This window comes from Streptomyces sp. MS06, assembly GCF_047200655.1.
GTDB lineage: Bacteria > Actinomycetota > Actinomycetes > Streptomycetales > Streptomycetaceae > Streptomyces.
Genome location: NZ_JBJZOJ010000017.1, coordinates 1 through 110,097, shown reverse-complemented (window position 1 = coordinate 110,097; position 110,097 = coordinate 1). Strand labels below are relative to the sequence as shown.

General features: G+C 72.8%; 118 protein-coding genes and 3 pseudogenes (1 of these 121 only partly in view). 38 read left to right on the top strand and 83 right to left on the bottom strand.

The window, feature by feature from the left end:
* The 21 genes from ACL02U_RS12070 to ACL02U_RS11970 form a co-directional block, all read right to left on the bottom strand.
* Positions 1-655 carry the 5' portion of a phage portal protein gene (locus ACL02U_RS12070; RefSeq protein ID WP_412790736.1) on the bottom strand. The gene continues 761 nt to the left of window position 1, outside the view, so 655 of the gene's 1,416 nt are visible here — the first part of the coding sequence; the start codon lies at positions 653-655; its stop codon lies beyond the left edge, outside the window.
* A gap of 37 nt (positions 656-692) precedes the next feature.
* Positions 693-2,270, bottom strand: a complete 1,578-nt coding sequence (locus ACL02U_RS12065) for a hypothetical protein (RefSeq protein WP_412790735.1) — start codon at positions 2,268-2,270, stop codon at positions 693-695.
* On the bottom strand, positions 2,251-2,439 hold the full coding sequence (locus tag ACL02U_RS12060; RefSeq protein WP_412790734.1) for a hypothetical protein: 189 nt from the start codon (positions 2,437-2,439) through the stop codon (positions 2,251-2,253). Before ACL02U_RS12060 ends, ACL02U_RS12065 begins: the two co-directional genes overlap by 20 nt.
* Complete coding sequence (locus ACL02U_RS12055) at positions 2,439-2,903, bottom strand: hypothetical protein (protein ID WP_412790733.1); 465 nt, start codon at positions 2,901-2,903, stop codon at positions 2,439-2,441. The genes ACL02U_RS12060 and ACL02U_RS12055 overlap by 1 nt, the downstream gene beginning before the upstream one ends.
* A 484-nt stretch (positions 2,904-3,387) precedes the next feature.
* The gene (locus ACL02U_RS12050) at positions 3,388-3,744 is read right to left on the bottom strand and encodes a holin (protein ID WP_412790732.1); all 357 of its coding nucleotides are present in this window, start codon (positions 3,742-3,744) and stop codon (positions 3,388-3,390) included.
* A gap of 26 nt (positions 3,745-3,770) precedes the next feature.
* Positions 3,771-4,178 carry a DUF732 domain-containing protein gene (locus ACL02U_RS12045; RefSeq protein ID WP_412790731.1) on the bottom strand — a complete coding sequence of 136 codons (408 nt, stop codon included), beginning with the start codon at positions 4,176-4,178 and terminating at the stop codon, positions 3,771-3,773.
* A 49-nt stretch (positions 4,179-4,227) separates the two neighbouring features.
* Positions 4,228-4,518 carry a hypothetical protein gene (locus ACL02U_RS12040; RefSeq protein WP_412790730.1) on the bottom strand — a complete coding sequence of 97 codons (291 nt, stop codon included), beginning with the start codon at positions 4,516-4,518 and terminating at the stop codon, positions 4,228-4,230.
* Positions 4,512-5,252 carry a hypothetical protein gene (locus ACL02U_RS12035; RefSeq protein ID WP_412790729.1) on the bottom strand — a complete coding sequence of 247 codons (741 nt, stop codon included), beginning with the start codon at positions 5,250-5,252 and terminating at the stop codon, positions 4,512-4,514. The genes ACL02U_RS12040 and ACL02U_RS12035 overlap by 7 nt, the downstream gene beginning before the upstream one ends.
* A 2-nt stretch (positions 5,253-5,254) precedes the next feature.
* Positions 5,255-5,701, bottom strand: a complete 447-nt coding sequence (locus ACL02U_RS12030; RefSeq protein ID WP_412790728.1) for a hypothetical protein — start codon at positions 5,699-5,701, stop codon at positions 5,255-5,257.
* Positions 5,702-5,807: 106 nt separating this feature from the next.
* Positions 5,808-6,089, bottom strand: coding sequence for a hypothetical protein (locus ACL02U_RS12025; protein WP_412790727.1), 282 nt, complete (start codon positions 6,087-6,089; stop codon positions 5,808-5,810).
* Positions 6,090-6,210: 121 nt separating this feature from the next.
* Positions 6,211-6,960 (bottom strand): hypothetical protein, encoded by a 750-nt coding sequence (locus ACL02U_RS12020; RefSeq protein ID WP_412790726.1) that lies wholly within the window; start codon positions 6,958-6,960, stop codon positions 6,211-6,213.
* A 296-nt stretch (positions 6,961-7,256) separates the two neighbouring features.
* On the bottom strand, positions 7,257-7,655 hold the full coding sequence (locus ACL02U_RS12015) for a hypothetical protein (protein ID WP_412790725.1): 399 nt from the start codon (positions 7,653-7,655) through the stop codon (positions 7,257-7,259).
* Positions 7,656-7,744: 89 nt separating this feature from the next.
* Positions 7,745-8,209 (bottom strand): hypothetical protein, encoded by a 465-nt coding sequence (locus ACL02U_RS12010; RefSeq protein WP_412790724.1) that lies wholly within the window; start codon positions 8,207-8,209, stop codon positions 7,745-7,747.
* 190 nt (positions 8,210-8,399) lie between these two features.
* A complete protein-coding gene (locus ACL02U_RS12005; RefSeq protein ID WP_412790723.1) occupies positions 8,400-10,514 on the bottom strand; it encodes an FtsK/SpoIIIE domain-containing protein in 2,115 nt (704 codons plus the stop codon).
* Positions 10,511-11,755, bottom strand: a complete 1,245-nt coding sequence (locus ACL02U_RS12000; RefSeq protein WP_412790722.1) for a hypothetical protein — start codon at positions 11,753-11,755, stop codon at positions 10,511-10,513. Before ACL02U_RS12000 ends, ACL02U_RS12005 begins: the two co-directional genes overlap by 4 nt.
* Before the next feature lie 58 nt (positions 11,756-11,813).
* Entirely contained in the window at positions 11,814-12,020 is a 207-nt protein-coding gene (locus ACL02U_RS11995) for a hypothetical protein (protein WP_412790721.1), read from the bottom strand.
* A 95-nt stretch (positions 12,021-12,115) separates the two neighbouring features.
* Positions 12,116-12,286, bottom strand: coding sequence for a hypothetical protein (locus ACL02U_RS11990; protein WP_412790720.1), 171 nt, complete (start codon positions 12,284-12,286; stop codon positions 12,116-12,118).
* Between the two features lie 71 nt (positions 12,287-12,357).
* Complete coding sequence (locus ACL02U_RS11985) at positions 12,358-12,585, bottom strand: hypothetical protein (protein ID WP_412790719.1); 228 nt, start codon at positions 12,583-12,585, stop codon at positions 12,358-12,360.
* A gap of 179 nt (positions 12,586-12,764) precedes the next feature.
* Positions 12,765-12,959 (bottom strand): hypothetical protein, encoded by a 195-nt coding sequence (locus ACL02U_RS11980; RefSeq protein WP_412790718.1) that lies wholly within the window; start codon positions 12,957-12,959, stop codon positions 12,765-12,767.
* Entirely contained in the window at positions 12,953-13,123 is a 171-nt protein-coding gene (locus ACL02U_RS11975) for a hypothetical protein (RefSeq protein ID WP_412790717.1), read from the bottom strand. The genes ACL02U_RS11980 and ACL02U_RS11975 overlap by 7 nt, the downstream gene beginning before the upstream one ends.
* Positions 13,120-13,572, bottom strand: a complete 453-nt coding sequence (locus tag ACL02U_RS11970; protein WP_412790716.1) for a hypothetical protein — start codon at positions 13,570-13,572, stop codon at positions 13,120-13,122. The genes ACL02U_RS11975 and ACL02U_RS11970 overlap by 4 nt, the downstream gene beginning before the upstream one ends.
* 266 nt (positions 13,573-13,838) lie before the next feature.
* On the opposite strand from ACL02U_RS11970, the gene ACL02U_RS11965 reads away from it, so the two are divergent.
* The 3 genes from ACL02U_RS11965 (at position 13,839) to ACL02U_RS11955 (ending at position 15,253) form a co-directional block, all read left to right on the top strand.
* Positions 13,839-14,084 (top strand): hypothetical protein, encoded by a 246-nt coding sequence (locus tag ACL02U_RS11965; RefSeq protein ID WP_412790715.1) that lies wholly within the window; start codon positions 13,839-13,841, stop codon positions 14,082-14,084.
* 138 nt (positions 14,085-14,222) lie between these two features.
* Positions 14,223-14,852: an NUDIX hydrolase gene (locus ACL02U_RS11960; RefSeq protein ID WP_412790714.1), complete on the top strand. Its 630-nt coding sequence runs from the start codon at positions 14,223-14,225 to the stop codon at positions 14,850-14,852.
* The gene (locus ACL02U_RS11955; RefSeq protein WP_412790713.1) at positions 14,849-15,253 is read left to right on the top strand and encodes an NUDIX hydrolase; all 405 of its coding nucleotides are present in this window, start codon (positions 14,849-14,851) and stop codon (positions 15,251-15,253) included. The genes ACL02U_RS11960 and ACL02U_RS11955 overlap by 4 nt, the downstream gene beginning before the upstream one ends.
* Positions 15,254-15,298: 45 nt before the next feature.
* Here ACL02U_RS11955 and ACL02U_RS11950 read toward each other — a convergent pair whose 3' ends face one another.
* The 14 genes from ACL02U_RS11950 to ACL02U_RS11885 all read right to left on the bottom strand — a co-directional run bounded on the left by ACL02U_RS11950 (position 15,299) and on the right by ACL02U_RS11885 (position 25,312).
* Positions 15,299-15,559, bottom strand: coding sequence for a response regulator transcription factor (locus tag ACL02U_RS11950; RefSeq protein ID WP_412790712.1), 261 nt, complete (start codon positions 15,557-15,559; stop codon positions 15,299-15,301).
* Positions 15,556-15,750 (bottom strand): hypothetical protein, encoded by a 195-nt coding sequence (locus ACL02U_RS11945; protein WP_412790711.1) that lies wholly within the window; start codon positions 15,748-15,750, stop codon positions 15,556-15,558. The genes ACL02U_RS11950 and ACL02U_RS11945 overlap by 4 nt, the downstream gene beginning before the upstream one ends.
* Positions 15,751-15,913: 163 nt before the next feature.
* Positions 15,914-16,645 carry a hypothetical protein gene (locus ACL02U_RS11940; RefSeq protein WP_412790710.1) on the bottom strand — a complete coding sequence of 244 codons (732 nt, stop codon included), beginning with the start codon at positions 16,643-16,645 and terminating at the stop codon, positions 15,914-15,916.
* On the bottom strand, positions 16,642-16,860 hold the full coding sequence (locus ACL02U_RS11935; RefSeq protein WP_412790709.1) for a hypothetical protein: 219 nt from the start codon (positions 16,858-16,860) through the stop codon (positions 16,642-16,644). Before ACL02U_RS11935 ends, ACL02U_RS11940 begins: the two co-directional genes overlap by 4 nt.
* Before the next feature lie 394 nt (positions 16,861-17,254).
* Complete coding sequence (locus ACL02U_RS11930) at positions 17,255-17,611, bottom strand: hypothetical protein (RefSeq protein ID WP_412790708.1); 357 nt, start codon at positions 17,609-17,611, stop codon at positions 17,255-17,257.
* A 5-nt stretch (positions 17,612-17,616) separates the two neighbouring features.
* Complete coding sequence (locus ACL02U_RS11925; protein WP_412790707.1) at positions 17,617-18,210, bottom strand: hypothetical protein; 594 nt, start codon at positions 18,208-18,210, stop codon at positions 17,617-17,619.
* A gap of 83 nt (positions 18,211-18,293) precedes the next feature.
* On the bottom strand, positions 18,294-19,244 hold the full coding sequence (locus tag ACL02U_RS11920; protein ID WP_412790706.1) for a DNA cytosine methyltransferase: 951 nt from the start codon (positions 19,242-19,244) through the stop codon (positions 18,294-18,296).
* Between the two features lie 8 nt (positions 19,245-19,252).
* Positions 19,253-19,486: a hypothetical protein gene (locus tag ACL02U_RS11915; protein WP_412790705.1), complete on the bottom strand. Its 234-nt coding sequence runs from the start codon at positions 19,484-19,486 to the stop codon at positions 19,253-19,255.
* On the bottom strand, positions 19,486-19,755 hold the full coding sequence (locus ACL02U_RS11910; protein ID WP_412790704.1) for a hypothetical protein: 270 nt from the start codon (positions 19,753-19,755) through the stop codon (positions 19,486-19,488). Before ACL02U_RS11910 ends, ACL02U_RS11915 begins: the two co-directional genes overlap by 1 nt.
* Positions 19,756-19,778: 23 nt before the next feature.
* Entirely contained in the window at positions 19,779-20,219 is a 441-nt protein-coding gene (locus tag ACL02U_RS11905; protein ID WP_412790703.1) for a hypothetical protein, read from the bottom strand.
* A 106-nt stretch (positions 20,220-20,325) separates the two neighbouring features.
* On the bottom strand, positions 20,326-21,348 hold the full coding sequence (locus ACL02U_RS11900) for a hypothetical protein (RefSeq protein ID WP_412790702.1): 1,023 nt from the start codon (positions 21,346-21,348) through the stop codon (positions 20,326-20,328).
* 777 nt (positions 21,349-22,125) lie between these two features.
* Positions 22,126-24,750, bottom strand: a complete 2,625-nt coding sequence (locus ACL02U_RS11895) for a hypothetical protein (protein WP_412790701.1) — start codon at positions 24,748-24,750, stop codon at positions 22,126-22,128.
* Entirely contained in the window at positions 24,747-25,064 is a 318-nt protein-coding gene (locus ACL02U_RS11890) for a hypothetical protein (protein ID WP_412790700.1), read from the bottom strand. The genes ACL02U_RS11895 and ACL02U_RS11890 overlap by 4 nt, the downstream gene beginning before the upstream one ends.
* Positions 25,061-25,312 (bottom strand): hypothetical protein, encoded by a 252-nt coding sequence (locus ACL02U_RS11885; protein WP_412790699.1) that lies wholly within the window; start codon positions 25,310-25,312, stop codon positions 25,061-25,063. Before ACL02U_RS11885 ends, ACL02U_RS11890 begins: the two co-directional genes overlap by 4 nt.
* Positions 25,313-25,500: 188 nt before the next feature.
* Here ACL02U_RS11885 and ACL02U_RS11880 point away from each other — a divergent pair, with 188 nt between their 5' ends.
* Complete coding sequence (locus ACL02U_RS11880; RefSeq protein WP_412790698.1) at positions 25,501-25,722, top strand: hypothetical protein; 222 nt, start codon at positions 25,501-25,503, stop codon at positions 25,720-25,722.
* Between the two features lie 62 nt (positions 25,723-25,784).
* Here the strand turns inward: ACL02U_RS11880 and ACL02U_RS11875 are convergent, their stop codons facing one another.
* The 18 genes from ACL02U_RS11875 to ACL02U_RS11790 form a co-directional block, all read right to left on the bottom strand.
* Positions 25,785-26,621, bottom strand: coding sequence for a hypothetical protein (locus ACL02U_RS11875; RefSeq protein ID WP_412790697.1), 837 nt, complete (start codon positions 26,619-26,621; stop codon positions 25,785-25,787).
* Positions 26,618-26,905: a hypothetical protein gene (locus ACL02U_RS11870; protein ID WP_412790696.1), complete on the bottom strand. Its 288-nt coding sequence runs from the start codon at positions 26,903-26,905 to the stop codon at positions 26,618-26,620. Before ACL02U_RS11870 ends, ACL02U_RS11875 begins: the two co-directional genes overlap by 4 nt.
* Positions 26,902-27,894, bottom strand: coding sequence for a hypothetical protein (locus ACL02U_RS11865; RefSeq protein WP_412790695.1), 993 nt, complete (start codon positions 27,892-27,894; stop codon positions 26,902-26,904). The genes ACL02U_RS11870 and ACL02U_RS11865 overlap by 4 nt, the downstream gene beginning before the upstream one ends.
* A 115-nt stretch (positions 27,895-28,009) precedes the next feature.
* Positions 28,010-28,417, bottom strand: coding sequence for a hypothetical protein (locus ACL02U_RS11860; protein WP_412790694.1), 408 nt, complete (start codon positions 28,415-28,417; stop codon positions 28,010-28,012).
* The gene (locus ACL02U_RS11855) at positions 28,414-28,875 is read right to left on the bottom strand and encodes a hypothetical protein (protein ID WP_412790693.1); all 462 of its coding nucleotides are present in this window, start codon (positions 28,873-28,875) and stop codon (positions 28,414-28,416) included. The genes ACL02U_RS11860 and ACL02U_RS11855 overlap by 4 nt, the downstream gene beginning before the upstream one ends.
* 68 nt (positions 28,876-28,943) lie before the next feature.
* Positions 28,944-29,732 (bottom strand): ATP-binding protein, encoded by a 789-nt coding sequence (locus ACL02U_RS11850; RefSeq protein WP_412790692.1) that lies wholly within the window; start codon positions 29,730-29,732, stop codon positions 28,944-28,946.
* Positions 29,729-30,565 (bottom strand): PD-(D/E)XK nuclease-like domain-containing protein, encoded by an 837-nt coding sequence (locus ACL02U_RS11845; protein ID WP_412790691.1) that lies wholly within the window; start codon positions 30,563-30,565, stop codon positions 29,729-29,731. Before ACL02U_RS11845 ends, ACL02U_RS11850 begins: the two co-directional genes overlap by 4 nt.
* Positions 30,562-30,909, bottom strand: coding sequence for a hypothetical protein (locus ACL02U_RS11840; RefSeq protein ID WP_412790690.1), 348 nt, complete (start codon positions 30,907-30,909; stop codon positions 30,562-30,564). Before ACL02U_RS11840 ends, ACL02U_RS11845 begins: the two co-directional genes overlap by 4 nt.
* 84 nt (positions 30,910-30,993) lie before the next feature.
* Entirely contained in the window at positions 30,994-31,407 is a 414-nt protein-coding gene (locus ACL02U_RS11835; protein WP_412790689.1) for a hypothetical protein, read from the bottom strand.
* 94 nt (positions 31,408-31,501) lie between these two features.
* Positions 31,502-32,005 carry a hypothetical protein gene (locus tag ACL02U_RS11830; protein ID WP_412790688.1) on the bottom strand — a complete coding sequence of 168 codons (504 nt, stop codon included), beginning with the start codon at positions 32,003-32,005 and terminating at the stop codon, positions 31,502-31,504.
* Positions 32,005-32,265 (bottom strand): hypothetical protein, encoded by a 261-nt coding sequence (locus tag ACL02U_RS11825; RefSeq protein ID WP_412790687.1) that lies wholly within the window; start codon positions 32,263-32,265, stop codon positions 32,005-32,007. The genes ACL02U_RS11830 and ACL02U_RS11825 overlap by 1 nt, the downstream gene beginning before the upstream one ends.
* Positions 32,265-32,567 carry a hypothetical protein gene (locus ACL02U_RS11820; RefSeq protein WP_412790686.1) on the bottom strand — a complete coding sequence of 101 codons (303 nt, stop codon included), beginning with the start codon at positions 32,565-32,567 and terminating at the stop codon, positions 32,265-32,267. Before ACL02U_RS11820 ends, ACL02U_RS11825 begins: the two co-directional genes overlap by 1 nt.
* Complete coding sequence (locus tag ACL02U_RS11815; RefSeq protein WP_412790685.1) at positions 32,564-32,824, bottom strand: hypothetical protein; 261 nt, start codon at positions 32,822-32,824, stop codon at positions 32,564-32,566. The genes ACL02U_RS11820 and ACL02U_RS11815 overlap by 4 nt, the downstream gene beginning before the upstream one ends.
* A complete protein-coding gene (locus tag ACL02U_RS11810; RefSeq protein WP_412790684.1) occupies positions 32,821-33,012 on the bottom strand; it encodes a hypothetical protein in 192 nt (63 codons plus the stop codon). The genes ACL02U_RS11815 and ACL02U_RS11810 overlap by 4 nt, the downstream gene beginning before the upstream one ends.
* On the bottom strand, positions 33,009-33,299 hold the full coding sequence (locus ACL02U_RS11805) for a hypothetical protein (RefSeq protein WP_412790683.1): 291 nt from the start codon (positions 33,297-33,299) through the stop codon (positions 33,009-33,011). The genes ACL02U_RS11810 and ACL02U_RS11805 overlap by 4 nt, the downstream gene beginning before the upstream one ends.
* Positions 33,296-34,150, bottom strand: coding sequence for a hypothetical protein (locus tag ACL02U_RS11800; RefSeq protein WP_412790682.1), 855 nt, complete (start codon positions 34,148-34,150; stop codon positions 33,296-33,298). Before ACL02U_RS11800 ends, ACL02U_RS11805 begins: the two co-directional genes overlap by 4 nt.
* 102 nt (positions 34,151-34,252) lie before the next feature.
* A complete protein-coding gene (locus tag ACL02U_RS11795) occupies positions 34,253-34,573 on the bottom strand; it encodes a helix-turn-helix domain-containing protein (protein WP_412790681.1) in 321 nt (106 codons plus the stop codon).
* Positions 34,530-34,778, bottom strand: coding sequence for a helix-turn-helix domain-containing protein (locus tag ACL02U_RS11790; RefSeq protein WP_412790680.1), 249 nt, complete (start codon positions 34,776-34,778; stop codon positions 34,530-34,532). The genes ACL02U_RS11795 and ACL02U_RS11790 overlap by 44 nt, the downstream gene beginning before the upstream one ends.
* A gap of 270 nt (positions 34,779-35,048) precedes the next feature.
* Between ACL02U_RS11790 and ACL02U_RS11785 the strand changes: the two genes are divergently transcribed.
* The 4 genes from ACL02U_RS11785 (at position 35,049) to ACL02U_RS11770 (ending at position 38,104) form a co-directional block, all read left to right on the top strand.
* A complete protein-coding gene (locus tag ACL02U_RS11785) occupies positions 35,049-35,567 on the top strand; it encodes a helix-turn-helix transcriptional regulator (RefSeq protein ID WP_412790679.1) in 519 nt (172 codons plus the stop codon).
* Between the two features lie 140 nt (positions 35,568-35,707).
* On the top strand, positions 35,708-35,896 hold the full coding sequence (locus ACL02U_RS11780; RefSeq protein ID WP_412790678.1) for a hypothetical protein: 189 nt from the start codon (positions 35,708-35,710) through the stop codon (positions 35,894-35,896).
* 18 nt (positions 35,897-35,914) lie between these two features.
* The gene (locus ACL02U_RS11775; RefSeq protein ID WP_412790677.1) at positions 35,915-37,249 is read left to right on the top strand and encodes a tyrosine-type recombinase/integrase; all 1,335 of its coding nucleotides are present in this window, start codon (positions 35,915-35,917) and stop codon (positions 37,247-37,249) included.
* 186 nt (positions 37,250-37,435) lie between these two features.
* A complete protein-coding gene (locus tag ACL02U_RS11770; RefSeq protein ID WP_412790676.1) occupies positions 37,436-38,104 on the top strand; it encodes a TetR/AcrR family transcriptional regulator in 669 nt (222 codons plus the stop codon).
* A 279-nt stretch (positions 38,105-38,383) separates the two neighbouring features.
* Here ACL02U_RS11770 and ACL02U_RS11765 read toward each other — a convergent pair.
* The 5 genes and pseudogenes from ACL02U_RS11765 to ACL02U_RS11745 form a co-directional block, all read right to left on the bottom strand.
* Positions 38,384-38,590: pseudogene (locus ACL02U_RS11765) on the bottom strand (DUF6214 family protein); the annotation flags it as partial.
* Between the two features lie 360 nt (positions 38,591-38,950).
* Positions 38,951-39,187, bottom strand: a pseudogene (locus ACL02U_RS11760) (DUF6214 family protein); the annotation flags it as partial.
* Positions 39,188-39,401: 214 nt separating this feature from the next.
* Positions 39,402-43,688 carry an HAD-IC family P-type ATPase gene (locus ACL02U_RS11755; protein ID WP_412790675.1) on the bottom strand — a complete coding sequence of 1,429 codons (4,287 nt, stop codon included), beginning with the start codon at positions 43,686-43,688 and terminating at the stop codon, positions 39,402-39,404.
* 12 nt (positions 43,689-43,700) lie between these two features.
* Complete coding sequence (locus ACL02U_RS11750) at positions 43,701-44,399, bottom strand: hypothetical protein (protein WP_412790674.1); 699 nt, start codon at positions 44,397-44,399, stop codon at positions 43,701-43,703.
* A gap of 379 nt (positions 44,400-44,778) precedes the next feature.
* Positions 44,779-45,357: a hypothetical protein gene (locus ACL02U_RS11745; RefSeq protein WP_412790673.1), complete on the bottom strand. Its 579-nt coding sequence runs from the start codon at positions 45,355-45,357 to the stop codon at positions 44,779-44,781.
* Positions 45,358-45,641: 284 nt separating this feature from the next.
* On the opposite strand from ACL02U_RS11745, the gene ACL02U_RS11740 reads away from it, so the two are divergent.
* Positions 45,642-46,727, top strand: coding sequence for a WD40/YVTN/BNR-like repeat-containing protein (locus tag ACL02U_RS11740; RefSeq protein WP_412790672.1), 1,086 nt, complete (start codon positions 45,642-45,644; stop codon positions 46,725-46,727).
* A 166-nt stretch (positions 46,728-46,893) separates the two neighbouring features.
* Here the strand turns inward: ACL02U_RS11740 and ACL02U_RS11735 are convergent, their stop codons facing one another.
* Complete coding sequence (locus tag ACL02U_RS11735) at positions 46,894-47,571, bottom strand: uracil-DNA glycosylase (RefSeq protein WP_412790671.1); 678 nt, start codon at positions 47,569-47,571, stop codon at positions 46,894-46,896.
* A 322-nt stretch (positions 47,572-47,893) separates the two neighbouring features.
* On the opposite strand from ACL02U_RS11735, the gene ACL02U_RS11730 reads away from it, so the two are divergent.
* A complete protein-coding gene (locus tag ACL02U_RS11730; RefSeq protein WP_412790670.1) occupies positions 47,894-48,901 on the top strand; it encodes an N-acetylglucosamine kinase in 1,008 nt (335 codons plus the stop codon).
* Positions 48,902-49,124: 223 nt separating this feature from the next.
* On the top strand, positions 49,125-50,048 hold the full coding sequence (locus ACL02U_RS11725) for a sirohydrochlorin chelatase (protein WP_412790669.1): 924 nt from the start codon (positions 49,125-49,127) through the stop codon (positions 50,046-50,048).
* Between the two features lie 88 nt (positions 50,049-50,136).
* On the opposite strand, the gene ACL02U_RS11720 is transcribed toward ACL02U_RS11725, so the two are convergent.
* Entirely contained in the window at positions 50,137-51,165 is a 1,029-nt protein-coding gene (locus ACL02U_RS11720) for a lactonase family protein (RefSeq protein ID WP_412790668.1), read from the bottom strand.
* A 115-nt stretch (positions 51,166-51,280) separates the two neighbouring features.
* A complete protein-coding gene (locus ACL02U_RS11715; protein WP_412790667.1) occupies positions 51,281-52,792 on the bottom strand; it encodes an FUSC family protein in 1,512 nt (503 codons plus the stop codon).
* Positions 52,793-53,062: 270 nt separating this feature from the next.
* Here ACL02U_RS11715 and ACL02U_RS11710 point away from each other — a divergent pair, with 270 nt between their 5' ends.
* The 3 genes from ACL02U_RS11710 to ACL02U_RS11700 all read left to right on the top strand — a co-directional run bounded on the left by ACL02U_RS11710 (position 53,063) and on the right by ACL02U_RS11700 (position 55,701).
* Entirely contained in the window at positions 53,063-53,548 is a 486-nt protein-coding gene (locus ACL02U_RS11710) for an Lrp/AsnC family transcriptional regulator (RefSeq protein WP_412790666.1), read from the top strand.
* Positions 53,549-53,827: 279 nt separating this feature from the next.
* Complete coding sequence (locus ACL02U_RS11705) at positions 53,828-54,400, top strand: TetR/AcrR family transcriptional regulator (RefSeq protein WP_412790665.1); 573 nt, start codon at positions 53,828-53,830, stop codon at positions 54,398-54,400.
* 74 nt (positions 54,401-54,474) lie between these two features.
* Complete coding sequence (locus ACL02U_RS11700) at positions 54,475-55,701, top strand: GDSL-type esterase/lipase family protein (protein WP_412790664.1); 1,227 nt, start codon at positions 54,475-54,477, stop codon at positions 55,699-55,701.
* Here the strand turns inward: ACL02U_RS11700 and ACL02U_RS11695 are convergent.
* Positions 55,698-56,498, bottom strand: a complete 801-nt coding sequence (locus ACL02U_RS11695) for a LysR family substrate-binding domain-containing protein (RefSeq protein WP_412790663.1) — start codon at positions 56,496-56,498, stop codon at positions 55,698-55,700. The two genes, ACL02U_RS11700 and ACL02U_RS11695, sit on opposite strands and share 4 nt — an antisense overlap.
* Before the next feature lie 58 nt (positions 56,499-56,556).
* Here ACL02U_RS11695 and ACL02U_RS11690 point away from each other — a divergent pair, with 58 nt between their 5' ends.
* A complete protein-coding gene (locus tag ACL02U_RS11690; RefSeq protein ID WP_412790662.1) occupies positions 56,557-56,961 on the top strand; it encodes a DUF5997 family protein in 405 nt (134 codons plus the stop codon).
* A gap of 15 nt (positions 56,962-56,976) precedes the next feature.
* Here the strand turns inward: ACL02U_RS11690 and ACL02U_RS11685 are convergent, their stop codons facing one another.
* The 3 genes from ACL02U_RS11685 to ACL02U_RS11675 all read right to left on the bottom strand — a co-directional run bounded on the left by ACL02U_RS11685 (position 56,977) and on the right by ACL02U_RS11675 (position 58,860).
* On the bottom strand, positions 56,977-57,435 hold the full coding sequence (locus ACL02U_RS11685) for a TIGR03668 family PPOX class F420-dependent oxidoreductase (protein ID WP_412790661.1): 459 nt from the start codon (positions 57,433-57,435) through the stop codon (positions 56,977-56,979).
* Positions 57,436-57,861: 426 nt separating this feature from the next.
* Positions 57,862-58,620, bottom strand: coding sequence for a CbtA family protein (locus ACL02U_RS11680; protein ID WP_412790660.1), 759 nt, complete (start codon positions 58,618-58,620; stop codon positions 57,862-57,864).
* Between the two features lie 18 nt (positions 58,621-58,638).
* Positions 58,639-58,860 carry a CbtB domain-containing protein gene (locus ACL02U_RS11675; protein ID WP_412790659.1) on the bottom strand — a complete coding sequence of 74 codons (222 nt, stop codon included), beginning with the start codon at positions 58,858-58,860 and terminating at the stop codon, positions 58,639-58,641.
* 261 nt (positions 58,861-59,121) lie between these two features.
* On the opposite strand from ACL02U_RS11675, the gene ACL02U_RS11670 reads away from it, so the two are divergent.
* Positions 59,122-59,676 carry a histidine phosphatase family protein gene (locus ACL02U_RS11670; RefSeq protein WP_412790658.1) on the top strand — a complete coding sequence of 185 codons (555 nt, stop codon included), beginning with the start codon at positions 59,122-59,124 and terminating at the stop codon, positions 59,674-59,676.
* A gap of 292 nt (positions 59,677-59,968) precedes the next feature.
* Here the strand turns inward: ACL02U_RS11670 and ACL02U_RS11665 are convergent, their stop codons facing one another.
* Complete coding sequence (locus ACL02U_RS11665) at positions 59,969-60,562, bottom strand: DinB family protein (RefSeq protein WP_412790657.1); 594 nt, start codon at positions 60,560-60,562, stop codon at positions 59,969-59,971.
* A 215-nt stretch (positions 60,563-60,777) separates the two neighbouring features.
* On the opposite strand from ACL02U_RS11665, the gene ACL02U_RS11660 reads away from it, so the two are divergent.
* From ACL02U_RS11660 to ACL02U_RS11635, 6 genes are all read left to right on the top strand, one after another.
* Positions 60,778-61,014, top strand: a complete 237-nt coding sequence (locus ACL02U_RS11660) for a heavy-metal-associated domain-containing protein (RefSeq protein WP_412790656.1) — start codon at positions 60,778-60,780, stop codon at positions 61,012-61,014.
* A gap of 122 nt (positions 61,015-61,136) precedes the next feature.
* Complete coding sequence (locus ACL02U_RS11655; RefSeq protein ID WP_412790655.1) at positions 61,137-63,419, top strand: heavy metal translocating P-type ATPase; 2,283 nt, start codon at positions 61,137-61,139, stop codon at positions 63,417-63,419.
* Positions 63,420-63,555: 136 nt separating this feature from the next.
* Positions 63,556-64,347, top strand: coding sequence for a hypothetical protein (locus ACL02U_RS11650; protein WP_412790654.1), 792 nt, complete (start codon positions 63,556-63,558; stop codon positions 64,345-64,347).
* A gap of 194 nt (positions 64,348-64,541) precedes the next feature.
* The gene (locus tag ACL02U_RS11645; protein WP_412790653.1) at positions 64,542-65,003 is read left to right on the top strand and encodes a CBS domain-containing protein; all 462 of its coding nucleotides are present in this window, start codon (positions 64,542-64,544) and stop codon (positions 65,001-65,003) included.
* 223 nt (positions 65,004-65,226) lie between these two features.
* Complete coding sequence (locus ACL02U_RS11640; RefSeq protein WP_412790652.1) at positions 65,227-66,477, top strand: cation:proton antiporter; 1,251 nt, start codon at positions 65,227-65,229, stop codon at positions 66,475-66,477.
* A gap of 109 nt (positions 66,478-66,586) precedes the next feature.
* Entirely contained in the window at positions 66,587-67,885 is a 1,299-nt protein-coding gene (locus ACL02U_RS11635) for an SLC13 family permease (RefSeq protein WP_412790651.1), read from the top strand.
* A gap of 104 nt (positions 67,886-67,989) precedes the next feature.
* Here the strand turns inward: ACL02U_RS11635 and ACL02U_RS11630 are convergent, their stop codons facing one another.
* The 4 genes from ACL02U_RS11630 to ACL02U_RS11615 all read right to left on the bottom strand — a co-directional run bounded on the left by ACL02U_RS11630 (position 67,990) and on the right by ACL02U_RS11615 (position 77,279).
* Entirely contained in the window at positions 67,990-68,709 is a 720-nt protein-coding gene (locus ACL02U_RS11630) for a potassium channel family protein (RefSeq protein WP_412790650.1), read from the bottom strand.
* On the bottom strand, positions 68,702-70,075 hold the full coding sequence (locus tag ACL02U_RS11625; RefSeq protein ID WP_412790649.1) for a TrkH family potassium uptake protein: 1,374 nt from the start codon (positions 70,073-70,075) through the stop codon (positions 68,702-68,704). The genes ACL02U_RS11630 and ACL02U_RS11625 overlap by 8 nt, the downstream gene beginning before the upstream one ends.
* A 135-nt stretch (positions 70,076-70,210) precedes the next feature.
* Positions 70,211-75,166 (bottom strand): DNA repair ATPase, encoded by a 4,956-nt coding sequence (locus tag ACL02U_RS11620; RefSeq protein ID WP_412790648.1) that lies wholly within the window; start codon positions 75,164-75,166, stop codon positions 70,211-70,213.
* A gap of 79 nt (positions 75,167-75,245) precedes the next feature.
* Complete coding sequence (locus ACL02U_RS11615) at positions 75,246-77,279, bottom strand: flotillin family protein (RefSeq protein WP_412790647.1); 2,034 nt, start codon at positions 77,277-77,279, stop codon at positions 75,246-75,248.
* A gap of 507 nt (positions 77,280-77,786) precedes the next feature.
* Here ACL02U_RS11615 and ACL02U_RS11610 point away from each other — a divergent pair.
* Positions 77,787-78,845 carry a PucR family transcriptional regulator gene (locus ACL02U_RS11610; protein ID WP_412790646.1) on the top strand — a complete coding sequence of 353 codons (1,059 nt, stop codon included), beginning with the start codon at positions 77,787-77,789 and terminating at the stop codon, positions 78,843-78,845.
* Positions 78,846-79,001: 156 nt separating this feature from the next.
* Here ACL02U_RS11610 and ACL02U_RS11605 read toward each other — a convergent pair whose 3' ends face one another.
* Positions 79,002-80,870, bottom strand: coding sequence for a potassium channel family protein (locus ACL02U_RS11605; RefSeq protein ID WP_412790755.1), 1,869 nt, complete (start codon positions 80,868-80,870; stop codon positions 79,002-79,004).
* Positions 80,871-81,791: 921 nt separating this feature from the next.
* Here ACL02U_RS11605 and ACL02U_RS11600 point away from each other — a divergent pair.
* The 8 genes from ACL02U_RS11600 to hypE all read left to right on the top strand — a co-directional run bounded on the left by ACL02U_RS11600 (position 81,792) and on the right by hypE (position 91,861).
* A complete protein-coding gene (locus tag ACL02U_RS11600) occupies positions 81,792-83,471 on the top strand; it encodes a chloride channel protein (protein ID WP_412790754.1) in 1,680 nt (559 codons plus the stop codon).
* 222 nt (positions 83,472-83,693) lie between these two features.
* Positions 83,694-85,418: an enoyl-CoA hydratase-related protein gene (locus ACL02U_RS11595; RefSeq protein WP_412790645.1), complete on the top strand. Its 1,725-nt coding sequence runs from the start codon at positions 83,694-83,696 to the stop codon at positions 85,416-85,418.
* A 115-nt stretch (positions 85,419-85,533) separates the two neighbouring features.
* On the top strand, positions 85,534-86,163 hold the full coding sequence (locus ACL02U_RS11590) for a hydrogenase maturation protease (RefSeq protein WP_412790644.1): 630 nt from the start codon (positions 85,534-85,536) through the stop codon (positions 86,161-86,163).
* Entirely contained in the window at positions 86,163-86,873 is a 711-nt protein-coding gene (gene hypB / locus ACL02U_RS11585) for a hydrogenase nickel incorporation protein HypB (protein WP_412790753.1), read from the top strand. Before ACL02U_RS11590 ends, hypB begins: the two co-directional genes overlap by 1 nt.
* Entirely contained in the window at positions 86,870-89,221 is a 2,352-nt protein-coding gene (gene hypF, locus ACL02U_RS11580) for a carbamoyltransferase HypF (protein ID WP_412790643.1), read from the top strand. The genes hypB and hypF overlap by 4 nt, the downstream gene beginning before the upstream one ends.
* Positions 89,222-89,224: 3 nt before the next feature.
* A complete protein-coding gene (locus ACL02U_RS11575) occupies positions 89,225-89,554 on the top strand; it encodes a HypC/HybG/HupF family hydrogenase formation chaperone (RefSeq protein WP_412790642.1) in 330 nt (109 codons plus the stop codon).
* Positions 89,551-90,687, top strand: coding sequence for a hydrogenase formation protein HypD (hypD, locus tag ACL02U_RS11570; protein WP_412790641.1), 1,137 nt, complete (start codon positions 89,551-89,553; stop codon positions 90,685-90,687). The genes ACL02U_RS11575 and hypD overlap by 4 nt, the downstream gene beginning before the upstream one ends.
* Positions 90,680-91,861 carry a hydrogenase expression/formation protein HypE gene (hypE, locus tag ACL02U_RS11565; RefSeq protein ID WP_412790640.1) on the top strand — a complete coding sequence of 394 codons (1,182 nt, stop codon included), beginning with the start codon at positions 90,680-90,682 and terminating at the stop codon, positions 91,859-91,861. Before hypD ends, hypE begins: the two co-directional genes overlap by 8 nt.
* A gap of 143 nt (positions 91,862-92,004) precedes the next feature.
* Here the strand turns inward: hypE and hypA are convergent, their stop codons facing one another.
* The 8 genes from hypA to ACL02U_RS11525 form a co-directional block, all read right to left on the bottom strand.
* Positions 92,005-92,361 (bottom strand): hydrogenase maturation nickel metallochaperone HypA, encoded by a 357-nt coding sequence (gene hypA, locus ACL02U_RS11560; RefSeq protein WP_412790639.1) that lies wholly within the window; start codon positions 92,359-92,361, stop codon positions 92,005-92,007.
* Between the two features lie 5 nt (positions 92,362-92,366).
* Positions 92,367-92,525 carry a hypothetical protein gene (locus tag ACL02U_RS11555; protein ID WP_412790638.1) on the bottom strand — a complete coding sequence of 53 codons (159 nt, stop codon included), beginning with the start codon at positions 92,523-92,525 and terminating at the stop codon, positions 92,367-92,369.
* Between the two features lie 18 nt (positions 92,526-92,543).
* On the bottom strand, positions 92,544-92,750 hold the full coding sequence (locus tag ACL02U_RS11550) for a hypothetical protein (protein ID WP_412790637.1): 207 nt from the start codon (positions 92,748-92,750) through the stop codon (positions 92,544-92,546).
* 14 nt (positions 92,751-92,764) lie between these two features.
* The gene (locus ACL02U_RS11545) at positions 92,765-93,376 is read right to left on the bottom strand and encodes a DUF5947 family protein (RefSeq protein WP_412790636.1); all 612 of its coding nucleotides are present in this window, start codon (positions 93,374-93,376) and stop codon (positions 92,765-92,767) included.
* Positions 93,373-93,921, bottom strand: a complete 549-nt coding sequence (locus tag ACL02U_RS11540; RefSeq protein WP_412790635.1) for a NifU family protein — start codon at positions 93,919-93,921, stop codon at positions 93,373-93,375. Before ACL02U_RS11540 ends, ACL02U_RS11545 begins: the two co-directional genes overlap by 4 nt.
* A complete protein-coding gene (locus ACL02U_RS11535; RefSeq protein ID WP_412790634.1) occupies positions 93,914-95,713 on the bottom strand; it encodes a nickel-dependent hydrogenase large subunit in 1,800 nt (599 codons plus the stop codon). The genes ACL02U_RS11540 and ACL02U_RS11535 overlap by 8 nt, the downstream gene beginning before the upstream one ends.
* A 33-nt stretch (positions 95,714-95,746) precedes the next feature.
* Positions 95,747-96,835 (bottom strand): hydrogenase expression protein HypE, encoded by a 1,089-nt coding sequence (locus ACL02U_RS11530; RefSeq protein WP_412790633.1) that lies wholly within the window; start codon positions 96,833-96,835, stop codon positions 95,747-95,749.
* 102 nt (positions 96,836-96,937) lie between these two features.
* A complete protein-coding gene (locus tag ACL02U_RS11525) occupies positions 96,938-98,482 on the bottom strand; it encodes a hypothetical protein (protein ID WP_412790632.1) in 1,545 nt (514 codons plus the stop codon).
* Positions 98,483-98,932: 450 nt separating this feature from the next.
* On the opposite strand from ACL02U_RS11525, the pseudogene ACL02U_RS11520 reads away from it, so the two are divergent.
* Together ACL02U_RS11520 and ACL02U_RS11515 are read left to right on the top strand one after the other, a co-directional pair.
* A pseudogene (locus ACL02U_RS11520) lies at positions 98,933-99,214 on the top strand (galactose oxidase); the annotation flags it as partial.
* Positions 99,197-99,409, top strand: coding sequence for a galactose oxidase-like domain-containing protein (locus tag ACL02U_RS11515; RefSeq protein WP_412790752.1), 213 nt, complete (start codon positions 99,197-99,199; stop codon positions 99,407-99,409). The pseudogene ACL02U_RS11520 and the gene ACL02U_RS11515, both read left to right, overlap by 18 nt.
* A gap of 67 nt (positions 99,410-99,476) precedes the next feature.
* On the opposite strand, the gene ACL02U_RS11510 is transcribed toward ACL02U_RS11515, so the two are convergent.
* Positions 99,477-100,592: a PP2C family protein-serine/threonine phosphatase gene (locus ACL02U_RS11510; protein WP_412790631.1), complete on the bottom strand. Its 1,116-nt coding sequence runs from the start codon at positions 100,590-100,592 to the stop codon at positions 99,477-99,479.
* Positions 100,593-100,814: 222 nt separating this feature from the next.
* Between ACL02U_RS11510 and ACL02U_RS11505 the strand changes: the two genes are divergently transcribed.
* Positions 100,815-101,060 carry a hypothetical protein gene (locus ACL02U_RS11505; RefSeq protein ID WP_412790630.1) on the top strand — a complete coding sequence of 82 codons (246 nt, stop codon included), beginning with the start codon at positions 100,815-100,817 and terminating at the stop codon, positions 101,058-101,060.
* Between the two features lie 294 nt (positions 101,061-101,354).
* Here the strand turns inward: ACL02U_RS11505 and ACL02U_RS11500 are convergent, their stop codons facing one another.
* Entirely contained in the window at positions 101,355-101,888 is a 534-nt protein-coding gene (locus ACL02U_RS11500) for a MarR family winged helix-turn-helix transcriptional regulator (protein WP_412790629.1), read from the bottom strand.
* A 1,168-nt stretch (positions 101,889-103,056) separates the two neighbouring features.
* Here ACL02U_RS11500 and ACL02U_RS11495 point away from each other — a divergent pair.
* Positions 103,057-104,241: a type III polyketide synthase gene (locus ACL02U_RS11495; RefSeq protein ID WP_412790628.1), complete on the top strand. Its 1,185-nt coding sequence runs from the start codon at positions 103,057-103,059 to the stop codon at positions 104,239-104,241.
* A gap of 482 nt (positions 104,242-104,723) precedes the next feature.
* On the opposite strand, the gene ACL02U_RS11490 is transcribed toward ACL02U_RS11495, so the two are convergent.
* Positions 104,724-106,889, bottom strand: a complete 2,166-nt coding sequence (locus ACL02U_RS11490; protein WP_412790627.1) for a SpoIIE family protein phosphatase — start codon at positions 106,887-106,889, stop codon at positions 104,724-104,726.
* A gap of 523 nt (positions 106,890-107,412) precedes the next feature.
* Positions 107,413-107,604, bottom strand: a complete 192-nt coding sequence (locus ACL02U_RS11485; protein ID WP_307128264.1) for a hypothetical protein — start codon at positions 107,602-107,604, stop codon at positions 107,413-107,415.
* A gap of 145 nt (positions 107,605-107,749) precedes the next feature.
* On the opposite strand from ACL02U_RS11485, the gene ACL02U_RS11480 reads away from it, so the two are divergent.
* From ACL02U_RS11480 to ACL02U_RS11470, 3 genes are all read left to right on the top strand, one after another.
* Complete coding sequence (locus tag ACL02U_RS11480; RefSeq protein WP_412790626.1) at positions 107,750-108,913, top strand: hypothetical protein; 1,164 nt, start codon at positions 107,750-107,752, stop codon at positions 108,911-108,913.
* 7 nt (positions 108,914-108,920) lie between these two features.
* Positions 108,921-109,460 carry a hypothetical protein gene (locus ACL02U_RS11475; RefSeq protein ID WP_412790625.1) on the top strand — a complete coding sequence of 180 codons (540 nt, stop codon included), beginning with the start codon at positions 108,921-108,923 and terminating at the stop codon, positions 109,458-109,460.
* A gap of 65 nt (positions 109,461-109,525) precedes the next feature.
* The coding region (locus ACL02U_RS11470) for an IS630 family transposase (protein WP_412790624.1) at positions 109,526-110,097 on the top strand (572 nt) is incomplete at its 3' end.

Below are 110,097 nucleotides of genomic sequence, written 5' to 3'. Positions count from 1 at the left end.
ATATCACCGACTTGAACTCCGACACCCCGCCCGACTTCTTCAGCCGCGGACGATTCGCCAGCACCACCACCGGCACCTCGCCCAGGCTATGCACATCCCGCTCGCGCTCAGGATCCGGAACCCACTCCCCGCGATCCTTCACCCACCACGACGTCACATCCGGCAGATACAGCGTCGCGTAGTCCACGTCAGCGCCGTCCGGACCGTCCTCGCACCAGCGCTTCACCGCAGCCACCACCGCGCCCGTGCGCGGGTCATGCTCAGCGAACACATCCAGAGCACTCTCAACCGTGATGACGGGCGTGGCCGCATCGCCTTCACGCGCGCCCACGATGACGTAGCTACGGCGCATCACCAGCGCGTCCAGATGCCCCTGATGCGACATAGCATCCAGCCGATTCGCCTGCCAGATCCGCCACAACTCCTCGTCCGCCTCCGCCTCCTCAGGGAAACGGAACCCCTCGACATCCAGGCGCTCCTCGATGGAGTCTGCGACCAGCTGCGGCCAGTTCACCACCACCTGGCGGACCCGCTCGTCCATCTCCGCCTGCAGCTCCGGCGCCAGATACGACAACGGCTGCTCGCCCTCGTAGTACGAATCCAACAACCGCAGATCGCGCTTCTCCTTGTCGTGGCAGTCGATCAGATGCTTCAACCACTGCAGCTCAGTGCGCTCCACAGCCACCTCGCTCTCACCGCAGGATCAGCATCTTCGACTTCTTCCGAGGACGGGCCTGACCGGCCGCCACCGCATCCCCGGCCGCCTCGTGGGCGAGGATCGAACACATCCCGAGGTCGATCTTCTGAGACTCGGACGCCTTCTTCAGCAGGTAACGGCCCGCCGGCCGGGCCGCCTTGCGGGCATTGCGGATGTGCTGCCCAGTCCACGGACAGCCGTCGTGCCGGAAAGGCGAGTCCTTCTTCGTCACGTCCGTGGCCAACCGCTCGGCCGCGCTGTGCGTCTGCGCAATCCGGTTCGTGTACCAGCGGACGACGACCTTCTCCCCGTACCGCTCGGCGAGCGCGTCCGCCTCGCTCTCCCAATACGGCGGATCCAGATAGGCGCGCAGCACCCGGAACGTCGAGAACACCTCGTCGAACGCGGCCATCACCTCCAGGCGCGGCACCTGGCCGCCCCAATCAGCCGGATTCCAAACCGTCGGCCGGGCGTCCGGCCCGTAGGTCGGGGTGAACTGGTAGCCGTCCAGCGTCTCTAGCCGGATACCCGTCCAGTCGTCGATGTCCGAGCCGTCGAACCCCAGCGTCACCGCGGTGCCCGGCGCGACCTCGCGCAGCTCCCGCCGCAGGTCCCAGCGGTCGCCGTCGATGTAGGCGCCCGTGCCGGCCACGATCCGGTTCAGGTAGAACCGCTCCGCCTGCGCAGGATCCTTCTCGGCGATCTCGACCAGTTCGCCGTCGATACGGTCCAAATCCACCCATCCACCTACGAGCACGGAAGAGTCTCCGTAGGCGTGCCGCAGGGCCCTGTGCCGCTCCCGCTTGTTCGCCAGCGACACCGGCGGCGGTACCCGGTGATCGCGGTGCACGTCCTTCACGTGCGCCTCCGCGGTGCGCTGCGCCACGGACTGCTCCGACGGATCCCACGCGTTCGTGGTCTCCACCGCGCGGCCACCCGTTCCCGACAGGTTCCGTCGCTGCGTCTCGGCGAGCTTCCAGCCGCCATTCGCCTCGACCCACGAGTGGGTCTCGTCCTGCACCGCGAACGTGATCCGCTGACCGAGCCGGGCTCGGCCGGACGACGTGACCGGCTCGATACGGCCGCCGCCCGGTACGTTGATGCGGGTCTCGCCCGTGTCCGGGATGACGTCCGCCAACGGCCCCTCATTGATCATCGGGACGAGTGCGCGATACACGTTGTCGGTCTGGTCCTCGGACGTGGCCGCGATCTGGATCCACGGGGTCTCCCAGCGGCGACCGACCGGCTCACCGTCCGCATCCCAGCCGGCGAACCGGACCGGCCCATCCGCCTCCGCGCACACCATCGCGCACGTCAGCGGGCCCTTGCCCCACTTCTGCGGGCGCACCAACTGGCTGCGCCGGTAGTGCCACGCCGAACGCCAGCCGGCCTCCATGGCGTCCTCACGAAGCCGGTAGTGCCAAGCCAGGAAGCGCCACATCTCGTCCGTCAGCAGGTACGGCTCGCCGATGTCGTCGCCGTCCGGGATGACGCAGTGCGCCTCGATCCACTCACCCACCAGCCAGCCGAGCGTGGGGAACTCGCCCGGATGGTCAGGACCCCGCCAAGGCATTCGCTGGCACCTTGCTCAGGTCGACATCGCCCTCAAAGATCAGGACATGCTCAACTCCCAGCATCTCCTTCAGGCGCACCGACAACTCGACGAGGCTGTCGACAGCATCACCGTCAACGTTCGAAAACACCAGAACGTCACCGGGTTCCAGCTTGACCAATTGAGCCATCACGGACCTCCGGCAACTTCGGTGTCGACCACCCTCAGCCGCTGACGCGCCGTCCTCTTCCGGCCCGCACTCGTGCGCTCCTGCCGCTGCTCGGCCACCTCATCGGGGGCGACCTCCCAGCGCAACCGCAGCATCGCCAGAGGCGTCAACCCCAGCCTGTCGCCGAGTTGCCGCGCCTCCTTCGACGCGTCCAGGTCGCCCAGTTCCGCCTTCACCTTCCAGCGGACGTACTGAGCCACCTCCCGCGTCCACCCCAACCGCTCCCACGCAACCGCCTGCGGCGTCGCCCACAGATCCCGCCACAACTCCGCCTCCAGAGCTGCGGAAGCCTCGATCTGCCGGTCCAGCACCGTCGCCGCCGACTGCGCGGCATCCAGCTTCCGCTGCACCGAGGCCCGCTGGCGCCCTTGCAAGTCCGGCTCCAGCAGCTGGAGCTCGTACTCGTCGGCCTGCCGCCGCGCCATGTCCCTCTGAGTCGTGGCAACCACATCATCGATCAGCGGCCACTTCGGAGGCTCGCCCTGCCGGCCCCCCGCGGGCAGCCGAGTCATAGCGACCGTGGCGTTGCGCCTACGTCGCTCCCCGGCCGGCTTGGGAGGAGGTCCCATACCTGCCATGAGTGATCATCTCCAAGTGCCGTTGCGGCACGTCAGCGCCCGCCGTTGCGGCAAGCGCACAATTCACGCTGCGTCACCAAGCCTCAAGATCACGGCCCGCCCAGACCCGTACCCACGGCGGGCCACCTCCCCGGCGGTCCGGGCGAGATCATGATCAAGGTTCCCTCCCCCGGGTGATCATGACCTAGCGTGACGATTCAGAGATCATCGATCTCGGATCGACAGCACTCAGTCACGCCGCTCGCCGAGACGACCAGCGAAGCCAACGACATCGCTGATCGACTGGCTTCGCCAGCGCATCAACGCTGTTCAGCAGCGCGCGCTACGCGCCTCACGCGTTCCAGCCTCCGGGCTGATGCCTGGCTGTCTCCCTGCTGTGGCAGGGACCGCACAGTCCCCGACCGTGCCGCGGGTCATCAGGGTCGAGGCCTTGGGCTTCGAGCTCACGCCGGCTGAGCGGGTGATGGTCGGCGTGCACGCTGGGCTCCCGGCCGCACAGGGTGCACACGGGGTCGCGGGCGAGGACTGCGGGCCGGAAGCGCTTCTCGTGCCGACTGCCGTAACCCCGCTGCCGTGCGCTTCCCCGCTGCTGCTCGGCGACCTTGCGGTGCTCGGGGCAGCGTCCGCCCTGGGTGTACTCGGGGCAGCCCGGGACGGTGCAGACCCGCCACCCGCTCCGTCTGCCCATCGCGCCTCCCCTTGAGGCTGGCCCGGTCAGTACGTGGGGCAGATGTGCGTATGCGCCACCGCGATCAGCTGTTGCGCCTCGTCGGTGGTCGCGGTCCATCCGTCGTAGCTGAGCCGGGCGGCCATCTGGTCTGCCTGCCGGGCTGCGGCGACGTCTTGGTGAATGGCTTGGCAGGCATCCCGTCCGGCAGCGATGAGGGAGGTATCGCTCCACATTTCGCTGGTGATGGCTGGGTCGATGGCTCGCGCAGCGGCGAGGTAGGCGGCGCGGTCCTTCCCTGTGGGGGCCGGGGGGATGCCTGCGCTGGGGTCGATGCCGAGGTCTGATACGCCGATGGTCGGTGTGGCGTCGGGGGCGGGGCCTTCGCTTGTGCTGGAGCATCCGGTCAGGGCCAGGACCGTGATGAGTGGCAGGACCGCGGTTCTGATTCGCATCGGCCTAATGTGGCAGCCCCCGCAGCAGTGGGGAAGCGGTTCGGCGGCTTCAGCTGATGCTGAGTACGCCGGCCAGGCGGACGATGTTTTCGGCGCCGGCCGGGTCGAAGGTGATCCAGACGCGGTAGTCGCCGGCGGTGAGGGTGAGGGCGCCGCCGTCGGGTCCGATGAGGAGCCGGGCGTCGCCGCCAGCCCATTCGGCGGTCTGCCATTCACTGCCGGACGGGTTGTCCCGGTGCGCCACCACGGCGATTTTGACGGTGGTGCTGCTGAGGTCGGTGCCGTCGGTGGCGGTGACGGGCACGTGGACGTATTCGGTGGAGGAGGCGGGGATCACCACGGTGCGCCTACCTCCCACACGCTGTTCTGGGGTGCGCCGACCGTGTAGGGGGCGCCGTAGGGCGCCCCGATGGTCACTTCGATGTCGAGGCCGGCGCTGGCCGAGAGGAGCGGCCGGGCGGTGTTGGCCTCGACTGCCGTGCCGAGGACGGCAGCCTTGGCGCCGGTGAGGGGCTGCGCGGTCTCAACGGACGCCGCGGTGGCGAGGGCCGCGCCTGTGGTGACGTCGGCGGCCGTGAAGTCGTCGAACGCGACGGCTGCGGAGGATTCGCTGCGGATGCCGACGCTGGTTCCGGTGGGCACGTTGGTGTCGGTGACCGTGACGCGTTCGACGCCGTTGACGTAGCCGCTGATCGTCGACCCGACGGCTTGGACTTTGGCGATGTCGCCGGGCGAGGCCGCCACCGCGTAGGTGCCGATGGCGGTGAAGCTGCCGCCGACCACGCTGAACAGGTCCCAGCTGGTGCCGTCGTTGCGCCACAGGTAGCCGCTGCTGATGTTGCTGTTGCCGCGACACCAGATGCCGTGACTGACGGGCCCGGTGGCGGCAATCGTCACCTGCGCGTAGTTGTCGTCGCTGGCCATCGCTGCGGCGGCGCGCAGGATGATCGTGCCGCCTGCCGCGCCTGGGGAGAGCTGCTGGGAGACGATCGACCAGTCGCCGGACACCTCAACCCAGCCGGAGCCCAGGTTGGTGGAGTCGGCCCGGTTGAAGTTGTCGCTGAAGGCGGCCACGGCTACGCGCTGGAGCTGGCGCGGTACAGGTCCGACACGGTCAGCGTGTAGTCGTTGCCGTCCGGCGTCCAGGCGAGGTCGTGTTTGGTGAGCGGGATGAGGTCGGCGTCGGTGCCGGTGGTGGTGTCGGGGTCGTAGCAGACGACGACGGCTCCGACGGCGTTGCCGGTGGGTGCGGTCCAGGTGACGTCGTCCGTGTCGACGGCGACTCGGTCGTTGGTGTCGTCGATGGTGACGGTCGCGTTGGTGAGTGTTTTGCGGCCGATGGTGGTCTGTTCGGTGCTGGTGCCGGCGAGGATCGCGGACAGGGTGTCGTAGTCGCGCATGACGGCGTCGGTGACGAGGCTGCTGCTTTCCAGGGGCACCATGATGAGGGCGTCGTTGGCGGCGGGCAGGCTGGCGTAGTAGGCCACGCGCCCGAGGGCTGCGTTGAAGACGATGTCCGCCATCTCGGGCTCCTCTCAGGTGCACTGCCGGCTGCTGTTGTGCCGCGGTCCGCCCGGCCGCGAGTGCGGCCGGGCGGACGTCCCCTGCACCGCCACCAGGCAGGAGGTCTCAGGCGGCCCGCGTGTGGGGGCCGCGACTGTTGGCGGCGGGGTTGGTGGGCGTGTACTTGGCTCCGCCTGCTGCCGCTTGTCGGACGGTGGGGAGGTGGAAGTACTGGTCGGCTTCACCGTCGAGCACGGGTTCGATCTTGCCTCGGGTGACCCAGACGCGGATGGTGCCGGGTTTCACGCCGGCCGCGCGAGCGGCTTCCCACAGGTCGCCGAGTTCGTCGCCGCCGTCGAGTTGGGCAATGTGGATGTCGAGCCCGTCGGGGTTGGGGTAGGCGACCATGGCACCTCCCCGTAGGTGCGCGAAAGCCCCCACCGGTGTGTTCACGGCGAGGGCTTCAAGGACGTGATGTGACTCGTGTGCCACGATCAAGACCTAGGGTTACAGCTTCGACGGGTTTTCGTCAAGCAGCTTGACTGTCGGAGTTGCGTTCTTCCGCCTCGGCGGCGGCCCTCTGCTGCATGGCGCGGAGTTGCCGCCACTCGTGCTCGCCTTCCCAGGCTTCGCCGCAGGCCGGGCAGCGGGTTCGGGAGCTGCTGGCGCTGGCGGTGAGTTGCTGCCCGCATCGGTTGCCTTCGATGACGGAGGGGCATAGGCCGATCTTTATGCGGCCGGTTTTCGGTTTCCCTTCCAGGGTGTTCTTGCAGGTGATGTGGAGTTTGCGGATTTCTTCGATGTCCTGGCCGATGGACTCGTAGCTAGAGCATGCCCACAGCAGGTTGTTCGCGATGAATCGGACGTGGGCGTGTATGTCGGCGGCGGGGTTGGAGCGCCAGGGAGCGAAGACGCGGATGTCGTCGTGGCGGGGTTCGATGCTCCAGCCGAGTGCGGAACGCCACGAGTCTTCGATGGCCTGGAGGCGGGTGGTGATTCCGCCGGAGCTGATGAGGTTGAGGGCGTCGAGGCGGGGCGGGATGGACGGTGTGCGGGTGCCGGAGTTGCTGGCGCTGGTGCGCTTGGATCCGCGTGTCAGGTTGGCGAGGGTGTCGAGTTTCCGGTAGAGGTTGGGCAGTTCGGCGAGGCGGCGGGCGGTTTTGTCTTCGCAGGGGCGGCATGCTTGCCGGTCGAGTTCGTCTGCCCACAGGTCGTTTCCGCATGCGGCGCAGGTGGGCCACTGGTAGTCGTCGGCGGTGGTGTTGGGCTGGTGGTGCATGGCGGCTCCTGGCGGCGGGAGGCGTGATGCGTCTGCGCCAATGGTGGCATGCGGGGTTGACAACGCTGCGGGCATGAGCAGGGCCCCGATCCCGGGCAGCGGGACCAGGGCCTCACACATGCGAGCGGTCAGGCGTTGGTGGTGTCTCCCTGAGTGCCGATCGCTTCTACTCCAGACACGAGGCCGCGCATGGCAGGTCCGGCTACAAACGTGGGTGCCCATCCTGCTGTGACGAATCTCAGGGCTGTCTCATAGCTCGGCCCCACCTATACGGTCCTGCTCAACGTGGGACTCGGTCATGAAGCCTCGTTGCTGGGCGGAACCAGCCGGACGAAGTTGAGGCACTCGGTGGGGTCGTCGGCGAACCCATCGGTGCCCACGTCGACGGGCCGAAGGCTGCCGTCAGCCAAGGTGAGCCAGGCGGTCAGTGGGATCCGGTACTCGGCGCTGTCGTCGTCCTTGTACACGACCTGCCATCCAGCGGCCGGGAAGGCTGCGGTCACTGGCGGATCCACGGGGACGACGTCGTGGAAGTTCCGCCATCCGTTGGCTCGAACGAGCTGGCAACCATCGCGCCCGACGACGAGCGGATAGCCGTCGTCGTCCCAGGCGATGACCGCTTTGGTCGTGTAGTGGATACGGCCGTCCGACTCGTGCCGGTAGCGGGCTTCGTGAGGCTGGCTGGCGGGGATCACGGTGACTCCTGGTCTGTGGTGGCTGCCGGAGAGGGCAGCAACGGGAGGACGGTTGCCTTCCTGACGGCGGTGGGTTGAGGGTACGGGGCCTACTGCTTGTTGGTGTTCTTCACCGAGATGCCGGTGTTCTTGACGTCCACGTGCCGCTGGTCCTGGTGGACGGGCCCGTTGTAGTGGTGGTGGTGCTCGCCGGGCAGCACACCCTTCGCCCGCCGCAGCAGGCTGCTGACGGCGAGGATGAGCGCGACGGGTGCGGCGGCGCCGATGGCGAGCGCGGTCGGGTCGACGTGCCCGAGCGTGTACAGCACGAGCGACGTCATCCCACCGACCGGGATGGAGGCCGCCCCGCCGGCGAGCAGTATGACGCTGGTGTCGGTGGCACGCTGGCTCATAGGCGGCCGGCCGGGCTGTGCGACGGGCGGAGTGCTGCCGTAGGCGGGGGCCGGGTTGTGGTCGCGGTAGCTGGTGGCGAAGTCGGCGATGATGTCGCGGGCCGCGGCGGCGGCCTCCTCGTCGGTCATCGCGGGCTGGGCGGGGCGGGTGTCGGCGCTCATCGGATTCTCCGGGTGGGTGGGGTGTGGCGGGTGGACAGCGCCTGGACTGCGGCGCGTTCGTGCAGGTGGGGGCGTGGACAGAGCCGGGACAGCGGGGCCTGAGCGTGGACGGCGGTGTCCGGGCTCGACTCCCCTGCGTCCAGGCTGTTCCGGGCACTGTCCAGGCCCCATTCCACGGTCAAAGCAGGATCTATCGGGCGCCGTGGAGGTCTTCCAGGCGGTACCCCATCGACCGGCCCCCGTCGGCGGTGGGCACCTTCACCGCGTCCACCGACACACCGGCCTCCTCCAGGCCGGCCGCCAGGGCGCGGCCGACGCGGGCGTTGTATGCGGCGTCGCTCTCACTGCCGGCTCGCGCGTACTGGGTGTCGACAGCGGCGAGGTGCGCGAACACCTCGGCCCGAGTAGCGACCCCGCGCCCGGTCGCCGACGCGGCCTCGATCAGCCGGTCCAGCAGGTCCGGCTCGGCGGCCTCGGGCAGGGTGCCGGCCTCCCGGCGCAGCTCGTAGGCGCGCTGCACGATCGCGGCGACCTCAGCGTCTTCGTAGTAGTGCCCGCGGGCCAGCTCCGGTTCGGCGCCTTCGCCGTCCATGTAGATGCCGACACCGCGCTGCGACTTGAGGATGTCCTGCGCGTTGTGCCCGGCCGACGCGTACCCCTTACCGAGGATGGTGTCGGAGGCCTCCGGGGTCATGCAGCGCATCGCCCACCGGATGGAGAGGATGTCGCGGATCCCGGTCGGCACCGAGTCACTGTCGGGCTTCTGCGTGGCGGCGAGGGTGATGACGCCGAGCGCACGGCCCTGCTGCACGATCAGCCGCAGCAGCCGCTCGGCCTCCTGCCGCGTCTTCTGGTCGGCGGCGGCACCATACGACGACCACTCGTCGACGAGGAGCACGGCAAGGCAGACGCGCGGGTCGACGGCGGCCATGGCTTCGGTCAGCTTGCGGGAGCCGTGCTCTTTGGCGAGCGCCCGCCGCTCCTTGATCTCCACGTCCCAGATGTGCTGCAGGATTTCGAGGAGCCGTTCGGGGTCGCCGTCGGTGTCGTACATGGCGGCGATCGGCTCGAACGGGGTGACGTCCGCGCCGGCCTTGCCGTCGGCCAAATACATGCGCACGGTCGGGTCGAGGGCCGCGGCAAGCAGCAGGCAGTTGGCTGCCGACGACTTGCCCGATCCGGGCTCTCCTCCGAACAGGCCGGACCGCTCCACCCACGACGTGGACACGTCCTCACCGCGCAGGTTGACGCCCATCGGGATGGGCCGCCACAGGCTGGTCTTCTCCACGTCGAGGAGGGGTCCGGTGGGGGGCTTGATGGAGAACGGCAGCTTCAGGGAGACGCGGAGGTGAATGTGGTCTTCGCGGGTGCCGCGGACTTGGTGGATCTGCTGCGCGGACACACCGAATGCGTTGGCGAGGCCGTCGCGGGCGCCGAGCGCCTTTTTGGCGGGGATCCCGGACGGCAGGGCGAAGGTGGCCTGCCAGGCTTGGCCGTCGGCGGTGAGCGTGCACGGCGTGAGCAGGCGGAGCGTGTCGTCGGGGCCGATGACGCGGGCATCCTGGTAGGCGCGGTTGAGCATGGTCTCGGTCATGCGGTCGCCGTCGCCGATCTTGGCGTCGCGGTCGGACCAGAGTTCGCCGGTGCTGGTGCGGCGGCCGACGAGGGCGAGTCCGGTGAGGGTGAGGCCGGTCGCGATGAGCCCGCCGGGGCCGCCGCCCATGTACAGGCCGGCGCCCTCGATGGCGGCGAGCGGGGTGAGCGCTGCGGTGGCACGCAGGGATTGCAGGGTGCGCGCGTCCTTGCGGGCCTTGCGGTACTTGGCCATGGCCCGTTCGGAGTCATCGGCGGCCCTGTCCAGCTCCTTGGAGAGTTTGCTCTTGGCGCTGCCCGGCATGAGCCGCTTGCCGTTGGCCCACTGCGCCTGCCGGTATGTCTGGTGTGCGCGGCGGGCTTCGTGCTTGGCCTTGGCGACTTCGGTTCCTTCGACGCCGCGGATCCAGACGGTGATGCGGGCGGCTCCTCGGTAGATCTGTGCGGGCTGCCCGTGTTCGGTGGTCTGCCGGCGGAGCCAGCGGCGCCAGCCGCGCAGGGTGTTGACGCGGCCGACGCCGGCACGGTTCTTCCATCCGGCGGGGGTTTTCGTCCAGGCGGGGGTGAGGGGTGTGTCGCCGATCGGGTCGGCGGGCGCGGTCGCCACCGGCGACGGGCGGTCGCCGGGCTCGGCGGGGCTGTTGAAGTAGCTGGCGACGACCCGCTCCCACTCCGGGTCCCGGCCGCCACTCGGGGTCGTCTCGATGCTCACTTCTCGTCCTTCTTCGCGGCGGTCTGCTTGGCGGTGATGGAGGCCTGGCGGCTGGCGCCGGGCGTGTACTTGACGTCGCCCTTGGTGCGCACACCACGACGCGTGGGCGGCTTGTAGACGCGCGGCTTCTTCACGCCGGGCACTTGCGACGCACGCTGCGATGTTGATCCGTTGACGGGCCGCCTCTCACGGGCCGCGGCGACCCTGGCTTCGGCGCCGTTGCGCATGCGGATGATGTCCGCGGACTCGTTCGGGTCGGTACCCTCGACGTCGCGGTAGGCGCGCTTCCACACGGCCTCGGTGACGTTCGTCTCGCCGAGCGCTGCGGCGAGCCGCTGAGCGTGCTCCCACACCTTCGGGAACTCCTTCGCGCGCGCCTCCGCGAGCTGCCGGCGGGCCTCGGCCGCGGCCTTGTCGGCGGCCTCCTTCTCCTCGGCTCGACGCAGCTCCTCGGCGGCCTTCGCGGCGGCTTCCGCGCGGGCGGCCTTCTTCTGCGCCTTGCGCTCGCGGCGGGTCAGGGCGCCGTCCCGCTTGCGGATGCGGCCGTGCTCGTGGAGGTCCCACACTCCAGGGCCGGCGATCGACGCGAACGCGGTGCCGATCGCGGTGGCGGGGTCGAACGCGTTGAGGCCATGCCACAGGTTGATGCCCGCGGCGATGAACGCGAGGATCCAGGCGATGAGCCGGTAGTGCCAGTGCGGGCGGTGGGAGGCGACCGCGGCGGCGGCGCCCTTGAGGACGACCCACGCGCCGCCTTCGAGCATGAGTGGCGCGGCGATCAGCCAGGGTGCGTGCGGGCTCCAGAATGCGGCTACCTGCACGGGCAGGGCGACGATGGCGCACACGGTGTAGAAGCCGAGTGCCATGTGCCGCCACTTCGTCTCGGCGGCGTCGATGTCGGCTGCGGTCTGCCGTTCTGCCCTCTGCTGCTCGGCTGCCTGGCGGCGTTCGTCTTCGCGGGCGCGGGTGATGTCCTCGCGCTCCTTCTCCGCCTTCTCGATCTTGGTGAGCTGTTCGGCCTGTTCGCGCTTGAAGCGCAGGGCGGACCGCTCGTTTGCGATGCGCTGCTTCTCGTTCTCCAGGCGCTGCTCCTCGGCCTTTTCGGCGGCGAGGATCTTCTCGGCCTCAGCCTCTCCCTCGGCCTTGATGCGCTGGGCGTCGGCGTTGGCTGCGGCTTCGGTCCGGATCGCCTCCGCCCGGGCCAGCGCGACCGGGTCGAACCGGGGCTCGTCGGGTCGCATGGTGCCGTTAACCCTTTCGACGGATGTGGCGGTCACGGTGGATCAGTCCCTTCGGGTGTCAGGCGGTGGGGCGCGGGCTGGGCTGGTGGCGGAGTCCGGCGATGACGAAGCCGGCGATCCAGGCGGGTCCGGGGATGACGGCGGCGATGACGCCGAGCCCGGCCACGGCGAGCACGACGGGCGTAGCGGCGGCCGGGATCAGGCCGACAAGGATCAAGTAGGCGATGGCCAGCGGCCAGCGGAACTGCCGGAGCTTGCGGAGCATGGCGACCTCTTCCGGGTCGGTGGCGGACAGGGGTGGCTGGTCGGTTCTCCTTGCCGCCCGGCTTTGGAGTCGGGCCGGGCGACGCGGGCAGCCGGTCAGCTGAGGCGTTCGACCTTGACGTCGAGGTCGCGCGGGTCGGTCTTCGCGGCCTTCACGCGGCGATCGAGGTCGGCCTGGCTGTAGACGGTGATGCTGTCGCTGGTCCCGCCGAGCGGGTTGACCTTCTGGCCGGTGCGGCTGCTGGCGGTGAACTTGAACTTCGGCACGAGATGTCCTCTCAAGGGGTGTGAGTGCCGGGCGCGGCAGGGGGATGGACCGCGCCCGGCGGATCAGGGGGTCAGGCCGCGGCGGGCAGGTGCAGGCCGCGGATCTCGTCCATGAGCGGCGGCTCGCCGGGACGGGCCTGGTCGTACACGGCGATCTGGTGGGCGATGTAGGCGCGGCCGATCAGGTCGCTGCCGGCGGCGAGGTAGGTGGTGATGAGGTGGGCGCGGACCGCGGTGTCGGCCTCGTCGGCGGCCTCCTCGAACGGCCCGCCGGTCGGGATCAGGGTCAGAACGGACATGGTCGTGTCCTCTCAAAGGGGGGGTGGCGATTTGGGGTGGCGTGGGAGGCCGCGGGCGGCGGGACGGGGGTCGGAAACCGCCACCCGCGGCCGATCAAGGGGGTGCTACCTGGGGCGGGAGGCGCTGCGCCGGTTCGCCTCGGCGACCTTCTCGTGCATCTTCTGCCGCTCGGCGTCCGTCACGACTCCACCTCGCTGCACTCGTCGATGACGTCGAGCAGCTGGGACAGCGCAACCTCGAGCCGGCCGATGGTGCGGGCCATCTCCCGCCCGTCGGACAGGTCGAGCTGCTGCGCCCGCGACAACTCCTCGCGGGCCTTCTCGACCCGGTAGCGGGCGTGGCCGGTCAGCGGGTAGCGAGTCACGCTCACCACCCCCGGATCTTCAGGGCGCGGCGGCGGGCGGCGGGGTCGACCGGCAGCGGCGGCAGGTCCGGCGTCGGCTCCGGCCGGCGCACGTAGGAGGCGAGCTCGTGGGCGCGGCGGTCGGCCTCGGACAGGCCCGGCTGCGTCGGCGCGGGGCGGGTGTCGGTGCTCACGCGGCACCGCCCATCTCCGCGATCAGGTCGCGCACGGCGGCGAGGCGGGCGGGCGGGTCCTGGCCGGCGGGGACGACGATGGTGCGCCCGTCGCCGACGGTCGGGTCGTGCACGGCCTTGAGTCGGGCCCGCAGCTTGGGGTCGAGGGTGCTGGTGTCCCACTCCTCGATGCGCAGCTGATGCTCGGCGAGGAGGGCGGCGAGGGTGTCGCGGGCTTCCTGCTCGTCGGCGAGGCGCTCGAACTCGGTGAGCCGGGTGCGGGCCGCGGCGATCATGTCGCGCAGGCCGGCGGGCGATACCTCGGCGATGTCGGACAGGTGCGGGTCGGCGGAGGCGACGAGGCCCAGGCGGCCGGACTCGTCGTCTGCCATGACCTCGGCTTCGAGGGTCAGACTCACCGCCCGCTCGGCGGGAGGTACGGCAGTAGGGATAGACTTTCGCTCATCCATGAGGGGACCTCTCAACAGTTCCTCGTGGTAGGGCCGGCCTGCGATGTAGGAGTCGCGGTGTCCGGCCCGATCTTCATTTGTGCGGCGCCCGCGGACTGGGTCCGGTAGGAGTGAGCGCGCTTAGTAAGCCGCAAAGCTGTTGGCTTTGCGTCTACTTTGTTGCAGGAACACCATGGCACGTGGGGTACGGTCGCTGCAACATAGTGGACGAAGAATCTTGTGGCGCGTCTAGTCGGTGGACATCCACTCGTGAGAACATCCTGCACATGGCAGCGAACTCCCCGACTCTCAATGACGCCGAGAAGGCGCGCTGGATGCGAAGGCTTGATAGAGCCACTGCCGCCCATGAGAAGACGCGCCGGACCCTCGATGAACTTGTGGCCGACGCCCGTCAGGCCGGCGTCACGCTCACTCTGATCGCCGACCACACTCCGTACAGCCGCGAGTGGGCACGCACCATCGCTTCGCGAATCGCTTCCGAGCGGCAGGCCGGAGACGCTGTAGGCGAGTAGCGGCCACTGGTGATTTTGCATGCCCTTGAGTCAAGCGGCGCCGCACTGAAGCTGCCATGACCGTTCGGTGCAGTGGCGATGCAGCAGGGGTGCACCAGCAGTGCAGTACGCCCGATCCGACCAGACGAGGGGCGCAAGGTGGACGTCATCGACACGTGGACGGGCCGCACCGCGTGTGCTCTACAGCAGGCCCTCCGGATGACGAACGACGGCTTCGCCGACCACCTCGGAGTGGCGGTACGCACCGTGGCCGGCTGGCACTCGTCGCCGGACATCGTGCCGCGGGCTGAAATCCAGTCCGCCCTGGATACCGCCTACGAGAGGTCGAGCCCGCCAGTGCAGCGCCGCTTCAGTCTCCTGACCCGCCCGAAACGGACCGCTGTCGAAGCGCAGGCCCTGCGCGTGGCCATCGCCATCGTCACCAGAGACGACGAGGTGCTCCTCGTCTGCCGGCGCGGCTCGGACAGCCTCTCCTGGCAGTTCCCGGCCGGCGTGGTGAAGCCCGACGCCTCCCCCGTCGTCGTCGCGGTCGAGGAGACCCGCGCCGAGACCGGCGTCCGGTGCACGGTCCGCGAGCAGCTGGGCTCCCGCATCCACCCCGTGACCGGCGTCGTAGCCGAGTATCTGGCCTGCGAGTATCTGCTGGGTGAGGCCACCAACCAGGACCCGATTGAGAACGCGGAGGTCGCCTGGGTGCCGCGCGCACAGTTGACCCGGTTCATCCCCGAGCAGTCCATCTATCCGCCGATCTTGGAGGCGCTGGCATGACCGAGACGACGACCAGGCCGGGGATCTCCGCGGCCATCATCACCGACGGGGACCGCGTGCTGATGGTGCGCCGCCGGGTGAAGGAAGGGGAGCTGTCCTGGCAGTTCCCTGCCGGCGGGATCGAGGCGGGCGAGATGCCGGAGGAGGCGGCGGTGCGCGAGACGCTCGAGGAGACGGGCCTCAAGGTGGAGGCGGTCCGGCTGATCGGCCAGCGAATTCACCCGAAGACGCAGCGGGAGATGAGCTACACGGCCTGCACGGTGGTCGACGGTGAGGCGCACGTCGCGGACGCCGACGAACTGGACGCCGTCGCCTGGGTGACGCTCGCCGAGATCCCCGAACTGGTGCCCTACGGATTGTTCAACCCGGTGCAGGAGTACCTGGAGAGCGCACTGTCCTGACGGCACGGCAGAAGCCCCCGACCGCGGTTGCGGTCGGGGGCTTTGTCATGCGGCGGTTCTGCGTGGTGGGCGGAGTTCGACTTCGTGGGGGTGGATGAGTCCACGCACGAGGCAGATCGCCACGGCGTGGGCGCGGTCTCGTGCACCGAGCTGCTGGTAGGCGAGCCGGAAGTGGGATTTCACGGACTCCTCGGAGATCCACAACTTCTTCGCGATGTCAGCGTTGGTGTAGCCGCTGGCGGCGAGTCGGAGGACTTCGAGGCGGCGCGGGGTTACGGCCGGCTGGTCGGCTGGGAGTCCTCTCACAGGATCCCCTCGAGGGCTATGTGGATGTCGTTGATGCGGTCGATGTCGCTGTCGGGGATTTGGTGGTGGAGGTCGAGGATGTTGCAGCGGGCCCGTGGGCGGCGGGCGGGTTGGGGTTGGGCGCGGCTGGTGTCGCAGATGTCGAAAAGGATCTGTTGGCCGTTCACGGCTGGCTTACTCGGCCGGCTCACGGTTCCTCCTTCTCGCTCTGCTCGGGCTCCGGCGGCTCGGGCTCGGGTTCGTGTTGTGGGGGTTGTGGGGGTGATGCGCCGGCGGGTCCGGGTGGTGGCGGGCCGGGCGTAGCGTGCATGCGTTTCCGCTGTTTGGGGGTGGGGTAGCCGTCGGCGCGCCGGGTCACGGCTGCTCCTCGGTGTTCGGTTTGGTTTCCTCGCCGCCGGGCGAACAACTTCCCTCGGGGGCTGCTGTGCCGCCGATGATGCCTCCGGTTTTGGCGAGCCAGGCGGTGGTCCGTGCGGATTCGGCTGCCGCCTGGTTGGCCCGGTTGGTGGCCGCGCGTTCTATCTCGGGGGTGACGGGGCGGGCGGTGTAGTGGTGGCTGCTCTGGTCGAGTGCGGTGGCGAGTCGCTCGTGGACGCTTCGGAGTCCGGGGTAGTTGCGGCGGATCCAGTCGGCCGTCTCTCGGATGCGGGTGAGAGCGCTGGCGTAGCCGTCGCAGCGTTGGTCGACCTCGTTGAGGGTGCGGGACTCAGCGTCGAGGGTGGCTTCGGCTTGCTGGGCGCGGGCCTCGGCTCGTTCGGCGCGTTCGGTTTCGCGGATGTTGGCGTCGAGGAGGCGGGCGCAGGATGCGCAGGTGGTGTGCCAGGTGAGCCGGTGCTCCAGGTCGGCGAGCCGGTCGAGTTCGGGCGCGAGCTCGGCGAGGACGGCGGTGGCGAGGTCGTCGGCTTCGGACATGTTGAGGATGATCGGGTCGCCGTGCTGTGCCATGGCGGCGGCGTTCGGGCCGAGGCGGAGTCGGACGGTACGCGCGGCCTTCGCGATGCGCTCCTGGAGGGCCGCGTTTGGGGCGGCTTTGGGGTGGGTGTTGCTGTCGTCGGCGGGCTCAAAGGCCGCGGGCTTGTCGGTCATGTCTGGTCTCCGGTGTCGGGTGTGGTGCACCAGGGGCAGTGTGCGACGGGCTGTTCGTGGTGTGTGGTGTGTACGGCCCGGTCGTGGGTGCACTGGTCGGTGCCGAGGACCGCGCGGGCGGCGGTGGCGGCGTCTTGGATGGCTGCCGCAGTGGTGGGGCCGTGGGGGGTGAGTGCGGCGGTGAGGGCGGCTATCAGCCGGTCGGGGGCGGTCATGTGGCAGTTCCGGGGCACTGGTCGGCGGGGTGGGACTGCCGGATGGACTTGCATGCGATCCACGGGTGCTCAGTGCAGCGGGGGTCGATGGTGCCTTGGACGACGAGTCCGCAGGGGGCTTTCGGGCAGGGGCAGGTGTCTTCGATTTCGTGGGTGGTCCATGAGCGGCCGATGTGGTTGCTGCGGGTGTGGGGTGGGAGGTCTGTCATTTGTGCCTCGTTTCGCCGCCTGGGTTGTTGTGTGGCGGCTTGTCTGGGTGGGGTGAGGGTGATGGCCTTGGGTGGGGGGTTAAACGCCTCAGCGGCTTAACTGTCGAGTAACTTGCTGAGGTGGGCCCCTGTCGGGTCCCGGCTGCCTGCACGCCAACAGCCGGGACCCGGCGGGTCAGGGGCGCTCATCCACGGCGCGTCTCCTCGCAGCCGGGACAGTCGTCGACGCACTCGGGAGCGTCGGTCTGGGCGGCGTAGTCGACGATGTGCGTCTCCTCGCTGCCGTCTGCCGCGGGCTGCTGCTCGCCGTTGACGGTCTGGGCAACCTTGCTGGCGACCTCCCACAGCGGGTAGCCGGGCTCGTGCTCGCGGAACGGCGCCAGCCAGGCGAGAGCGTTGGCCGTGGCTTCCAGCCAGTCCGCGACCGGGTCGGCCAGTCCGGCGAGGCGTCCGGTGATCTCGGGGGCGGCGGCGCGGAGGGTGTCGGCGGCCTGCTGGAGTTCGGCGGCCTGTGGCCAGGTGGTGCGGCGTTCGACAGTCATGTCTGTCACTCCTCAGTGCTGGTCTGCTGCTGCTCGGCGGGCTCCGGGTCGGCCTCCACGACAGTGGACGTCTCCTCCCAGCGGACGATCCGCAGGCGCGCATCCGGGAAACGCCGGCGGACGACGTCACGGCGCTCGCGTGCTTCGTCGAGGGTTTGCGGCCTGTAGGTGATGCCGATCCACCTGTCCTCGTCCCAGGTCTCGATGGAGTAGTCGGTGACGGTGGGCCACGGCGCCTCAGCGGACTGCGGGGCGGGGTGCGCTTCGGTGTCGGGTTCCTGCTGCTGCGCCTCGTCGGCCAGGCGGCGGAGCTCGTTCGCAGCGGCGTTCACGTCGCCCATGTGATCGTCGGTGAGGTCACGCAGACGCTCGGAGGTATCGAGGGCGTCGGCGGCGCGTCGGAGCACGGTGGCCTCGTCGACCGGCACAGGCAGCGCAGCCAGCACCGCATCGGCGACGTCGCCGTACTCGTCGGGCTCCAGCATGTCGGAGTCCCAGGCGAAGCCCTCGGCCTCGCAGATGGCGCGGCGGATACGGGTGCGGCGGTCGTCCCGGCTCGGCGGAGACACAGCGGCGGGGTCGGGGTTGGTGTGGGTCATGGTGTGCTCCAAGTGTGTGAAAAGGTCAGGGGGCCCGGCCGGCCCGCGCGATACCAGCGCGCGGGACGGCCGCGGTACGGGGGTCATGCGGCTGCGTGCTCGGGAGCCTGCTCGGGCATCGGGATGCCGGTCGCCGCAGACACGACATGCGCCGCCAACAACGGCGGAACCGCATTCCCGACCATCAAGTGCCGCTGCCCGGCAGTCCCGTGGAACACCAGCCCCGGCCGGAAACCCTGCAGCTCCGCGCACTCGGCGATCGTCGGCCGCAGATGCGCGACTCCCTCCCGGCCCTTCCATGCCGCACTGCCCATGGTGCGCCGCATCGCCTGCCGGGTGCCGTTCCCGAACGGCTCCGCACCCCCCGTCGCCGTTCCGCCACCCGTCACGGTCGGCGCCGGACGCCGGGTGTAGCCCCAGCCGACGACGTCCGCCATCGCCGTGTGCGGAGGCTGCCCCAGGCCGCCATGCGTCGGCGCCGGCAGCAGCACGCCGCGGACACGGGAAGCGATCAGGATCGCTCTCGGGCGGCGCTGCCCGAGTCCGTAGTCGGCGGCGTCGAGGACGCCGGTGGCGGTGCTGTACCCCCAGCTGCGGAGGATCTCCGCCATGTGCTCCCATACGGGCAGCACGGACGGCACCTGCTCCATGGCGGTCCATTCGGGGCGCAGCGCGTGCAGCCAGCGCATGGGTTCGGCGGTGAGGATGCTGCGTTCGTCGAGCATGCGTGCGCCGTGTTCGGTGCGGGTGTCGCGGCCGGCGGCGAGGTCGTTGATGGCCTGGTGGACTCGGGGCAGGTCCTGAAGGCCGAGTTTCTTGCCGGATTTGCCGAAGCCTGGGCAGGGCGGGGAGGCGATGACGTCGCCGTTGTAGTCGGCGGGGTTCTGGCGGGTGACGTCGCATTCGACGGTGGTGTGCCTGGCGCCGCGGCGGGTGGTGCAGGCGGTGGGGTTGAGTTCGAGGCCGGTTTCGTTGAGGCCGATGGGTTTGATGCCTTCGGCCCAGCCGATGCCGGCGAACAGGTCGATGATCATGTGTGTCCTTAGTGGGTGGTGTGTGTGTCCGCGGCGGCCGCACCAGCAGCAGACCGGGCGGCGGCGTTCTCGATCTCCTGGCTTCGTCGGGTCAGGAGTTCCTCCAGCCATGCGATCCGGCGGTTCACGCGGTGTGCCTCGGCCAGCTCGGCGCGGAGCGCGGCCTCGATGGCGGCGGGGGATGCGTGGGTGGCGAAGGTGTCGCGATGCTTGTCGTTGAGGCGGCGGCGGGGAGCGGCCATCACACGGCCCCGCGAACGCTGACGCTGACCGGCGCCAAGCAGAGAACCCGGTTCACGGTGTCGTTGATGGCCTGCTGGAGTTCGGCCGCGAGGAGGCGCTGCGCGTCGTCGGTGAGTTCGCTGCTGATCGCGAGGTGTACGGCGCAGTTCCAGGAGCCGTCGATCGTCCGGGAGCCGAAGCTGGGTCCGGGCTGGAGGTTGGTGGTGGTGAGGGCGTTGGCCCATTCGGTGACGGTGGTGGAGCGGAGTTCGGGCGGCTGGCTGCTCATCGGTGGGTCTCCTTGGTGGTGGGTCAGGCGGTGGGGAAGTGCTTGGCGATCTCCAGGGCGATGCCTTCGACGAGCGCGCGCCGCATGTCGTCCGGCATGTCGGGGCGGACGGCGAAGTGCAGGCGGAACATGGGGCTGTCGTCGCCGTGCGCGGTGAGCTGCTCGGGCAGGGGTTCCAGGCCGTCGGCGCCGAGGTTGACCGCCCACTCGGAGGTGTCGGCCGCGTTCGTCAGCAGGTCGGCGATGCTGCGCTGCGCAGTGTCGAACTGGTCCTCGTCGAGGATCTCGTCCCAGTGCGGGCCGTCGGCCCCGTCGGTCTCGGCGGGCGGCAGCATGCTCTCGATCTCGGCGCCCTGCATCTGCTCGCCGATGCCTACGAAGTCGTGGTCGCAGCTGGCGGTGTGGTGCTGGCGGGCGGCTTCGGCGCGGAGGTCGTCGTCGGTGTAGGGGCGGCGGTCGGTCATCGGTGGGTCTCCTTGGGGCTGTGTGGTGGCGGATAGGGCGCGGGTAGGGTCAGGGGCACGCCCAGCCGGATAGCCCCCGGCTGGGCGGCTACAACGTCACGAAAGGTCAGGCCGCATCGTCAGCAGTAACCGGCTGACCAGAGCGGCAAGCCCACGGAGAACAGCCGTCCGGGTCACCGTTCTCGGCGAGCTCGGCGTCATACACGGCATCGAAAACCGTGTCCTGCTGCCACTCCGACGGACGGACGCGGTCGATCGGCGCCTCACCAAGCGGACGACGAGAAATGTGCAAGAACCGCTCGTGCCGCATTCCAGGCCCGCGCCGATACGCCCTGTCGAACCGAACGGCTTCCTGCCACGACTCGGGGTCGGTGTCCCGCATGCGCCGCCACTCGGCGTTGCCGTGGAACGGGCAGCCGATGCACGCGCTCTTGGCGACAGATGTCCAGCCGCGGTGTTTCAAGTACGCATCGCACTGGGTGCGCGACATACCCAATTCCAGCAGCGGATGCCGGGACTTCGAGTAACGGGTGTCACCGCGATCTGAGACGCGGCTGATCTCGTCGGTGGAGAAGCCGATCCACTGCTCCGCCCATGTTCCGGCGGCCGGCTGGTTGACCCTGCTGATGGTTCCGGTGCCGTAGCAGACGGAGCACAGACCTGGGGTGTGGTCGCCGCGCTTGGCCCGCCACGGGGCGATGCGGCTACCGGTGCCGTCGCAGTAGCGGCACGGCTTGGGGTCGGATGTGGTGGCGCCGAGGAGGAGTCGGGTCTGGCGGAGGATCGGCGTGAGCTTGTACGTCTGGGTGCAGCGGCGGTTGAGCATGCCGTCCTCGCCGGTCTCCGGGTCACGGGTGTGAGCGGGCAGGGAGCGCTGCTTGTCCTCGTCGAGGACGTCGTCCTGGATTCGGCCGGTCGAGACGCGGTAGATCGGGATTCCGGCAGGCTTGGCTACCTCGGTCTCGAGGTGGTCGAGGTGCTCGTATACGGCGGCGGGTTCCCATCCCGTGTCGGCGAAGATTGCTGCGTCGAGCTTGGGGAGAGTGCCGTCCGCGGACAGCATGAGCAGGGTGGTGGATTGGACACCGGCGCCAAGGCTGAGTATCCGCATTGCAGGGTGGGTGATCACGACTGGGTCTCCTTGGGGCGCTGTGGTGGCGTGTGCGGGCCTGGCGGGGTGCGGGTGGGTGTGGGGGCGGGTGGAGGGCTGGGAGGCGCCCAGAACAGCGCCTGTGGGGCTCCAGGGGGTGGAGGCAGTCAGGACGCGGGGTGGCCGAGCTGGAGACCGCGACGCTCCATCACGCCAAGACAGGTCTTGCACGTCACCTCGACCCCATCCGCATGGTGCGGAGTCCAAGTGGTCTGACAGAGCGGATACCAGGGGGTAAGGCCGAGGTCCGGCCGGGCGGACACGTGCTCAAGACGGGAAGCGTGGATGGTGGCTCCCGCGCGTCCGGTGCTTGCTGGGACGAGGCGGTGCTCGGTGAGGCTCATGCGGGTTGCTCCCAGGTCAGGTGTGGGTGGGGCGTTGTTCGTCGGGTGCGCCGACGGCGTGGGCGGAGGGGGTGGGTTTGGTGGTGGGGGGTGCGTTGGTGTGGGGCGGGTGTGGGTGTTGGGTTGCGCGCGGGCGGGGCGGAACCGAGCGAGGCGCGGTCTGGGCGTGGGTGCTCAGGGGGCTCTGTCGGTTGTATGCATGTGCATGGAGGTGGACAGGTGGACAAGGTGGACGCGTGTCCACCACCCCCTGTCTCGCGTAGCGCGTGAGTGAGAGTAAATGTCCTTTTTGTGTGTATATGTAGAGGCGAATTGAGGGCCGTTTTTCTCACGACAGGGGGTGGTGGACAGATGTCCACCTGTCCACCTCGGATTTGTCCACCAAGGTGGACACGAACTTGTCCACCTTCGATTAGTCCGAAATGACACAGATCCGGTCCCCCTCCTCGAACACCCAGCCGCGCGCCACAGCCAGGTCCACGGCCTTCTCCGCAACGGGCCTGTCCCGAGACGCCAGCGCCTTCTTCAGAGCCCCGTACGTGACCCCCCCGACCTGGGAGGCGTGGCGGCGCACCAGGTGCGCGACGCGCTCCAGCGTCAAGTCGGCGCCCTTCTTCGCAACGTGGGACCGCAGTTCGGCGTGGACCTTGGCGTCCTCGGCGCGCTGCTTCTCCGCCGCGGCCTCTCGCTGCGCGCGCAGGACCAGGGAGTCACGCACGGCGCAGGAGGACTTCCAGACGACCTCCGCCAGCTCCCAGTCGTCTTCGGTGACGTTCAGGCGGCCGCCGTCGAGAAGCGCGAAGAGGGCGGCGAGCTTGACCTTCATCAGGCCGGCGTGACCGTCGAGCTCGGGGACTTCTACCTCGCCGCGGCCGCGGGCGACGCGCTCGCGCCACAGCATCCGCTTGATGCTGACGGGGAAGTCGATGTCGATGGGCTGGTTGGGCCGCATGCGGCCGGGGTGGGGTTCGATGGGGCCGGGCCACGGCGGCGGGTTCTCGGGGATGGTGGGGTCGTCGGCCCAGCCCCAGAAGAACCGCTGGGGGGTGCCGGTGTGGGCGTCGGCCAGCAGGACGGTGGCGATGGACGGCTGGAAGCCGGCGAGGAGTCCGAGGCTGTAGGAGCCGGGGGCGATGTAGCGGGTGCGTTCCTCGCTGGCGTTGGTCTGGCCGAGGGCTTCGCCGATGGCGGCGCGGCGGAGGGTTTCGCCGAGGATGCTGCCGGAGCGTTCGCCGAGCTTGGCCATGGTCTGGCCTTCGTCGACGTAGAAGAACGCGTTGTGGCGGACCTGCTTGCGGACCTTCGCCATGACGGGGTCGCCCTTGTGGGGGCCTTTCTGGTGGATCTCGCCGGTGGGTTCTTCGACGGAGCCCATGAAGGTTTCGGCGATGCCTTCGCCGGAGCCAATGGGCAGTCCGTCGCGGAAGTCGTCGTCTGCGGGGTGCATGAGGTCGCGGACGCATCCGGCGGAGATGGACTTGCCGGCGCCGGAGGTGCCGACCATGGCGGCGAAGATGTTGAGGCTGGCGCGGCCGCCGATGCCGGTGACGGCGCGGATGTGGTGGGAGATCATGCCGGAGAGGCGGGCGAGGGTGGAGTAGAGGACGGTGTCGCCGGAGCAGCCTTGGGAGTGGGCGGCTTGGCGGATGTGCTGGAAGACGGGGCGGGCGTTCCAGAACGTTTCGGGCAGGAGCCCGGGCCGGGCGGTGCTCGTTGTGTCGTCGGGCTCTTCCTCGTCTTGGGGTTCTTCGGTGGGCCAGTACTCGTCGTCGCGCGGGGTGTCGTCGCGGGGCGTGGCCGGGGGTCGGCAGGTCTGGCGGATGCGGGCGAGGACGGGGGCGGGCAGTCGCCGGGCGGCGGGGGTGGCGTCCTGGTCGAAGGCGGCGCGCAGGACGTCGAGGGTGGCTTCGCGTTCGTTGCCGCCGTGGTGCAGGTGTGCCCAGAGGGTGGGGATGGTGAGCTTCTTCCCGCCGGGCTGCTGGCCGACGGGGAGCCCTGCGCGTTCGGACCAGTTGACGGCGACGTGGTCGTCGCAGACGAGACTGTGCTCGCTCTCGGCGGCGCCTTCGGTGCCGGCGGGGCGGAGCCACTTCTCGCGGCCGTCGGCGGCGGTGCCGCGGTAGGTCCAGCCTTCGGGTTCGAGGATGTCGCGGAAGGTGAGGGTGGTGGCGAGGATGTCGAAGACGCCGGCGCCGGACGTTGACCGGGGGAAGCCTGTGGTGAGGCGCGGGGGTGGGGTGGTGCGGCCGGTGCGTTCGTCCTGCCGGGCGCGCTTTTCCGCGGCCGCCTTCTCCAGGATGCGGCGCGCTTCGGGCTCCAGGCGCGTGATGGCCTCGCGCATGATGGCCAGGTCGACGGTGTCGCCGGTGCCCGGGTAGCTGGTGGACGGGCGGGCCGTGCCGCTCTTGCGGTTGACGGTGCCGGGGATGCGCATCAGCCGGTCAAGGTTGCCGACCTGGGTGTCCCATGAGCAGCCGTGTTGGTAGGCGGCGGCGCCGAGGATGGCTTGTAGTGCGGATGTCATCTGCTCGACTGCGGCGCGGTCTTCGTCGCCGGTGATGACGTACGTGTCGGTGAGGGTCCAGACGGGGTTGCATCCGCCGCCGGTGTCGACCCAGCCGGATGGGTGGGGCAGGCCGGATGAGGTGACGATTTCGCGGACGTGGTCGGCGTCGATGGGGTGGGGCATCTCGTCGGGCCCGGGCTTGTGGCCGATCGTGCCGTAGTCGCCGTCGGCCCACAGCCAGGTGAGGGCGTGGGCGAGGTCTTTGCCGCCGCGGCCCTTGGCGGGGTGCTCGCGGAGGGTGGTGACCTGTGCGTAGATGCCCTTGGGGGTGCGGGTGTCGAGGTCGGCGACGTAGCGGGCGGCGGCGGCGATGCCGACTTCGTCGGTGGTGAAGCGGCGGCCGACCCAGCGGTCTGCGTCGGAGCAGATACTGAGCAGGCCGGGTGCGTCTTGGTACTGGTAGGCGAGGGAGGCTTTGACGAGGTCGATGTCTGCGGCCACGTCTGCGGGCGCTTCGTGGGCGGTGGTCACTGGGTCACCGCCGGGAAGTAGTAGGTGCCGCCGGGCTGGCCGACGCATCGGGCGTTGCGCGGGCACAGGCGGGGTTCGTCGGGGTGGCCGGCGGGGTGGATGTGCTGGTGCTCGCAGTAGGGGCAGCGGGTGACGACGAGGTACAACTTCGGCTGGCCTTCGGGGTGGTGAGGATCGCCGGTGCGGGCTGAGATGAGCCGGGCGGGCGCGGGGCGGAGGCTGCGGAGGGGTTCGGGTCGGGTGCTTGCGTCGGGTGTCGGCGTGGCGGGGGTGGGTTCGTCGTCGAAGAGGGTGGGTGCCGCGGTGGTGGTCATCGTTCGTTCCTCCGCGTGTTGATCAGTTCGTCGGCGACGTTGGTGATGGCGTTCTTCCAGTGGCGTTCGGTGGCGCGGATGGCGGTGGCGCTGGGCTGCTGGTTGAGGTGGTGGCGGATGGAGCCGAGGACCATTTCCCAGAGAGCGCGTTCCTGGGCGCGCTGGGCGTACAGCTGGTCGTGGTCCGTGTCGTCTTGTTTGACGGGCCACTCGCCGGGGCGGCGCTGCTGTTCGGGGTTGTCGGTCACTCGGGTGGTGCTCCTTGTCGGGAGTGTGGTGAGTTGGGCAGCGCGAATTAGCAGGTCAGCGCGTTGGGAACGGGTGTCTCACCTGCCTTAGATTCTACCCGAGGGTGACCGGTCACCGGATGGTCAATTGCTAGTCGAGTCGGATCGGGGTGGTGACCAGTCGTTGTACGGTCAGCTACGCTGTCGACATGACGACGAAGGGTCTGCCTGGCCGCGTGGTCCGCATCGACGACGAGACGTGGGCGGAGTACGGGCAGCTGTGCGAAGAGAAGGGCATCGCCCGCGCGGCGGACATCCGCATGTACGTCGTCCGCGAGGTCAACGCCTGGCGCAAGGCGCAGGGCCTCGAGCCCCGGAAGCGCAAGGTCGTGGTGCGCCGCAAGAAGGCCTCCGACGGCTCCGACGACTGACATCCCTCCTCCTCTCCTCCTGGGCCCCGCCACGGCGGGGCCTTTGTGGTGTGTGCCGGCGGTCAGGCGGCTGCCTGCTGGGGGTCGGGGTGGCGGTTGGCGCGTCGGCGGAGGATGGTTTTGAGCTGGTCGTGGATGTACTTCTCGTTGTGGCCGAGCTGCTTGGCGATCTGAGCGTTGGATTCGCCGAGGAGGTGGAGGTGGAGGATCTCGGCGTTCTTGTCGGGGTCCCGCTCGTACTTGCTGGTGGGCTTGTACGGGTCCGCGATGTCGGGCCGGCAGTCGGGGTCGTCGATGTCGTCCCAGGCGAGGGGGCCGCAGTAGCCGCGGCGGCGGGCGTCGTGGACTGCGTAGTGGGACGGGCCGGACCGCCAGCGCAGCTGCTCGTAGAGGGCCTTCATGCCTTGTGCGACGGTGAGGCTGACGGTGTCTGGCTGCTGGCCGAGGAGGCGGCTGAGGTGGTTTGCCGCCATGGGTACGCCCTGGGCGATGCGGTAGATGGGGTAGCCGATGGCGTAGAGGGCTTGGGCGCGACGGAGGGTGCCGATGCTTTCCGTGACGGCTTTGGCAGGGATGCCGGCCGGCCGGGAGGTTCGGAGGATGCGGGCGGCGATGGTGGGGGCGATGGTGGCTTGACCGTTGAGGAGTTTGGAGATGTCGGCGGACTTCTTGCCGACGGCGTCGCCGATTTGGGTTTGGCTGTAGCCCTGGTCGGTCCACTGCTGGAGGCGTTGGCGGACGGGTTCGGCGTCGATGCGGATGGGGCGGCGGATGGTGCGGACGCGGTACTGCTTGCAGTACCGCTTGTTGGCGTCGCGGCAGGGGGTGCAGTGGCAGCCGCGCAGGTAGCGGGAGCGTTCTCCGTGCGGCGGGAGTTGGGGGCGGTTGGCGGTGGTCACGGTTTCTCCTCCCTGTGGTGGGTGGCGTGCCAGATGGCGCGGCAGGTGTTGAGGGTGTGCTGGTTGGTGCCGGGCTGGTCGGGTTCGGGGTGGGGTTGCTGGTGGCCGTGGAGGTCGGCGGCAACGTGGTCGCGGAACGTGCGGTAGTCGGTGCGGTGGCGGGTGCCGTAGATGACGGCGCAGATACCGAGGACGGCCAGGGCGATGCCGAGTCCGTAGCCGCCGACTTTGGCGTCCGCCCACGCCCAGGCGTTGATGGCAGCGTTGATCTGGTCGGGGATCACGAAGCCTCCCCGAGGTCAAAGGTCAGCTGCTCTTCGCGGGCTGCGGTCGGCTCGATCACGTCGGGCTTTGGCAGGGGGCGGGTGAGGAGGTCGGCGAGGGCGTCGAACTCGGCCATGGCGTCGCGAAGGTTGGCGCGGAGTTCACCGAGGATCTCCATCGGGTCTCGGTAGACCGGTTCTTCGGCCTTGGGCACTTCCCGCTGCGGCCAGGTGGTGGGCGTGGCGTCTGCGGTTCGGGTGGCGGGGATGGTGACGATGACGGTGGGTACGTCGGTGCCCGACTCTTTGAATGCGCCTTCCGGGACGGCCTCGACGATGCCGCCGCGGGCTTCGACGAGGGCCCGGAACTTCGCGGTCTTCCGGCTGTGGAAGGTGACGGCCCACGACATGACGGACACGAGCAGCCCCTTCGGCTTGATGAATCGGAGGGCGTGTTCGACGTGCTGCATGTCGCTGCCCTTCGTGAAGGGCGGGTTCATCACCACCCGGTCGTAGCGGGGCTCGGCGGGCACGGTCAGAAAGTCAGCGACCGTGAGGGCGCGGGGTACGCCGCTGTCGGCGAGGACGGCCGCGTAGCCGGGGTCATGTTCGATGCAGTCGACGACCGCGCCACGCTCCGCCGCTGCGGTGGCGATAGCGCCGGAGCCGGCCGACGGCTCGAGCACCTCCATGCCCGGCTCGATCGCGGCGAGTTCGATGACCCGCTGGGCGACGGCCGTAGGAGTCGGGAAGTACTGGGCCGACTGTCGCTTCTCCCGAAGCGTCACCACCTGCCCGGTCTCCAGCACGGGGGTGAGCGCCTGGGCGGCGTCGACGGGGAAGACGTGCGCCTGCGCGCTGGTCATCCACCGACCCCCGACGGCTTCGAGGACTTCGTTGACGCGCTGGTACAGCTTCGGGTCCATGCGCGGCCCGGTGAGGTAGAGGAGGTTGCCGTTGGTTTCTGCACGCTCCTGGAGGGCTGCAAGGGTGTCGTCGGTGATTTTCATGTGCGGCCTCGTCGTGTGCGGCGCCGGTGGAGGGCGTGCTGGATCCAGGCGTGGCCGGCTGCGGTGGTGAGGAGGGTGCCGAGGGGCCACCACAGGTGGACGGTGTGGGCGGCCATCAGGCGGCGCTCGTCTTCCGCCGGCCCGCGGCCCGGCGTGCGGCTCGCTCTTCGCGGCGGCGTCGGGCGACCGTCTCCCGCAGCGCGGCGGGCACGCCGATCCAGACGTGGACGAGGCTCTGGTGTGCGCGTTCGCTGCCGCCGAAGCCGTGGTGGCGGATGATCCCGGCGTCCTGCAGGCGGGCGGGCAGGGCGCCCCACTGGCTCTTGGGGTGGGGCGGGTCGGGCAGCTTCTTGGCTGCGGCGATCTCGGCGATGGTGAACGGCTTGCGGGTGTCGGCGGCTTCGACGAAGGCGTCCCAGACTTCGGTGACCCAGGCTTCGTAGTCGTCGACTATGCGGCGGGTCTTGGGGGGTGCCGGGGCGGCGAGTTCGATGCCGTCGAATGCGGGCTGGATGTGCGTCATCGGGTCGCCTCCGTCCGCGCCAGGTCTGCGGCGGTCCAGGGCGGCAGGAGTCCCGCGGTGCGGGCGCGTCCGACCCATTTGGCGGCGGTGGAGTGGGCTACGTTGAAGTGGTCGGCGACGGCGCGGGTCGGCCCCTGCCCGTTCTTGCGGGCCTTGGTGTATGCGGAGGCGACTTCGTCGAGATGCGCGTCGGTGATCCGGTAGCGCTTCCCTGCTCGCGCCTGCTTCGGCTCGGCGAGTGTCATCCCGGCGGCGGGGCTGCAGGGGACAGCGCCGACGATGGGCCAGGCGGCGACGACCTCGTCGGCCTCGTAGCCGGTGGAGCCCCAGCGGTCGGTGACCATCCAGCGGGCCGGGTGCGGCGGGGACGGCCACAGGACGGCGAGGCGGGTGCCTTCTGGGGAGCGGCGGACGACGCCGAGCAGGTCGCTGTTCGGGTTGGTGAGTTCGGTGGTCATGGTTCGTGTTCTCCTGGGGGTGTGGGGCCGCCCCGATTCGGGCGGGGCGGCCCTGATGCGGGTGCGGGCTACTGCTCGGCGGGTGCCGCGCTGGTGGGCTCCGGGGTGGAGCGCAGCCAGGCGAGGAGCGGGGCGGCGATGTCGCGGGCGCCGACGGGCCGGTCGATGACCTTGCGGTGGAGATCGGGGCAGCGGGACTTGAGGACTTCGAGCCGGTTGTCGAGGTCCATCGCGACGGCGACGTCGAACTCGTACTCGATGCCCTTGCGCTGCTCAGGCCGGGTGCCGACCCGTTCGGGCTTGCCGCCGTTCAGCACCCACTCGGTGTAGGAGCGCATCGAGGCGACGACGTGGCCGGGGTAGGCGAGGATCGCGGCGACCATGTCGTTCTGGAGCGGGGTGCCGTCCTTCCAGCCGGCGAACTTGTTGCCGCCGTACCTGCTGCTGGCCTTCTCGACCTGGTCGAGGGTGCCGTCGGTGCCCTTCCAGAAGTGGGAGAGGCTGTCGACGAACACGGTCGGGTAGCCGGCTTGTGCGGCGGAGTCGAGGACGCGCATGAGGTCGCGGGGGTCGTAGCGGTCCATGGAGACGGTGTCGAACTGGATGCCGCCGATGCCGGCGTACAGGCTGGCTGCGCCGCTTTCGGTGTCGATGACGGCGAACCGACGGCCCTCGGAAAGTCCGTGGGCGATGGACAGGCCGGTCCAGGTCTTGCCGCTGCCGGACATGCCCTGGATGGACAGGCGGGCTTTGCGGCCGGTTTTGTTGGCGGGCTGGAACTGGAACTGGGGGGTGGAGCGGTTCTGTTCGGGGGCGGGTCGGCGGCCGGTGCGGACGGGCGGCGGGAGCTGGGTCACGAGGTCTCCTCGGCGTACTTGCGCTCCACCCACTTGGGGAGTGAGAGGTAAGTGACGCCTTCGCTGTAGGCGGGCCAGTAGCCGGTCTCCCGGCACATGGCGTAGGTGTAGAAGGCGCGGTCGTTGAGTTCGCCGCCGATGACGCGGGCGGGGAAGTCGAGTTCCACGACGGTCACCAGGTAGGGCGGCTGCTTCTCCTGGCAGATGAACTTGAAGGAGCCGGTGGGCGGGATGAGCCCGAGGTGGATGGCTCCGCGCCGGTAGAAGTCGTCCTGCTGGTGGTAGCCGTACTCGTTCACGGCTTTCTGTAGGTGGTCCGGGTGAACGGATCGGGCCGACTTGTAGTCGACGATTTCGTCGGGGCGGAGCCAGTCGATGCGGCTGCGGAGCCAGATGCCGTTCTCTTGCCAGAACATGGACTGTTCGGCGAGGCCGCTGCCGGGGGTGAGTAGGTCGGAGGCTTCGGCGTGGTTGGCGAGTGCGTCTGCCATGTCGTCGATGCGCTGGCGGGCCTCGGCCTTGAGGGGTACTTTTCCGGCGGCTCGTATGGCGGCGACGCGGGCTTTGGTCTCGTTGGTGTCCCAGCGTTTTTCGTCGACGACGACGAGTTCGGGCCCGTTGCCGAGGACGACGGTGTGTGCGGCGGTGCCGAATTCGAACTCGGGTTTGTAGGGCTGGGGGTTGTCGAGGAGGTGCTTGAAGCGGGCGGGGCAGTCGGTGATGCGGCGGGCGCCGGTGGAGGAGAGGCTGCCGCCGGGGATGGGGTCTTGGTGGTAGAGGTCGGCGGGGATGTCGTAGAGGCCGGGCTCGACCTCGACCGGCGCCTCGGTCATCGGATGCTGTCCGCGGGCGTGTTCTGGTCGCAGGCCTCGCACAGGCCGGCCGCGGTGAACGGTCCGTCGGTGTCCCGGCAGCGGGTGCAGGTGATGGGCGCCTGCGGCAGTCCTGCGATCTGCTGGAGGGTGGTGATGCCGTCCTCGTCGTACTTGGCGAGGTAGATGGCGGCGCCGTAGTCGGGGAACGCGTTGGCGAGCCTGGCGCGGTTGGCCATGTCGGCGCGGTCGATGAGGCTGATGAGGGATTCGGCCCAGTCGCCTGCGGGGTAGCCGCCGCGGCCGAAGTGGGAGAGGACGTGGGCGGCGACGTCGGCGGGGATGTGGGGGCTGCTGGTGGTCATGTGTCCTGCTTTCGGGGTGGTTGGGCGGGCGGCCCGCTCGGTGGTGGGCGGGCCGCCCTGGGCGCCGCGGAGCGCGGGGGCGCTCTACGCGGCCGACTGCGGGGGCGTGCCGCCGGTGTGGCCGGGGTCGGTGACAGGCTTGAGGAGTCCGGCTGCGGCGGCTTGCGGGAGCGGCATGACGCGCACGATCGGCAGCTCCTGGGTGCGCGCGGCAGCAGCTTCGGCGAGGGCGCCGACCCGCAGGCGCCGCTGCAGCTCGGCGACCTGCCTCTCCAGTTCGCGGACGGTGGCGGCGTGCCGGGCGTCGATGCGGGAGACGGTGGCAGCATGGTCGGCGGCCTGATCGGCGAGCTGCTGCTGGAGGCCCTTGATGAGGAGCTCGGCGCCGGCGCGGAGTACGCGCTGCCGCTCTATCTCGTCGGCGGCCCGGTGCTTGCGGGCGAGCTTCGGCCGCCGGTCGAGGGCTCCGAGTCGGGGCAGGTATTCGGTGAGGGTCACTGCTTCTCCTGCGGTTGGATGCGGCGGCGGGCGATGGACTCCCCCCACACGGCCAGGAAGCCCATGGCGGCGATGACGGCGAGGCCGACCCAGATCACGACGCCACCAGCCCGGTGCGGACGACGTAGCCGGACGCCTCGCTGTCGGCGAAGTCGCGGGCGACCCGCAGCGCGAAGTTGCGCTCCCGCTCGAGGGCGAGCTGGGCCTCCAGGTCGGCGGTCCGCTCCGTCAGTCGGGCGACCGCGGCGCGCATCTCCGGGTTCGACATGGGCCGCCGCTCGGTGAGCTCGTTGCTGGCGGCTGTCCACGTGTGGGGTCGGTCCCAGTCGGCGGTCGGGTAGGCGCCCTGGAGGAGGGCGGCGATGCGCTGGGATCCGCCGGCCGGGAGCCGGATGAGCCGCCCGTGGGGGTCGAGGGCGCGGGCGAGGTAGTGGCGGGTGCTGGGCCCGCTGGTGTCGGTCCAGATGGGGGTGACGAGGACGGTCGCAGCGTCGGGTGCGATCTGGTGGAGGCGGTGGGGCAGTTGCTTGAGGTGCCTGCGCCGCCGGGATGCGGACGCCTTCCGCGGCCGGGTGGGCAGGGCTTCGATGGTGGCCATCACGCGGTCACCTCCCGTGCGGCGCCCATGAGCGCGTCGGCGACGTCGTGCTGGCTGCGGTCGAGGAGCTCCCACGTGCCGGCCGGGCACATGAGGTGGTCGCTGAGCGCCTGGTAGGCGGTGTGGGCGGCGTCCGGGTCGTCGCCTGCCGCGGTTTCGAGGTGTCGGATGATGCGGTGGTCGTGGGGGTCCCAGCCGTCGACGGCGACGACCGTGCCAGCCGCGGCGGCGAGGATGGCGGCAGTGGACTGGGCGGCCATCACTCGCCTCCTGCCGCGGCCTTGAGGCGGGCGATCTCCTCGCGTGCGGCGGCGAGTTCGTCTTCGGCCGTGCGCTCCCGCTCGACGGCTTTGGCGATGCCGTCCCTCCAGCGCTGCACCCCGGCGAGGACGCGGTCAGCGACGGCAAGCTGCTTCTCGGCCGGCATGCCGGACTTGAACATCATCTGGAGGTCGTTTGCGGTGGCCTTGCTGCTGGCGCGCAGGGTCAGAGATGCGATGGGGTAGGGGCCGGACTCGACGGTGCCGGTCTCGTCCCAGAAGTCGTAGGCGCGCATGGTCACGCCTCCTTCGGCGTGGTGGGGTAGGGGAATGCGGGGGTGACGGCGTCGGGGTCGGCGTCGTAGAGGAGATGCCGCTGCTCGGCGAGCTCACCGTCGGTGGCGTGGGGGGCGTCGTCGACGGCTTCCGGGTGGGCGAGCAGCCAGCACAGGCGGGCGACACTGCGGTCCACCGCGGCCTGCGCGCGCTGACGGGCGGTCAGGTCCCGCAGGTCGGCCTTGAGGCGGGCGCGGGGTGCGTCGGAGGTGGGGCTGGTCATGAGGTGACCTCCATCCACGTGCTGTAGGTCACGTCGCGCCGCACGAGGACCGCGTCGGGCCAGCTCTCGCGGTAGCGGGCGAGGCGGGTCTCCTGCTCGCTGCGGCTGGTGGGGGTGCCGTCCTCGAGGACGCGCCCGTCGGGGATGCGGACCGCGTAGTGCGTGACGGTGGTGGTGTGGCCGGTCATCGCTGGCCTCCCGCCTCGTGGCGGGCCCACGTCTCCCGGTCGGCCTCGAAGGCCTCCCAGTACGTGTAGAGCAGCTCCGCGAACGCCTGGTCCCGCTCCTGCTCCGGCAGAAGCTCCCAGGCGAGACGGCCGATGTCCTCCGGCGTGAACCCCTCCGGGTGCGTGGCCTTCAGCTCCTCCTCCGCCTGCTCGAACAGCGCCGTCAGCGGAGTGAGCATCCGGACCCGGCTGGTGATCTGGTCGAACGCGTCGAGCGGGTACTCGTCGAACGGGGTCAGGTCGCTCACGACGCCTCCCCGAATCCGAGCTGGGTGGGGAACTGGGCCGCGTAGTAGCGGTTCCACGTGTCCTCGAAGACGGGCCGGTGTCGCTCCGTCCAGGCGTAGGTCTTGCGCACCGAACCGTTCGGCAGATCCGCCTGCCTCTTGCCCGGCTTCTCCCCGTGCTCCGCCTCGTACAGGGAGGCTGCGCGCCGGCCGAACCAGGACTGCACCGACTCGATCTCGCGGCGCTTCAGGCCCTTGCTCTTCAGGAAGTCCGGCACGTACAGCGGCACGTCGAGCGGGTCGATCTCCGGTTCTTCGCCGAGCGCCTTCGCGGCGACCAGGCGGGCCTTCGTCTCCAGCCATGCGCCGTCGACGATGCCCTCGGCTACCTTCAGCACTCGCATGCGGGCCTCGGCGAGCTCGACCGCCTCGACGGCTCCGGAGCGCAGAGCCGGCGTCGCCTTCTCCTCGACCTCCAGTAGGTAGGTGCGGACCCGTTGGGCGACAGCGGACTCGGTGAGGAGCTGGCCGACGTTCAGGATCGCCCGGCGGGAGAAGACGGTCAGGGAACGAGCCTTTGGGTTTGCGTCCGTCAGGTTGACGGAGACAAAAGCCCGGTATTCCTCACCGCGAAGGACCCGCACGCCGTTCTCGGTCAGCTCATCGCGGTTCCTGCGGATGATGCTCTCGATGGCGTCGACGTCGACCTCGTAGTAGGTGGCGACGGTGGGGATGTCGGCGTGCACGCCGTCCGGCAGCAGGGCCAGTGCCTTGACCTTGTCGAGGACGTCGACGCGGTCGGCGGTCTGGGCCCGCATCGTGCGGGACTCGGTGAGTACCAACTCACCGGATTGATCTGGGACCATGGCCATCAGGTCCACTCCTGTTTCTCTCAGGGATCTGTGGGTGGATCGCGCGGCGTCAGCCGCGGGGCCCCGGCTGCCGGTGCGACGGCGGTTGGGGCTCAATGCCGCTCAAGCGGCGGGCTTGGCGTACTTGTTCGGCAGTCGCTCGCCCTGGGACTGCACCCAGCGGATGTGCGCGGCCGTCAGCCGCGGCGACTTGCCGACGTAGGTGCGAGGGATCCGGCCGTCTCGGCAGGCTTCGAGCACCCAGTTGGTGTTCTTGCCGAGGATCTCGGCGGCCTGCTCGGGAGTGAAGCAGCGGAGCTCCAGGTCGGCGGCGGTCTGCATTGCGGTGAACTGCTCGATCGCTTCGGCGAGGCGCAGGATGGCTGCTTCTGTCGGCCGATCAGGCGTGGTCGCGGTGGGGGGAGCAAGGTCGTTCGTGGTCACGATTCATCTCCTGGTGTGTGATGGCGCGGATGGGCACGTCCAGGTAGGCGGCGTAGAGGTGGAGGGTTTCGTCGCCGGCTCCCTGCTTGTCGTCCTCGACGCGGGAGAGGAAGCCTGGATCTCTGCCGATGTCTCTCGCGAGCCGCCGAAGGCTGATCCCCTGGGCCTCGCGGATAGCCCTCATTGCGGCTCCGTTGGATCTCACACACTCAACGTAGACCCAATAACGCGGCAGCAGCAAGAGGGTTGCGCCGGATTCTTTGGGTGTTCGTTCGGGTTACGTTGGCGCTATGTCGCCTCCATTGAGGCCGAACCTTGGCCAGAGGTGTGCGGAGCGCAGGGGCGCACGCACGGCGCGCAAACACAACAGGCGGTTAACGAAGCAACAAAAATGCTCCTCCAACACCGATCAATCCTGGTCAATTGGGGGAGCCGGTGGGTGCGTGTTGCCAAACCGTGCGGCATGATGGCAGTCATGACAGAGGACCGGACCACTTGGGCATGGGTCGAGCTCGGAGCCGCCATCAGGGCGGCTCGGGAAGCACGCGGCCTCCGCCAGGTCGACCTCGCCGACCTGGCCGGAGTCAGCGAAGGCACCATCCAGAACCTGGAGAACGGTGACCGACGGCCCCGCATCCCGCCTTCTCTCGCCAAGGTCGAACCTCACCTCGGCTGGGCTCCCGAATCCGGTCTCGCCATCCTTCGCGGCGAAACGCCCACTACCCTGCACGAGCCGGCTGACGACAGGGCCCAGATGCGCCGAGACCTCCCTCTGCGGATCGTCGACGAGCTGGAGAGCAGCGACCCGCTCCTCGACTCCACCGTCATCCAACTGCCGGGCACCGATGGCGCCCGCATGACCGTCGTTGTGCGCGGCCGCCCCGACGCCACTCCCGAAGAGATCCAGGAAGCCCTTCTCGCGTGGCGCCGCACCGAGCAGGAGCTCCGTCGACTCCCGGGCGAAGACGAGCCCCGGGCAGCTAACGGCTCGTAGTCATCTGCATGCTCAAAGCGCACAACCCCTCTACATGCAGCCCCGTCGTGTGATGTGATGTAGGACACCACGAAGGAGGGCGCCCGCGGTGGCCTGGGGTAGGGAGACCTATGTCTGTGCGGGTTCTGAGTGTGACTGGAATGCCGTTCCACGTCGATGTCTGGGTCGAGGACCACGACAACGGCGTATTCACCGTCTACATCGACGAAGATCTGATCACGGAGCGCGGTGCACGCGCTCTGCAGAAAGTACTCAGCAGTACCATCAATGGATGGCGACGACTCGACTCATCGACCGTCCGCGCAGCACTGCACGCCATCAGCAGCTGACCGGTGGCGAGGTGGCCGATGGCGTACAGCGAGAAGCGCGGCTACGACAAGGCGGCCCGCAAGTACAGGTACCGCGGCAGGTATCTCCTGCCTGACGGCGTCACCTACGGGAGCGTCAGCCGCGACGACAACGGACAGCCGTTCTACAGGGCGCGGGATGCCGAGAACTTCGCAGCCGGCCTTGAGGTCGACGTGCGGCGCAAGACATTCATCAACCCTCGGGACAGCCGGATCACCGTCGCCGAGTGGGCGGAGCTGTGGATCGAGTCGGTGGAGTTGGCCAACCGGAGCGACAGGACATACCGGCAGCGTCTGCGGTCGGTGGTCCTGCCGCGGTGGGGCGACATCGCGATGGGAGACGTCAGCGAGGTCGCCGTCAAGACGTGGGAGAAGGACCTGCGTGGCAGGTACAAGCCGCGCTACGTGAAGTCGATCATGTCCGTGATGCGGGTCATGTTCGATGATGCGGTCGCCTCCAAGGTTCGCGGAGACAACCCCGTCCCGACGTTGAAGTCCCGCCGCCGCGGTCGCTACAAGGGCAAGCAGCAGCACGACGAGGTGGTCATCGCCACCCCGCGCCAGACATGGCTGCTGGCCCGCAACGCCTACGCGATGCGCGGCATCGTCGGCTACGGGATGGTTCTCACCATCGCCTACTGCGGGCTTCGGATCTCCGAGGTGGCCGGCCTGCGCCGGGAGCATCTGCTGTTGAAGGACCACGGGCAGGGCTGCCGTCTCCTCGTACAGGAGCAGAGCCAGTACGTCGACGGCGAGAAGCGGCAGGTGGCGCCGAAGTACGAGTCGACCGGCAGCATCATCCTCCCTCCATTCCTGGCCGGTGTGCTGGGCCAAGTGCTGGAGTCGCACACGTCGCCGTGGGTTTTTCCGAGTCCCACGGGCCGGAAGATGGACACGGGTGCGTACTTCTACGCCGACGTGTGGCGGCGCTTCGTCGACGGGCATAGCGCCGAGCCGGACCGTCTGGGAAGGCCGTCGCGGCTGCCGGACATGATGGCGGTTGCCGGCATCGAGAATCTGGTTCCGCACGGTCTTCGCCACTCGATGAAGGTCTGGCTGGATGAGTTGAAGCATCCGCGGGTAGCAGTGGAAGAGCGGATGCGGCACGTTGTACCTGGGGTTGAGGGAACCTACAGTCACACGACGCTGGCGATGGAGTTGGACATCGCGGCGGACCTGCACAGGTTGTGGGAGACCTCGGCGGTAGCGAGGGACCATCACCGGGAGTGGGATGTTCCTCGACCTCGCCGCGGGGAGAAGGCGTCAGTCGAGTTGATCTCCCAGGAATCTCCCACACCGCAGATTAGTGATCGGGAAGATGAGCCGGCTGCGTAGGGGATCTGGCGTATGACCTGGACGTTCGCCCCGTAGCCTCAGGCCACCATCAGGGGAGAAGAGGTCCGTCTCGGACGATCCCCCGCGTCGCCCGAGACGGACGGCAGACGCGACCTGCACCCGTGCGGGCCGGTCGCCGCCCCTGAGTATAGTTGGCTGGCAGCCAGTCAACGCAGGAGTTCCAGGATGTCCCCGCGCAGCGCCTCGGTCAATGAAGAATTGCGGCGGCGTTCCCGTGAGCGTCTGCTGCAGGCGGCGGTCGAGCTGGTCAGCGAGCGCGGGTACGAGGCGACGACGCTGACGGACATCGCCGACCGGGCCGGGTCGGCCCGGGGGTTGGTGTCGTACTACTTCCCGGGCAAGCGCCAACTCGTGCAGTCCGCCGTGCACCGGCTGATGCACCGGACGCTGGAGGAGGCGCTGGAGCGCGAGCCTCGCACCGACGACGGGCGCGAGCGGATGGCACGGGCCGTCGACGCCGTCCTCGGCCTGGCCCGGGACCACACCGTGCTGATGCGCCAGCACATGTCGGGGCTGCTGCAGGCCGAGGGGTTCGTACGGTGCCCGGAGCAGCAACGGCTGGCCGAGCTGCTGCGCGAGACCGTGGCCCGGTACGGATCGCAGGACGTGGACGCCGACTACCCGATGCTGCGGTCCTGGCTCATGGGCGCCGTCTACGCGATGGTGCTGCCGAACGTGCCGATGACACTCACGGACCTGCGCGCGGAGCTGTTCGGGCGGTACCGGCTGGAGTGGGACATGGGGGACCCCCCGGACACCGAAGAGCCCCGGACATCCTGCGAGCGGGACCTCTCGCGGTTCTTCTCGACCGGCGCCCGGCCGCAGCGGCGGTAGCGGGACGCCCCCGCGACCGGGGTCCGAAGCCGGCGGCCGGGCGTCACAGCGGCAGTGGCCGGGCCGTTCAACGCAGGTGGCCGGTGATCGATCGGCGCGTCATCGCCCCGGCGGTCGGGCGAGGCGGGTTCGCGGACCGACCGGCGCTCCGGTGGGGCGTGCCGCACGGCCACACGGAATCCGCGCCCGCGGGTCCGGCCCCTGCGGCATGCGCACCGGATACGGTCCGGCCCCGCCGGACGGGTCCCCGCGGGACTGGTCCCCGCGGTCGGCCCGGCGTCAGCGGCGGGCATGCCGCGGCGCGAGGTAACCCGCGTCGCGGGCCTGGGCGATGAGGCGCAGGGTCTTGCGCCGGCTGTGACCGGTCGCGCACATCACCGCCAGCACCGGGTCGACGCCGTCGTCGCGGGCCGCACGGTACTCCTCGGCGATCAGCCTGCGGCCCTCGACGCCGCGGGGCCAGGCCGGGCGGGCCCGCCGCGCGCCGGACGCCATGGCGTCCGGCGGCTCGCCGCCCCCACCGCCGTCGCCGTCCCAGCCCTCCCAGCCCTCCCAGCCGTTCCGGCCGTCCCCGCCCTCTCGGTCCGAACCGTTCCAGCCCTCCCAGCCGTTCCGGCCGTCCCCGTCCTCTCGGTTCCAGCCGTCCCGCCCGCCTGGGCTCTCCCGGACCACCCGGGCACCCTCGATCGCGGGGCCGTTCCAGTCCTGCTGACCGTTCCAACCCCGCGCCTCGACGATCCGCACACGTCCCCCGTCATCCGGCGCCGCCGCGTGGGGCTCGGTCGAGCCGTGGGCGGGCTCCACGCCCACTCCCCCGTCCTCCCACCCGGCGGACCCGTACGCGGCGGTCTCCGGCCTCGATCCGCAGGCCTCGAACAGCGGTCCCTCGATCCAGTCCGCGAGCTGGGTCAAGTCGGCCAAAGAGAGCGGCGGTTGGGCGCGTACGTCCTCCAGGGACACGCATCCGTCGGCCACCACCGCGAGGACGTCGACCCGGGCACCGTCGCGGAACGCGAGGCGGACCTGGAACCACGCCGTCGCTCCGGCGTCCTCCTGCACTTCCCAGGCGGGCCACACGGACACGGCGCTGTCGGCCTCGGACCGGTCGGAAAGATTAAGAAACGATGCTTCTAGCACACACGCAACGTAACCGCATGATCACTTTCCATACGAACGGACACGCGTGACCGTCGCGGTCATGGCACCCCGTCAGCGCAGCGGGGCCGGAGGCGCGGGGAGGGAGCGTGCCGCCCGCGCGTCGCGGGTCCCGGGCCGCGCCGGCCGCCCGGCGGTCCGCTCATCCCGGCGGGGGTGATGCGGCGTGCGCCGCCCGGCCGAGCCTCAGCACCGCCCGCTCCACCTCCGGCAGCGCCTGCTGCCCGAGGACCGCGAGGACGATCGCGGCGAGGACCGAGGCCCAGGCGAGCGGTCCGAGCGGGGTGCAGCCGAAGAAGTGGCTCGGCCCGGGAGTCTGCACCAGCAGCACCAGGGCCGCGGCCGAACCGAGCACGGTGGCCCGCACCAGGGGGCTGTCGCGGCGGTCGGCGAGGGTCTGGGCGAGTTGGGTGCCCACCACCGCGCACAACGCCATCGTCGTGGACCGGCGGCGCGTTCCCGGGGTGAACCGGCCGAACAGCCAGGCCACCACCGCGCCCAGGCAGGTGGTGAGGGCCCGGTGGCGGATCTGCCGCATCAGCGGCGTGCCGAGCAGCGACGTGCCGAGCGGCTCACCGGCGTGGCCGGCGGAGGCGGCCGGCCGCGGGGCGACCGCGACGGCCATGGCCGGGAACAGGTCCGTGAACAGGTTCACCAGCAGCATCTGCCGTGTCGACAGCGGCGCGGACCCGCCGAGCAGCGTGCCCACCACGCCGAACCCGACCTCCCCCGCGTTCCCGCCGATCAGGATCGCGATGGCGTCGGCGACGCTGTGCCACAGGGCGCGGCCCTCGCCGACGGCCTCGACGAGCGCGCCGAGGTCGTCGGTGAGGACCAGGTCGGCCGCGTTGCGCGCCGCGGCCGAACCGCGCGCGTTGATGCCGACGCCGACATCCGCGGCACGGATGGCCGCCGCGTCGTTGGCGCCGTCGCCGACCATGCCGACCACCCGGCCGCCGTCCCGAATCGCCTCCACGACCATCAGCTTCTGCTCGGGCGCCACCCGGGCCACCACGCCGGCGCCGCTCAGCATGCGGACGCGTTCCGCCCGGTCGGCGGCGGCGAGTTCGTCCCCGGTGACGACGGTCGTGTCCGCGGCCCACCCGAGCTGCACGGCGATCGCCCTGGCGGTCTGGGGGTGGTCGCCGGTCAGCATCACCGGCCGGACGCCCTCCTCCCGCAGCCCCCGCACCAGCGCCGTGGACGTCTCCCGCGGCACGTCGGCCAGCGCCACCATGCCGGTGAACTCCAGGCCGTGCAACGGCTCGTCGATGACGTCGGCGGCGTCCTCCCCCTCACCGAGGGCTCGCAGAGCCACCGCCAGGACGCGCAGGCCGTCCCGGGCCAGGGAGTGGGCGGTGCCCGCGGCACGGGCCGGAGGACCCGTGCAGGCGGGCAGGACGGTCTCCGGCGCCCCCTTGACCACCAGCACCCGCACCCCGTCCGCGCCGCGTCCCACGGCGGCCGCGTAGCCGCGACCCGCCTCGAACGGCCGGCCCTCGCACTGCTCCCACTCCGGATCGCGGTCGGCGGCGTCCAGGATCGCCTCGTCGGTGGCGTGGACGGGCTGCGCGGTACCGCCGTTGAGCCTCGGGCAGGCGCGCGCGGCGGTCCGCAGCACGTTCCCGTCGCTCGTCCGGGCCCCGTCCGCGCCGGTGGTGCGTACCAGGCGCAGCCGGTTCTCGGTCAGCGTGCCCGTCTTGTCGAAGCAGACGGTGTCCATCCGGCCCAGCGCCTCCAGGGTGCGCGGGGCACGGACCAGGACGCCCCGGTGGCTGAGCCGTCTGGCCGCCGCCAGTTGCGCCACGGTCGCCACCAGCGGAAGTCCCTCCGGGACGGCGGCCACGGCCACGGCCACGCCGCCGCTCACCGCCTGCCGGACCGGAGTGCCGCGCAGCAGCGCCAGCCCGGTCACCGCGGCGCCGCCCGCCAGGGTCAACGGCAGTGCGCGGCCGGTGAGTTCCTGCAGGCGCGCCTGCACGCCCCCGGCCGGCGGTGTGCGGGCGGCCAGGGAGGCGGCGCGGGCCGCCTCGGTTCGCTCGCCGGTCTCCACGACGACGGCGCGGGCTTCCCCGGCCACCACCGTGGTCCCCTCGAAGACCATGCAGTGGCGCTCCGCGACCGGCACGTGGGGGGCGGGATCCGTCTGCTTCTCCACCGGCAGCGACTCGCCGGTGAGCGCCGACTCGTCCACCTCCAGGCCCTCCGTCCACAGCAGGCGCGCGTCGGCGGGGACGACGTCGTCGCCCTGCAGTTCGATCACATCGCCCGGCGCCAGCCGGAACGCGTCCACGGTCCGCGGCCCCGGTTCGGCCGCTACGCGGGCCTTCCGCTTCTGCTCGTCCCGCAGCCCGGACAGCGCCCGCTCGGCACGGAGCCGTTGCACACCGCCGACCAGGGCGTTGATGTCGAGCGCGCCGATGACCAGCAGCGCGTCGACGGCCGAGCCGAGGATCGCGGAGGCCGCCGAGCCGACCGCGAGCACCGGAGTGAGCGGATCGTCCAGTTCGCCGCGTACCGCGCGGGCGAGCCCGACCGTCCAGCGGGCCGGTGCCAGGACCGGTGCACCGCCGGCGGTGCCGACGGCTCGGCGGACGCGGTCGGTGGCGCGTTCCAGCGGGGTCGGCGCCTCCTCCTCGGCCCGGTGGGCGAGACGGTCGCGCACGGTGTCCGGGGCCAGCTCGTGCCACGCCACCCGGGGCCGGGGATGCGGCTCCCGGGCCGCCGCCACGGAGAACGCCGCACGGGCACCGCTCACCAGGGCGACCGCCGCACCGGCGTCGACCGGCGCGTGTCGCAGCCCCGGCAGGGGGGTGCGCCGGCCGCCGCGCGCCCCGCCGACGGCGACGAGCAGCCCGGACAGGGCGGCGCCGGACCGGGCCAGGACCTGGGCCCGGCGCCCGACCACGCGTGCCGCGGGAATCGCGGTCAGCAGCCGCCAGACGTCGGGGGCGCCCCGCGGTACCACCAGGTCCGCTCCCCACACGACGGCGGCGTCCCGGTCCGCGAGCGCGACGGCCACGTCGCCGGCGAGCAGCCCGGCCAGCACGTCCCGGTCGTCGGCCGAGGCGGGCCGGGCGACCGTCATGACGCCGCCGGGCCCGCGCAGCGCCGACACGACCTCGGCGAACCGTCGGCCGCCGCGCACCACGTGGTCGGCGAGGCCGGTGAGTTCCTCCAGTGCGGGATCCTCGACGACCACGACGTCCAGTCCGGCCCGCCGCGCGGCGTCCAGGACGGACTCGGCCCACGGGTCCGCACCGCCGGCGGTGCGCAGCGCGGTGGGGTGCAGCACGAGCGTGCGCACGTTCTCCAACTGCCTCAGCCGCTCCGGATCGCGCACCAGCACACCGGTACGGGCCAGCGCGCAGCCGAGTACGGCGTTGAAGGCGGCGGGGCCGTAGCGGGCGGCCTTGGGCGAGCCGGCCAGCACCGCCTCGGCCGCGTCGGCCGGCTCGTGCTTGACCAGCAGCGTGGCGGCCGCGCCGAGGACGCTTCCGGTGCCCGCGTGGGCGGCGTACTCCTGGGCGGGCGTGGTGCGCAGCGGCGGACGTGTGCGGGCGTCCGGGGCGACGTCGGGGCGGTCCGGTGCGCACAGCAGGTCGTGGTCGGCGTCGAAGGCCGCCGCCCGGGCCACCGCGTCCGCCAGTTGCAGGGTCCGCAGCGCCCCGTCGAGCAGCAGGGCGGTCGGGGTCTGCCCGGTGCCGTGCGCGGCGGCGTTGGCCGCGGCCAGCAGCAGGTCCATCCGCGAGCGGCCCAGCCGTGCGCGCAGCAGGCGGCGAGCGCGGGGGTTCTCCCGCAGCAGGGTCACGGCGGCGGTCACCAGCCGCGGCGAGGGCGGCAGCCGCAGCGAGCGCGCGAGCAGTCCGGCCGCCGTGCCGACCGCGTCGGCCAGCAGCGCCGCCGCGGCCGTCCGCACGCCCGCCGGGTCGCCGGGGTGCGCGAACTCCTCCACCGTCTCGTCCGTCGAGCCGAGGCCGTGCCGACGGGCCAGTCCGGTCGCCCGGTCCACTATCCGGTCGGTCACGCCGCCCTCCGCCGCGGCGACCACCAGCCGCTTCAGCCCGCTGTCCCAGTAGGCGTAGTCGACGTCCGGGCGGCGCTCCAGCGAGGCGGCGACGCGCCGTGCCGCGGGTTCGGCGCCCCCCTCCCGCCGTACCCGCTCCGGGGTCTCGGCGCGGAGCGCCAGGTGTGCCCGGCGCCCCGAACGCCAGGCTCCGGCGCCCGGTCCGTGCAGGGCGGCACGGGCGACCCGGCCCACTCGGAGTGCGCCTTCCGCTCCGCGCGCCCCGGCGCGTGCCGTCCCGGCCACCGCGCCGGCGGTCACGCCGACCGCGGCCGGCGCGCCGCGGGAGAGCAGACGCGGGCCTGCCAGCAGCAGTTCCGCGGCGGCCGCGGAGGACGCTCCCAGCAGTCCCGATCGCCTCACAGCGGCACCACCTCAGGCGGTGCCGCGGTCGCGCGCCGAACCCGAAGACCTCGCTCCGGCCCTCGCACCCGCCCTGGCAGCCGGCTTCGCAGCCGACTTCGCGGCCGGCTTCCTGCGGGTGCCCGCCGTGGTCTTCCTGCCGGTGCCCGCCGTGCTCGTCCTGGCGGTACGCGCTGTCGTCTTCCTGCGGGTGCCCGCCGTGGTCTTCCTGCCGGTACTCCCCGTGACCTGCCCGGTGGGCTTCTCCGCAGCCTTCCCATCCGCGGACTTCCCATCCGCGGACTTCCCGGCCGAAGCCGAACGCGTGCGGCGGGACGCCGCGCCGCCCGAGGAAGTGCGGCGCGTGGAGCCTGAGCCGCTTCGCGCGCCGGAAGGGGCCGCCTCTCCCTCTCCCCCGGCAGCGGCCCCGTGCTCGGGTGCCGACGCCTGCTCGGCGCGGTCGCTCCCGGCCGGCCTGGGCCGGGTCAGCCAGGCCACGGCCGCACCGGTCACGGCGACGGGCCACTCCACCACCCCGGTGACGCCCAGGACCCCGGCTCCGGTGTACACCGCCAGTCGGCGCCCGCGCGGCGACACGGCTCCGACCTTGTCCAGCGTCCCACCGGCCACCCTGCCCGCCAGCCTCACGCCCGGCACCCTGCGCAGGGCGGAGGCCGCGGTGCGCAGCGGGCCCGCCGTAGAGGTCGTCGTGGACGACTGCTGCGTAGCCATGACTCTTCCACCTCGCATGACGGCACGATCCGGTCGGCCGGGTGCCCGGGTTGCGGCCCTTCGTCACCTCGCGGTGCGGCGCGGCTGCGACGGACTCGCACATCGGATACCGGGGCGGGTTCCCCGTGCCGGTAGCCCGGCGTTGGTCCGTCCGTGCGGCGGTGGAGCCGGCACGACCCGGCCGGGCGACGTGAAGCCGCGCCGGACGGCGGCAAGACGGACCGCGACCCGGACGCAGTGCCGCGGCGCCGCACGGCACTCCGCCCGACAGCCGTGGTCCGTACCGCGCCGTGGCCGTCCCGGTCATCCGGCCTGTGATCGAGCCTACGCCGGTGGAGGCGCATGCGCAGGCGAGGAACCGCTGGGGCCCCTGCCGCGGTCAGCCCGTCCGGCCCCGCCACCGGGGTTCGAACCTCGCCCACTCCACGTCCCACTGCCGCACGCGCCGGTACTCCAGCCGGCAGCGGACGGCACGGCCCGCGACGAACGGGACCGCGGCCGTGCTCGCCCCGGCCAGCACTCCGATCAGGGCGGACCTCAGGCGGGCCCGGGAGGCGGTGACGGGCGGGCCGACGAGGCGGCCGGCCGGGTCCGTCCAGACGGTGACCTCGTTACCGCCGGCGCTGTCCGGGCTGACCAGGACCCGGCCGGAGTGCCGGGAACCGTCCGGCGCGGACCAGGTCGCCTCCACCCACACGCGGTCGCCGTCCGAGGCGCCCCGGTCGGCCGGGCCGGGCACGCCTCCCGCGAGGCGCGCGGCGGTCGGCCGCCACTCGGCGCGCTCCCGGGCCAGTCCCCGCTCGACGGAACCGGCGGCCACCAGGCCGGCGAGCACCCCGGCCAGGACGGTGACCGTCCAGGCCGCGAGCAGCACCCAGGCCTCCACCTTGTCGGCGCGGCGCCTGAGCGGGTTGCGCCGCCAGCGCCACAGCCAGACCGTCGGACCTCGGAACGCCATCGAAGGCATCCTCCTCGTGAGCGGGCGAACATCCCGGGCACCGTCCCATACGGGAGGCGGCCGCCCGATGCTCAGGGCGAATCCTCCGGGCCGAGACTGCCATGCGCCGGCGGACCTCGGGTCCATTGCCGTGGAACACGTCCGGGGACGTCCGCTGTGTGCCACAATCGCCGCCCCGACCTGGGTCGACGCCCGCCGGAGAGGTGACTGTCAGTGGTGCGGTGCAGACTGGCCGATGTCCGGGACGAAGACGCCCGGGCGGCAACGTCGCGGAGGTGATCGGCATGGTCGAGGTACTGCTCGCCGTGGGCACGCGCAAGGGCCTGTTCATCGGGCGCCGCCGGGGTGGCGACTGGGAGTTCGACGAGAGTCCCTACTTCAACGCACAGGCGGTCTACTCGCTGGCCGTGGACACCCGGTCGGGCACCCCGCGGCTGCTGGCCGGCGGTGACAGCGCGCACTGGGGACCGTCGGTGTTCCACTCCGACGACCTGGGCCGCACCTGGACTGAGCCGGCCCAGCCGGCCGTCAGGTTCCCGCAGGACACGGGGGCCTCGCTGGAGCGGGTGTGGCAGCTGCACCCGTCGGCGGCGGAGCCGGACGTGGTGTACGCGGGCACCGAGCCTGCCGCGCTGTACCGGTCGGAGGACCGCGGTGAGAGCTTCCGGCTCGTCCGACCGCTGTGGGAACATCCCACCCGCTCCCGGTGGGTGCCGGGCGGCGGCGGGGAGGGCCTGCACACCGTCCTCACGGACGCGCGGGACCCGCGGGCGGTGACGGTGGCCGTGTCGACGGCGGGCGTGTTCCGCACCACCGACGGCGGCGCGAGCTGGGCTCCGTCCAACTCGGGTGTCTCCGCGGTGTTCCTGCCCGACCCGGACCCGGAGTTCGGCCAGTGCGTGCACAAGGTCGCGCGGGACGCGGCCGACCCCGACCGCCTGTACCTGCAGAACCACTGGGGGGTCTACCGCAGCGACGACGCGGGCGGGCACTGGACCGACATCGGCGAGGGCCTGCCGTCCACGTTCGGTTTCGCCGTGGCCGCGCACCCGCACCGCGGGGACACCGCCTACGTCTTCCCGATCAACGCCGACTCCGACCGCGTGCCCGCGGGCCGGCGCTGCCGCGTCTTCAGGACGGCCGACGCCGGCCGGTCATGGGAACCGCTCACCTCCGGCCTTCCTCAGCAGGACCACTACGGCACGGTGTTGCGCGACGCGCTGTGCACGGACGACGCCGACCCGGCGGGCGTCTACTTCGGCAACCGCAACGGCGAGGTGTACGCCTCCGCCGACGACGGCGACAGCTGGCGGCAGTTGGCGTCCCACCTGCCGGACGTGCTGTGCGTGCGGGCAGCGGTCGTGGCCTGAGGCGGCCGGGCCTCGCACGGGGCAACGCCCGGGCTCCGCACACCGGTTGAGTGGGGTTGCCTCCACGCGCGCGGAAAGGCACATGCCTCGGAGCTCACAGCCGGCGAGAGTCCGGCGCCCCCGCGCACGGGGCCGCTGGACTCCGCGCCGTCCGGGTCGACCTGCGCTACGGCAGGCGCCAGTCCACCGGCTGCGCGCCCTGCCGCTGCAGCAGGTCGTTCGCCCTGCTGAACGGACGCGAGCCGAAGAAGCCCCGGTCCGCCGACATGGGCGACGGGTGGGCGGACTCGATCGCCGGGAGATCACCCAGCAGCGGACGCAGATTGCGCGCGTCGCGCCCCCACAGGACGGACACCAGCGGCTTGCCGCGGCCGGCGAGGGCCCGGATCGCCTGCTCGGTGACCTCCTCCCAGCCCTTGCCCCGGTGGGCCGCGGGTTTGCGCGGGGCCGTCGTCAACGCCCTGTTGAGCAACAGCACACCCTGCCGCGCCCACGGCGTCAGATCGCCGTTCGACGGCCTGGGCAACCCGAGGTCGGAGTGCATCTCCCGGAAGATGTTCTCCAGACTTCCCGGCAACGAACGCACCTCCGGCGAGACCGCGAAACTCAGTCCGATGGCCATCCCCGGTGTGGGGTAGGGATCCTGCCCCACGATCAGGACACGGACGTCGTCGAAAGGCTGCTGGAAGGCCCGCAGGACGTTCGCCCCGGACGGCAGGTAGGTCCGTCCCGCCGCTATCTCGGCCCGGAGGAAGTCCCCCATGCCCGCGATGCGTTCGGCCACGGGTTCAAGAGCCTTCGCCCAGCCTGCTTCTACAAGTTCATACAAGGGTCGTGGTGCCACGGCGCCTCACTCTACTGGTGGGTGCCGCGCCCCGGCACAACACGGAACCCTCACGCACGGCCGCCGGGCTTGGCGCTACCCTCCTCCTCGTCGAGTCGTCGAGGTCTTCGGACCGGTCGAGCAGATCAGGACCGGTCGAGCAGATCGCACAGCCGGTCGCCGGAGAGGAGGGGAGCCCGTTGCATCCAGTGATCAAGCCACTGCGCCACGGTCGACGCGCCTGTTCGGCGCCTCGTGTCCGATGCACCGGTCCTGGATCTCCCGCCCGCAGGGTGGGGCCGTCGTTCCCGGGGGGAAGGCGGCCGGTGGACCGGCGCCTGCCGTGACCGGGTCGGCCGCCGCACCGCGACACGCCTTCCTCGCCGTCGACTCGGGTGGCTCCGGACTGCGTGTGGCCCTCGGGACTGCCGGCCGAGGTGTTCTCGGGCAGCGCTCCTGCGGGCAGCCGGTGCGCACCGGGGCACGCGGTATCGATGCGGAGCACCTGATGGAGCTGCTGGTGCCGCTGGTGCGGGCGCTGGGCACCGAGACGGGGATCTCCGCCCCGGGCACTGCGGTGGTCGGGGCGGCCGGGCTGGGCACGCTGGGCGCGGGCCTGCGTGCCGAGCTGCCGGGGGCGCTGCGGCGGGAGTTCGGCGTCCGGCGTCTCGCGCTGGCCGCGGACGCGGTCACCGCCTACGCCGGCGCCCTCGGCGCCCGGCCGGGCGCGGTGGTCGCCGCGGGTACCGGACTGGTCGCCGTCGGTACGGACCTGGTGCGCTGGCGTCGGGCGGACGGTTGGGGACATCTGCTGGGCGACTGCGGTGGCGGCGCGTGGATCGGCCGGGCCGGGCTGGAGGCGGCGCTGCGCGCCCACGACGGCAGGCCGGGCGGGTCGGGGCGGTTGCTGGCCCGGGCCGAGGAGGTGTTCGGGCCGATGCCCTCGCTGCCCGGCGCGCTGTACCCGCGCCCGGACCGGCCGGCCGTGCTCGCCTCGTTCGCCCCGCAGGTGGCCGCCTGCGCCGCGGCGGGAGCCGACCCGGTCGCCGACGGCATCCTGCGGGCGGCCGCCCGGCACATCGCCGAGTCCGCGGCGGCCGTGTGCCCGCCCTCCGGTGCGCCCCGGATCGCGTTGACCGGCGGGCTGCTCAACGTCGGCGCGCCGCTGCTGGTGCCGCTGGAGCGGGAACTGGCCGAGCGGCTTCCGCAGGCCGAGCGCGTGGCACCGGGGGGCGACCCGCTGCACGGCGCGGCGCGCATCGCCGCCGATCTGGCGAGGGACGCCCTCACTCTGCCGGGTGACGCGTCCCTGCTCCGGGTGACGGACGCGGCGGACGCGGACGGGTCGTGAGCGCGAGTTCCGCCCCTGCGCTCGCGGCGGGCCCCGAGGCCTCTGCGCTCGCGGCGGGCGGGTCCCGGCTTCGCGGGACCGGAACGCCGGAGGCCCCGCGGGGCGGCGAACCCGCTGATCACTTCTGATCCGTACGTACCTCATCAGACAAAACCGGACGGATACCGCTCACCTGCCCCCTCCCCGAACAGGGAAGTTCAGGAAGCCAGTAACATGCGGCGCCATGAGTTCCCCCACTGGGCCCGCGTCCGGCCTGCCAGTACGAATGCCGCGCCCCCGCCAGCCGGGACGGCACCGCCGTCCCGAACCGCTGGCGGCTCCCGAGGGCGCGCCCGCGCTCGTCCTCGCGGTGCCCGGCACGCCCAGCACCACCGCCCGCGGCCTCGCCGAGGAGGTCGTGAGCATCGCCCGCTCCGAGCTGCCCGGCCTGGATGCGCGGATCGGGTTCGTGGACGGGGACGACGAGGAGTTCGCCACGCTGCAGGCCGTGCTCTCGCACGCCGCGGAGGAGCGGACCGCACGCTACGAGCAGGCCGTGGCCGCCGGTGTGGAGGTCAAGGAGCCGGAGGGCCCGGTGGCCGTGGTGGTGCCGCTGCTGGCCGGCCCGGACGGCGCCCTGCTGCGTCAGGTCCGCCAGGCCGTCATGGACAGCCGGGTGGCGGCCGAACTGACCGATGTGCTCGGCCCGCACCCGCTGCTGGCGGAGGCACTGCACGTGCGGCTGTCGGAGTCGGGGCTGGCCCGCGCCGACCGCGCCCGCCTGTTCACGGTGGCGACCGCCGCGGACGGCATCGTGCTGGCCTCGGTCGGCGGCGAGGAGGCCGTGCAGGCGGCCGGCATCACCGGCATGCTGCTCGCCGCAAGGCTGGCCGTGCCGGTGATGGCTGCCGCGCTCGACCAGGAGGGCTCGATCGCCTCCGTGGCCGAGCAGTTGCGGTCCTCGGGTTCGCAGCAGCTGGCGCTGGCGCCCTACCTGATCGGCCCGGAGGTGGACCCGGCGCTGGTCGCGGGGGCCGCCGAGGAGGCCGGCTGCTCGGCCGCCGAGGCCCTGGGCGCCTACCCGGCCGTCGGCAAGCTCGCTCTGGCCAAGTACACGACGGCGCTGGGCATCACCCCGCAGCAGTCCCAGGGCACGCCGGCCCACTGATCCAGCACCACCACGGACGCCGCAGGACGAGGGCCCGCTCTGCTTCCCGGAGCGGGCCCTTCGGCATGCGGGCGCGGGGCGGGGCCGGTCAGCCGAAGACCACGCAGGACGCCGCCGTCACCCGGACGGAGCCGACACGCCGCGGCAGTCCGCCGTCCGGGTCGAGGGCGAACCAGGTGACGTCGCCGGAGCGCTCGTTGGCGACGTAGAGGCGGCCGCCCTCGCAGGTGAGGGCGCGGGGCCAGCGTCCACCGCACGACACCGTGCCGAGCAGCCGGAGTGCCGCTCCCCCTTCCTCGACGGCGAACGTCGACACCACGTCGTCGCCGCGGGTGGCGATCCACGCCCGGCGCCCGTCCGGGGAGACGGCGATCCCCGACGGGTAGGCGTCGCCGGCGGGCGCGCCGGGCAGCACCGCCGTCTCGGCGAGGGGCCGCAGCGAGCCGGCGGCGGCGTCCCAGCGGCAGACGGTGACGGTCGGGGAGAGTTCGTTGACGACGTAGGCGTACGGCGCGCGGGGGTGGAAAGCCAGGTGGCGGGGCCCCGACCCCGGCCGCAGGGCGGTCTCCCGGTGCAGTACGGGCCGGCCGCCGTCCAGTGCGCACACCCGTACCGAGTCGGTGCCCAGGTCGACGCTGACCGCCCAGCGTCCGCTGGGGTCGGGCTGCACCTGGTGGGCGTGCGGGCGCTGCTGGCGCGGGGTGTGGGGGCCGGATCCGGTGTGCCGGAGGACACCGGAGGCGGCCGGGGCGAGTGTCCCGTCGGCGCGTACCGGCACGGCGGTGACGCTGCCGGACCCGTAGTCCGCGGTGAGCAGGTGGCCGTCGTGCAGGCCGAGGTGGGTCGGCCCGCTGCCCACCGGCACCCGCGGGCCGGCCTGCTCGGGCTTGTCACCGTCCACGCGGTGGGCGTACACCGCGCCGTCGACGGTCTCGCTGACCGCGTAGAGGGTGCGTCCGTCGGGGGCGAGGGCCAGGCAGGAGGGGTCGGGCACGGCGCCCGAGGTACTGAGGACGGTGAGGGCGCCGCTGTCCCCGGCCACCGCCGCGGTCACGATGCCGGGGCCGCCGGCCGCCGTGAAGGAGCCGATGAACGCCCGCCGCCCGCCGTCCGGCACCGCTGATCCCCTCTCGCCGTGAGGCTCTTTCCGGGGGACGGTAGCAGTCGGCCGACCGCGCTTCGGGGCCGCCGGGGCGCGCCGCGCCGGGTGCGGGGCGGCCGTGCGGGTGGTTTCAGGCGCCGACGAGCGGTGAGCCGGACGGGGCGCGCAGTGGTGCGGCGAGTTCGGCCAGGGCCCGCTCCAGACCGTGCAGGTGGGCGAGGACCGGTTCGGCCGCGGTCTGCCGGTCGGCCACCGCGGCCCGGGCGGTCGGGACCGCGGTGGCCGGCCCCCGGTCGGTCAGGGCCTCCACGGCCGCCTCCACCCGCCAGCAGGCCGCGGCGAGGCGGGCGTCGTGGGAGGCCTCCGGGTCGGCGGCGACGGAGACCAGGCCGCGGACCTCGCGGGCGCAGTCGTCGAGCAGCGCCAGCACGCGCCCTGCGCGCTCCTTGCGGCCGAGCATCGGGTTCAGGGGGTGGACCAGCGGGGCGACGGAGAGCCGTACCCGCCCGAGCAGCTGCTCCAGTTCGGCCACCCGCGGGGCGGGATCGGCGTCCGGCGCGCCGGCGAGGCGGGCGGCGGTGACGGCGGTGCAGGTGTGCACGCAGCGCAGGGCGCGCTGGATCCAGGCGTCGGTGACGGCGTGGGTCGTGACGGGCAGCAGGAACAGCACGGCGAGGGCGGCGCCGAGCGCCCCGACGCCCGTCTCCGCCAGCCGCAGCCCGAGCAGGCCGGGGTCCAGCACGCCGAGGAGGCCGTACAGCAGTTCGGCGAGCAGGGTGACGCACAGCATCATCCAGGTGTAGGAGACGGCGGCCGTGTAGAAGATGCCGAAGACGCAGGCGGCGACGAGGACGGCGGTGGGCAGGGGTGCGCCGTTCACCGGGACGGCGACGGCGAATCCCAGAGCGAGGCCCAGCACGGTGCCCGCGACGCGGCGGAAGCCGCGGACCAGGGTCTCGCCGCGGGAGGTGGTGTTGACGAAGATCCACCAGGTGGCGCCGACCGCCCAGTACCAGCGGTCCCCGGAGACGAGCTGGCCGGCGACGAGGGCGAAGCCCGCCCCGGCGGTCGCCTGGACGGCCTGCCGGGTGGTCACCCGGGCCAGGCCGGTGCCGCCCGGCGGAGCAGGTACGGGTGCCGGAGGCAGCCGCCGCTCGTAGCACCACAGTCCGAAGCGGACCGCGGAGGCGACGAGCACGGACAGTGTGACGGCGGCGAACAGTCCGGGGAGCTGTCCGGGTGTCGCGCGCAGGAACTGGGCGACGAAGAAGGTCATGAAGGCGAACACGCCGAGACTGTGGCCGCGCGGTCCGAACCGGCGCGCGTACACGCCCGCTCCGACGACGGCGAGGAAGGCGAGGTCGCGCGGGAGGGGGTGGCCGTGCAGTCCGGCGGCGGCGGCGAGGACGGGCAGTCCGACGGCCGGAAGGAGCGCGGTGGTGACCGCCTGCCCGCGCACGGTGCTGTCGGTGACGGTGAACAGGGCGAGCAGGGCGGCGAGGCCGCCGGTGACGGCGCCGGGCAGGGTGAGCCCGGCAAGGCCGCACGCGCCGGTCGCCAGACCGACGCCGAGGACGGCCCGGGCGGCGAAGCGCAGCCGCGTCCGCCCCGGGTCCGCATGCGCGAACACCGTCTTCAGCACCGTCTACCGCCTCCTTCTCGGGTGGCCTTCAGCCGTCCGAAGTCGTCGCACGAAAAAGGCGCCGCGGGATCCGCAGCGCCATCGACACGCCTATGACAGCATCGGAAGGGACACTGGCTCAAGTCGGCGCCCGGGTGCTGGGCCATTGGCCCAGTGGGGACGCGGCCCCGGTCGCTCCGGCCGGACCATCGGACCAGGGCCGGCGGGCCGCCGCGGCGGGTGGCGGTCACCGCCCGGGTCGGCCGTGGGCAGGGAGGAGGGCGGAGCGGTATGGCGGTGGACGAGTTGGACACCCGCATCCTGCGGCTGCTGCTGGAGCAGCCGCGGACGAGCCTGCGCGAGTACGCCCGCGTTCTCGGGGTCGCCCGGGGGACACTCCAGGCCCGCCTGGACCGACTGGAACGGGACGGCGTGATCACGGTCACGGGCCCCGCCCTGTCCCCTGCCGCGCTCGGCCATCCGGTGCTGGCGTTCGTGCACATCGAGGTGACCCAGGGACACCTGGACGAGGTGGGCGACACGCTGGCGGGCGTGCCGGAGATCGTCGAGGCGTTCTCGATCACCGGCGGTGGGGACCTCCTCACCCGGGTCGTGGCCCGCGACAACGCCCATCTGGAGGACGTGATCCAGAAGCTGATCGGCCTGCCCGGCGTGGTGCGCACCCGGACCGAGGTGGCCCTGCGCGAGCGGGTGCCGCACCGGTTGCTGCCGCTGGTGGAGGCGGTCGGCCGGTCGGCGGGGAAGCGAAAGCCCTAGCCTGCCGGCCCCGCCGCGCACGCGTCGGCGTCCGCCGACCCTCCCACCGGCCACGTGCCGATTCCACCGGCCACCTGCCGGCCTGCGCACGCCCCCTCGGCAGCCGCCTGCCGTCGCCCGCCGGCCGTCCCTTCCCGGTTGCCCGCCGCCTCCGCCCGCCCCCGTGGCCGCCCTCTCGTGCCGCCCGTGCGGGCATCCCTGCGATCCTCCACCTGAAAGCAGTTTGCCTAAAAGCTTTAGGTAGATGCATGGTTGCCATAGGCGAAGAAGGAGAGGGTCATGGCAGAGCGTGCGGGACTCAGCGCGGAGCGTCTGGTACGGGCGGGAGCGGAGCTGGCCGACGAGGCTGGCTTCGAGCAGGTCACCCTCTCGGCCCTGGCCAGGCGGTTCGACGTGAAGGTCGCGAGTCTGTACTCGCACCTGCGGAACTCCCGGGACCTCAGGACCCGTATCGCCCTGCTCGCTCTGCAGGAACTCGCCGACCGCGCCGCCGACGCACTGGCCGGCCGGGCCGGCAAGGACGCCCTGACCGCCTTCGCGAACGCCTACCGCGACTACGCCCGGGAGCACCCCGGCCGCTACGCCGCAGCCCGGCTCCGCCTGGACCCGGAGACCGCGGCGGCCAGCGCAGGCGTCCGGCACACGCAGATGACGCGGGCGATCCTGCGCGGCTACGACCTCGCCGAGCCCGACCAGACCCACGCCGTCCGTCTGCTGGGCAGCGTCTTCCACGGCTTCGTGGACCTGGAACTGGCGGGGGGATTCCAGCACAGCGCACCCGACTCGGAGGAGTCCTGGGTGCGGACCCTGGACGCCCTGGACTCCCTGCTGCGGGCTTGGCCCGAGCACTGACCCCGGCCACCCGCCCGCAGGCCGCCGGCCGCGGCCGGGACGGCCGTTCGCACCACCCCCGAGGCAGGAACCCCATGCACACCGAACAACCCGGCCACCACTGGATCACCACCCCCCTCACCCCGGACCTGCTCCGCGGCGCACTCGACCTGGAACGCACCGAGCACGGCCTGCTGCCCCACCGGCTGCCCGCCCGGGCCCGCGCGCAGAACACCGACGCCCAGCTCGCCATGGCCGAGTCCCAGCCCTCCGGCGTGCGGCTGGTCTTCCGTACCCGCGCCACCGCCGTCGAGCTGGACACACTGCCCACGAAGCGGGTCTACACCGGTGCCCCGCCCCGCCCGGACGGCGTCTACGACCTGCTGGTCGACGGCCTGCCCGCAGGGCAGGGCAGCGTGGCCGGCGGCCACACCCTGACCCTGGACATGACCACGGGCGGCGCCGAGCACCGGGCCGGCGCGCCCGGCACGCTCCGCTTCACCGATCTGCCCGACCGGGAGAAGGACGTCGAGGTCTGGCTCCCGCACAACGAGACCACCGAACTCGTGGCCCTGCGCACCGACGCGCCCGTGACGCCGGTCCCGGACCGGGGCGACCGGGTGTGGCTGCACCACGGGAGCTCGATCAGCCACGGCTCCGACGCGGCGAGCCCCACCACCACCTGGCCCGCCCGCGCCGCCCGCCTCGCCGGTGCGGACCTGATCAACCTGGGACTCGGCGGCAGCGCCCTGCTCGACCCGTTCACGGCACGGGCCCTGCGCGACACCCCGGCCGACCTGATCAGCCTGAAGATCGGCATCAACCTGGTCAACGCCGACCTGATGCGGCTGCGCGCGTTCACTCCGGCGGTGCACGGCTTCCTCGACACCGTCCGCGAGGGCCACCCGACCACCCCGCTGCTCGTCGTCTCGCCCCTGCTGTGCCCGATCCACGAGGACACCCCCGGACCGACCGCGCCGGACCTGTCCGCTCTGGGCGAAGGGCGGCTCGGCTTCCTCGCGGCCGGCGATCCCGCCGAGCGCGCCCAGGGGAAGCTGACTCTCTCCGTCATACGGGACGAGCTGGCCCGCATCGTGCGGCAGCGGGCGGCGCACGACCCGCACCTGCACCACCTCGACGGCCGCGCCCTGTACGGCGAGTCCGACGCCGCCGAGTCGCCGCTGCCCGACGCGCTGCACCCGGACGCCGACACCCATCTCCGCATCGGCGAACGCTTCGCCGAGCTGGCCTTCGGCACCGGCGGCGCCTTCGCCGCCGCGGGCGACCGACCGGGCGGCGAGGGGTCCCCCGGACGCCCCTAGGAACGTCGGCGGGGCCTGCCGCGGCGGGCGGCGGACCGGGGCGAGCCCGATCGGCCTCGGGTGTCCCGGCCCGCCGTCCCGCCGGACGCGGCCTTCTTCCCGCCGGACGCGGCCTTCTTCGCGGGCTTCTTCGCCGCGGGCTTCTCCCGGCGCTCCTGGCGGGCCTGCTCCGCGGACGGCTGGGGACGGCGGCCCCGGGTGCTGTTGACCGTACGTCCGCGGACGATCCCGATGAAGTCCTCGACCAGGTCCGTCGTCGCCTGCTCGGGCCACGCCAGGGCCACCTGCGACTGCGGGGCGTCGGTGAGCGGACGGTAGGTGAGATCCCGGCGGTGGTGCAGACGGGCCAGGGACTGGGGCACGCAGAGCAGACCCACTCCGGCCGCGACCAGCTCCACGGCGTCCGCCGTGGTCGCGGGCCGCTCGAAGGCCGGCTCCCCCGGCGGCCGCTCCCAGCCGAGCACGTCGTCGAGGGGGTGGAACAGGACCTCCTCGGCGAGATCGTCGAGGGTCACCTCGTCGGCCGCGGTGACGAGATGGTCCTTGGGGACCACCACGACCGTCGTCTCGGTGTAGAGCGGGATGGCGCTGAACACCGTGCGGTCGACCGGCAGCCGTACCAGACCCGCGTCGGCCCGACCCTCGCGCAGCGCGCCCGGTGCCTCGGCGGCGGGCACCTGCTGCAGGTCGAGGGGGACGTCGGGCAGGCGCTCGTTCCAGATCCGCACCCACTTGGCGGGCATGACTCCGGGGACGTACGCGAGGCGGAACGAGGGCGAGTCTTGCGAGCCGGTCACCCCGCAAGGCTACCCGGCGCGGCCGGGAGCCCCCGTCCGGGCCGATACGCTGGACCGCATGAAGTCGCAGCAGTCCACCCAGTCCATGAAGCCCGCCACGGCGGCGAAGAAGCTGGGTGTGTACCTCCCCGCCACCCCCGCCGAGTTCCGGGAGGGCGCCGTCACCCGGGCGGAGCTCGGCGAACTCCAGGCGAATCCGCCCGCGTGGTTGCAGGAGCTGCGCCGCACCGGCCCGCACCCCCGTCCGGTGGTCGCGGCGAAGCTCGGTGTGTCCATCTCGGGCCTGGCCCGCGGCGGGGTGACCGAGCCCCTCACCACCGAGCAGATCGAGACGCTGAAGCAGGACATGCCCGAGTGGCTGGGCAGGGAGCGCGCCACCCAGGCGGAGGTGCGCAAGGAGGCGGCCCGGCTGAAGCAGCGCGACACCGAGCGCGCCGAGCGCGACGCCGGCCGGCGCGACTGATCCGGTCGGGCGTCGTCAGCCCCGGTCGTCCTCGGCGGCCGCCCGCCATCCGGTCCACCGGTGCACGGCGACCACGACCACCGGCCCGTCCGGGGGCTGGTCACGGTACTGGGGGTACTTCCGCCGCAGCAGTTCGAGGGCGGCGGCGTACTCGCCCTGCTCGGGTCCGTCCACCGCGTCCGGCGGCAGGATGCGGGCGCCGCCGTCGGCGCGCACCCACCAGAGGCGGTCCCAGTCCTCGACGTAGTCGTCCGCGAGCAGGCTGACCGCCGGGTGCACGGCGATGTGGTGCAGCCGCCTGAGCCGCCGGGACCGCTTGGGTTTGCGGTCGACGGCGGTGACGACCTCGTCGCCGCGGACGGCGAACACGATCGGCACCAGGTGCGGCCGCCCTCCGGGGTCGAGCGTGGCCAGCCGTGCGACCCTGGCGCCGCCGAACCGCTCGCGCGCCTCGTCCTGCTCCATGTCCGGCACCGTCGGGCTCCTTTCCGTCACCGGTGCGCCGAGCGGGCACCGGCGCACGTCCCGGGCCGGGCGGGCCCGGGTCGCTCCCGCAGCGGGCCGGCGGACGCGGTGCGGACGCGGTGAGAGCTCCGGGCGGACGCCGCAGGGAACTGCGGCACTGCCTCCCACCGCCTGACGGCCCGTGGTTGCCGGGCGGGGGCCGTGGACGATGCCGCGGACCGAGACGATGCCGCGGACCGAGCGACCCGCACCCGGTGCGTTTCGGCCCCGGGTACCCGCTCAGGGCCGCCGATGTCGACCCCGGCCGGGGAAGAACGCCGGGCCCTCTGCGGGCGGCCGCCCGTCGCTTCGGGCTCCGCCGGTCGGAACCCCGGGCACCTGCGCGTGCGGGGCCGGTGCCGGTCGCGCCCCCGGCACCGGCCCCGCACGAGACGATCAGACGGCGGTGGAGGCCCCCGACGCGGCGGCCGGGGCCGGAGCGGCGGAGAGTGGCCCGAGCACCCGTTCGGCGAGAACACCGAAGATCACTCCGAAGGCGGCCCACAGCATCGCCTGGATCCCTGTGGAGGCCAGGCGGAACTGCCACAGCACGGCGGCCGGGAAGTCGCCGGGGGTCTCGTCGACGGCCGGCAGGAAGGCCATCGCCGCCGCCACGACCGCGAGGAACGCGACCAGGGCTGCGAGGGTGGCGTTCCAGTTGCCCCACCGGGCCGCGAGACGCCGGCCGAGGAGCACGGTGCCCACGGCCACCAGCACCGTCAGTGCGATCATCAGGAAGTACAGTGCGGTGCGCTTGCCGATGGTGTCCGGATCATTGGCGCCCGGCGGATTCGCCGGGTACTTCAGAAACGGCACCAGGTAGACGGTGGTGAAGGCGGCACCGGCCACCAGGGCCGCGGTGGCCCGCGCCCCGAAGCGGCCGACGCGCCCGAGGGCGAAGCAGAACACCAGCGCGGCGATGCCGCCCACCGCGGTGCCGAAGACCAGCACCGCGGTGGCCAGACCGGTGGTGGACTGCATGGCCCGGCCGACCAGTTCGGCGCCGTGCTCGTGCGGGTGGGCGTCCTCGTAGGCGATGCCCGCGTCGACACCCGGCTCACCCAGGAGGTAGGCCGGCCCGAACGCCAGCAGCCCGGCGGCGACACCTGCGAGCATCCCGCGCACCAGCAGCGCGCGGACGATGGCGGAGTCCATCTGCTGCTCCCCGCGCCCTCAGTGGCAGGGGAAGCCGAGCAGGTGCCGGCCGTCGTGGACCCACTCGTGGACACCGGCGCCGGAGAACAGCGACACGGCGCCCTGCTCCGCGCCGACGAAGTAGAGCAGGATCAGCATCAGCAGGCCGAAGAACGCCGCCCACGGAAGGATCGCGCGGATCGGCAGCTTGGCGACGGCGGGCGGGGTGAGCGGGGCGGGGGCGATGGCGGACTGGGCCATGGCGGACCTCCTTCGGGAACACGCGTCCCGGGTAGGTGGAGCACGCGACGACGGAGCGGGGGTCTGACTCGCCGGGTCGGCGCCCTGGGAAGGGCGTCGCCGGGCACACAGTGGCGCGACCGTGCCGGACTTGCACCGGACTTCCAACCGCACCGTCGTCCTGGTCCTCCAGACGGTACCGGCACACCGTGCACCCGGCCAAGACGCCCTGCCCCTGACCGACATGACGCGGATCTCCCTCACGGCACTAGCCTCACGCCCATGACGATCCGGCTCACCCTCCTCGCCCCGGCCCCCGCAGCGGCCCCGCGCGGGGCGCGCGTCGACGACGACGGTCCGCTCGACGAGGCGGGCAGGCGGCAGGTCCGCGCCGTCGCCGCCGGTGTGCCGAGCGCAAGGCGGCACCTCACCTCCCCTTCCGGCCGCTGCCGGCAGACCGCGGCCGAACTGGGCCTGGACGCCGAGGTGGAGACCGATCTGCGCGAACTGGACCTGGGCTCCTGGCACGGCCGGACCCTCGACGAACTGGCGGCCGGCGAGCCGGAGGCCCTGGCCGAGTGGACCACCGACCCCGCCTCGGCCCCGCACGGCGGCGAGTCCGTCGTGCGGCTCTGCCGGCGCATCGGCGACTGGCTGGACCACCTGCCCGGCAACGCCGGGCGCGTCCTGGCCGTCACCCCGGCCTCCGTGGCCCGCGCGTCCGTGGTGCACGCCCTGGGAGCGCCCCCGGACGCCTTCTGGCGGATCGACGTCCCGCCGCTGACGCAGGTCCGCCTCACCGGCCGGAACCACCGCTGGAACCTCCGCTTCGGCTGACCGGCGCCGGATGTCCCGGCAGGTCGGAACGGCCCGCCGGCCCCCTGCCGGGCCGGGGCGGCGACGGTGTCCGGATCACCTCGGGTCCCGTCGGATCACCTCGGGTCCCGTCGGATCACCTCGGGTGCCGTCGGATCACCTCGCCTCGCCGTCGGCGTACCGGCCGTGCGGTCGCAGGACGTCGAGTGACCGGTCGGGCAGGGGTCCCGCGGAGGCCGCGACGCCGGGTCGCCGGAACGCCGGACGCGGGCCGGCGGGAGGAGCGGCCCGGCCGGCCGGGTCCGGCGCGCGGTCAGGCGCCTTCGCCCGCCTCCCGGGCCGCACTCTCCAACCGGCCGCGGTACGCCTCCCACCATGCGGTGTCCCCCGGAGCCATGCTGTTCCCGCCCGGGCCGAGGCCGACGGCTCCGTCGACGAGTTCCCGCAGGATGTCGGCGTGCCCCGCGTGCCGGTGGGTGTCGGAGAGCACCCGCACCAGGGCCTGACGCAGCGTCAACTCGTTCCTGCCGTCGGGCCACCACGGCACCGCGCCGACGTCTTCCGGCGCGAGCGCCTCGATCGTCGCACCGGCGTGCGCCCAGGCGCGGCGGTACAGCTCCACGATGCCGTCGCGGGACTCCTCGGCGGTGGCCCACATGTCCGCGTTGGACTCGGCTGCGGCGTCGAGCCAGGGCAGCGGCTCGCCGGACGGACGGCCGAAGGCCTCGCCGAGGTAGCCCAGCTCCACACCGGCGAGGTGTTTGACCAGTCCGAGGAGGTTGGTACCGGTGGGCGTCAGCGGGCGGCGGACGTCGTACTCGGAGAGGCCGTCCAGCTTCCAGAGCACGGAGTCGCGGGCGGCCTGGAGGGAGAGGAGCAGATCGGCCTTGGGGTCCGAGGGGGTCATGGGGCCAGTGTGCCGGGCCGCCCACGGTCCACGGTCACCGGTTCTCCCCTGGGGGGGTACCGCCCGGGGGCGGCCGGGACGGGGCGCCGTCGGGCTCTCCACCCGCCTGGACTCCATACCCCCTAGGGGTATAATCTCCGACAGGTGGGAGGAAGGGTGGACCCGCCACCCGACCCCTGCAGCAACCCGCGCACCAGGAAGACAAGGAAGAGATCATGACCGAGCAGAGCAACACCACCGACGTCACCACCGTCTACCGGGTGTCGGGCATGACGTGCGCCCACTGCGAGGGCGCCGTCTCGGAGGAGATCTCGGCGCTGACCGGCGTCAGCTCCGTCAAGGCCGTCGCCCAGACGGGCGAGGTCACCGTGGTGTCCGCCGCCCCGCTCGACGAGGAGGCCGTCCGCAGCGCCGTGGACGAGGCCGGATACGAGCTCGTCGGGCGGGCGTGACGGGTCCTCGCGAGCCGCACACCCCGCCCCCCGGCAGGCCTGCGCGCCATCGGCCCGGCACGGGACGCAACGCCCCCGCCGTACGGACGCCGCACGGCCCGCCTCTCTCCAGGAGACACGCAATGCCCAGCACCGCCACCGGGAGGGCACCGGGCAGCCCGGAGCCCGTGTCCCAGGCCACGTCCGAGGTCGAACTCTCGATCGGCGGCATGACCTGCGCCTCGTGCGCCGCCCGCGTCGAGAAGAAGCTGAACCGCATGGAGGGCGTCACGGCGACGGTGAACTTCGCCACGGAGAAAGCGAAGGTCGCCTACGCGCCGGGCGTGGAGGTCGCCGACCTCGTCGCCACCGTGGAACGGACCGGTTACACCGCCGAGGAGCCGGCGCCGCCCGCCGCCCCGAGCGACGACACCGGGGACGAGCAGCCCGCACCCGACGGCGAGCTGCTCGCCCTCCGGCAGCGCCTGCTGGTCTCGCTGGTGCTCTCGGTGCCCGTGGTACTGCTGTCCATGGTGCCGGCGCTCCAGTTCGACGACTGGCAGTGGCTGTCGCTGACGCTGGCCGCCCCGGTCGTGGTCTGGGGCGCGCTGCCCTTCCACCGAGCCGCCTGGACCAACGCCCGGCACGGCGCGGCCACCATGGACACCCTGGTATCGGTGGGCACGGTCGCCGCCTTCGGCTGGTCGCTGTGGGCGCTGTTCCTCGGCGACGCCGGCGCGCCGGGCATGCGCCACGGCTTCGACCTCACCGTCTCCCGGGGCAACGCGTCGTCGATGATCTACCTGGAGGCCGCCGCGGGCGTCACCTCCTTCATCCTCCTCGGCCGCTACCTCGAGGCCCGTTCGAAGCGGCGTGCCGGCGCCGCCCTGCGCGCCCTGATGGAACTGGGCGCCAAGGACGTGTCGGTCCTGCGCGGCGGGACGGAGGTCCGGGTGCCCGTCGCGGACCTGGCGGTCGGCGACCGCTTCGTCGTCCGCCCGGGTGAGAAGATCGCCACCGACGGCACCGTCGTCGAGGGCGCCTCGGCCGTGGACGCCTCGATGCTCACCGGCGAGTCGGTGCCGGTCGACGTCACGGCCGGCGACGGCGTCACCGGCGCCACCGTCAACGCCGGCGGCCGGCTCGTCGTCGAAGCGACCCGCGTCGGATCCGACACCCAGCTCGCGCGGATGGCGCGGCTGGTCGAGGACGCGCAGAACGGCAAGGCCGAGGTCCAGCGCCTCGCCGACCGGATCTCCGCCGTCTTCGTCCCCGTCGTCCTGCTGATCGCCCTGGGCACCCTGCTGACCTGGCTGGCGGTCACCGGCGACACCACCGCGGCCTTCACCGCCGCCGTCGCCGTGCTGATCATCGCCTGTCCGTGCGCCCTCGGCCTGGCCACCCCGACCGCCCTGATGGTGGGCACCGGCCGCGGCGCCCAGCTCGGCATCCTCATCAAGGGCCCCGAGGTGCTGGAGTCCACCCGCCGGGTCGACACCGTCGTCCTGGACAAGACCGGCACCGTCACCACCGGCCGTATGGCCCTCGGCGAGGTGCACCTCGCCGAGGGCGCCGACGAGAAGGAGGTACTGCGGCTCGCGGGCGCCCTGGAGCACGCCTCCGAGCACCCGGTCGCCCGGGCGATCACGTCGGGCGCCGAGGACCGGGTCGGCGCGCTGCCGCCGGTCGAGGAGTTCCGGAACGTGCCCGGTCTCGGGGTCCAGGGCGTCGTCGACGGCCACGCGGTCCTCGTGGGCCGCGAACAGCTCCTCGCGGAATGGACGCCGGCCCTGCCGCGCGAGCTGGCGGAGGCCAAGGCGGCCGCGGAGGCCGAGGGGCGGACCGCCGTCGCCGTCGCCTGGGACGGAGCGGTCCGCGGCGTCCTCACCGTCGCCGACGCCGTGAAGGACAGCAGCGCCGAGGCGGTCGCCGAACTGCGGCGCCTGGGCCTGGCACCGGTCCTGCTCACCGGCGACCACCGGGCCGTCGCCGACTCGGTGGCGCGCTCCGTGGGCATCGACGAGGTGATCGCCGAAGTCCTCCCCCAGGACAAGGTCGACGTGGTCAGGCGGCTCCAGGCCGAGGGCCGCACGGTCGCCATGGTCGGCGACGGCGTCAACGACGCCGCCGCGCTCGCCACCGCGGACCTCGGCCTGGCCATGGGCACCGGCACCGACGCCGCGATCGAGGCGGGCGACCTGACGCTGGTCCGCGGGGACCTGCGGGTCGCGGCCGACGCGATCCGCCTGTCCCGCAGGACGCTGGCCGTCATCAAGGGCAACCTGTTCTGGGCGTTCGGCTACAACGTCGCCGCGCTGCCGCTGGCCGCCTTCGGGATGCTCAATCCGATGATCGCGGGCGCGGCGATGGCGTTCTCCTCGGTGTTCGTCGTGACGAACAGCCTGCGACTGCGCTCCTTCCGGTAGCGCCGCTCCAGCCGGTTCGGTACGGCCGCTCCACCTGGTCTTTTACCCTGGTGGCGGCAGGGCGCGCAGGGGCGCGCCCGGGCTTGCAGGGGGCGGGGGCATGGGAGACGGGAAGCGCGGACGGTGCCGGGGGGCGGTGGTTCGCGCCGCGACGCTGGTGGCGCGCACGCTGTGGGGCGAATGGCAGGGGATCGTCGCCGATCCGGTGCGGCGGCTGCGGCGGCGCGGCCTGACGGGGCTGTCGCTGGCGTTCCTGGCCGCCTTCGGCGTGATCTTCTTCCATGATCTGGCGCAGCGGCCGGCCGGCGCACGTCTGGTGTGGCTGGTGGGCGGCGTGACCGCCGACCTACCGCTGTGGCTGGCGCTGCTGCGGACCCCGGTGTCGCTGTTCGTGCCGGCGCTGGACCTGCCGGTGTGGGCCGGCATCACCCAGCTCTTCCTCGCCTTCGCGCTGGCCGAGCTGGTCCTCGGCCGGGTGCGGACGCTGGCCGTGGCGTACGCCGCCACGCTCGCGGGCACCCTGGCCGTGCGGGTGATGCTCGCCCTCGGCCCGGGCTGGTGGGGGCTCGGGCTGCCGTCGCAGGTCGGACGGGTGCTGGACACCGGGCCTTCCGCCGCGGTGGTCGGGCTGTTCACGTACCTCTCCGTGGTGCGGCGCGCGCCGGTGGTGTTCGCACTCACCGGCGGGTCGATGGTGTGGGAGTCGGTGGCGGTGCCCAATCTGGCGGGACGCGAGCACCTGATAGCGGTGGGCCTGGCGCTTGTGCTGGGCCTGCTGCACGGGCGCCGCCTCCCCGGGCTGCCGAGGCTCCGCTCCAGGGCGGCCGCAACCGGTCCGCTGCCGCTCCGCGCCCGGCGGCAGGACGAGGCTGCCGGGGCCGGCCCGGAAACGTCCGGGAAGGTGACCGTCTCCGGCCGCGGCACCTGAGGCACCGGGCGCTCCGGCCGCGCGGGACGTGAGGCCCCGGGGCCGGGACGTCCCGCTTCCGATGTCCACCGCCGGACGTCCGGCCCCCTGGGACGCCCGTCCGGGTCCGTCCTCCCGGCGCGGGAGTGGTGGGCGGCACGGGTAGGGGTGACGCTGCTGGGTAGTGGGACGCACAGGACAGAGGGGAGCCGGTCATGCGGGCACGCGATCTGGCGGTGGAGTACGAGACGGTCAGCATGGACACCGACGCCCTGGCGGCGGCACGCCTCATGGCGGAGCACCAGCTCCCGGCCCTGCTGGTCGTCGACGGCCTCGGTGCGCCGACGGCCATCCTCCCCGCCTCCCAGATGATCAAGATTCTGGTGCCGGGCTACGTCGTCGACGACCCGACGCTGGCCGCCGTGGTGGACGAACGTCACGCGGACCAGCTCTGCCAGGCGCTGGCCGGCCGCTCGGTCCGCGAGTGCCTCTCCAAGAGCGTGCCCAGTCCGCCGGTCGCCGAGCCCGACGCGACAGCGCTCGAGGTGGCCGCCCTGATGGCACAGGTCCGCAGCCCCCTGGTGGCGGTCGCGGCCCAGGACAAGGCGGGCACCCGGCTGCTCGGCGTGATCACCGCCTCCCAGTTGCTGGAGCGGCTGCTCACCGCCGTTCCCTGACCGACGGGGAGGCGCCGCCGGTCCGCTGCCCGCCCACCGGACCGAACGCTCGTGAGCGCTCCGGCCCCGGTTGCCGGATCCCGGCAAGGTTTGCGCTTGCCACGGTGCGCACGACCGATCTGTCGAAGACGTATCAAGAGCAGGTAGGGTTCCCACTGGTGTGCCGGGAAGCCTGGTCGGCGAGCAGGGTACAGCTCTCTCTTCCGATCGGGGGACGTTCGTCATGGTTCTGGTGGTGGTCTTCGGCGTCGCACTGCTGGTGGCCGTTCTTCTGTCGGGCCTGGCGGCGCGCACGGTGCTCTCCACGTCGTTCCTGTTCCTGGTCGGCGGCGCCCTGGTCAGCGACGGTTTCCTGGGGCTGATCCACATCACCCCGGACAGCCCGATCGTGTCGGTCACGGCCGACCTGGCGCTGTTCGCGGTGCTGTTCACCGACGGAATGCACGTCTCGCTCCCCACGCTGCGCGCGAACTGGAAGAACCCGGCACGCGCGCTCGGCCTCGGCATGCCGTTGGCCTCCGTCTTCATGGCGCTGGTCACCCACTACCTGGTGGGGCTCGACTGGACGACGTCCTTCCTGGTGGGTGCGGTACTCGCGCCGACCGACCCGGTGTTCGCGTCGGCGATCGTCGGGCGGGCCGAGGTGCCGGCCAAGCTGCGGCAACTGCTGAACGTGGAGAGCGGCATCAACGACGGTCTGGCCCTGCCGGTCGTCCTGCTGCTGATCGCGGCGGCCGGACCCACGGCCGCGGGCATGGAGGCCTCCCCTGGGAAGATCGCGGCGGAGCTGCTGCTCGGCCTGGTCTTCGGCATCGTGCTGCCGCTGGTCGTCAACGAGCTGGCGCGGTTCCCGCTGCTGGGCGCGGAGCCGAAGCTGCAGCCGCTGCTGCCGCTGGCCGTGGGCGTCATCCTGTACGCGGGCTGCCACCTGACGCACGCCAACCCCTATCTGGCCGCCTTCTCCGCGGGCGCCGTGCTCGCACACGTCTCGCCGGAGGCGAAGAGGTCCTTCGAGCCGCTCGGTGAGGCCGCGGCGGAACTGGCGAAGTTCACCGCGCTGCTGGTGTTCGGCGCGCTGCTGACCCCGCAACTGTTCGGGGACCTGTCGTTCGGCGGGTACGTGGCGGTGATCCTGGCGATCGTCCTGATCCGTCCGGTCTCGCTGCTCGTGTCGCTGGTGGGCACGCCGATCTCCCGCAAGGAGAAGCTGGTGGCCGCCTGGTTCGGGCCGAAGGGCTTCGCGTCGGTGGTGTACGGGCTGCTGGTCCTGCATTCCGGCATTCCGCACGCCGAGCAGGCGTTCACGCTGATCGCCGTGTGCATCGCCTTCTCGATCATCGCGCACAGCTCCACCGACGTGCCGATCGCGCGCGCGTTCGACGTGGAGGAGCTGGCCGGGATCCCGGACGACGACGACAACGACGACGGCACCGCGGCCCGCTCCGGGTCGGCGCCCGCCGATGCCCGCGCCTGACGGCCGGGTGCCGGCGGGGGCCCGTCGGCGGAAAGGCATACCGTGACCGTGCGGCCCGCCCGGTGAACACCGGCCGCACGGTCACACTCGAACACCCCTTCGGAGGAACGTGAACGACTGGCACAGCTGGGCGGCGATCGCCGTGTTCGTCGGCGCCTACGCCCTGATCATCAGCGAGAAGATCCACCGCGTCGCCGTGGCCCTGGGCGGTGCAGGCCTGATGCTGGCGATCGGCGCGACCGACGACGTGTCGGCGTTCTACTCCGAGGAGTCGGGCGTCGACTGGAACGTCATCTTCCTGCTCATGGGCATGATGATGATCGTCGGCGTGCTGAAGAAGACCGGCATGTTCGAATACCTGGCCATCTGGGCGGTCAAGCGCGCCCAGGCCAAGCCGTTCCGGGTGATGGCCATGCTGGTGGTCATCACCGCGCTGGCCTCCGCGCTGCTCGACAACGTGACCACGGTGCTGCTCATCGCCCCGGTCACCCTCCTGGTGTGCGAGCGGCTGGCACTGCCCGCCGCCCCCTTCCTGATCGCCGAGGTACTCGCGTCGAACATCGGCGGGACCGCGACGCTGGTCGGCGATCCGCCCAACATCATCATCGCCAGCCGGGCCGGGCTGACCTTCAACGATTTCCTGGTGCACCTCGCCCCGCTGGCCGTCGTGCTGATCGGCGTGCTGCTCGTGCTGTGCCGCGTGATGTTCCGCAAGTCGTTCGTCTACAACCCGGACCGCGCCGCGGAGATCATGGAACTGGAGGAGCGCGAGGCGATCCGGGACCCGCGGCTGCTGGTGCAGGGACTGGTGGTGCTGGCCCTGGTGGTCGCGGGCTTCGTGCTGCACCCGGTGCTGCACTACGAGCCGAGCATCGTCGCCCTGCTCGGCGCGGGCCTGCTGATCGCCGTCTCCACCGTGGAGACCGGCGAGGTGCTGTCGGAGGTGGAGTGGCCCACCCTGGCCTTCTTCGCCGGCCTGTTCGTGATGATCGGCGGGCTCATCGACACCGGCGTGATCGACGAGATCTCCAAGGCCCTGGCCGACACCATCGGCTCCAACGAGCTGGGCGGATCGATGACCCTGCTCAGCGCCTCCGCGGTGCTGTCCGGCGTCGTCGACAACATCCCCTACGTCGCGACCATGGCGCCGATCACCGCCGACCTGGTCCACAACATGGGCGGCGCGGGCGACCACGTCATGTGGTGGGCGCTCGCGCTCGGCGCCGACCTGGGCGGCAACGCCACCGCGATCGGCGCCAGCGCCAACGTCGTCGTCCTGGGCATCGCCGAGCGCAGCCGGCAGCCCATCTCCTTCTGGCAGTTCACCAAGTACGGCCTGGTGGTGACCGCCGTCACGGTGCTGATCTCGCTCGGCTACGTGTGGCTGCGGTACTTCGCGCTGGCCTGACGCCCCCGTGCGGAGGCTCGACGGTACGGGCCCGTGCCGCGGGCGGACACCGTCCCCGGCCCGCGGCAGGTTGCCGAACCCCGGCAACCTGCCGCGGGTCGGTCTCAGTCGAGTTCCGCGAAGGCCTCCACCGCGCGGGTCTTGCCGGTGACCACGATGACGTCGCCCTTCTGCACCACCGTCTCGGCAGTGGCGTACGTGAAGTCCTCGCCGGGGCGCTTGATGCCGACGACGGTGACGCCGTAGCGGGTGCGTACCAGGCTCTGCCCCAGGGGGACGCCGGTGGCGAGGTCCGGGGCGACGGTCTTGACCAGGGCGTAGTCGTCGTCGAACTCGATGAAGTCCAGCATGCGGCCGGTGACGAGGTGCGCGACGCGTTCGCCCATCTCGTGCTCGGGCAGCACCACGTGGTGCACCCCGAGCCGCTCCAGGATCTTCCCGTGCTGACGGCTGATGGCCTTGGCCCAGATGTTCGGCACCTCGGCTTCCAGCAGGTTGGAGCTGACCAGGATGCTCGCCTCCACGTCGGTGCCGATCGCGACGACCGCGCTGGAGAACTCGTGCACCCCGAGCTGCCGCAGCACCTCGGGGTCGGTGCAGTCGGCGACGGCCGAGTGGGTCAGCGTGTCGCTGTACTTCTGGACGAGCCGGGTGTCGGTGTCGATGCCGAGGACGTCCCAGCCGCGGTGCATCAGCTCCCCTGCCAGGGAGCTGCCGAAGCGGCCCAGGCCGATGACCGCGACCCGCTGGTCCGCGAGGTGACCGGCCTGGTCGGTGCGGCGCTTGCGGCGGCGACGGCGCAGGGAGTGCAGGTGGTTAGCCAATGACGGGTCGCTCCTCGGGAAGCTCGTAGCGGCGGGTGCGCTCGCGCAGGGCGAGCGCGGAGACCAGGGTGACCGGGCCGAGGCGCCCGACGAACATCAGCAGGACGAGGACGAGGTGCCCGGCGGTCGGGAGCCCGGCGGTGATCCCGGTGGACAGGCCGACGGTGCCGAAGGCGGAGACGACCTCGAAGAGCACCGTCTCCATCGGCAGCGTGGTCATGCTGAGCAGGGCGAGCGTGGCGCTCATCACCAGTCCGACGCCGAGCAGCGCCACGGTCAGCGCCTGGCGCAGCACGTGCGGTGCGAGCTTGCGGCCCAGGACACCGGAGTTGGGTTCGCCGCGCACCTCCGCGATGATCGCGACGGCCAGCACCGCGAAGGTGCTGACCTTCATGCCGCCCGCGGTGCCCGCGCTGCCGCCGCCGACGAACATCAGCATGCAGGTCAGCAGCAGGGTGGAGGCGTGCATCGCGCCGATGTCGACGGAGTTGAAGCCGGCCGTCCGCGTCATCGCCGAGTGGAAGAAGCCGGACAGTATCTTGTCCGGCCAGCCCAGCGGGCCGAGGGTGCCGGCGTTGCGCCACTCCAGCAGGCAGGTGAGGACGGTGCCGGTGACGAGCAGCACCACGGTGGTGCCGACGGTCAGCTTGGTGTGCAGCGACCAGTTGCGGCGACCGGTGGCCCGTCGCCGCCGCCGGTAGCGGAGCGTCTCCAGCACGACGGGGAAGCCGAGACCGCCGACGATCACCGCGGCGGCCACGGGCAGGATGATCCAGGGGTCGCTGCCGTAGCGGGTGAGGCTGTCGGCGTACAGGGCGAAACCGGCGTTGTTGAAGGCCGAGACGGAGTGGAAGAAGCCCAGGTACACGGCGTGCCCCAGGGCGTCGCCGTAGCCGAACCGGAAACGCAGGGCCAGTACGGCGCCGACGGCGATTTCGACGACCGCGGTGGTGCCGGCGACGCCGAGCAGTACCCGGCGCACGTCCCCGATGCCGAGGCTCTTGGTCTCCGCCTGCGCGGTGAGCTGCAGCCGCAGCCGCAGTTTGCCGGAGACCAGCAGAGCGAGGAGGGAGGCCATCGTCATGATGCCGAAGCCCCCGATCTGGACCAGGGTGAGGATCACTCCCTGGCCGAACCCGCTCCAGTAGGTGCCGGTGTCCACGAGCGCCAGTCCGGTCACGCACACCGCGGAGGTGGCCGTGAACAGGGCGGTGACGGGGTCGGGGCCGGTGCCGTCCGCGGTGGCGACGGGCAGTGACAGCAGCACCGTGCCCAGGGCGATCACCGCGGCGAAGGCCACCACGACGGTACGGGCCGGGTGCGCGGTGAACAGGGACGGGCGCGGCCGGGTGATACGTGCTGCCACCTGCTGCCTTCCGCCTGGTCTCCGTCGTTTCGGGTGGTTCGCGCCAAGCGCCCCGCGGGACCCGGCGGCGGTCACCCTACCTGGTCGGACCGGGGAGGCAGCAGGGGGCCGCAGGGCGGCGCCCCGCCACCGGCGTCAGGGCCGTCCGAGGCCGGGCGCCGGGCGGCTCGCGTGCCGGGCCGGCGGACCGCCGCCGGGGTGGCGGGGGTCGGCGGCCCGGTCGATGGCGGACTCGACGGCGGCGATCCGGTCGCCGAGGAGGGCCAGCGCGGCCACGGCGCGGGTGAGCGCGTCGTCGCCGGGGCCGCCGAGGGCGCGGGCGCGTACGTGGGCTGCCTTCACCTCGGCCCAGCGTGCCGACTGGCGGGGTGTCAGCGTGCCGCGCAGCTCCGCCAGTTTGAGCAGGTTCGCCTCGGCGCCGGAGGTGAGGGTCTGCGCCTCGGCGGTGTAGTGGTCCTGGATGACGGCGGTCAGCTCGGTGTCGTCCATCACCGGCTGGACCCGCTGGACGATCTTGTTCATGTTGCGGTACGAGCCCTGCAGCCGGAACGGCGGCTCGGTACGGGCGTCGTCGGACTGCGCGGCGGAGGCGATGTACGCGGCGTTCACGGCGAGGACGGTCCGGCGGGCGGTGAGTACGTGCCGCAGCACGGCCAGGATCCGCTCCAGTTCGGTGGGGGCGAGGGGCTGGGCGAGCCGGTCGCTGCGGGCGGTGGTGTCGCCGCCGGCGAGCCGGATCAGCAGTTCCAGGTCGGCGCGGTCGCGGCCGGCCAGCGGGGCGAGCACCGGGTTGGCGGTCAGCGCGTTCTCCACGAAGCTGAGCGCGAAGGCGTCCTCCTTGCCGGTGAGGACGTCGCCGAGGTTCCACACGTCGGCGCGGTTGGCGAGCATGTCCGGCACCCGGAAGCGGCTGCCGGACTCGGTGTAGGGGTTGCCCGCCAGGCAGACCGCGAACCGCTTGCCCCGCAGGTCGTAGGTGCGCGGCCGGCCCTGCCAGACCCCCTCGACGCGGCGGGTGGCGTCGCACAGCGGGATGAACTTCTGCAGCAGCTCCGGGGAGGTGTGCTGGATGTCGTCGAGGTGGAGCAGGGTGTTGTTGCCCGCCGCGAGAGCGAAGTTGATCTTCTCGACCTCCTGGCGGGCGGTGGCGTCGGGTGCCTCGGCCGGGTCGAGGGAGGTCACTCCGGAGCCGAGGGCCGGACCGCTGACCTTGACCAGGACGAGTCCGAGGCGGTCGGCGACGTACTCCATCAGGGTCGTCTTGCCGTAGCCGGGCGGGGAGATGAGGAGCAGCAGGCCGCCGCCGTCGGTGCGCCGGTCCTCGCCGGTGCTGCCGAGCTGCCGGGCGAGGCTGTCACCGACGAGCGGCAGGTAGACCTCGTCGACCAGGCGGTTGCGCACGAAGGCCGACATGACCCGGGGGCGGTGGTCGTCCAGGCGCAGCCGGGTGCGTTCGGCGGCCAGGAGCATGCCGCGGCGGTGCTGGTAGGCACGGAACGCGGGTACCTCCCGCTCGCGGAAGCGGCGGGTGCGGGCAAGGAAGTCGTCGAGGCGGAGGGTGAGGGTGCGCTCCCGGATGCGGGGATGGCTGCCGAGCAGGCCGGTCACCTCGGCGGCCAGGGGGGCGTCGGACGCGTGGCGCGGCAGTTCCGGGCAGAGCTCGGCGGCCGCGGCCTCGGCGAGGTCGCCCGGGGTGAGCGGGGTGCCGACGGCGTCGGCGTAGGCGGACAGCCAGGCCCGGGCGAGCTGGCTGCGGGCCCCGAGGTCGTCGAGGGCGGCGAGGTCCTCGACGTAGTGCCGGATACCGGCGGTGCCGCGGAACGCGTCGAGCAGGGTTCGGGTGTGCGCGCCGATGACGAAGCCCTCGGGGCCGGTGGTCAGTTCGTCGAGCAGGTAGGCGGCGGCCTCGCCGGCGTCGGCCGGTGCCGTGCCGCCGCCGGGCCAGGCGCCGAGGGCTGCCGCGAGTTCGGTGCGCAGCTCGGCGAGTTCGGGCCCCGGGCCGAAGGCGTCGCGGGCGCGGGCCAGGGAGACGGCGCGCCGGGTCCAGGCGGCCCGGTCCCGGCCGCTGGCGCCGTGCGCCCAGAAGAGCTGGGCGAGGGCGCGGGCGGCCGGCTGGTGGCGCAGGGTGCCGGCGCCGTCGTACAGGCCGAGCAGGGCGGTGAGGATCGCGGTGGCGTCCTGGTCGTGGACTCCCCGCTCGTACCCCTCGTCGTAGGACTCCTCCGCCGCGGTGCGGACCAGCGCGGCCAGGTCGCCGGCCTTCGCGAGGGCGGCCGGGCCGTGCGCGTCGAGCAGCCGGGCGGCCAGGTGCTCCGAGCGGTACACCTCCGGCGACTCGGACGGCAGGTGGCGCTCCCAGTAGGGGCGGCCGGCCTCGAGGTCCGGGTCGGTGGCGGGGGCGCGGTAGTCGGTGCCGGTGACGGCGAAGTCGAGCCGGTCGCCGTGCGGGACGAGGGTGAGGTCCACGGGCTGGGTGTTGACGGCGAAGCGGTGCCCGCCGAGGCGCAGCGTGCGGCCGCCGTCGGCGTACAGGTCGGTGCGGTCGCGCAGCGCGCGCAGCGCTTCCTGCCGGGCTGCCTTCAGCCGGCCGTCCAGTTCCTCCGCCCGCACCGGGTCGCCGAGGTCGCGCAGGTCGTGCGCGGTGCGGCGGACCTTGGCGACCATCGGGTCGGAGGCGAAGTAGGTGCTGACCGCGTCGGTGTCCGCGAGGGCGGTGCAGCGGCGGGCGACCGTGTGCAGGACCCGGTCCGCCGCGGTGGCGAGCTGTTCGGCGCGGCGGGCGCGGGCGTCGGCGAGGCCCTGCTTGCGGGCGGAGAAGGTCTCGTAGATCTCGGTGCGCCGGTCGGCGAGTTCGCCGAGGAAGTCCTCGAACTCGGCGAACCGGGATTCCAGGTCCTCCACCCGGGCGAGCATGCGGGCCAGTTGCTCGTCGCAGGCCTCGGGGGTGCCTGCTGCGGTGAGGGCGCCGGTGACGGACTGGGCGAGCAGGGCGAACTCCGCGGCGAAGCCGGCCCGGCCCTCCCGGTCCAGGAGGGTGCGGCGGCGGGCTTCGAGGCCGGCCCGGGCCCGGTTGACGCCGGCCAGGGCTTCGGCGATGCGCTGCAGGACGGCGGTGCGGACGGTGGCGTCGCCGGTGTCGAGGCCGGAGACGACCTCGGTCACCGTGCGCAGTTCCCCGGCGAGTTCGTCGAGCCGGCCCGTCAGGGGCTCGGCCTCGGCGACGGTGGCGATGCCCTCGGCGTCGGCGGCGATCCGGTCAAGCTCGGCGTGGTGTGCGGCGAAGGCGTCCTCGCGGGCCAGGAAGGACACGGCGCGCCGGCCGAAGGCCGCGAGGTCCGCCTCGGCGGCGGCGGCCAGTTCGTCCAGGCGGGCGGTGTCGGCGTGCCGCATGTCCTTCAGGGTCAGCAGGTGGCCGTGGGCGTGGCGCAGTTCGGTCAGTCCGGCCACCCAGGCGTCGGCCTGCCGGGGGGCCTCGCCGCGCAGCCGGCGGACGACCGCGGCGATGCGGGAGGCGGCCGCGTCGAGCGCCTCGGCGGCCTGCCGGGTGAGCGCCCGGACCGTCTCGAACTCGGCCGTCACCTGCTCGGCGGTGGCCCGGAGCTGCCGCAACGGGGCGGCGACGTCGCCGAGTTCGGGGTCGCCGAGCCAGTGGTGGGCGTCGGCAGTGCGGGTGGAGGCGGCGACCAACTCCGCGTACACCTCGCTGGTCGGGGTGGTGCCGGCGACGGCGCGGGCCAGGGAGAGGCAGTCGGAGATGCCGCGCACGAGGTCGGCGTTGCCGACCCGGGCCAGCGGTCCCTCGCCGACCGGGCGGGCGGCGGCGCGGGTGTCGGACAAATACGGGGACCGCCACAGCTGCACCGGGTGCACCCGGCCCGGCTCGCCGTCGGCGGGTCGCAGCAGGGTGAGCAGCCCGTCGTCGAACAGCGCCCAGCCGTGGCAGGACAGCGGGGTGGCGACCTCCTTGCGGATCAGGTTGTAGGGCAGCAGCAGGCTGCGGCCGTCGGTGGGCGCGTGGAAGGCGTACAGCACGTCCTCCCCGTTGGGTGAGCGCACCTCCCGCTCGAACTCCAGGCCCTCGGTGTCGAGGTCGAAGGTCCTGACGGTACCGCCGGCCAGGCAGTAGCCGCCGGGGAAGACGATGCCCTGGTCGTCGGGGAGCCGGCGGCAGGCCCGGCCGACGGCGTCGAGCCGGGCCACGGTCCGGGTGAGGGTGTCGAACACCAGGTACCGGTCGGTGTCCTCCTTGTACGGGCGGACCCTCAGCAGGACGAGGGCGCCCACCCGCGCGTGGGCGACGTCCGCGTCGGCGAGGGACTGCAGCGGCTCGTCGACGGGTTCGCTGTGGATGCCCTCCCCGGTCTCGGTGTCGTTCCCGGTCTTCACGGTGAGGGTGCCGCCGAGGGTGTCGACGAACACCTCGCCCCCGACGGAGATGTGCGGGTGGCGGCCCAGGACGTGGTCCTCGCGGGTGGTCGCGGTCCAGTCGAAGTCGTGTGCGGGCGGCAGTACGTGGTCGCGGTCGCCGCGCGCGTCCAGGAAGGTCGCGCCGCCGTCCTCCGCGACCGTCCAGCGCAGCACCCGGATGTCGCCGGACTTCTCGCCGGTGCGGAAGACGGCCAGCAGGGTGCCGTCGACACGGTGCAGCCGGATCAGGCGGGCCTGCCGGAAGTAGCGGTGGAGCGCGGTGAACTCCCGGACGAAGTCCGGGTCGTCGAGCAGGCCCGGCACGGCGCCGCCGGGCAGCCGGTTCAGCTCGCGGTCGTGCAGCGCGAGGACGTCGCCCACGGCGGTGTCGGCCTGGCGGCCGGGGACGGCGTTGTGGCCGAAGAGGAGCACCTCGCCCACGGCGACGAGGTCGCGGGGCAGGCAGGCCCGGTCGGTGCGCAGCCGCTCGGTGCCGGCGAGGTCGAGCCGTGCGGAGCCGAACTCCTCGGTGCGGCGGGCGTTCAGCGCCTCGGCGCGGCGGGCCAGTTCGGCCGCCTGGGCGCGGAGGCGGTCGTGCAGTACCTCGTACGCGCCGCGGTCGACCGCGTCTGGCGGCGTGTCCGGCTGCCCGTCGTGCGGCGCCTCGTGCGTGCCGGTGGTCATCGATGCCTCTCAGGACTTTCGTGGCAGGGGCCGGGAGCCGCCGTCCCCGGTGCGGCGGCTCCCGGCCCGGGTGGGTGGTTCAGGCCCGGGCGCTGCCGTTCAGCGCGGCCAGCGGGGTGTCCGCGAGGCCCAGCTCACGGGCCCTGTCGAGCAGTTGCCGCAGCGGTCCGCTGCTCGCGGCGTCGCTCTTCATCAGCTTGACCAGCAGGGCGGACACCGTCAGGTTCTGCACGTCACCGGTGGAGACCGAGCCCAGGATCCGGCCGAGGTCCTCGGTGAAGCTGGCCGAGCCGTCGAGCCAGGGCTGGGCCAGTGCCTGCGCGGTCGCGGAGTTCTGGACGAATCCGTCGACGCTCTTGCCGAGTGCGACGGAGTTGACGAGCCGGTCGAAGAAGACCGACTCCCCGCCGACGATGTCGATGTCCGCGTTCTCCAGGCCGGTGGCGAGCACCGTGGCCTGGGCCTCGGCGATCCGCCGCTGCACCTCCAGGCCGGCCAGCCGGACGTCCTTCTCCGCCTCCAGGCGCAGCCGGTACTCCTCGTGGCCGCGGGACGCCTCGTCGAGGGCGGCCATGGCCGCGGCCTTCTCGGTGAGCCCGGCGGCCTCGGCCTTCAGCCGGCTGCCGACCGCCTCCGCTTCGGCGAGGGCCTTGGCCCGCGCGCCCTCTGCCTCGGCGCGCAGCCGGGCCCCGGTGGCCTCGGCCTCGGCGCGGCCGGCCTTCTCGATGACCTCGGCCTCCTTGTCGCGGACCTGCACGGCGGCGAGTCCCTCGGCCGCCGCCTCCGCCTGGACGCCCTCGGCGAGCCGCAGCTTGGAACGGGCGTCGAGGTCGGCCGTCTTCAACCGGGCCTCGGCGAGCGCGACTTCCTCGGCGGCACGGTGGGTGGCGGCCTGTTCGGCGGCCTCGGCGGCCTTGATGTCCTTGACGAGTTTCTCCTGCGCCTCGGCCTCGGCGGCGATGACGACGGCCTGCCGCTGCCGCTCCGCCTCCTCCACGGCACGCAGTTTCTTGATGGACTCCTCCTGCTCGGCCACCGTGCGGTCCACCGCGACGCGTTCCCGGACCACCTCGGCGATCTCCCGCTTCTCCGCCTCGACCTCCTTGTCCGCGGAGATCCGGGTCAGCTCGGTCTCCCGGTCCCGGGCGATGGCCTCCAGCATGCGGTCCTTCTCGATCCGCTCGTTCTCGACGGCGATGACCCGCTCGCGGTTCTTCGCGGCGACGGCGACCTCGCGGGCCTGGTTCTCCCGCTGCACCCCGAGCTGCTCCTCGGTGCGCAGGAAGGCGCCCTGCGCGCGCAGCCGCTCCTCCTCCACCACCTGGGCGGTCTCGGCCTCCTCGCGCGCCCGGACGGTCTCGATCTCCCGGCGCTGCCTGATCTCGGCGTCGGCCTGCCGGCGCTCCAGTTCGAGGATGGCCTCGCGGGCGTCGACGTTCTGCCGGGTGATCTCCTTCTCCTCGCCGCGCTGCGCCTCGTTGGTGCGCACGTGCTCGGTGGCGGTGAGTTCGGTGATCTTGCGGATGCCCTGGGCGTCGAGGACGTTCGCCGGGTCGAGTTGGGTCAGCGGCGTCTGCTCCAGGAAGTCGATGGCGGCGTCCTCGAGGTGGTAGCCGTTGAGGTCGACGCCGATGACCTCGATGATGCGGTACCGCAGCTCCTCTCGCTTGGTGTACAGGTCGGTGAAGTCCAGTTGCTTGCCGACGGTCTTCAGCGCCTCGGAGAACTTCGCGTGGAACAGCTCCTGCAGCGTGTCGCGGTCGCTGGCCCGGGTCGTGCCGACGGCCTGGGCGACCCTGACGACGTCCTCCACCGTCTTGTTGACGCGGACGAAGAAGGAGATGCGGATGTCCGCGCGGATGTTGTCCCGGCAGATCAGGCCCTCCCGGCCGGCCCGCGTGATCTCGATGGTCTTCACCGAGATGTCCATCACCTCGGCCTTGTGCAGGACGGGCAGGACCACCTGTCCGGTGAAGGTGACGTCGACCTTCCGCGTCTTGGACACGATCAGCGCCTTGCCCTGCTCCACCTTGCGGAAGAGCCGGGAGACGGCGAGCAGCGCGAGGAGCGCGGCGAGCAGGCAGACACCGCTGCCCGCGATGATGGGGGTCATGACACAGGTCCTCCGGACACCGGGGTGGTGAGGTCTCGGCGATGGGCGGGCCGGGGTTCCGGCCCGCGGTGGGCGGCTCAGGCGGTAGGGCGGCCCGCCGCGTCCGGTCCGCCGGGTTGGACGGGCCGGTGCGGTGACCGCGGTACCGGTCGGACCGGCGCCGCCGGCGGCGGGGCGGGCCTCGCCGCGGTCGGGGCGGCCGTGCGCCGGGGCGCGGGGAGGCCGGTGGCTGCCGGTACGCGGACCTGCACGTCCCGATCTCCCTCCGGTTCCCGGCAGGCCGTGGAACAGCCGCCTCTCGGCGGTGCACGGCTCCCCTCCGGGTTCCGGTGCGCGGGCATCCGCCGATGTCCTCGCACCGGAACCGTCCGCCGTGCTCCCCTCGCCTCATGCTGCCTTCGCTGCCGCGGGGAGCGCATTGCCGGTTCCCGGCAACATTCACTAGGGTCTGCATGCCGGTGACCGTGCGTGTACGTCACCGGGGCATCACCGATCCAAGGGGGCTGGATGACGGGCCGGAAGATTCCCGGAGAGTATCTGGACGGGTATGACCGGATTCTGACCGAGGTGGCGGCGACCGGTCGCCGCCTGACCCGGGACGAGATCGCCTCCCGGCGCCTGCTGGGCGAGCAGGCCGCGGACGCCGGGTTCGGGCTGCGCGAACTGGTGAGCGCCCACCTCACCGCGGCCCGCGGGTCCTGGCCGCAGGCACCCGGCTCGGCCGACGGTGCGCTCGCGGCCGTCCACCAGGTGATAGACGCCTTCGCCGAAGGGTACGAACGCGCGCAGCGGCTGGCCGTACGCCAGGAGGAGGCCGCGCGGCGGGAGTTCATCGACGACCTGCTGTACGGCCGCAGCGACCTGGGCCGCCTCGCCGAGCGAGCCGAGCGTTTCGGCCTGCGGCTCTCCCACGCCCACGCGGTGGCGGTCGCGCAGGGCACCGCCGCCTACGAGGAGGGCGATCCGGTGCCGCGCCAGGTGGAGCGGGCGCTCATCTCCCGGTTCGGCGACCGCAGTATCCTGCTGACCACGAAGGACGGTCGGCTGCTGTGCATCGCGCCCGGCCACCAGGACGAGGTCCTGGCCTACTTCGCGAAGCACGCCTACGCCGCCACCGACGGCGGCCGGGTCGCCGTCGGCCGTCCGCAGCACGGCCCGGGCGGTGTGGTCCAGTCGTACGAGGAGGCCCTCAACACGCTGGAGATGGCCGAGCGCCTGGACCTCGACGACCCGGTACTGCGCGCCGCCGACCTGCTGGTCTACCCGGTGCTCACCCGCGACCGGCAGGCCATGGCCGACCTGGTGCACAACACGCTGGGCCCGCTCACCGCGGCCCGCGGCGGTGCTCAGCCCCTGCTGGAGACCCTGACCACGTACTTCGACTGCGGCTGCGTCGCCGCGGAGGCCGCGCGCCGGCTGACCCTGAGCGTGCGGGCGCTGACCTACCGGCTCGAACGCATCCACAAGCTCACCGGCGCCAACCCGGCCGATCCGGCCCACCGGTACATGCTGCAGACCGCGGTGATCGGCGCGCGGCTGCTGGACTGGCCGGCCAGCGAGGTGTGAGGCCGGCGGCGGGGCGGTCGCCCGCACGGGGCGGGACGTCCGGCGTTGCGGCCGCCTTCCCCGCGGCGGGACGCTCCGGCGCGGGGCCGCCTCACGCGCGGTGCGCCGGGATCGGGCGGGCGCACCGCTGCCTGCCGGGACCCGGCAGGCAGCCGGCTACCGCTGCGGCCGGCGGCCGAGCAGTTCCGCCAGCCCCTGCCGGGTGGCCGCCAGCACCACCCGGTCCTCCGGTGTGAGCACGTAGCCGGGATGCAGGTCCCACACGAGGTTCTGCGCGTGCCGCCCCGGAGCCCCCGCCGTGGCCAGGTCGGGCAGGCGCTCCCCGGGCGCCGCGGTGTCCAGGGCGACCACCCGCCAGGAGCCGGCCCGGAACGCCTCGGCGACGGTGCGGCCCTGGAGCTGCGGATGCCCGGCCACCTCGAGCGCGGCGAACAGCAGCACCTTGCGCTCGACCGGAATGGCCCCGAGGACCTGGCGTCCCATCATCGCCCCGGCGAAGGCGGGAGCGGCGAGGTGGGACACGCTGCGGCTGCGGGTCAGGGCGTCCGGGTGCGCGGCCCGCAGGGTCCGGTACACGGCACTGGCGAACTCGTCGTCGAACAGCCGCAGCGAGACCCTCAGGTCCCGGCGCAGCGCCCGGGCGGACAGCGCGGCCTCCAGGTTGGTCGTGTCGGAACTGGTGAGCGCGAGCAGGGCCTGTGCGCGGTGCGCGCGCGCCGACTCCAGGACCCCCTCCTGGGTGACGTCGCCGAGGACGACCGGAACGTGCAGCCTGCGCGCCAGGGCGACTCCGCGGGCCTCCGGGTTCTCCTCCACGCACACGACGGGGATGTCCAGCTCCGCCAGCCGGGCCAGCACGCGGGTGCCGATCTTGCCCAGGCCGAGCAGCACGACGTGCCCGGACAGCCGGCGGGGAACGCGCCCCAGGGCGGAGGCGGCACGGAAGGTGCCGAGCGCCTCCAGCAGGCCCGCCACGAGCACGGGCAGCAGGAGCAGCCCGGCGAACCCGGCGAGGATCTGCAGGAGTTGGCGGCTCGCCGCCTGACCGATGGCCGGGTCGTTGATGGCGAAGATGTCGAGCAGGGTCATGTACGCCGCGTGCAGCGGATGCTCGTCGACGGTGAGCATCGAGGCCACCGTCAGGGCCAGCACCGCGCCCAGCACCGCGCCGATCGACCACCACAGCCGGCGTGGGAAGAGCGAGACCAGGGGTGCGGACACCGCGCGGAGCCGGCCGGTGTGCAGGGACGGCCCGGCGTAGGTGACTGCCTCCAGCGCGATCGTGCCCCGTCCGACGGCCGCGGCGACCTCCTCGTCGCCGGGCAGCAGCCGCGGCCCCTCGGACCCGCTGCCGTCCGCACCCTCGTTGCCCGCCGGGTTGCTGGTGGTGGAGGACAGCAGGGCCAGGGTGCACAGCCCGGAGTCGGCGACCCGGCCGTCGCCCGGCGGAGCGTGCTCGACGGCGCGCAGCAGTGTGCCGTCGGCCTGGACCACCTTCCCGGTCCCGGCGATGACGGTGGCGGCGAGGGCGGGGGCGGCGGTGTCGGCGTCGGACAGGACGGTCGTGGAGGTGTCCAGGGCGTCCGGGTCGACGCCGGGGGTGGCGCGGTCGAGGAGCTGGGCGAGGTGCTCCCCCAGCTTCCGGTTGTAGAGGCGTATCACCAGGCGGAGGCGCGGGTTGAGCCTCCGGGCGGCGAGCGCCGCGCGGATGTTGGTCTCGTCGTCGTCGTGGACGAGGGCCAGGGCGCTCGCCTCCGCCACCGCTGCCGCGTCGAGCGCGTCCTCGTCCAACTCCGTTGAGATCACGGTCCGGAGGGCCGGTGCCGGCATCGGGCCGTCGCCGCCGGCGCCACGGTGCCCGGCGAAGGGCACCCGTCCGAGGATCGCCGAGGCGAGGGCCGCGGTGCGCCTGGGCGCGCCCGCCCCGCGGGCCTCGGGGGCCACCAGGACGACGCGTTCCTGGTAGACGTCGCGCAGTTCGACGGCGAGGCGCCGGGCGAGCGCGTCGTCGCCGCAGACGACCATGTGGCCTGCGGGCAGGGGAGGTTGCGGCTGCTGGGGAATGGAAGACACATGTCACAGAGTGCCGTACCGGCCCGCCCGGTTCCGCCCTCCGGGGTGGCCGACGGGTACCGCGGCCCGGTACCGGCGACGGCGCTTCTCCCCGGCCGCGGCCGAGGGGCCGGCGAGGACGACGGACCAGGCAGGGCCGGGGCGCCATGCCGCGCCGGGATGCGGGGCGGGGCCACGGCCGCCCGCCGGCGGGCACGGGCGGGAAGGGCAGGGCCGCGCGGCGTGGAGCGGGCAGCCGACCGAGCGGGCACGGGTGCCCGCACGGGTGGGCGGTCAAGCGGTCGGGCGGGCGGTCGGCGCGAGGGCGCGGCTCGACGGCCGCGCCGCTCGGAGAGCCGGCGGATCCCGGCCGGGCGGGGCCTCACGGGGGACCGCCGCGGGCCGCTGCCGGTTCCCGTCCTCCGCCGCAGGTTCCGGAATCACACCGACCGGTCGGTGAACGCTCACACGGGGGTGTGAAACATCACCGCGCGTGTGATGTTCGCTACAGCCAGACGTGGCCGCACACACTGCCCGGAACGGGGCCGTCCGGTCCGCGGGCGGCCTGGACGCCGCTCGCCCGCAGCGGGCAGGAGAGCGCCCGGCAGCGTGAACCCGCAGCTCACGGGCAGTGCGCTGGTGCGCCGGAGCCGACGCTGCGGCGAGTACGACACCGTGCCGCGCCGACCGCGGATCCGTCAACCTCCTCGCACGCCTCCCCCGGGCCGAGCTGCCGCACCCTTGACGAGTTTTGCATAATGCAAAAGTACGGAAGGGGAAGTGATGAGTGCCATCGAGGCAACCAGGGACGAGCAGCGGACAGCCACAGCGACCACGGAGGCGGCCACGCCCCGGCAGCGACTCGCAGGGCTGCGCAGCGCCCCCTGGAGCCTGATGGTCCTCGCCGTGGTGATCGGCGCCGGCGCCGGCGCCGGGTCGATCGTCTTCCGCTGGTGCATCCAGTTCTTCACCCGGCTGTTCTCCGGCCACGCCGACTACGCGGCGGCCGCGGGCAGCAGCCATCCGCACGTGTCCTGGCTCGGCCCCTACTTCGTCCTGTTCGCCCCGGTGATCGGCGGCCTGCTGTACGGCCCGCTGGTCAACCGGTTCGCCAAGGAGGCCCGCGGGCACGGGGTGCCCGAGGTCATGCTGGCCGTCGCCCAGCGCGGCGGCCGGATCAGTCCCAAGGTGGCCGTGGTCAAGACCCTGGCGTCCGCGCTGACCATCGGCTCGGGCGGTTCGGTGGGCCGCGAGGGGCCGATCGTGCAGATCGGTTCGGCCCTCGGGTCGACCCTGGGACGCTACACGCGGGTGACCGAGGGGCGGATGAAGCTGCTGGTCTCCTGCGGCGCGGCGGGCGGCATCGCGGCCACCTTCAACGCGCCGCTGGCCGGTGTCTTCTTCGCCATGGAGCTGATCCTCGGCGCCTTCAGCGCCGAGGCCTTCGGCGCGCTGGTGCTGGCCAGCGTAACCGCGAGCGTGATCGGACGCGCCGCCTTCGGCAACACGGCCTTCCTCGACCTGCCCGACTTCCGCGTCGACAACCTCGCCCAGTACGGGCTGTTCGCCGTGCTCGGCGTGGTGGCCGCGCTGGTCGGCGTCGGCTTCACCCGGATCCTGTACTGGATCGAGGACGCCTGCGACTGGGCCTGGCGCGGTCCGGAGTGGCTGCGCCCCGCCGTCGGCGGACTGGCGCTCGGCGTGGTGCTGCTGGTGCTCCCGGAGATGTACGGCGTCGGCTACCCGGTGCTGCAGAACGCCACCGAGGGCAAGTACGCGGTCTCCTTCCTGATCCTGCTGCTGCTCGGCAAGGTCGTGGCGACCAGCCTGACCATCGGCATCGGCGGCTCGGGCGGCGTGTTCGCGCCCGGCCTGTTCATCGGTGCGATGCTCGGATCGGCGTACGGCACGGCCGTGCACCAGCTGATGCCGGGCGAGGCCGGTCCGACGGGAGCGTACGCGCTGGTCGGCATGGGGGCGGTCTTCGCCGGAGCCTCCCGCGCCCCGATCACCGCCGTGGTCATCCTCTTCGAGCTCACCGGCGAGTACTCGATCATTCTGCCGCTGATGCTGGCCATCGTGCTCGCGACCGCCACCAGCCGCCTGCTGACCAAGGACACCATCTACACCCTGAAGCTGCGCCGCCGCGGCATCGACCTGGAGGGCCCGGCACGCAACGCGCGGATCGGCGGCCAGCGGGTCGGCACCGTCATGGAGCCCCTGCCCGAGCCGCTGCCGGCCTCGACGCCCCTCGCCCACGCCGCCGACCTGCTGAGCCTCTCCCCGCACGGTGCGCTGCCCGTGGTCGACGCGTCCGAGCGCTACATCGGCGTGGTCACCGCCCAGGCGGTCGCCGAGGTCCTCTCCGAGCAGCCCGAGGGTGCCCCGGTGACGGTGGAGAAGCTCGCGGAGCCCCCGGCCCCGGTCACGGCGGACCAGCCCCTCGCCACGGCACTCGGTCACCTCGTCGCGGTGAACGGCACCGGCGTGCCGGTCCTGGACCGCATCCACGGCAAGCCCGTCGGCTGGCTGAGCCACCAGGGTGCGCTGCGGGTCCTGCACACCACCTCCTAGCACGCCCGGCAGGTCCGCGGGGCGAACGTCGCGGACCGGTAAGGAACACACGACGGCCACGGGTGCGGGGCACCCGCCGGCCGGACGGGTCTGGCCCATCCGTAGGAACTTGCCGACCGCGCACCGTTGCGGTCCCCCGCCACGACGAGGGCGGCGCCATCCTGGCCTCACGGTCCGGGGCGCCCGCCCGCCCCTTCGCTCCGCCTGTCGTGAAGGGGCCCCATGGACATCCTGCTCGTCGCCACCGCCTTCAACAGCCTGTGCCAGCGGGTGTACGCCGAGCTGACCGACCGCGGGCACCGCGCGGAGGTGGTGCTCGCCTCGCACGGTGACGAGGCGGTCCGCGCGGCCGTGCGGGAGGTGCGGCCGGAGCTGATCGTCGCGCCGATGCTGAGGACCGCCCTCCCGGAGGACGTGTGGCGCGGCCGCACCTGCCTGGTCGTGCACCCCGGACCGCCCGGCGACCGCGGCCCGTCCGCACTGGACTGGGCCCTGGCCGACGGTGTGCCGCGCTGGGCGGTCACGGTGCTGCAGGCCGAGGCGGGGATGGACGCCGGCGACATCTGGGCCGCGGTTCCGTTCGCCGTGCCGCCGGTGGGCAAGAGCGACCTGTACCGCAACGAGGCCTCCGACGCCGCGGCGGCCGCGGTGCTGCTGGCGGTGGACCGGTACGCGGGCGGCGCGCACAAGCCGCAGCCGCAGAGCGATCCGTCGGTCAGGGTCACCCGGCGCGAGTACTTCCGGCAGGAGCGGCGGCGCATCGACTGGCGGGCGGACGACACCGGCACCGTGCTGCGGGCGCTGCGGGCCGCCGACTCCCAGCCCGGCGTCCTCGACGAGCTGCTCGGGCGGGAGGTGTTCCTGCACGGCGGGCACCCCGAGGACCGGCTCCGGGGCCGCCCCGGTGAGGTGGTGGCCACCCGGCACGGCGCGGTGTGCCGGGCGACCCGCGACGGCGCGGTGTGGATCCCCGAGCTGAGACCGCGCCGCGGCTCGGGGGATCCGGCGCCGTTCCGGCGGCCCGCCACCGCGGTGCTCGGCGACCGGCTGCGGGGGGTGCCCGAGGAACCCGTGCCGCTGGAGCTGCCCGCGCAGCGCCGCACCTGGGCGGAGATCCGCTACCGGCAGGACGGCGACGTGGGCTTCCTCCGTTTCGGGTTCCCGGGCGGGGCGATGAGCTCCGGCCAGTGCCGCCGGCTGCTCGCCGCCTACCGGCACGCGCTGGAGCGGCCCACGTCCGTCCTCGTGCTGGGCGGCGGGCGCGACTTCTTCTCCAACGGCATCCACCTCAACGTGATCGAGGCGGCCGCGGACCCGGCCGGCGAGTCCTGGGCGAACCTCGACGCGATGAACAACCTGGTCGAGGCGGTGCTGCGGACCACCGACCGCCTCGTGGTGGCCGCGCTCGGCGGCAACGCGGCGGCGGGAGGCGCGATGCTGGCGCTGGCCGCGGACGAGGTGTGGTGCCGCTCCGGCACCGTGCTCAACCCGCACTACCGGCGGATGGGCCTGTACGGGTCGGAGTTCTGGACCCACAGCCTGCCCCGGCGCGTCGGCGCGCGGGCCGCGGCGCGGCTGACGGAGGAGGCGCTGCCGGTGAGCGCCGCCGCGGCCGTGCGGACCGGGCTCGCCGACCGTCTGGTGCCCAGCCCGCCCAGCACGTTCGCGCACGACGTGGACCGGCTGGCCGGCGACCTCGCCGGATCGTCCGCGCTGCGCGCACGGATCGCCGCCAAACGGGACACGCGCGCACAGGACGAGGCCCGGCGGCCGCTGGCGGAGTACCGGCGCGAGGAGATGGCCCGGATGCGCCGCATCTTCTTCGATCCCGGGGCCTCCTACCACGCGCTGCGGTCCGCTTTCGTGCGCAAGGTGCCGTCCGGCTCGGCGCGCCCGCTGGCCTCGCCCGCGCCGCCCGGCACGCCCGCCGAGACCGCCGCCCGCTGAGACCGCCGCCGGGCGGCACGGGTGCGCCGACCGGCCGTATCGCCGCGCTGCCCGGCCGGAGGTGCGGCACCGTGGCAGCACGATCCCGCCGTCCCGCCAGCCCCAGGAGACCCCGTTGACCCGCCCCCGCCTGCTCGTGGCCGGTATCGGCAACATCTTCCTCGCCGACGACGCCTTCGGCCCCGAAGTCATCGACGCCCTGCGGGCGCGTCCGCTGCCCCCGGAGGTGGAGGTGGGGGACTTCGGCATCCGCGGATTCGATCTCGCCTACCGGCTGCTGGACGGCTACGACGCGGTGGTCCTGGTGGACGCCGCTCCGCGCGGCCACCGGCCCGGCACGCTGTCCGTCGTCGTCCCGGATCCGCCGGAGGACACGGACGCCGCCCCGGAAGCGCACGGCATGGACCCGGTGAAGGTGCTCGCCCTGGCCGCGCGCCTGGCCGACGGTCCGCTGCCCCGGGTGGTGCTGCTGGCCTGCGAGCCGGGGCGGCTGCCCGAGTCCGACGCGGACATCGAGGCCGGTCTCAGCGATCCGGTGCGGGAGGCCGTCGGAGCGGCGGTGCCCCTGCTGCACACCGTGGTGGGCCGGCTGCTGGCCGACCCCGGGGCGGAGCTGCGGTTCGGCCGGTCGGTGGAATCCACGCCGTCCGGCCCGGCCGGTTTCCCCGGGATCGGCGCCCCTACGCACGAGGATCGCCGGGTCCGCACCCCCGCCGGCCCCGGCGCCAGTGAGGAGAACGCATGATGTGCAAGTCCGTGGACGTCAGGCAGGCGGTCATGGCCAAGAACGACGATCTGGCCGCCGCCCTGCGCTCCGATCTCGGCGACCGGGGCGTCACCACCGTGAACCTGCTCTCCAGCCCCGGCAGCGGCAAGACGGAGCTGCTCACCGAGGTGCTGGGGCTGGCCGTGCGCCGCGGCGTGCCGGCCGCCGCGCTCACCGCCGACCTGGCGACGGAGAACGACGCCCGGCGGCTGGCCCGCTCCGGCGCCCCGGTCAAGCAGCTGCTGACCGGCGGCCTGTGCCATCTGGAGGCGCAGCAGGTGCGCGGCCATCTGGACGGCTGGCTGCCCGCCGGGACCGCGCTGCTGTTCGTCGAGAACGTCGGCAACCTGGTCTGCCCGGCGGCCTACGACCTCGGCGAGACGCTGCGGATCGTGCTGATGGCGGTGACCGAGGGCGAGGACAAGCCGCTGAAGTACCCGACCGCGTTCTCCTCCGCGCACCTGGTGGTGGTCACCAAGACCGATCTGGCCGAGGCGGCCGGATTCGACGAGGCCCTGTTCGCGGGGAACGTCGCACAGGTGAATCCGGGGGTGGACGTCGTCCGCACCAGCGCGCGGCGCGGCGAGGGCGTGGACGGCCTGCTGGACCGGGTGCTCGCCGTGCGGGACGGCACGCCGGCGCACCGACCGGCGCTCACCGGTCCGGCGCACCGGCACGGCGTCTCGTGACCGCACCCGCCGGCACCTCGGTCCGCCGCCGGGTCGGCGTGCGCGGGGTGGTGCAGGGCGTCGGCTTCCGGCCGTTCGTGCACCGTCTGGCGACCGAGGAGGCGCTGAACGGTTTCGTCACCAACCACTCCGGCGGCGTCCTCGTCGAGGTGGAGGGGCCGTCCTCCCGGGTGGAGCGGTTCTGCGCCCGGCTGGTCCGGGAGACGCCGGCACTGGCCCGCGTCACCGGAGTGGACCAGACCGAGGTACCCGTGCGCGGCGGCGCGGACGGCTTCACGATCCGCGCCTCCCGGAGCGGCGAGGGGCGCACCTCGCTGCCGCCGGACACCGCCACCTGCGCGGACTGCCTGCGGGAGCTCGCCGATCCCGCCGACCGCCGCCACCGGCACCCGTTCGTCACCTGCACCCACTGCGGCCCCCGCTTCACCATCGTCACCGAGCTGCCGTACGACCGGGCGGCCACGACGATGGGCGCGTTCCCGATGTGCGGGCGGTGCGCCGCCGAGTACGGCGATCCCGGCGACCGGCGCTTCCACGCCCAGCCGGTCGCCTGCCGGGACTGCGGTCCCCGGCTCCGCCTCCACCCGGCGCCCGGCACCGGCGTCCGGCCGACCCGGGACGACGAGGCCGTGTCGGCGGCCCGCGCCCTGCTCGCCGCGGGCCGCATCGTCGCCGTCAAGGGCGTCGGCGGGTACCACCTGGCCTGCGACGCGACCGACCCGCACGCCGTGGCGCGGCTACGCGCCCGCAAGCTGCGCGGCGGCAAGCCGTTCGCGGTGATGGCCGCGGACCTGGCCGCCGCCGCGGAGATCGCGGAGGCCGGTGCGGCGGAGCGGGCGGTGCTCGCGGGCCCGCGGCGTCCCATCGTGCTGCTCCGCCGGCGCGGCGGACCGCTCGCCCCGGGCGTGTGCTCCGGCAGCCCGCACGTCGGGGTCATGCTGCCCTACACGCCCGTGCACACCCTGCTGTTCGGGCTGGACGGCGACCCGCCCGGGCCGCGGCTGCTGGTGCTGACGAGCGGCAACCGGTCCGGCGAGCCCATCGTCACCGACGACACGGAGGCGCTGGAGCGGCTGGACGGACTCGCCGACGCCTGGCTGGCGCACGACCGGGCGATCACCTCCCCCTGCGACGACTCGGTGCTGCGGGTGCGGGCCGACGGCACCGAGCAGCTGCTGCGCCGGTCCCGCGGGCATGTTCCCCGGCCGGTGGCGTTGCCGTTCGAAGTGCGTCCCGCGCTCGCCGTGGGCGGCGACCTGAAGAACGCGCCGTGCCTGGCCGCGGGCGACCAGGCCTGGTTCGGTCCGCACATCGGCGATCTCGGCGACCTGGCGGCCGTCACCGCGCTGGAGCGTGCGGAGCGGACCCTGGGGCGGCTGACCGGTGTCCGCCCCGGGCTCCTGGCCGCCGACCGGCACCCCGGCTACCACTCGGCCCGGTGGGCGCGCCGGCGGGCCGGCGGTCGGGAGGTGCGCCTCGTGCAGCACCATCACGCGCACGCCGCCTCCGCCATGGCCGAGCACGGGCTGACCGGCGCCGCAGCCGTGATCGCGGTCGCCTTCGACGGCACCGGCTACGGCGACGACGGCACGGTGTGGGGCGGCGAGGTACTGCTCGCCGGCTACGACGGGTTCCGCCGCTTCGCCCATCTGACGCCGGCGCCGCTGCCCGGCGGGGACGCCGGGGTGGCCAACCCGTGCCGGCTGGCGCTCGCCCGCCTGCACGCCGCCGGACTGCCGTGGGACGAGAGCCTGCCGAGCGCGCAGGCGTGCACGCCGTCCGAGCGTGCCCTGCTGGCCCGGCAGTTGGAGCGGAACCTGGCCTGCACGGCGACCTCCAGCATGGGCCGGCTGTTCGACGCGGTCTCCTCGCTGGCCGGGGTGTGCCATCGCGCGGGGTACGAGGCGCAGGCGGCGCTGGAGCTGGAGGCCGAGGCGCTGCGGGCCTGGCACACCGACACCGGCGCGTACGGGTTCGCGCTCGGCCCGGCCCCGGGGACCGCCTCGCCCCTGCTGTTCGATCCCGCGCCGGTCCTGCGCGCGCTGATCGCCGACCTGGGCCGCGGCACGCCCCGAGCGGTGCTGGCGGCCCGCTTCCACCGGGCGGTCGCCGCCGCCGTCGCCGACCTCTGCGGCCGTGCCCGCCGCGGCACCGGCCTGTCCACGGTCGCCCTGACCGGCGGCGTGTTCGCCAACGCGCTGCTGGAACAGGCCTGCTGGGACCTGCTGACCGCGGACGGGTTCACGGTGCTGCGGCACATGGAGGTCCCGCCCGGCGACGGCGGGCTCGCCCTGGGGCAGCTCGCCGTGGCGGCCCGCATCCCATCCGACGCCGACAACACGGAGTGACCTATGTGTCTGGCAGTGCCCGGCCGAGTTCTGGCCGTCGAGGACGACAGCGAGCCCCTCACCGGGCTGATCGACTTCGGCGGTGTGCACAAACGCGTCTGCCTGGAGTACGTCCCCGACGTCCGGGCCGGTGAGTACGTCATCGTCCACGTCGGTTTCGCGCTGCAGCGGCTGGACGAGGAGTCGGCGCAGGCCTCTCTGCGGCTGTTCGAGGAACTGGGCCTGCTGGAGGAGGAGTTCGGCGACGCCTGGGGACGGGCGGCCCAGGAGGCCGGGCTGCCGGACGCTCCGGCGACCGCCCCGGGCCCGGAGGCCGAGGAGGGAGCCCGATGAAGTACATCGACGAGTTCAACGATCCGGATCTGGCGCGCAGGCTGCTGGACGAGATCCACGCCACGGTCACCCGTCCGTGGGCGCTGATGGAGGTGTGCGGCGGGCAGACCCACTCCATCATCCGGCACGGTATCGACCAGCTCCTGCCGGAGCAGGTGGAGTTGATCCACGGACCCGGCTGCCCGGTGTGCGTGACCCCGCTGGAGGTCATCGACAAGGCGCTGGAGATCGCGGCGCGCCCCGGCGTGATCTTCTGCTCGTTCGGGGACATGCTGCGGGTGCCGGGCACCGACCGGGACCTGTTCCGGGTCCGCAGCGCCGGCGGCGACGTCCGCGTGGTGTACTCCCCGATGGACGCGCTGGACCTGGCCCGCCGGAACCCGGACCGCGAGGTGGTGTTCTTCGGCATCGGTTTCGAGACCACCGCGCCGGCCAACGCGATGGCCGTCCACCAGGCCCGCCGTCTGGGCCTGGCCAACTTCAGCCTGCTGGTGTCGCACGTGCGGGTGCCGCCGGCGATCGAGGCTCTGATGACCGCGCCGTCCTGCCGGGTCCAGGCGTTCCTCGCGGCCGGGCACGTGTGCAGCGTCATGGGCACCGCCGAGTACCCGGACCTCGCCGAGCGGCACCGGGTGCCGATCGTGGTGACCGGGTTCGAGCCGCTGGACATCCTGGAGGGCGTCCGCCGCGCGGTGCTCCAGTTGGAGCGCGGCGAGCACCGTGTGGAGAACGCCTACGCCCGCGCCGTCCGGGACGCGGGCAATCCGGCCGCGCTCCGCATGATCGAGGACGTCTTCGAGGTCACCGACCGGTCCTGGCGCGGGATCGGCCGCATCCCCGGCAGCGGCTGGCGGCTGACCGAGGCGTACCGCGCGCACGACGCCGAGCACCGGTTCGACGTGACCGGCATCCGCACCGAGGAGCCCGGTGTGTGCCGCAGCGGGGAGGTCCTGCAGGGCCTCATCAAGCCGACCGGGTGCCCGGCGTTCGGCACCGAGTGCACCCCGCGCACCCCGCTGGGCGCCACGATGGTGTCCAGCGAGGGTGCCTGCGCCGCCTACTACCTCTACCGGCGTGTGGAGGCCTCCGCGCCGGCCGGGACGGGACAGAAGGAGATGAACCCCGTTGGCTGACACCGTTGGCACCGCCGACACCCTCGGCACGACCGGCACCCCCGGCACGACCGGTACGACGGGCACCCCCCGCACGACGGCGAAGACCGGCGGGGCCGACCCGGCCGCCACGGCCGACGCTCCGCCCGTCGACCCCTCGGCCTGGACCTGCCCCGCCCCGCTGCGCGACCAGCCGGTCGTCGTCATGGGGCACGGCGGCGGGGGCGCGCTGTCCGCGGAACTCGTGGACGACGTCTTCGCACCCGCCTACGGCAACCCGGTGCTGTCCGCGCTGGCCGACTCGGCGGTGATCCGCCTCGGCGGCACCCGGCTGGCCTTCTCCACCGACTCCCACGTGGTCCGGCCGCTGTTCTTCCCCGGCGGCAGCATCGGGGACCTGGCGGTGAACGGCACGGTCAACGACCTGGCCATGAGCGGGGCCGTACCCGCCTACCTGTCCGCCGCGTTCGTGCTGGAGGAGGGGGTGGACCTGGACGTCGTCGAGCGGGTCGCCCACGCGCTCGGCGCGGCCGCGCGGGCCGCGGACGTCACCGTCGCCACCGGCGACACCAAGGTGGTCGAGGCCGGGCACGGGGACGGCGTGTACCTCACCACCTCCGGTGTCGGCCTGGTTCCCGACGGCGTGGACATCCGCCCGCAGCGGGCCAGGCCCGGCGACGCCGTCCTGGTCAGCGGGCCGATCGGGCTGCACGGTGTGGCCGTGATGAGCGTGCGCGAGGGGATCGAGTTCGGCGTGGAGATCGCCAGCGACACTGCGCCGCTGGCCGGTCTGGTCGCCGCGATGCTGCAGGTCACCAATGATGTGCACGTGCTGCGCGACCCGACCCGCGGCGGCCTCGCCACCTCGCTCAACGAGATCGCGCGCGCCTCCGGCACCGGCGTACGGCTGTCCGAACGCGCGGTCCCCGTGCCGGACGCCGTCCGCAACGCCTGCGGGTTCCTCGGCCTGGACCCGCTGTACGTGGCCAACGAGGGCAGGCTGGTGGCGTTCGTCCCGGAGCAGCACGCCGAGGCCGTCCTGGCGGCGATGAGGGCGCACCCGCAGGGTGCCGGCGCGGCCCGGATCGGAGAGTGCGTGGCCGAGCATCCGGGGACGGTGGTGGTGTCGACCGGACTGGGCGGCACCCGGGTGGTGGACCTGCCACTCGGCGAGCAGCTCCCCCGGATCTGCTGACCGGCCGCGCGGGGTGCGGGACGGGCCCCACCGGGCCCAGGTGGGGCCCGGTGGGGCCGAGGGCGCGGGCGGCGTCCCGGGAGGCCGGGTCGCCGCCCGCGCCGCGCTGCGGTGCCGGCCGTCGGCGGCCGGGTCAGCCCGGTTCAGCCGGCGACTTCGGCGAGCTCGATGCCGGTGATCTCCAGTTCCCGTCCGCTGCGCAGCCCCTGGGAGGGCTGGTCGCACCGCGGGCACCAGAAGAACGGCGGTGTGCCCACCGCGAACTCCTCGTCGCAGGGCCCGCAGTGGGCCCGCGCCGCGACCTCCTCGACGACCAGGGCGGCGGAGGCCAGCGCCGTTCCGTCCCGGGCCACGTCGAAGGCGAAGGCCAGCGCCGCGGGCACCACGCCGGACAGTTCGCCCACCCGCACGGTGACCGCGGCCACCGGCCGCGTGCCGTGGGTACGGGCGGTCTCGTCCGCCTGCTCGACGATCGCGGTGGCGATCGACAGTTCGTGCACGGCCGTTACCGCGGATGCCGGGAGCCCGACCCGAGGTCGGCCATCCGCCAGATCCTGATCTCGCGCACGAGGGCGGGGATCTCCCTGATCAGCAGGGCGAGTACCGCCCCTCCGACGAGTACCGCCTGAGCGGTCAGCACCCGCCGGGCCGTCAGCTCTGCCATGTGTGCTCCTCGCCTGCCTCATCCCGGGGGGATGTTCGGCATCACCTTCATGATCGCGTTGTGCTTCTTCCAGTGGATCCCGGTGGACCGGCGCGCGTCCGCGGTTCCGTCGCGGTGCTGCCCGACCTGGTGGCCCCGGGGGACCGTGTTGCCCTGGTGCTGTCCGGGGACGTGCCCAGGGGTGTCCGGCCGCACCCGTGCGCGGCCCACTCTGATGTGTCCCATGGTGTGCTCTCCCTTCACGTGCTCCCGCCACCGGACGGCGTGGCGGCCAGTTCCGCGAAGAAGTGTTCGACGGCGGGCCAGACGCGGGTGCCTCCCGACAGTCCGCGCCACTCGCTGCGGACCAGGGCGACCAGCCGGAAGCAGTCGTCGACCGGCACGATCCAGTGGTGCCGCGCCTCGCGCGCGGTGTTCACCAGCAGCGCCTCGACCTCGGGTGCCACGCCCTCCACCAGTGGACACCCGGAGACGGTCTCCCGCCACGCGGCGGGGTCCACCTGCCAGCGGACGGCACCGGCCGGGCCCGGATAGTGCGCGACGACGGTTCCGTCCGGGTGCGGTACGAAGAACGCCAGGCCGACGGGCACGCCGAGCGCCTCGGTGTCCACCGGGGGCAGTCGCACGCGCCGCTCGGGAATGAGCCGGTAGCGGTGGTCGCCCGCCTCCTCCCGGACGAACAGCAGGGAGCAGGCCCGGCAGGCGCACAGCACCTGCTGCTGCGGGCTGTCGTACAGGTGGCGGTGTTCCGGCGGCACGGGCTCGGCGCACATGTCGCAGCGCTCCTCGGCCGCCGAGCGCCCCGCGGCACCCGAGCGGATCACCCGGGCCAGCGCCCCGCCGGCGCTCACGGCGTTCCCCCGGCGGGCGCCGGCCGTACCGTCAGCGCGTCCAGGGGGACGAACGCGGGCGGCCCGGCCGGCTCCGGTTCCCGCTCCACCGCGCGCAGTTCGGGCGCGGCGGCGAGGAGGGTCTCGCGCACGGCGTCCATCACCCCGGCCGAGCCGGAGGCGCAGCCCGCCGAGGTGAGCCGGACCCGGGCCACTCCTGCGTCGACGCCGACCAGTTCGAGGTCGCCGCCGTGTCCGCGCAGGTCTCCGCGGAGCCGCTCGACCGCGCGGTCGAGCCGCGGCCGCACCTGCTCGGGGTGCACGTCGTGCAGGACCATCAGGTGCCCGACCAGTTCGTCGCCGGCCAGGCCGGCGGCCAGGTCGGCGTCGGCGCGGTCCAGGATGCGGGCCAGTGCCTCGCCGTAGACCTCGGCCAGTGCGCGTACCGCGTCCACCGCGTCCCGGGACGTCGGACCGGGGGTGTTCTCCAGACGCTCCAGCAGCTCGTCGACGCGGGTCAGCCGCGCGGCGACCGCGCCGTCGCCGAGCCGGTCCGCCTCAGCCATGGCCGGCTCCGTACGTCGGCGAGTGGACGGTGGTCAGTTCCTTGCCCTTGCCGAGGTACATGTGCACCCCGCAGGGCAGGCACGGGTCGAAGCTGCGCACGGTGCGCATGACGTCGACGCCCTTGAAGTCGTCGGGCCCGTTCTCCTCGAAGATCGGCTGGCCCTGCACGGCGTCCTCGTAGGGGCCCGGTGTGCCGTAGCTGTCGCGCGGGCTGGCGTTCCACGGCGTCGGCGGGTACGGGTGGTAGTTGGCGATCTTCTTGTCCTTGATGACGAGATGGTGCGACAGCACCCCGCGTACGGCCTCGTGGAAGCCGCAGCCGATCGCCTCGTCGGGGACCTCGAAGTTCTCGTAGACCTTGGTCTCGCCGGCCCGCACCAGGCCCATCGCCTTCTCGAGGAACTCGAAGGCCATCGCGGCCGCGTAGGCGACGAAGTAGGGTCGCGCGCGGTCGCGTTCGATGGTGTTGCTCCACTGGGGGATCTTCCACTCCAGTGTCTGCTCGGGCAGCTTCTCGCTCTTGGGCAGGGTGATGCGCACGCTGTGCCCGGTGGACTTGACGTACTGGGTGTCGACGAGGCCGCTGAGCGCCGTGGTCCACAGCCGGGCCAGCGGGCCGCCGCCGGTGTCCAGGGCCAGGTGCGCGTCGCTCTCCTTGTGGTACCAGCGGGGGCTCATGACCCAGCTGTACTTGTCGTCGAAGTCGCGCTTCTGCGGCACCGGCACGGTGGTCTGGTTCCACGGGTGGCGCATGTCGACGGGGTTCCCGAGCGGGTCGCGGGTGACGAAGGGCTGCTCGGCCGTCCAGTCCTCGTAGTAGGAGCTGCCGAGCATGATGCGCAGCCCGAGGTTGATGTCGACGAGGTTGTTGGTGACGAGTTCGCCGTCGACGACGATGCCGGGGGTGACGTGCATCGCCCTGCCCCACTCGTTCATCGTCTCGTAGCGGTAGTCGCACACGTCGGGGTTCTGGAAGGCCCCCCAGCAGCCGAGCAGGACGCGTCGGCGTCCGACCTCCTCGTAGCCGGGCAGGGCCTCGTAGAAGAAGTCGAAGACGTCGTCGTTCATCGCCACGGACTGCTTGACGAAGTCGAGGACCCGCATCAGCCGCGAGAGGTACTCGGTGAAGGCGGTGGGCGAGGGCACGGTGCCCACACCGCCCGGGTACAGCGTCGACGGATGGACGTGGCGTCCCTCCATCTGGCAGAACATCTCGCGGGTGATCCGGCTGACCTTGAGGGCCTCCTTGTAGACCTCGCCCTCGAACGGGTTGAACGCCCGCATGATGTCGGCGATGGTCCGGTAGCCGTGGATCTCGCCGCGGGGTGCCTGGGTGCGCTCGGCACGGGCCAGCACCGAGGGGTTGGTCGCCTTGACCATCGCCTCGCAGAAGTCCACGAAGACCAGGTTGTCCTGGAAGATCGTGTGGTCGAAGATGTACTCCGCCGCCTCGCCGAGGTTGACGATGTGCTCGGCCAGCGGCGGCGGCTTCACCCCGTACGCCATCTGCTGCGCGTAGTCGGAGCAGGTGGTGTGGTTGTCGCCGCAGATCCCGCAGATGCGGGAGGTGATGAAGCCGGCGTCGCGCGGGTCCTTGCCCTTCATGAACACCGAGTAGCCGCGGAACAGCGACGAGGTGCTGTGGCACTCGACCACTTCCCGGTTCGCGAAGTCGATCTTCGTGTAGATGCCCAGGTTGCCGACGATCCGGGTGATCGGGTCCCAGGACATGTCCACGAGCTGGGCGGGTTTCCGCCCACCGGACCCGGCCCGCTCCTCGGTCTGTGTCATGTCACTTCCTGTCCTTCTGCCTGGCCGGGGGTGTCAGCCCCGCCAGTACGGGTCGTAGCCGCTGGTCAGTTCGGGCTCGTTGTGGCGCCACTTGGTCTCGTGGTTGACGGCGGCGTTGGTGATGCCGCGCATCCGCCGGATGAACGCCCCGTAGGGCCTGATGAGGGTCGCCGACAGGCCGCCGCCGGTCGGCTCGTCCATGAACGGCATGAAGGCGTCCGGGAAGCCCGGCATCGTGCAGCCGATGCAGATGCCGCCCACGTTGGGGCAGCCGCCGACCCCGTTCATCCAGCCGCGCTTGGGCACGTTGCAGTTGACCACCGGCCCCCAGCAGCCCACCTTGACCTGGCACTTGGGGGCGTTGTAGTCCTTGGCGAAGTCCGCCTGCTCGTAGTAGGCGGCCCGGTCGCAGCCCTCGTGCACGGTCTTCCCGAACAGCCACTGCGGACGCAGCATGTCGTCCAGCGGGGGCGGCGGGGCGGAACCGGCGGCGTGGTGGAGCACCCAGACCAGGGTGTCCATGAAGTTCTCGGGCTGGATCGGGCAGCCGGGGACGTTGACCACGGGCAGTTCGCCCTGCGACGTGAAGTCCCAGCCCAGGTAGTCCGACAGGCCCATGCTGCCGGTGGGGTTGCCGGCCATGGCGTGGATGCCGCCGTAGGTGGCGCAGGTGCCGGCGGCGACGACCGCCCAGGCGCGCGGGGCGAGTCGGTCGAGCCACCAGTTCAGGGTGAGGGGCTCACCGGTGTCCGGGTCGTTGCCGAAGGAGGTCCAGTAGCCGTCGCCCTCGATGATGTTCTGGTTGGGGATCGATCCCTCGATCACCAGGATGAAGGGCCCGAGCTCCCCGCGCGCCGCCGCCCGGTAGGGGGCGAGGAACTCCTCGCCGCCCAGGGTGGGCGAGAGCACCTTGTTGTACAGGTGCACCTTGGGCAGGCCCGGGATCAGTCCGGTGACCAGGTCCTCGATCGACGGCTGGCCGGCGGCGGTGAGCGAGACGGTGTCCCCGTCGCAGCTCATGCCCTCGGAGATCCAGAGGATGTGTATCTCGTCGAAGCCCTCGCGCTGCTGCGCGCCGGCGGGCTCCCGGTCGACGTCGGTGGTTCCGCTGTCTGCGGTCATGTCTGCGGCCTCCGCTGCACTCGGTCCCGGAAGCGGTCGTACGCCGCGGCCACCGGCGCTGCCGTGGGCAGGCCGGGCGGCTGGTCGGGGGCGTGCGGCGCCTCAGGGACGTCCATGGGGCTCCCCCTCACCGGTGGCGGTCAGGGGGGTCAGTTCGTGGGGGCGGAAGTAGTGGAAGCGGCCGTACCAGCCGTTCAGTTCCGCCGCGGGGTCGTCGTCGAGTGTGACGGCGAGGTGGACGCTGCCGTCCACGTCGTGGCGTACGGCCGCCACCCTGGCGGTGCGCCCGGCCAGGAACATGTCCTGCGCGTCGGCGCCCCGCCCGGCGGGGTGCAGCCGTACCGGGCTGCCCGCCGCCAGCGGTACCCCGTCGACGACCACGCTGTCGGTCGCCGGGGAGAGGCCGTCGTCGCCGCCCTCCTGCCACCAGGGGACCTCGGGACCGCCGGGCAGGGGCCCGGCCGAGGTCGCGCGTTCCGCACCCGGTTCCCGCGGGTCCGGTGCACCGGGTGCGGCGGACGGGGCGGTTCGGGCGGGCCGGGCGGGCCGGGCGGGCTCCAGGGAGCGGATCGCGCCGTGCAGCCGGGCGAACATCTCCGGCGGCAGGGTCTCGACGCGGTCGAGGATGCCTGCGGCACGCGGGTCGGTGGCGCGGGCCTCGCGCTTCTCCTGGTCCGTCAGAAGGAGGGTGCGCAGGGTGAGGATCTCGTCGATCTCCGCGGCGTCGTGCAGGTCGCCGGGGCTCTCGGGCGCCACCTCGGGGTGGTCCGGCAGCAGGATCGGCGCGGACAGCAGCGCCGGTGCCGTCCCGGGATCGCCCCCGAGGACGGGGAAGGTGTGCAGGTTGCGGCAGGCGCGGGCGTGGTCCTCGCAGTCCCGCGGCGGGTCGGTCAGCGACAGGAAGGCGACGTCCTCACCGCCGATCAGGGTGTGCGTGGCCAGCAGGGCGTGGCGCAGCGCCTCGGCGCGCGGGGCGCCGGCGCCGGGCGAGGGGCCGGTGTTCTCGGTGCGGATCCGCAGCCGGTACAGCGGCGGGCCGTCCCCCGGGCTGTCCTCGACCCGTTCGGCCCGCAGCGTGGTGACGGCGTGGCCGCGTTCCCGCCTGCGCACCAGTCGGCCGGCGTCGCCGGGCAGTTCCTCGGTCTCCTCGCCGGGGGGTGCGCCGACCGGCGTGGCGTGGTCCCGGTCGAGCAGCCGGGCCAGCGGGACCCGGATGTCGAACTCGCGGGGAACGGCCTCGTCGAAGGTCAGGTGGACGTCGTCGCCCGCTTCCAGGGACTCCACCGGCCGGTGGAGTCCGCCGGGCAGCCGCTGCTCCACCTGCTTGCGCTGGAGTTGCAGGTAGCGCACCCGGACCCGCACCTCGGCGGTCGGGGCGGCCCGCAGCAGGCACTCGGTCTGCTGGTACCAGGAGTCGACCGAACCGGCGAGACCGGGAGGCACCGGCCCGTCGCGTTCCGCCCAGTCGCGGGGGGCGAGCACGCCGAACTGCCAGCGGACCCGGTTCTTGGGTGAGGAGCGGCGGTACGGGTAGAGCAGGTAGCCCTCGTAGAGGACGGCGTCGGCGACGGCGCCGAGGCCGCGGAAGGCGTCGTCGCAGGGCGTCGCCGCCGGTGCGCACCCGCCGTCGGCCGCGTCGACCACCATGTCGCCTCCTGCTCCGGCCGGGACCCGGCCTCCTCGGTCACCTCGTGCACCCGTCCGAATGCGTGTCGCGGGCCCCTTCCGGTCGCCCGGACCGCCTGCGGAGGGCGTCCGGCGCCATCCGTTCCCCCACCGTCACACGGTTCACACCGGTGCGCCTCTTGCGGACCAATCGGCTGCTCCGGGCGGGTGGCGTCCACTCGGCCGCCCGCGTGCGCGCCGGGCGTCCCCGCCGGTCCCCCGGCCGCTGCGGCCGCGGTCCGGGTCCTGGGGACCGACGGGGAGGCGGGCGGCAGGCTGCGGGCGCCGGGGGTGCGTCTGCGCCGCAAGCCTCTCCGTATGGCGCATATCGGGTGTTCCGTTCCGGGTGTGCGTGTGTGTCTGCGGCGCTCCGTCCGGCGACCGGGGGTTGTGGTCGGTGGGTTCCGTCCGACCCGCCCACCGTGAGCAGTACGCGATCGAGGGCTGAAGGGCGGGGAGGCCGACAACCTCTACGGCGTCGCCGACAAGCTCGGCCTAGACAAGAAGGACTTCCAGGGGATCAGGGACGCCTACGAGTTCGACCCGGTGACCGAGAAGTACACCAGGGTCGCCCTGATGGACGAGGCCCGCTGGTACCCGTCGCTGACCGCGCCGTCCGACGGCCGGGTCCTGGCCGTCTCCGGTCTGGACGACATCGGCCAGGTCGTGCCCGGCAAGAACGAGGTCTACGACCCGGTGGGCAGGACCTGGTCCAAGGGCCCGAACCTCACCGGCTTCGACCGGCGGTCCGTCGCCCCGAACGCGGTGCGGCACGGTGACGGTTCGCTGACCGTCCGCGTACCCGACGTCCCGTCACCCGTGCCGTCCGGCTGGAACATGGTCTTCGCCACGGACCACCGGGGCACGCCGTGCGGGGCGCAGTGGATCCACGTGGGCGCGGCCGGATGACCCGCCGCGACCGGGGCCGGAGCGCGCCGCCCGGGGGCAGCCCGGGGCCGGGGACGCCGCCGGGCGGTCACGGGGCCGATCGGACCGCCCGGGCGGCATCGCTGCCGCTGCCGCTGCCGCTTCCGTGCCCGTGGTACCGGAGCAGCAGCATGGCCGCGTCGTCGTGCAGCGGTCCCGCGGAGTGCCGTACGACGTCCTCGCGCAACGCCTCCAGCGCCCCGTGCGCGTCCGCCTCCTTCAGCAGGTGGGCCCGCGCGTCCAGCGGGTAGAAGCGGCCGGCTTCGTCCCGGGCCTCGGTGACCCCGTCGGTGTACAGCAGCAGTTGGTCGCCCGGTGCGAAGAGCACCCGGAACGGTTCGGGGGCGTCCGCTCCGTGGGCACCGAGGCCGAGCGGCAGTGCGAAGGACGGCGGCACGGGGAAGTCGGCGGATCCGTCCCCGCGTACCAGCATGGGCGCCGGGTGACCGTAGTTCAGGAACACGATCTGCTGGTCGCGGCGCACCTCGGCGAGGATGGCGGTGACGAACTTCTCGCCGTCCTTCTCCCGGTCCAGGCTGCGCTCCAGCCAGGCGCCGACGCCCGTCAACTCCGGTTCGTCGTAGGCTGCTTCGCGGAAGGCGCCCAGTACCACGGCGGCCGTCTCGACGGCGGCCAGCCCCTTGCCCTGCACGTCGCCCACGATGACCCGCACCCCGTGCGGCGAGGACACCACCTCGTACAGGTCGCCTCCGATGCGGGCCTCCGCCAGGGCGGAGGTGTAGGACACCGCCGCCTGCAGCGGACCCGCCGTCAGCGGTACCGGGCGGAGCAGGACCCGCTGGGCGACCTCGGCGATCGACCGCACGCTCGCCAGCTCCGCCTCGCGCCGGCCGCGCACCACGGCGGCAGCGACCCCGGCGGCGGTCACCCCCGCCACGGAGGCCATCGCGGTGAACGCCCTGGGCTCGCCCGCCATTCCGTCGTAGAGGCCGAGGCAGAGGCAGAGCAGCAGGGCGGCCAGCCCGGTCGCCGCCGTGCGCCGCCAGCCGCCGACCAGTCCGGAGAAGGCCGGGCCGAGCGAGACCAGCGGCAGGTACCCGACCTCCGGTCCGGCCAGGACGTCGACGACGGCCACCACGCCCATGACGCCGGCAGGCATCCAGGTCAGCACCTGGAGACCGGACGGCGGGTTCCTCACGGCCATGACGTCACTCCAGCGGTAGCGCGAGCCCGGGAGCCGTCGCAGCCGCACCATTGCCGCACGGGCGCCGTCCCTCCCCTGCTCTTAGGCTATGCAAAAGTCTCCTCGGGCCATCAGCCGACGCTCGCTCCTTTACGGGATCGAGGCCTCGTGCCGTGCCCGCACCGGGCCGGGGCACGAGGCGGCCGGTGCACCGCGGGACCCGGAGGGGGCTGCCGTGGCCGGGTGGCGTCGGCTCGAAAGGCCCGGCCGGCGTCGGCTCGACGGGCCAGGCTGATCGCCGCGGCGGCCGCCGCCGTCGCGCTGCCCACACTGGTGTCGCTGTCCCGCACCGAGGCTCCGGGCGGATCCGGCAGCCCCGGCGACGTCACGTCGGAGCAGTCGGAGCAGTCGGAGGCAGCGCCGTCCGCGCCCCCGTCCGCGCCGCCGTCCGAGACCGCGGTCCCGCCCCGCCGACGTGACCTCCGCTGACGGACCGGGGTGGCAGCCGTAGACGTGCAGCCGCTGCGGTACCGGCGGTGCGTCCGCCCGGCGCGACCTCTCGCCGCACACCCGGACAGGCCGGTCGGACTCCGCCGGGGCCCACACCCGGAAGGCGCACGGGCCCCGCGCACCCGGCCGCGAAGTGCGCGGATACGACCGACGGCGGCTTCGGGGCACCGTCCCCGCGCGACGGGCGGCCACCGCCCGTCCCGCATGGCGTGACGGCCGCAGGGGCCGCGGGGCGGCCCGGCCGGCCGCCGGCTGCGTCCGGTGGGCGGGGGTTCAGGTGTCGCGTCGGGCCGCGGCGTCCACCCAGCCCAGGGGGGACATGTCCAGGTCCTCGAGGGCCGGCACCGGCGGCTCTCCACCGGCCTCGGTGAACGCGGTCAGCGCCTCGACCAGCACCGCGCGTTGGTGCGGGTCCAGCCGTTCGACGATCGACGCGATCTCGGAGCGCCGCTGCGCCGTGACGTCCGACACGATGCGCCGCCCCTCGTCGGTCAGCTGCAGCAACGTTTCGCGACGGTTGTCCGGATTGACCTGCCGGTCCGCAAGTCCGGCCGCGATCAGTCGGTCCACCATCCGCATCGCGGTGGAGGGCGCGACCTGCAGCAGTTCCGCCAGCGCGACCAGCTTCGTGGCACCCCGTGTGGACAAGACGACCAGCATGCGGAACTGCGGCAGTGTCACCCTGTCCTGCACTGCGGCCAACGACCGCGCCGACACCGCCACCAGCAACCGGGACGCGGTCAGCACCGCCCGGGTGACCGCGTCGACATCATCCACACCCTCGGCGAGGGTCTCGCTCTCCCGCATAACTCCTTTTTATCGCGCCGGAGTGCCCGCGTACCCGCCGTACGGGTACGGCTTCCCGGAACATCACCGTGACGTGCGCCGCAACCGAAGGTACGTTTCCGCACACCGGCCGCGCGAGAGCCCCCGCGCCGACGGCCACAACGGCCGACGCGACCCGGCCCGGACACCGCCCTCACCCAGGGCGCTCTGCGGCGACCGCCGTGTCCGGGACTCGTGCAGGCGGCGCCCGAGGCGGTGTCGACGTGGGCGCTCCGCGCCGCCGGCGTGCGCCGGTCGAGCCGGGGAACCGCCTCGGCAGAGTCCTCCCCGCTCCACGGCGGGGAGGACGGCGGCTTCTGGGCCGTGGCCGCGGTGACCGTGCTCCCGCCGAGCGTGATCCGCACCCGGACCGCCCCGTACCGCGTGCCGATCACCGCTCCGGTGACGGAAACGGGGGCGGGCCCGCCGGAGCCGCCCGACGCGGCCCTGGGCGCGGTGGGGGCGGGGCCCGCCCTCGCCGGCGCGGCGGAGGCGGCGGTGCGGGGCGGGGCGGGGCGGGGCGGGGCGGGGCGGGACACGGTACCGGTGCGCTGCGCACCTCGGAGGCTGCCGGCGCACCCGGGTCCGCGCCCGGGGCGAGAGACGGATCCGTCGTCGTTCCAGCGCGGGCAGGAGTACGACGGTGACCACTGCGCCCGCCCCCGCCGACGCGGCGCGGCGGATCGGATGCGCCGCGCTCGCACCGGCCCGCCGTGACGGGGGCTCCGCGCCACACTCCCGGCGGGGCGACTCGGAGGGTGGAGGCCTCGTGCTGGATCCGCCGGTCCGATCCTCCCGTCTCCCGCACGGTCGAGCTGCCCGCGGCACCGGACGGCGCCGGCCGACCCCGAGGCGGTGTCGGCGACGGCGAGGGGGCCGGCCGCGCGGGTCTCCCGACTGACGGGGGGCCAGACGGACCGAGGGGACCGCTGCGACCGCCGACGGTAGAGGTGTGCGCCGTGTCACACGACCCCGGAGCCTTGCAAGTTGTGTGCATCACAGACGAAATGTCCCTTTAGCGTCCATCCTCAAAGCGGATACCGACTCCCGAAGTGGAGCCCCTCGGCAACCTCTTGGGCACGAACTACAAAGTGACCCATGCCATACCACTCGTGACGTTCCCCATCCTCCTCAGCAAAGGTGCCCCACCATGGCCGCATACCTCTGTCCTCCTGCCGTGATACACGGCGAGCACGCCGTGACGACCAACCAGATCGTCGCGGAGGTGCGTGACCGGCATCCGCACGCGAACTGGGCGCCGCGCATCGACGGCATCGCGGCCAGCACCGGCATCGAGTCGCGCGGGTGGATGCTGCCGCTGGAGACCGCCGTCGCGCCCGGTCGCGGCGGCGGCCTGCGCACCGTCGGCGCGGGCCGGGCCCAACAGGCTCTGGCCCGCGACGGGTTCACCCCCGAGGAGGTGGACCGCGCGATCGCGGCACTGGAGGCGATGGACACACCGCAGACCGTCCAGGAGCGGACCGGGCCGGCCTGGGAGGCCGTGCAGTCCTACGGGGAGCGTGCCGCGCGCGGGGCGCTGCAGATCGCCGGCCTGGACGCCTCGGACGTCGACTGCCTGATCACCAGTCACTCCACCACGCCGGCGCTGCCCGGTCTGGACGTGGCCCTGGCCAACAGGCTTCCGCTCCGCAACGACGTGCTGCTGCTGCCGGCCACGCAGTGGGCCTGCATAGCGGGCACCCGCTCGCTGGCGCTGGCGATGGATCTCGTGGCCGCCGATCCGGACCGGGTGGTCCTGGTCGTGATCGCGGAGGCGCTGAGCACGACCTACCAGCCCGCGGACGACACCCTCGAATCCCTGATCGTCCGGCTGCTGTTCGCGGACACCGCGGTCGCCGCGGTGGTCACGGGCCGCCAGAGGCGCGAATCGGTGGTGCGGCTGGACTCCGCCTGGCACCACACCCTGCCCGGCACCCGAGACCTCCACCGCCTCGAGACACGGGAGGACGGCACCCACTTCCTGATGGACCGGCGCGGACCGCGCGCGGTCCAGGAGACGGTCACCGCGATGTGGGAGTGGCTCCGCGTCCGCTACCAGGACGACCCCGAATCCTGGCACCCCGACGTCCTGCTGGCTCACCCCGGCGGGACCCGGGTGCTGGAGTACATGGAGCAGACGATGCCCGACGCGTGGCCGTCGGGGCTGCTCGACCACAGCAGGGCCAGCTACGCCAGCGGCAACCGCGGTGGCGCCGCCGTGTTCGACATCATGCGGCGGGCGCACGACGCCGGGCAGAGGCCGGGCGACCGCGCGGTCCTGTACGCGGCGGCACCGGGCCTGACCGCGACCGCCCTGGAAGGCGAGTGGCTCTGACCCCCGGTCCCGGGGCGGCGGCCCGGGGATTCCGGCCCGCCGCGGAGGGCGCGGGGTGCCGCTCCGACTCGCCGTCGGCCAGGACGGCGAAGTGTCCGGATCCCGGGTCGGTGCCGACGCCCCGCTTCCTCTCGGGCAGCGACGCGGGCTCGGCCTGAACGACCAGGCTCGCGGGGCACCGGGTCGGCCACGTCCTCGATCACGGTGACCGCGGACGGGACCGAAGGCGGGCGCTGATCCGCAACTCGCCCCGGAGGTCGCGGCGCCGACCCTCCCGGACCGGTTGCCGTGCCGGTGCACGGCACGGTTTCCGGTCCCGGACCGGAGGCTTCCCCCCGGCCTCGCGCCGGGCCCGGATCGCTCCCGGTCCTACCGGCGCTCCGCAGGCCGGCACCGCCGGTCCGTCGGCCGTCCGTCCGTCGACCGCGGCACGGGTGTCCCGGTCCCGGACGGTGCCGCGGGCGGTACCGTGCCAAGGCGGGTCATCGGGCGACCTCCGCCCAGACCACCTTGCCGGTGTCCGTCCACCGCACCCCCCACCGGGTGGTGAGCCTGTGCACGACGTGCAGGCCGCGTCCGCCGTCGTCGAGGAAGCCGCCCCGCCCCAGACGCGGCCGGCCGTTGCCGGTGTCGCCGACCTCGCACAGCAGGCCCTGCCCGGCTCTGATCAGCCGTACCGTGACGGGACCGGCCGCGAAGCGGACCGCGTTCGTGACCAGCTCGTCGACCAGGAGCAGAACGTTGTCCCGGGTCTCGTCCCTGGTGCCCCACTGCCGCAGCAGAGCGGAGACCTGCGCGCGGGCGCGGGCGGGGGTGTCGTCGCGGGCGGGCAGCCGCCAGGTCGCGGTGTCCCCCTTGCGGTAGCCGATCAGGCGCGCCAGCAGCAGGGTCACGTCGTCGCGCTCGCGCACGGGCGACAGCGTGGAGACGACGCGCCGCGCCGCCGGTTCCAGGGCGTCCCAGGGGTGCACCCCGGCCACGGCAGCCGCCAGCCTGTCGATGCCCTCGTCGATCGGCACGGCCGGATCCTCCACCAGGCCGTCGGTGTAGAGGGCGAGCAGGGAGCCCGGTGGTGCGCCGAACGTGTGCACGTCGAACGGCTCCCGCAGCGCGAACTCGGCGCCCAGGCCGGGATGCGGACGGACCGCGAGCGGGCCCGCCTTCCCGTCCGGGGACACCAGGACCGGAGGGAGGTGGCCGGCACTGGAGAGGGCCACGCGGTGGCTGACCGGGTCGTACAGGACGATGCAGCAGGTCGACCCGAGGGCGCTGTAGCCGGCCGCCAGCCCGGACTCCGAGTCGTCCAGCAGCGTCACCGTCTCGTCCAGGTGCTCCAGCACCTCGTCCGGCGCCAGCCCCGCGGAGAGCAGCGCGCGGGCCTCCATGCTCAGCTGGCCCATCGTCGCCGCGGCTCCCAGGCCGTGCCCGACGACGTCCCCGACCACCAGCGCGGTCCGGCCGTCCGGCAGCGGAAAGCTGTTCACCCAGTCGCCGCCGACACCCGCACTGTCGGGTGTGGCGGGCTGGTAGACACTGGCGATCTTGATCGTGTCGCCGCCGGTGCGGGGCAGCAGCCGGCGCTGCAGCGCCAGCACCTGGGTGTGCTCCCGCTGGTGCTGCCGGGCGAGGTCGACGTGGTGGGCGGTCCGGGCCACCAGCTCCTGCAGGTCGAACAGCTCGCTGTCGCGGAAGGGGGAGCCCGCGCGCCGCCAGACCTCCGCCACGCCCAGCACGACGGGCGGCGTGCTGTCGAGGACCAGCGGTATGCACACCACCCCGGCCGACTGGTCGCCGGGCACCAGCGCGCGGATCACCCGCGGACTGCCGAGCACCCGCTCGACCGCGTCCCGGTCGGGTATGACGATGGCCTGCGGGGCGTCGTCCCGCCGTACCGCCTGCGCCAGCAGGCGGCTGGCGTCGCTGGGGAGGTCGTCGCCCGGAGTGACGTAGCCCTCGGGCCAGGCCCGGTCCGGAACCAGGGCCGCCCGCCGCAGCCGGATGCGCCCCTGCTCCTGCCCGGTGACGCCCTCGCCGGTCCACACGGCGAAGTCCAGGTCGACGGCGGCCACGTCTCCCCAGGCCAGCAGTGACTGCGCCAGCGACTGGGCGGTCTCGCCGATGTCCAGCGAGGTGCCTATCGCGGTCTCGGCGGCATACAGGTGCAGCCGCGTGGCCATGGCGATCAGGGAGACGGTCAGGCCCTCCTGGGGAGCCGCGGCGGGCAGGATGCTCAGCGAGACCACCAGCTCCGACCCGTCGCCGCGCCGCAGGCGCTGGATCCGGGCGACATGCGCCTCACCGGTCTCCAGCACCTGCCGCAGCCGCCGGGTGACCGTCGGTACGTCGCCCGGGGGCAGGAGGTCGACGAAGCGGGTACCGGGTTCGGCGCGCACACCCGCGAACACCGGGGCGTCCAGATTGCAGCGGGTGATGCGCAGTTCGCCGTCCAGGTTGACGGCACCGAGGATCTGGTCCTGGCGGTCGGGTCCGGGGACGCCGGAGCCGCCTTCCCGGTCGTTGCCGCGGGCGTCCCGCGCCTCGGCGGCGCCTGAGGCCGCTGCCTTCCCGTTGCGCGGGATGTAGCGCCCCAGGGCGCTGCTGACCAGGTTGAACGACGAAGGGGACGAGGGAGGGGGTGTGGAGTCCATGCGGCTCCCTCAGCAATCCCCGGCGCAGCGCCGGGACCGTACGCGGACCCGTGCGGCAGAGCCCCGAGATCCCCGACCGCACACCTCATTGAATACCACCGGGGGTCGCTACGCCCACATCAGCGGTTCGCGCGGGGGCGTCGGGGGTGAGGGGCTGCCGCGGCCGGTGGGACGGGCGGCGCGGCCCGCCCGCCCGCGCCGCCCCCGGCCTCTGGTGGGACCGCGCTCACACCGTCGGGGGGGCCGTCGGGGGGGGCCGTCGGGGGGGCCGTCGGCGACGGTGCCCGCGGAGCACGGCGGCCCGGCGCGGGCACGGCGCGGTCGCCTCCGCGGGCGGACAGGTGTCCGCAGTCACTCGGGGCAGCGGACGGGCGGATCAGCCCAGGAAGCTCAGACGCACCTGCCGGTCGGGATTCGAGACGTTGGTGTCCACGAAACTCCGTTAAGGCAACACCAGCCTATCCGGAAGGCAAGGGCCGGGGCCGGCCCTTGCCACGACCCCGCGGCCACTTCTGCAGCAGGGTCACAGGGGCCTGAGGACGAGGAGGTGGCAGTCGAGAATCTGGCGGGCTTCCCTCCGGCGGGAGCGGCGGGGGTGCAGCAGGGCGACTCCGACGATGACGACGTACACGGTGATCCAGATGTGCAGGACGGTGATCAGGACCCAGAGCAAGGGCCCGGTGGTCGGGAGCAGGGCGGTCAGTGCAGTGAGCATGGTTCCTCCTAATGTGCCGCCGGGCCGTGCGCTGCGGCGGTTCCCCCAGGTCACCAGGCCCGGTGCGCCCGGCCCAGGTAAAGGTGGGGGGTCTCTAATTCCCGAAGGCGCGGCCTCCTCCGACGGAAGTAGGTAGGTTCGCGGCATGTCTTCTCCTGATCCGGTCTCCGCTGATCAGCAGCTCGTCGAACACGCGCGGCAGCACGGTTTCGTGGTGTCAGCGAAGCAGCTTGCGTCGTGGCGGCGGGCGGGGCTGTTGCCGGAACACACGAAGCGGGCGCTGGGCCGCGGGCGCGGGAGCACGTCGGTTCCGGACGACGAGGCATTCGGTCTGGTCGTAGCGCTCGCCCGGCTGGCGCGGAGGGGCGCTCGGCCCTCTCATCTGGCGCTGGCGCTGTTCGGCGAAGGGCACCCGGTGCCGGAGGAGACCGTGCGGGACGCCTTCGGCAAGGCGGTCCGGGGCCTGGGCGCCGGGCTCGGTGAGGAAGGTCCGAAAGAGGGGGAGAACGAGGAGGAGTGGGCGGAGCGCGTCGCCGACGAGGTGGTCGCCTCGGGGCAGCGGGTGCGGCTCGTTCCCGCGCGGGTGCGTCGGATCGATGAGGGCATCGCCCGGTACATGCGTGACCGGGGGGTGGTGTGGCCCCCTCCTGAGCTGACCGACCTGGACGCGAACCCGGAACCTCCGAGCCTGTCCGGCGGGGAGGTCACGGCTGCCGCGGTGACCACGGTGCTGCGTGGAGGTGCCGCCGTCACGCCGCAGGGGATCGGTGACGTGCTGCGGGCCGTGCAGCCGGCGGGGTGGGGCAACCCGGGGGCGTCGCTGGCCGAGTACACGGTCGATGACGTCCCTGATGCCGCCCAGGAGGTGTTCCTTCCGGACGGCGGGATGGGCACCGTTCCAGACGGTGACGTCCGCGGCGCCCTGCTGAGTCTGGCGGAGACGGCCACCCTGGAGGACCTGCGGGATGCCTGGGAGGTGAGCGGGGCGACCCGCGAGTGGGCGCTGGACCTGTGCGCACGGGTCGAGGCGGAGCTCGAGGCTGGCGAGCTGGGCGATGCGGCCCTCGCCTGGCTGATGGGCAGGGCCTTCGTGTCGGGGCTGGTGCTGATGGCCCAGGTGGGAGACCGCCACTGGTCCCCCACAGACCGGGCGTCGGACTCCCTGATCCTATTGATGATGCGGCGGTCGTTGCGCGACCTCGACGGCAAAGTACCGGACTGCCAATGGGAGCTGCTCAGATCCCCCGCCGTGCTGCCGGCCCCGCTGATCCCGTTCCTCCAGCCGCGGCACGCCTCCGAGATCCAGTAAGAGAATCATGATCCAGAGCCCTCGTGAGACCGTGGCGGCGGCCATGGCCGAAATGGCGGTGCTGCGTGCTCTCCAAGTGGCCGGTCGGCGCTTGCTCGCGCGGCGGAGCCGGGTGGTACGGGGCCCTCTGCGGACCGTCCCTCCGTGGGAGCTGCATGTCCATCTGCCGGTTGGCGATACCGATCTGGCGCTGCTCCTGCGGGATGCGTGGGTCATCCCGGAGGCCGTCGGCCTGCCCTCGACCATGATCGAGGCACTGGATCAGCACGTGCGAATTCTGCTTGCCGCGGGGCTCGGGTACCGCCGGGACGACTTGTTCAAGACCTTGAGGGCTTCCCCCGACGTCCCGCACCCGATGTGCTGCGATCGGTGCCGCGTCGGCGGGCTCGATCAGGCGGATCCTGGTGCTGCCGTGCATGGGCTGATCCTCGTCGCGGTGCGTCGGATGAGACGGCCAGCCTACGCAACGGTCCTCGAGCGGCCGCGCGCTACGCCCGCCGATCGGTCTCACACGACCTGGCTTCGCAGCATCGCACCGCATTCATGATCCGGACTCCAGACAGGGCCTAGTGTCCTGAGTCGTTAGTTCGCTTGCGGTTGTAGGGTGGGGCGGTGCCTGGTCCGAAGCCGTTGCCTCTGGAGTTGTCCGATCACGAACGCCGGGTGCTGCGGGGCTGGTTGCGCAAGCAGACCGCGTCGCAGGCACTGGTGCTGCGGTCGAAGATTGTGCTGTCGTGCGCGGAGGGCCGGTCGAACGCGCAGGTCGCGAACGGCCTGGGTGTCTCGCGGGAAACGGTGCGTAAGTGGCGGTCCAGATTCGCCGCGGACCGGCTGGAGGGCCTGGTGGACCGGCCGCGTTCGGGGGCGCCGCGGAGGATCACGGACGAGCAGGTTGAAGCCCTGGTCGCCAGGACGCTCGGCCAGGCACCGCCGACGGGTGATTCGCACTGGTCGACGCGTTCGATGGCCGAGGCGGAGGGGCTGTCGCAGTCGGCTGTCTCGCGGATCTGGCGGGCGTTCGGCCTCAAGCCGCACATCGTGGAGACGTGGAAGCTGTCGACCGACCCGCAGTTCGTGACCAAGGTCCGTGACGTGGTGGGCATTTACCTGTCTCCGCCGGAGAACGCGCTGGTCCTCGCGGTGGACGAGAAGTCGCAGATACAGGCCCTGGACCGAACCCAGCC

Bases quoted from the DNA above. Each gene is read 5' to 3' on its own strand.
- ACL02U_RS12065 (WP_412790735.1), bottom strand. From the start codon at position 2,270: ATGCCTTGGCGGGGTCCTGACCATCCGGGCGAGTTCCCCACGCTCGGC.
- ACL02U_RS12060 (WP_412790734.1), bottom strand. From the start codon at position 2,439: ATGGCTCAATTGGTCAAGCTGGAACCCGGTGACGTTCTGGTGTTTTCG.
- ACL02U_RS12055 (WP_412790733.1), bottom strand. From the start codon at position 2,903: ATGGCGCGGCGGCAGGCCGACGAGTACGAGCTCCAGCTGCTGGAGCCG.
- ACL02U_RS12050 (WP_412790732.1), bottom strand. From the start codon at position 3,744: ATGGGCAGACGGAGCGGGTGGCGGGTCTGCACCGTCCCGGGCTGCCCC.
- ACL02U_RS12045 (WP_412790731.1), bottom strand. From the start codon at position 4,178: ATGCGAATCAGAACCGCGGTCCTGCCACTCATCACGGTCCTGGCCCTG.
- ACL02U_RS12030 (WP_412790728.1), bottom strand. From the start codon at position 5,701: ATGGCGGACATCGTCTTCAACGCAGCCCTCGGGCGCGTGGCCTACTAC.
- ACL02U_RS12025 (WP_412790727.1), bottom strand. From the start codon at position 6,089: ATGGTCGCCTACCCCAACCCCGACGGGCTCGACATCCACATTGCCCAA.
- ACL02U_RS12020 (WP_412790726.1), bottom strand. From the start codon at position 6,960: ATGCACCACCAGCCCAACACCACCGCCGACGACTACCAGTGGCCCACC.
- ACL02U_RS12010 (WP_412790724.1), bottom strand. From the start codon at position 8,209: ATGAGCGCCGACACCCGCCCCGCCCAGCCCGCGATGACCGACGAGGAG.
- ACL02U_RS12000 (WP_412790722.1), bottom strand. From the start codon at position 11,755: ATGCGACCCGACGAGCCCCGGTTCGACCCGGTCGCGCTGGCCCGGGCG.
- ACL02U_RS11995 (WP_412790721.1), bottom strand. From the start codon at position 12,020: ATGCTCCGCAAGCTCCGGCAGTTCCGCTGGCCGCTGGCCATCGCCTAC.
- ACL02U_RS11985 (WP_412790719.1), bottom strand. From the start codon at position 12,585: ATGTCCGTTCTGACCCTGATCCCGACCGGCGGGCCGTTCGAGGAGGCC.
- ACL02U_RS11970 (WP_412790716.1), bottom strand. From the start codon at position 13,572: ATGGATGAGCGAAAGTCTATCCCTACTGCCGTACCTCCCGCCGAGCGG.
- ACL02U_RS11965 (WP_412790715.1), top strand. From the start codon at position 13,839: ATGGCAGCGAACTCCCCGACTCTCAATGACGCCGAGAAGGCGCGCTGG.
- ACL02U_RS11955 (WP_412790713.1), top strand. From the start codon at position 14,849: ATGACCGAGACGACGACCAGGCCGGGGATCTCCGCGGCCATCATCACC.
- ACL02U_RS11940 (WP_412790710.1), bottom strand. From the start codon at position 16,645: ATGACCGACAAGCCCGCGGCCTTTGAGCCCGCCGACGACAGCAACACC.
- ACL02U_RS11935 (WP_412790709.1), bottom strand. From the start codon at position 16,860: ATGACCGCCCCCGACCGGCTGATAGCCGCCCTCACCGCCGCACTCACC.
- ACL02U_RS11930 (WP_412790708.1), bottom strand. From the start codon at position 17,611: ATGACTGTCGAACGCCGCACCACCTGGCCACAGGCCGCCGAACTCCAG.
- ACL02U_RS11925 (WP_412790707.1), bottom strand. From the start codon at position 18,210: ATGACCCACACCAACCCCGACCCCGCCGCTGTGTCTCCGCCGAGCCGG.
- ACL02U_RS11920 (WP_412790706.1), bottom strand. From the start codon at position 19,244: ATGATCATCGACCTGTTCGCCGGCATCGGCTGGGCCGAAGGCATCAAA.
- ACL02U_RS11915 (WP_412790705.1), bottom strand. From the start codon at position 19,486: ATGGCCGCTCCCCGCCGCCGCCTCAACGACAAGCATCGCGACACCTTC.
- ACL02U_RS11910 (WP_412790704.1), bottom strand. From the start codon at position 19,755: ATGAGCAGCCAGCCGCCCGAACTCCGCTCCACCACCGTCACCGAATGG.
- ACL02U_RS11905 (WP_412790703.1), bottom strand. From the start codon at position 20,219: ATGACCGACCGCCGCCCCTACACCGACGACGACCTCCGCGCCGAAGCC.
- ACL02U_RS11890 (WP_412790700.1), bottom strand. From the start codon at position 25,064: ATGACCACCACCGCGGCACCCACCCTCTTCGACGACGAACCCACCCCC.
- ACL02U_RS11880 (WP_412790698.1), top strand. From the start codon at position 25,501: ATGACGACGAAGGGTCTGCCTGGCCGCGTGGTCCGCATCGACGACGAG.
- ACL02U_RS11865 (WP_412790695.1), bottom strand. From the start codon at position 27,894: ATGAAAATCACCGACGACACCCTTGCAGCCCTCCAGGAGCGTGCAGAA.
- ACL02U_RS11860 (WP_412790694.1), bottom strand. From the start codon at position 28,417: ATGACGCACATCCAGCCCGCATTCGACGGCATCGAACTCGCCGCCCCG.
- ACL02U_RS11855 (WP_412790693.1), bottom strand. From the start codon at position 28,875: ATGACCACCGAACTCACCAACCCGAACAGCGACCTGCTCGGCGTCGTC.
- ACL02U_RS11845 (WP_412790691.1), bottom strand. From the start codon at position 30,565: ATGACCGAGGCGCCGGTCGAGGTCGAGCCCGGCCTCTACGACATCCCC.
- ACL02U_RS11840 (WP_412790690.1), bottom strand. From the start codon at position 30,909: ATGACCACCAGCAGCCCCCACATCCCCGCCGACGTCGCCGCCCACGTC.
- ACL02U_RS11830 (WP_412790688.1), bottom strand. From the start codon at position 32,005: ATGGCCACCATCGAAGCCCTGCCCACCCGGCCGCGGAAGGCGTCCGCA.
- ACL02U_RS11825 (WP_412790687.1), bottom strand. From the start codon at position 32,265: ATGGCCGCCCAGTCCACTGCCGCCATCCTCGCCGCCGCGGCTGGCACG.
- ACL02U_RS11815 (WP_412790685.1), bottom strand. From the start codon at position 32,824: ATGACCAGCCCCACCTCCGACGCACCCCGCGCCCGCCTCAAGGCCGAC.
- ACL02U_RS11810 (WP_412790684.1), bottom strand. From the start codon at position 33,012: ATGACCGGCCACACCACCACCGTCACGCACTACGCGGTCCGCATCCCC.
- ACL02U_RS11800 (WP_412790682.1), bottom strand. From the start codon at position 34,150: ATGGCCATGGTCCCAGATCAATCCGGTGAGTTGGTACTCACCGAGTCC.
- ACL02U_RS11785 (WP_412790679.1), top strand. From the start codon at position 35,049: ATGACAGAGGACCGGACCACTTGGGCATGGGTCGAGCTCGGAGCCGCC.
- ACL02U_RS11780 (WP_412790678.1), top strand. From the start codon at position 35,708: ATGCCGTTCCACGTCGATGTCTGGGTCGAGGACCACGACAACGGCGTA.
- ACL02U_RS11775 (WP_412790677.1), top strand. From the start codon at position 35,915: ATGGCGTACAGCGAGAAGCGCGGCTACGACAAGGCGGCCCGCAAGTAC.
- ACL02U_RS11770 (WP_412790676.1), top strand. From the start codon at position 37,436: ATGTCCCCGCGCAGCGCCTCGGTCAATGAAGAATTGCGGCGGCGTTCC.
- ACL02U_RS11750 (WP_412790674.1), bottom strand. From the start codon at position 44,399: ATGGCTACGCAGCAGTCGTCCACGACGACCTCTACGGCGGGCCCGCTG.
- ACL02U_RS11745 (WP_412790673.1), bottom strand. From the start codon at position 45,357: ATGGCGTTCCGAGGTCCGACGGTCTGGCTGTGGCGCTGGCGGCGCAAC.
- ACL02U_RS11740 (WP_412790672.1), top strand. From the start codon at position 45,642: ATGGTCGAGGTACTGCTCGCCGTGGGCACGCGCAAGGGCCTGTTCATC.
- ACL02U_RS11725 (WP_412790669.1), top strand. From the start codon at position 49,125: ATGAGTTCCCCCACTGGGCCCGCGTCCGGCCTGCCAGTACGAATGCCG.
- ACL02U_RS11710 (WP_412790666.1), top strand. From the start codon at position 53,063: ATGGCGGTGGACGAGTTGGACACCCGCATCCTGCGGCTGCTGCTGGAG.
- ACL02U_RS11705 (WP_412790665.1), top strand. From the start codon at position 53,828: ATGGCAGAGCGTGCGGGACTCAGCGCGGAGCGTCTGGTACGGGCGGGA.
- ACL02U_RS11700 (WP_412790664.1), top strand. From the start codon at position 54,475: ATGCACACCGAACAACCCGGCCACCACTGGATCACCACCCCCCTCACC.
- ACL02U_RS11690 (WP_412790662.1), top strand. From the start codon at position 56,557: ATGAAGTCGCAGCAGTCCACCCAGTCCATGAAGCCCGCCACGGCGGCG.
- ACL02U_RS11680 (WP_412790660.1), bottom strand. From the start codon at position 58,620: ATGGACTCCGCCATCGTCCGCGCGCTGCTGGTGCGCGGGATGCTCGCA.
- ACL02U_RS11675 (WP_412790659.1), bottom strand. From the start codon at position 58,860: ATGGCCCAGTCCGCCATCGCCCCCGCCCCGCTCACCCCGCCCGCCGTC.
- ACL02U_RS11670 (WP_412790658.1), top strand. From the start codon at position 59,122: ATGACGATCCGGCTCACCCTCCTCGCCCCGGCCCCCGCAGCGGCCCCG.
- ACL02U_RS11665 (WP_412790657.1), bottom strand. From the start codon at position 60,562: ATGACCCCCTCGGACCCCAAGGCCGATCTGCTCCTCTCCCTCCAGGCC.
- ACL02U_RS11660 (WP_412790656.1), top strand. From the start codon at position 60,778: ATGACCGAGCAGAGCAACACCACCGACGTCACCACCGTCTACCGGGTG.
- ACL02U_RS11655 (WP_412790655.1), top strand. From the start codon at position 61,137: ATGCCCAGCACCGCCACCGGGAGGGCACCGGGCAGCCCGGAGCCCGTG.
- ACL02U_RS11645 (WP_412790653.1), top strand. From the start codon at position 64,542: ATGCGGGCACGCGATCTGGCGGTGGAGTACGAGACGGTCAGCATGGAC.
- ACL02U_RS11640 (WP_412790652.1), top strand. From the start codon at position 65,227: ATGGTTCTGGTGGTGGTCTTCGGCGTCGCACTGCTGGTGGCCGTTCTT.
- ACL02U_RS11620 (WP_412790648.1), bottom strand. From the start codon at position 75,166: ATGACCACCGGCACGCACGAGGCGCCGCACGACGGGCAGCCGGACACG.
- ACL02U_RS11615 (WP_412790647.1), bottom strand. From the start codon at position 77,279: ATGACCCCCATCATCGCGGGCAGCGGTGTCTGCCTGCTCGCCGCGCTC.
- ACL02U_RS11610 (WP_412790646.1), top strand. From the start codon at position 77,787: ATGACGGGCCGGAAGATTCCCGGAGAGTATCTGGACGGGTATGACCGG.
- ACL02U_RS11605 (WP_412790755.1), bottom strand. From the start codon at position 80,870: ATGGTCGTCTGCGGCGACGACGCGCTCGCCCGGCGCCTCGCCGTCGAA.
- ACL02U_RS11600 (WP_412790754.1), top strand. From the start codon at position 81,792: ATGGTCCTCGCCGTGGTGATCGGCGCCGGCGCCGGCGCCGGGTCGATC.
- ACL02U_RS11595 (WP_412790645.1), top strand. From the start codon at position 83,694: ATGGACATCCTGCTCGTCGCCACCGCCTTCAACAGCCTGTGCCAGCGG.
- hypB (WP_412790753.1), top strand. From the start codon at position 86,163: ATGTGCAAGTCCGTGGACGTCAGGCAGGCGGTCATGGCCAAGAACGAC.
- ACL02U_RS11575 (WP_412790642.1), top strand. From the start codon at position 89,225: ATGTGTCTGGCAGTGCCCGGCCGAGTTCTGGCCGTCGAGGACGACAGC.
- hypD (WP_412790641.1), top strand. From the start codon at position 89,551: ATGAAGTACATCGACGAGTTCAACGATCCGGATCTGGCGCGCAGGCTG.
- ACL02U_RS11555 (WP_412790638.1), bottom strand. From the start codon at position 92,525: ATGGCAGAGCTGACGGCCCGGCGGGTGCTGACCGCTCAGGCGGTACTC.
- ACL02U_RS11550 (WP_412790637.1), bottom strand. From the start codon at position 92,750: ATGGGACACATCAGAGTGGGCCGCGCACGGGTGCGGCCGGACACCCCT.
- ACL02U_RS11540 (WP_412790635.1), bottom strand. From the start codon at position 93,921: ATGGCTGAGGCGGACCGGCTCGGCGACGGCGCGGTCGCCGCGCGGCTG.
- ACL02U_RS11535 (WP_412790634.1), bottom strand. From the start codon at position 95,713: ATGACACAGACCGAGGAGCGGGCCGGGTCCGGTGGGCGGAAACCCGCC.
- ACL02U_RS11530 (WP_412790633.1), bottom strand. From the start codon at position 96,835: ATGACCGCAGACAGCGGAACCACCGACGTCGACCGGGAGCCCGCCGGC.
- ACL02U_RS11525 (WP_412790632.1), bottom strand. From the start codon at position 98,482: ATGGTGGTCGACGCGGCCGACGGCGGGTGCGCACCGGCGGCGACGCCC.
- ACL02U_RS11510 (WP_412790631.1), bottom strand. From the start codon at position 100,592: ATGGCCGTGAGGAACCCGCCGTCCGGTCTCCAGGTGCTGACCTGGATG.
- ACL02U_RS11500 (WP_412790629.1), bottom strand. From the start codon at position 101,888: ATGCGGGAGAGCGAGACCCTCGCCGAGGGTGTGGATGATGTCGACGCG.
- ACL02U_RS11495 (WP_412790628.1), top strand. From the start codon at position 103,057: ATGGCCGCATACCTCTGTCCTCCTGCCGTGATACACGGCGAGCACGCC.
- ACL02U_RS11490 (WP_412790627.1), bottom strand. From the start codon at position 106,889: ATGGACTCCACACCCCCTCCCTCGTCCCCTTCGTCGTTCAACCTGGTC.
- ACL02U_RS11485 (WP_307128264.1), bottom strand. From the start codon at position 107,604: ATGCTCACTGCACTGACCGCCCTGCTCCCGACCACCGGGCCCTTGCTC.
- ACL02U_RS11480 (WP_412790626.1), top strand. From the start codon at position 107,750: ATGTCTTCTCCTGATCCGGTCTCCGCTGATCAGCAGCTCGTCGAACAC.
- ACL02U_RS11475 (WP_412790625.1), top strand. From the start codon at position 108,921: ATGATCCAGAGCCCTCGTGAGACCGTGGCGGCGGCCATGGCCGAAATG.